A 115,343-nucleotide genomic window follows, 5' to 3' on the forward strand; every position below is an offset into this window, starting at 1 on the left:
CAAAGTTTAAATGGTGTGGCTCCTAATATTTTTAACCAAAAATGTCAACGAATTAGTTAACCTTTACAGAAATGACAGTCATCGAGGAAAAGATTATTTCGTGCCTCACAATGACGATAGTCTAGAAGCAGGTTACTCCTTCCCCACTCTTCATAATTACGATAAAAACACTTCGGAAATCCGCATTTTTTTCTGCATATATCACCTTTTAAATCTTTATTCAAATAGATAGTTTTGTATACATAAAATCATGAATTATGGAAGAAGAAGTTTTTAAAGCCTTGTTAACGGATACTAAATTTAATAGAATAGACAATTTTATTCAAAAAATAATTGATACCAACAAACATACCAATGCTACTTATGAAACAGTAAGAGAATCTATTATAAAGTTGGTTTTATACCGTTTTATTAAAATAGATCCTACTTCAAGTCAAGATTGTATTCTAAAAGAGCCTAATTTTTATCAAGCCCTAGAGTTAGGTAGTGTGAGCTCTTGGTTAGAAAAACGACGTACTTACGAATACTCTTAATAAGGTTCCTTACTCTTTAAAATAAAGACAACACCTAACTATCACTTCGAGTGACACTTACAAAATGTAGTGAAGGGAATTTGTATTGAGAAGTATTCTGTAATAACAAGGTTCTCGATACTACTTTATTACACAAAATCACTCGAACTGACATCTCAACTTCTTTATGAATGAAACACAGTAAAGTGACGTGATTTCATAAATGGGAGTTAGTTACTCATAACCCTAAGATTTCTCTATCGCTCATAAAATCGCTTCTTCGAAATGACAGTAATAAAACTGTCCTTAGAAAACAAGCCAAAAATTACACCGCAAGAAACGTCAAAAATGAAAAGCTGTTTGAATGAAATGAGTTCTTTTCATTTAGTTTCGAGGATGATAATTTTCGAGTGGAGATTTCGAAAGACTAGATTTTTTGGTTCTTTTTCATCAATGGAAAAAGAACAATACTACGACAAACAAAACAGTCATTTCGAACCGAGCAGTAGCGAAGTGTGAGAAACCCCATGAATAATAGTTACTCATAAACATATACTTTCATTTTGTCTTGATACAAAACGAAACAAAAAATCAAGACGTATTTTTCCTTTTTTGAATTCTACGTTGTATTCCGTATTCGAATCCAGACCGTAAACTCTTTGGACTCTCTTGTACTCCATAGCCTCGGATTCCAGCAAAATAAAAATAGGTCGAGTTTTATTTATTACACTTCTTTATCACCTTTACAATGACGGTAAAAACCGTCCTTAGAAAACAAATCGACAATTAACAACTAACTGTCACTTCGAGTGAAATTCACGAAACGAAGTGAAGGGAATTTTATATCGAGAGGTATTGGATTGTAACAAGGTTCTCGATACTATTTTGTTCCACTACGTTGCACAAAATCACTCGAACTGACATTTCAACGTTATTATGAATGAAATATAATGGAGTGACGTAATCCCACAAACCTAAAGCCGTCATTTCGACTAGAAGGAGAAATCTCATTCATCATAGTTACTCTTAATCCTGAGATTTCTCAGTCGTAACCTCCATCGAAATGACGGTAGTCAAGAAACAAATTACTTCGTCCTTTCCTCCTCGCAATGACAGGAATTAAAAAACAGATTGCCCTCTCCTACTCTTTTAATAAAAGTATGAGAACACCTTACTTTTTTTACGGTTTTTCAAAAGATTAAGAAACACTAATAGGCTATTTTTAAAAAACTTAAAACAACTAATTATGTTACAAAACATTTTAAACTTAGGATTAACATTAACAAAGAAAGAACAGAAGCTTGTTAAAGGAGGTGCATTACCTACTTGTAGTGTATGCTTTGACTTTTGTAGATCGCAAAATTTTCAGACTAAAGAAGAATTTAGTGCTTGTTTTTATGATTGTAAACAAGAACTTTGTTAAACTCAAAAGCGGACCTTAGTCCGCTTTTTTTTTTATTTACTCTCTTTTAAAAGTTATCTTATAAGTTATTTATGTTCTTGTATGGCAGTACTAAGTTTGATAATTGTATTAGTGGTAAATTAGCGCCTTCTACCTCAGAAAACACAGACAAATCAAATGAAAAATAAGCATCTGTTGTTGCTGGTTTTTTGTTTTCGTACCATTTTTCTAATGCTTTTGCTAACTGACATACAAAAGGTGTAGTAGAAGTAATTTCTCCAGAACATCCTTCATTTGGTATTGTATAATCTTTAGGAATATCAAAAGAGAAAGGCGTATATAGTAATATTGGTAATTGAACCGGAGGTAGATCACTTCCTTCTTTTTCTTGTAAATAATAATTCCAATATCCTGTTATTTTAATTGTTTGTTGTTGTAACTCATCGTACGTAAAGAACGTTTTAAAGAATGTTGCCAAATGCTCTGATAAGGATACGGTGCTTCCTTTTTCATCTATTATTTTAGCAATATTAATTTCTGTATTATTACTAAGCAGCGGTATTAATTTATTAGAAAATCTAATTAAAGGAGTTCTATAAATAAACTCAGGGTTTGTAGGGTTATCTTCTACTAATCCTTCATTTCTAATTACCGCTATTCCTGCCCAAGTATTTTGGAACTGTAATACATTTAATCCGTTTACCTCAACCGTTCTATTTGGTATTTCAAAAGAACAAGGGTATCCTAAGTATTTCTTTGTTTTAGCTTTAGGATCTTTTACGTACCAATACGAGTTTTCAATAGGCGTTCCAGATTCATCCGTTGCTTGTACTCTTGTATAATTTTTTATGTTGATTAATGGTGCGTTAGGTATCTCAGCCAAACTGAATTTATTCAAAAATAACTGCTTGTCTATTTCAGACATATTTTCAGGCAGTACTATACTTACTACTAAACGCTTACACTCTTTTCCTCCTTGGCAATCGCAGGTAGTAGTAAAATACGAATCTTCATTTTGCTGTATAATAAAATTATATACACTTGTAGGCTCTTGAGTTTTTACTAGAGAAGAATTATTAGAAGCTGCTATATTATTATTGTTATTATTATGTTCACTCCAAGCTACTGCCAAATTATTAGTTATCTGCACCATGGCTTTCATTGCAGAAAATGCTTTGTTAAGGTTTGAATCAGTTTCATCTGATGTAGGAGATATAAGAGTTAAATACTTAGTCATATCATTTAACACCGACGACCATACACTCACCATTTGTGCCATATCGTTAAATAGGTTTCGAGAACTAGCTTTGCGTAGGCTTTTATTGTTTTTACTATCAAAAATATTAAACCTAATATCTGAATAAATTTGATCTTGAGCTGCCTGATCTTCAGAATAGGTATAGGTAAAATTCCATTCTGATGCTTTTTCAAGAGTCTCTTTCGTTGTATTACCTGCTACTGACACTGCTTTACCTTCTTGAGTTGTTAGCGTTGGTGGTTTTGGGTAATTACGAAGAACTATAGGAATATCTACTGTACCTAAAGATTGTTGTAACGGAGAATTATCAAAATTAGGTTCTACTGTTTCAGCTAAATTAACAGGTACTATAAATGTTAACCATTTTGAAGCTTGATAGCCTTTTACATCTGGCACATCTGTAATATCAAATTCAACATGGGTAATTTGATAATCCATACCTAAAGCTACTGAGGTAAATTCTTTGGAATTTTTAGTAGAAAAGATGAAAGATATATCTGATGTTTTTTCTCCGTCTTCGTAATCTAACTGTATTTTAGCATTTGAAATTGAATATAGTTTACTATCTCCTTCTGCATTATTAACAATACTTGGAGTACCATACAAGCGAGGAGCTATTTGATTTGCTTCTTTTCTTGCTATTCCAGACTCTGCTGTAACTTGCATTTGTACTACTGTATTAACAGAATAGGTGTTTCCTAACTGAATGAGTAATTGTTGTTTGAACTTTTCTTGAGCATTTAATTTTCTTGCTTCATTTACTTCTGGTGCTGTAAGAATTGGCTCTACCTTAGTTGAAATGGTTTCTGCTAATAATGATTTAGCTTTGGTTATAGCTTCAAGGAAAGATGTAGCATCTGTTTCTAAACCTTTTAAAACTTCTTCTTCTTCTTTCTGTTTTAATTGGTCTACCAAAAATGCTGGTACTGCATATTCTGAGCTTAAGAAAAGGTCAATTGCATCCAAACATTGTTTTCCCCAGATATCCATATCAACATCTGTAAAATTCTTTACTGTACCTTTTTCACAATCTAGTCCTTTACCTGTAACATAAGAGCATATTTGAACATCTTTTTTAGATACTAAACTGGTAGAAATTGGTAACGGTGCATAGAAAGATGCATTTAATAAACTATACGTATAGATCTTTATTTTATATAAACTGAATTCCTCATTGGTCAGAACTCCCTGCAATGCTTCATCAAAACTAGCCTTACTCATATATATGGTTCCTACTAATGGAGTAAGTTTATCTACTACAGAATTAGGAACTCCTGATTTTGGTAGTTTCGAAATTGAATTGTTTGTAAGCTCATAAGATCCTGCTGGCTCAACATTCCAATAAATACCGTTACCAGGTTTTAGACCCATTCTTACAATGTAAATAGATTCATTCTTCTGGCTTCCAACCAACTCTTTATCTATACCTGTAGTTACTTTAAGTACGTATTCATTTTCTTGATAAAAAGTCTTTTCTAAATTAACGGCAAAATCTGTTAGTGAATGATTTTGTGTTTTTTCTCCAGCACTATTTTCCTCTCCAAGAGTTGGAACATACGTATTAGGTTGAACCAAGGTACTAGTTGAAGTAACCGATGGGCTATCTTTAAAATCGTTATTAACAAAAGAAAGGTCTCTTTCCATACGTAATGCTACTGTTAACTCAAAAATAGAAGCTGTTTCTAAATTTTCAATAGCCACTGGTTGTTTTATTGAACTCATTGTTGGAGCCGTAGGAACCGTTTTACAGTACGCTACTGCATATAAATAAGCGTAAATTTCTTTTACAAAATTATTAATTGGTTCTAAACTTACATCAGTTTCAACCCCTGGAAGTAGTGAAGTACTTAAGGTTAGGGTTACTGTATTCTGATCTTTTTTATAAGGATTAAATTGATTTATTTGATAATATATATTGGTATATACAGCTAAGTCATGTAATGCATTTTTTTGATAATCTGGCGCATCTGGATCATTAGGATCAGACACACAAGGTTTACCATCTGTATTTTGATATCTTGTAATATCAAAAGAGAAATTTAATAACAACTCTCTGTCTGTATCATTTTCTAATTTTACATCATAGGTAATAAACAAACTTGGCCACTGTGAGAAACCTTTTAATTCATCAAGGTATCCTACTTGCACTGGTGGATTATTAAGAGGTGATTTTGTGTTTAGCGTTGGATTGTTAAATGGTGTTACGGTTTCATTACCATAATAATCTACCCAATCAAAATGTATTTGTAATGTGTTTCCTATACCTCTATAAGGGTTATCTTCTTTTTGAGGGAATCCTTCTGGGTAAGAATTATTAGGGTTATCTATTGCATACTGTGCTATAGGGATTACTTGATTATAGTTCCAAACAGAGTTCGCATTTTCTTTATTTTCTTCATCTGTATTTGCAGGACCAGAAGGTAAGCCAACAATACTTTTGTTAAAATATCTGTTAGCTACTATTTGATAGTTTAATAAATTATATAGATTATTTAAATAGGTTTCTGCATAACCAGCACTACTTGGGTTATCTGGTGGAGTACCTGGGTTTGTACGACTTAACTCAAACCCTGCTGTACCTTGTTGAATTGATGATACTTTATGTACTACCTGATCAACTATTGTAAAGGTTGTGCTTACCGCAAAAACAGCAGCATCTTTAATTATAAAAGATAGTGTATCAACATCTATAAAGTAATAACTAGCAATGCTTTGTAATGTATTACCTGGAGTACCCTCGCCTCTTGTTATCTGGTAAGTAACTGTAGGAATTTCTATTAATTCCCATACAGTTAAATCATCCCAATTATCAATATCTGGATTAAGATTTTTTACATCATTTGAATCAACCTTAAAATACTCTGCTATGGCTGTTAAATTATTAGATGGTGTATCTGACGGAAGACCAACTTCATATTGCAACCCGTTTAAAATAATTGGTTTTGCTGATGTATTAAGTTTTACATCTATTTCATTAAGTTTAGCTAACTCGCTAATTAATATATTGTATTGAGAGGAAATACTTTGTAGCGTTTCATTTGCTAAAGTTGTTGTATAACTTAAATCTCGTTGAGCTTTTGACTCTGCATAAACGATAGAAGATGAAGTATCTATTTTATCTCCTGTTATAGCACAGTTCATAAAATCTTTAAGAATATTATTGTATGAATTACTATAAGTAACCAGTAATGAAATTGTTCCGTTTCCTGAACTGTCAAAAATAGTATCAGGGAAACCTGTATTTCCTTCAATTTCATTGTATAATAAATAATATCCTCCAGATCTTGTAATACTACACTCCCATAATAGTTTTACAAAATCATATAATGAATTTAAAACTCCGTTAGGTTTTTCAGATTCTTCTACTTCAAGACCTTTCTGTAATGATTTTAATTGTACGGGATTTGTTTCTGTTGATAAATTAGATTGAACAATAAACGTTTTCATATTTAGGTTTCCAACAGAAAGTAATCCATCACTTCCTTCATATAACCACTGTATATCTTCAATTACCCCTTGATTATTATTAGAAGAATTAGGGTTTAAAACTCTTAATAATCTTTCTAAAATCTGTGTTCCTGACTCATTTGCTCCTATTAACTCATAAGTAAATGCACTTGTACCCGGAGCAGTATCATCTGCTTGTTTTTTAATATCTATTTCTAATAGTGTAGACCAACCATAATACTCAGAGTTTTTATAGTCCATAACTCCTGTTGCAGCATTATACGTTCCTATTTGAATATCCATTGCTGTACCAGCTCGTTTTGGCAACGCTATTTGCTGTAATAAACCTGATGGGAAATTCCATATTAAAGGAGAGACTTCTGTTTGGCTTCCTAAATTACCATAAGGTAGGTTTACCTCTCCTGAAGTACTCCATTGTGTTACGGTTTGGAATGTATATTGAACTGGAGTTAAATTATACGGTGTCATAGCTGCCAGTTTTAAAATATCTGGCTCAATACCTGTTTGCTCAGCATAATTAACCACTGTTGAAATTTGCGATATATCTTCTGCAGTTAATTTTATTGGTAATGTTGCTTTTTTAGGGTCTCCAGAAGGAACTTCTCCATTAAACTGTAACCAATTTAATGTAGTATTAATTAAGTTGATCGTAAATCCTTCTTTAACATCGCTTGGAACTTCAAACTGTTGTCCTGTTAATTGGTATAAAGCACAATCATCACCTGTACATGGAGAGTTTGCATTGAGTGTTAATCCTGGTAAGGTAGTTGGTAACCTCATTCCATGAAGTTGGTATCGAGATACCATACCCGATAATTGTGTATATGAATGGTTTGCTTTAAAATAATCTAATATACTTTGTACGTCTAAACATCCTAATTCTGGAATATTTACTGTACTGTAATTATCTGAATTATAGAATAAATCATTTAATTGTTGGTTATGATAGTTTGTTCCTAAAACTTCTGGAGTTGTACTATATTTTTGAGCTATTTTACCTAGCGTTTCTGCATCGTCAGGATTGGTAAAAGTTATTGTTGTGTGTACAAAAGGTTGAACTAACAATACTCCTAGCGGCTGTACTTGTAATGATTGAATTTGTGTACCATTAGCAAGATCATTTACCGTTACCTTATTAGTAGGAGTACTTAGTTTTTTTGCTATACCTGTTAGGGTATCTCCAGGCACAATAGTATAAGTAACACTATTATAAACAAATGAATTACCTACTATAAACAGTCCTGGTACAGATTGATTTTGTAGTAATAAATCTGAAACTGAAATATTATTAAATACGGTACTAGCTATTCCTGCAAAGGTATCTTCACTTTTTGCTGTATAGTTTGTAGCTGCTACAGTTAAGTTTGCTTCTGTAGTTAGAAGTGTATTTTTTTGAAAGCTTGAATCATTGGCTAAATCTGCTACTGTAGTTTGTAATCCTCTAGCTATATCGTTAATAGTATCTGTAGGTTTTACTGTATAAGTCTTAGAGTCATACGTAATTTCTTGAACTTGTAATACTCCCGGAATGGTTGCATTTTGTGTAATCAGCAACGCTATTTCTAAGGCGTATTTAGCTCCAATAGAAACAAAATTATCACCATCAAGAATAGTGTACATTACTCCTGTAATCTGAACATCAACTCCTCCTTTTAAAGGGTGAGATTGGTTCGCTTTAGAAATATCACTTATCTTAACAGTATTTGTTACTCCATTAGAAGTACTAATATTATTTGCCCAGTTTGCCATGGCATTTAGGCTATTACCTTTAGATAATGGATAAGTATAGTTTTTTAATGCGTCTTCTGCATATCCTATAAGTTGTTTTCCTATAAGTACAAAGTAGTCTTCAAAAACAAATGTTGATAATGAATGTTCTACTGCTGCACTTTTTCTCAAGGCTGTATTAACATTTTCTTCAGATACTTTTACTGCGAGTTCATTAAACCATTTTTTAACTTCAGATAGATATTCATCCGTTGCCATATTATAGGTACTGAAATTCACATCAACTCCTGCGTCTGGAACAGATAGTTCTAAATCGAAAAACATCGGAAATACAGCTACTGTTTCAAGTTTTGAGCTTTCTGTTACATTTTGAATGTTTACAGCCTCAAAAGTATCTTCAAGGAATGATAATAATTTATCTGTAGGAATTGGTAATGGCGTATTTTCGTTTGATAATAGTGCTAATAAGACCTGTAAATCGGTTTCTGATACTGCTAATCCATTAGTTGTAGTTCTTGTACTTTCTGTTGCTGTTTCTTCTGCATAGTTTTGTATTAACCATCTAAAAAAATCTTGACTTAAATACTCAAATGAAGAAGTAACTGTGCCATCAGGGTTTTCAGCATCAGGGGCATCAATCCATAGTGTAGTAACATACTGAGCTTTCTGATTTTTTAAATCGCCATTTTCCGATCCAGCTACTGTTAGGTGTGGAATTAAATAAATATTAAGTGTAGGTGCTTTCTCTTTTGCACTTACTACTAATTTAGAGTTGTAATGTATTGGTTTTATAGGCAACTCAATTAATCTACTTGATTTTTCTGCATATACTAGATAGTTACCATCAACAGATTCTGAAAGTTGTCTGTTCCATGGAGCCATACTTGTTTGATCTGTACCGATTGTAAGATCTGTTCGTATTTCTGCTTTGAAACTAAAGTTAATTTTAATAGAAAATAATCCTAAATTTATTTTTGCTGAAACTCTTACATCTACTGAAGCTACAATAGCCAAAGGCATTTTGTTGTATGCTTCTAAAATTGCTTGTGCATATACTTTTACTGTAATATTTACAGATGCCGAAATAATTCCAAAATCTAAAGAACCATACAATTTACCTATTAACCCAAGGGTACCTTGCAACCAATAGTAATAAGAAGTTTCTACTTCTGTTTTATTGTTTTCTTGAAGTGCTCCTTGATATGGATGGTATGTAGCTATAACTCCTTCTAAAATACCAAAAATTGTAACACTAAATCCAGCTTTTAGTACCCCATAGTTAATACTATAACCAACACCTACCTGTAAGCCTATTCCAAAAACAATTACCGGATTAAAATTACCATAATTTGTTTGTGGTACTTTTTTGGTTGTAGCACTACTTAATTTCCCAAAATAAAAACCTCCTGACCCCATTGCTGGAATTCCTGGTGGTACAATAGCTTGTATAGTAAAGGATCTTGAAAAATCAAGTTTATACGGAAATCCTATATCTACCATAAAATCACCATTGGTATAAATGGCCAAGGCAATAGAAGGAAGTGTGATATTGACTGCACCGAACTGTAAGTATCTTAATGCATCTGGTAGTGTAAGCGCTATTTGATATACTCCTACTCCATCTGAGATTTTTTTATACATAATCTCAAAATCCAAGCCTGCAAAAATTTTGGCTTTATCACCTGCCATGGCAATTCGTAAACCGTATAAATTAGGATCGTTGAATACGGCTTGCATTTCTAATGTCCATACCGGTTTTTCTTTGGTACCAACATTAAGGATTCCAAAATCGGTTCCTATTAACCAATTTGAATTTTCATTAAATGAAAGTAAAGAGTTTCCTGAACCAGGACCAATAGGTACTTTGCCTTTTTCTGGAGTATCAAATGCTTTTTCCATAGCATCTGTAACTTCTTTAATAGATTGGTATTGAGCTGCATTATTTAACTCAACATGTTGTCCCATTGCTAATAAGCGTAACTCAAAATACTGTGTTCCTTGACCAGGAACTTCTGGCATATCTTTTACATCTTGTCCTTTTTCTTTGTTAAAGACATTACTGTCGTTAATTGCTGGTACTACTGAACTACCATCAAATGCTATTTGAACACCTTGTGCATTTTTTGTTAGCTTAATACCGTTGATTGTAATGAATACTAAATCAAGACTTTTTGGTAATTTATAATCTACTACTACCTCTTTGGTATCTAAATTATAAGTAACCTTAAATCCGTCTAAACTTATTTTATTGAGTATATCCCAAGGAGCATCTAATTCAAAGTTAGGATCGAACAACATCTTCATAAATGAGGTAAGTAACGACCCTACACTCCAGTTTTTAATCTCAAAAATGATAGTTCTACTTTCTCCCGCAACATTATATTTAGCAATGAATCCTTCCCATTCAATCATTAATAATTGGTCATCACCATCAAAATTATAACCAATCTTAACTTCTGCATTAAAGTATTCAAGTAAAACACTTCCCATTACACCACCAGAGTATTGCTTTCCTGCTGCTTTGGTTGCATCAAACTTTAAGGCTAACGCTGCAGCAATATCAATTCTCTGATTAATTATAGGAAAAGTGAACTTCCACTCTATGCTCGTTTTAACTTCATAAGAACCTTTTTCCTCTCCATTTGGAATATCTGCGGTTAAATCAAAACTAGTAATAGACAAATCTGCTGGTAAAAAACTAGTAGGTAACTCAAAGCCTACTTTTTTAAACAATCCATCCACCAATTGCCCTAAGTTTAACTTGTCACCTGCAGGCATGTTTATACTTAAATCCCACCCACCATCTTCTGTTGAAGAATTATAATTTACTGCTGATTGCAATCTTAAATCTCCTATAGAGAAAAGACCACTAATAGCAGCTGTATATACATTTGAACCTGTTCCTGTTACTGGAGAAGTAGAGGTAAGTTGTAATGCTGCATCAGTTAATGATATATTGGTAATAAGGTTCATTTCAATATCTCCTGATGCAAAAAATGCATAGTATTTACTATTAATATCCATATCAATACCAAACCCTGTAAATACTACACTTACCAAACTTTCTGGTATTTTTATAAAACCGCCTGTTATGGCTGCTAATAAATCATTAATTGAAACGGTTCCATCAAAAGCTGCTGATAAAGTAAGATCAGAAGTAATTTCTACATCAAAACCTCCTTTGAATATGGTTGGAAAAAAATTTACTCTTGAAGTAAAAAATAGTGTTTGAGCATTTGTAGTTCCAGGTCCAATAATTAACCAATTTACATCAAACTCTTCAATACTGAAATTATCAAATAATACCCAAGGTTTTGTAGAACCTACTGTTGTTGAAACACTATTGAATTTTAATCCATTACTAAAATCAATTACTGCTGTAAACCCTTTAAATCCGATAGCGTTGAGAAACTGTTGTAACACAGGAGGAATATTACTAAACCAATTATTCCCAGCCATCAACGAAAATAAATCGAGAGGAGTCACCGCTGTATCTGGTTCTGAATTAACAGAAATAACAAAAGAAGAAGTTTCAGGTGTTACAGAAGTATTAAAATCCAAGAGAATTTGGTCTCCTATATGTAACTTTAATTGAAAAAAAAGGAAAGGAGTTTGCACTACTGATTCATCGGTATCTTCATCCATCAAGATTAATTCGTTACCATTCAACAACAAACTTTCGTTATTATCTTCTAAAAATGAATCTATTACAAAACCAATTGATGGATTACTTACTTCAAGAAATAAAAAAGATATTGGTTGTGCTTTTATTGGTGCTGCTAAATTTATATTAGGAAAAAGGTAGGTTTCCTCATTAACCTCAGAAGGGTCTAGTTTACCATAAAGAGGTATTTTAGTTGTAACCGACCAAGAGGTCAAAAACTTAGTGGTTTCAGCTAACCAGTCTGATAATGTTATAAAGGACGTAAAGTTTTGTCCTTGTATCAAGGAAATTATATTTTTTTGCCAGGTATATTCTGTAATTTCTTTAGTACTGAAAACAAATGTAGGTGTTGTGTACGGTAATCCATCAAAAACACCTCCTGTCATATATTTCCAACTAGTATCAAACTTCCAGTCACTTAAATCTATTTGTATTATAAATTGCACATTACCATCAGTATCTGCATTTATCATCAAAGTTACTTCCGTATTTGTTTTATCTACATTAAGTACAGTTGCACTTGCTTCTGATATGGTTAATGTATCTCCCTCAGGATCTGGTATTGTAGTTTCAGAAGTATCTATCAATAAAAAGGTTCCTTCTGGTAATTGATATCCTTTGGACAACAATTCGTCCAAGTCTTCAGGAGGAGTCAGTTGAGAATTTATAAATGTTGCTGAATTAATAGTAATATTACCATTATTGGCAGCTGCCTGATCTCTAAAAGTTATTGCTAAGTTTGAAAGGCTCATAATACAATTGTTCTATGCTGTTATATATCTATAATTAAAGCCATATGGTCACTAGTACTTCTAATCTTACCATAATTATCCCATCCTCTGAAATAACTTAAAGCTCCTATATTTCCTGGAGTATATCCTCCTACACCATTAGGTCCATTGGGAGGTAACGGCAACGCTACTGGAGCCCCTGCATTAACTATACCAACAGGTATTTGAACCATTCCAGTTGTATAAGCATAATGACCAGCTGGAACTCCCACAGGCGGATTAGGATCTAGGTTATAGGGGGTTCCCGTAACCCTATTAACAATAGTCATATTAGCCGCAGGTCCACCAGCACCTAAACCACCATATCGTGTTAAAATGTTATCTATACTACTAGTATTTCTACCTCTAAATTCTGTAACTGCATATCCATAAGCAGGATATCCATTAGTGTCCCAAGGAGTCGCCCCTCTCTTACCTCCTTGTTTCATATGGGTAGAAACGTATCCTTGAGCTGGATAAGTTGCAGGAGCAGGAGATGGATTAATATGTCTTGTGTATCCTAACCCTACTAAGTTATTATATGCTGTAGCTACATTAGGTGCATCATTAATATCTACGTTAAAATCGCCTACAACGACTGCAACTTCATTAGCTCCTAGATTAATTATTTCATCTATTTGAGATATCGTATTTGTACCATTAGCAGCTGCTGGGTTATGAGGCGGTGCATGATATGCAAATAATTTTATGGTCCTATTATTAGCTGCATCCCAAAATGTAGTTAAAAAAGGGGGTCTATAATCTGCCGCTGGAAAATTAAGTAATGGCCCTAAACCTCCTCCTAATGGGGGTACCCCTCTAAACTGCCATTGCCCTGCTAACCTATTAGAATTAACTCCAGGGTTTATAGGAGATAACTGTGGAACTAACGTTGCTGGCAAACAATTATCCCATGGATTAGCATAAGTTACTAGGTTTCCTGCGCCAATATTAGCTACAGAATCAGAAGCATTACCTCCTCCTTGCCAACCCCATGGCCCACTAAAATTAAGGTTATTTGAGTTATAGTATACAGATATCCCTTCTGTCCTATTCATTCCCCCCAAAATCAGTGGAGGAACTAATTTCCATTGATTTCCAAAATATACACGAAGTAAGTTCAATAATTCAAGAGCCCCATCTCTTCCTCCTGCTGTTATCAGACTACCTTCTCCATTTCCTGCTCCTGTAGATGTTTCTACCACAACAAATATATCTGGAATATTAAGAAAAAAAGTATTTAAAATATGCCATAGTCTCTGACCTGAAGCTACATTTCTAGATAGTGTACTTCCTGTTTGCCTTGCCATACTTGGATTATTAATCTTATTAATTCCAAACTGTTCTATGTTCCAATAGAGTACTCTTGCCATGATCTATGATTTAGTTTTGTTATATGCTGCGTACCACCCTAAACTTTTGGCAGTAGCTCCTGGGTTTGGGTTTCCAAAAAGTAAAAAATTGGTACTTCCTCCTGGTGGAAGTTTGAGAATTCCTAAAAACTTTAGTGCTATTTTACTCAATGTCATTAAATATGATTGCTGAGCTTCTACATATTCTAATTTTAAAGTATCGATAGATAATTTTAATACTCCTTGTAGACTAAGAAGTTTAGCATTACTGCTGGTTCCTGGGAGTTTTATTCCCACAAATGCCTTATAGGCAGTATCGGTAGCTTTATTTCCTGGACTCCATGCTATTAGCAAACTAGCATTAAAATCTAACGACGCTGCTAATTCACCAGGAGTACCCATATTTAAGGTCATTTCTAGTCCATACCAATCTTCTGAAAGCCCGGTAGTATTAATTCCAGGTAAACTTAAATTAAGATACCCTAAACTAGAAGGCTTAGTATCCTTATCTCCACTGACAAGGTTATTGATTTGTAGTGCAAAATTAGGGTATAAGCTTAGTTGCCTAGTTGTACTAAGGCCTGAGTTAAATACTATTTTTGAAGCATCAAAAGCGTAATCTACCACAGTAGGTGTACTGATATCAAATGCCATATCAATAAATAAATTACTGTAACTCAACCCATCTATGATATCTGTATCTGTACCATCACCATTTCCAAAAGAAAAAGCGTCCATAACAATTGTTTTTTCTTCAGTTTCATTTGTTGCAGGAGTGGTTGTTTGCATTACTGCATAGTTTAAATATCCCCACATTGCAAAACTAGATTCTATATGGGTAGCTTTAGGATTAGTCGTTAATGTATTAAACTGAATTTTGGTGATTTCTACATTTTTAAGAAGATTACTATCAAAGTAGAATAAATTATCATCAGTATTTTCAAATACATATACTGGTGTACCGTCATGATCTTGATATGTGCCATCTAGCACTACCGTATTTAGAGTTTTAGAACCATATTTATTATTCGTACCTATTACAGTATCAGAAAATAAATTGTTCATTGTTAATTGTACTTTACTCTGAAAGAATTTAATAGCGGTATTTTCAAAAAGAACTTGTAATTGAAGTACTTTAAAATCGTAAGTAGCTCCTGCTAAAGGCGGTACAGGTTTATTAATATTTAGCCCTTGTAATAGTTGTTGTTGATAAGCTGTATCTAAATAGTTGATGAATCCAAAAAGAGAGCTATTTTTTTCCATTTGAACCTGACCTTCAGCATTTACCTTATTAACTTCTATTCCAAAATGATGTGCATTAAACCTAGTTAGATTAATACCAGATATTAACCCTTTTAATTGTTGAGGAAATTCTTGTAAATCAATATCTGCTTTGAGCACCAAAATTCCATTCCAATCTTTATTATTTACGATATTATGGAACTTTTCATAGAGAATTGCCTGATTACTTTCTGGGTGTTCTAACCCATATTGATAAGCTTTTTCTGCTTCTGCTATATAATCCTGTACCCATGAAGATATTGCAACTAACTGCTGATATGCATTCGCTGGGTTCTCTACTCCTTCAGTATTAAAAGTGTTAGGTTGTGTCCAAGTCTTTGGGTCTTTAACTCTGTCTATTAACCTGCCTTTACAAAATTTAAAAATGACTACATTATTATAGTCGGCATAAGTGTTTGTTGTTCCTACATTAATATCAAATGGCCAATCTTCAATTGACATTTTGTTATTAAATATAGCCTCTGCTGTAGTTTGCCCTCCTTGTTCTCCACTTTTAGAAAATAATGTTCCTAAATGGTTATTTTGAGTGACTACTAAAAATTGTTGATTAGTTAGAAAAGCACTTTGTAATTTAGTAGATAAATTAATAAAACTCATTTGATATTGAGCAGGATCAGACGATTCTTGATTTTCTGGATATAAATACTCAGGTGTAGCGTTTTGATGAATATCATTTTGCCCTAAGTTAAGCATGCTCCAAGCTCCATTGTTCTTTACATGAGCTATTAATCCTTGTGGAGTTGTAGAACTTACATAATTACTATCTCCATCACTTAATAATTTTACTCTTTTGGTTGCACTTTTTGAGACTCTTTGTGTTGTTAATTGTTTTGTAATAAGAGTTTTTCGTTCTTTACTAAGTACTTCGGACTCGAAAGTTGTTAAGTTATCGTTTCCTAGTTTTTGAGAATCTGCTTCTACTGCTAGGTAAGGAACAATAGGTATATAAAAATCTTGTTGAGGCATATCTATACTAGGTTCATAAAACCCTAACAAATTAGATTTACCTACATTACCCTCACTTACTCCATGATCTTTGGCAAATAAGGAAGCCCCTTCAGGTTGAGAAACATATTGAACATTTTCTGCTACCTCTGATATAATATTATACCATCCTGTAAAGTATTTATTTTCTAAAGTTGGATTGTTTGTTCCTGGGTTTACCAGTGATAATTCTTGGGCAGGAAAATTTGGTGCATAAGCTGGTTGTTTACTTTTAAATCGTAATACATCTCCTATAGGAATTTTATCTTTAACTGAGTATGGTGTAAAGGAAATAACTTCTGTTCCTGATAATCCTGGTAAAAAATCAAATTGGCCATTTTCATCTACTTGATCTGATTGTGGATCCATAAAAAAGTCTCCTTCAGGCTGTAAATAAAATCGTTCATTTTCATCAATATCTCTGGGAGAAATAAGTAATAAAGAACTATTAGGTAATGGAGTTAAATTATTAGAAGGGTTTGTGTTTTCAGTTAAATTGACTTTTGGCCATAAAGTAATAGGGTAACCCGTATTTATTGAAAAAAAGCTAGGTAAATAGCAAGGTGTTGATTTTCCTGAACTACTATTAAAAATACTTCCTGTAAACGCAAAATAAGTATTTAATCCTTTTTTATTTCCTATATCTAAAGGGGCTATCGATGCTTGAGTCATTGCATACTCTACATCTGATTGCGGTTTAAAAATAGGATAACTATATTTTACAAGGCTACTATCAGCTGGCTCTGTATGATAGTAACATGTTTCTAAGTAAAAGGCTTTAAAATCGCTTTCTAAATTAAAACCTAGCGGAAAACTAAATGCTCCGCAATTGTATTTGGTAAATGATATGGATATATCTTTATTAAGCAGCGTATCACTTCCAAATTCTTTACTGTTAAAAGATATATTAGGACTATTTAAATCGTAACTTAATTGTATTTGTGTAGCTGCACCTTCTGGAATGAAAGATACTTCTGTATTATTTCTAATTGATAATGTTGCAAAACTATTTCCCATGGTGTAATTAAAAGTTTGGCTAACCTTTATTACATTCTGAGAATTCACATAATAGTTAATTGCAATGACATTTTCATTGGTTGGTTTTGAATTTACATCTAACAACCATGCAGTAGTAATATTATTTGAAAAGTTTTCTCTATACTTTTGTAAGTACTCCTTAACTTCATCTATATAATTGATAATATTATTGTTATCAGGAGCATTTTCAGCAAAGAGAAAATAAACCGAAAGAGTTTTCGCTTTTGATAAAGTAAGTGTAGATTCCTTATAGGTTGAGTCTTCTGGTAGTACTACAGCCGACCACTCATTTAACTCTGGAGTTACATTAATATACAATAACGGATCTCCAGAATCCACATTACTAAATAAAGTACCCTCAGTATCTTGTAGAGTTGAACCCATAGCATTAGAATAATATGTGTGAAAAATAACTTGGTAGTGCAATAAAGTATGAGTATCAAAACTGAGGAATGAAAAATCCCCCTCAAAAAAGTATTGTGATACACTGTAAACTAATCATCCTTAGGACATAAAATAGATACAATTACTATTACATCGTAAGGTGATAAATTGGATACAATCAGTTGACTCCCTTTAAAATCAGCGACAGCTATAAGCTGTTCTCTAATCTTTAAAATATGGATACCATTAAACGAGGTACTATCATTAAATTTTACATTATTAGTATCTCCTGTGTTAACAACAGTTGCTTGCTGAGCCTTACTTATATTATTAATATAACAAATACACTGAGACCCATTATTGGTATCTAATACAGCATATTCATTTTTTAAAAGCACAATTGTATCCAGTTTGGATTTTGTTATGCCTTGAGAAAATGCTGCGTTACTCGCAAATACAAAAAAAGCAAGGATTGTATATAAAATATACAATCCTTTTTTTTTATTAACCTTGTGTAGTTTGCGCCTGAATTTCTGCAGTTGCATCATTCTGAGCATTCGTGTTGTTAGTAATAGTAACAATCTTTCCTGCAAAATCACCTTGTGCCTTAATAATATAAGAAGGCGTGTTAGGTGGAATCTCATAAAAGTTATTCAATGTTGACTGACTTTCACCGTTTACTTGAACAATAATCCCGCTTGTAGGAGCTCCTGTAATCCCTAATGATAGAGTGTTAGCTCTGCTTGGATTAGAAACAGTTAAAGTAGAAGTAGAACCATTTGCTGTATTCCAAGTTGCATATTGACCTGAATCTATAGCTGCTGAACCTTGTTGGTTAATTACTGGGTTTTGTGTTGTCGTAGTTGACATAATTTAAAAGTTTAATTAGTTAGTGGTAACGAAGTTAAACTCTTATATGCCTTTTTTTATAAAAAAAACTACAAACGTAATAATAGAAAGCATTAATGGCTTTAATTCTGACACAAGTGTTTTTAAACAAAAACATATTATCTTTTCATCACTTACTAAAACATAAAACCCTAAAAACAAGAATACTAAATATTTTTTTTTATCATAACCGATTAATACTAATTTTGTTGTTTATTAAAACTTTTCCTGAACTATACTAGATTTAGCTAATTTCTATAAGTCTTTTTTAAGCAATATTTTATATTCCTAGAATTAAGATTACTTCGTACCTCTTAATAATAGTTGTAATAAACAGGTTCTTATTATTTATAAAACACTCTTACTTCTTCTGTGTTAATTTTTAATTGAGAACTATTGGCTTTTACTCTTATTAAATGCATTCCTTTTGAAAGACTCTGAGGGATTCTTAACCTCCATAGATGATGACTCTTTGTCGTTGGTTTTGGCATTTTAGATAGTTTTTGCCCCTTATATCTTCCTAACTCTTGAAGTAAATAGAATCTTTTTAATTCTGGTGCTACTCCACTATAATTCTCCATAGGCAACCACGTTTTACCATCAAAAGATACTTGAACATTTGTAGCATTGTCCCCTGCAAAAACATTCGCATATACATAAGGCTCATTTAAAACATTCATTTCTGTATCCCATTCTTTCTTCTCTGGCACCCAAATTTGGATCTGCTTTTCTATTGGCATCCCAGAAACCTTATATCTAAGATGGTAATCTTTGTCTTCTGTTTCTAAAAACCAATATCCTTTTAGAGTGCCATCATACATCATAGCGAAAGGAATTCCATTTATATCATGTGCTCCTTGCCACCAAGCTCCGCAAACAGCTCCTCCTACTAATTGATGTACTGCTGATTTATGTTTTCTTTCAAAATAAGTATGATATTGTGTATGCGTATGTCCTGCTGCTACAAATACCTCATCAAAAGGTTTCATTAATGCTATAAACTCTTCCTTATTACTTGTATACTCTAGGGGAATGTGTGTAAAAATTTTTATCGAGTTATATTTTGTTGCAAACTTTTTAGTGATGTGTGATACAAATGTTAATTGATCTTCATCGAGTTTTCCTATGTACTCTCGTTTATTTACTGGAAAATTATTATTGAGCACTAAAAACAAATTGTCTCCATATTCAAAGGCATAATATGAAGGACCAAATGAGGCTTCAAAAGTTTTGTCTCTATTAGAAAATTCTTGTTCTCTAAAATTTAAATCGTGATTTCCTATTACATAAAATACAGGCACTCCAATCAGCCCTAAAGTTTCTGATAGTGGCTTAAATATTTCTAGATTATCAAATGAAAGATCTCCTAAAGGAATAATAATATCAGGACGTTTCCTCACTAATTCTTCTGTAACTAATTTACTAACATGATGGATATCATCAATTACATCGGATTGAAGGTCTCCTAAGAGTGCTATGGTAACATTCTCTTTTTCTTTGTTAGTATATAGCGGAAAATCAAACGATTTATTTTCTGTTGTTTCTTCAAACAAATAATAAAACTTCAGATTATTTTGTGGGGTTCGTGATGAAATGTACCCCTTTGGTTTAATAACAAATATTGGATTATTTTGTAATGGTTTTATTTTATAAACTCCTTTAGAGTTGGTTGCCACAACATCTTTTCCGTTACTTATAAGTATACCTTTAAACAGTTGCTCTCCTTTATCGTAAACGCTATTTTGATTTTGGTCGTGATATACCCTTCCTGAAATTTTATGAGATTGTGTAAATGCTACTTGTGAAATAAGTATTAATAAACCGAAAAGAAACCTTGCTTTATTCATTCTTTTTAATTTTTAATATTTCAAGAATTTTACCTAGAAGTTCACTGTTTTCATAAACTCCTTGTAATTTATCTGATTGCGGACCATAGGCAAATAAAGGAACCATTGCTCCTGTATGATCATGCGTAGTAAAATCGCCTTCAATCATGTGGTTCTTCATATCTCCTTGCGGAATCGAAAACCCTGAAGTTTCATGATCTGCCGTAACAATTACCAAGGTATTTTTGTTAGCATCAGCAAATTTTATCGCTTCTGTTACCGCTTTATCAAAATCAATTCCTTCTGCTATAATACCTTCTGTATCATTAAAATGTCCATAACTATCTATCTGAGCTCCTTCTACTACTAATAAAAACGGTTCTTTCTTCGACTTAAAAAAAGATAAACTACGCTGCGTTGCTTCTGCTAAAAAATTACCTCTTCCTTGCTTAATTCCTGGCATCCCTCCTTCTGCAGCAAAAACCCCTACTCTTTCTTCATCGGTAGTAATTTCTACTATTGATTTTTTTATACTAAAAGGCATTTCTTTTTTATTTGAAAAATGCTTAGCGCCTCCTCCTATAAATAATGAAATCTTACTATCTACAAGGTCGGTAGCTATTTGTTTCATATGCGACCTGTCTTTTTGATGTGCATAAAAAGCTGAAGGTGTTGCTCCTGTAATTTCATCAGTAGTAACTAAACCTATTTTATAGTTATGTTCAACCAATAGTTCGCTAATGTTTTTTACTGGTTTTCCGTCAGGTCCTACTCCAATCGCTCTATTATATGTTTTAGTTCCTGTTGCTATAGCTGTACCTCCTGCGGCAGAATCTGTTGTAAAATCATCTGATGATTGTGTTTTTAAAAAACCTAAGCTTCTTAATTGTGTTAATGTTAAATCTCCTCCATTAGCTAAGGCTGCTGCTGAAATTTGTGATACACCATTTCCGTCTCCAATCAATAAAACGATGTTTTCTATTTTTTTATTTTTTTGATCATAGGTAAAAGTAGGCTTATAAACTTTTGAGGTTTCTTTATTAAAACTTACTCTTTTTGGTAAGCTATTAAGATATTTAGTAGCTTCAAAAGGCTTATCTGTATTTATAAAATCAACTTTTAGGTCGGTAAAAACTTTCCAAGCGGACTCAGAATCTGGTGCTCCCCAAAAACGGAAAGGTCTGTTTAAATTGTGTGCTGTTTCAATTACTTTCTTCACTTTATCAAACTCATCAGCAACCATTCTTCCTTTACCATTCCACACAGAATATTTTTTATAGTCTACACTTATCAATCCTACCTTTCCCCATGCTTCTTTGTTTAAAATATTGGTTAACTTTTGATGGTCGAATTGTATATAATCTGGATAGTCTACATAGTCTTTAACTTGTGGTTTTCCGCCTGAGATTACAAACTGTATGTTGTTGTTTTTGGTAAGATCTGGGTATCCTTTTAAAGTTTTTACTAAACGATTTAGTGTACTATAGGCTTCTGACTTTACATCTATTAACAATTGTATTTTATGTGTAAGTTGAAGATCGTTTTTTAACGCTGTTCGTAAAGGGTCTAAATAAAGTGACTCTATAGTATGCTTTTTAATAATCTCGGCTGTTTCATGTGCTACAAATAGGGTATTATTTTTTAATATTACATCTATTTCTAAAGAATGAACTCCTGCTGCGTAGGCTTTCCAAAAAGGAATTGATTGTTTATAATCGTTGTGAGAATGTACTTTATAAGTAGAGCTTGATGTTTGTGCTTGTATAGCTCCTACCCCTAACATTAGGTATAAAAATATCTTTTGAATAAATTTCATTTTATGCATTTATAAAAAAGATGCCGCCGTAACGACATCTTTTTGTTAAACTTAAATTAAACTAAAAAAATGACTAAAATTACCATCCAGTATTTTGCTTTATTCCTGAAGAGATAATTACTTCGTTAGGAATAGGCCATACATGCATATATGTTGGGTCAAAATTTCTTGCTTGCCAAATTTGCTCTACAGTGTAGTCTGAGTCTGGGTTTGATCTATCTGTGTGGATTCTGCCATATAAAGGTTTACTATATACTTCAGCAGCATCCCCCCAACGTACTAAATCGTAATGTCTGTTAGCAAACTCGCCTGCAAACTCAACACGTCTTTCGTGTTTTATATCTTCTAATGTTGCATTGCTAAGAGGTGGTAATCCTGCTCTTTCTCTTACTCTGTTTAAATCTGCATCTCCATTTCCTCCTTGTTGAATTAATGCTTCCGATTTCATTAACAGTATTTCTGCATAACGCAGTATTGGAGTATTATATAGTGTTGTTGGTGAGTTACCATTGGAATTTATATAAGTTCCTACTGGATTTTCAAATGTATACTCATACATGTATTTGTTGAACTGAAACCCTGATAGTGAGTTTTCTGATTGGTATCTTTTTGTTTCTCCAAAAAATTCAAATTCGTCTCCAAATTTTAAGACAGTTACTTCTCTTCTTACATCGTTAGGTTCAAATTCGTTATACAGGCTTTCTGTTGGTGTATAATATCCCCAACCATTATATTGCCCCCAGCCTTTATTTTCTAACATTACACCTGGTAAAATACTTCCGCCTTCAACACCTGAATTAGCAGACCAAATGTATTCACTTGTCCAGTTATTAAGATGACTATGTAACAATCTGAAATCTTTTTTAGGATTATCTGTATCAATAAGTGCTCTTCCCGATCCTGAGTTTGTTACTGCATCACAGTAGGTTACCACATCAGTATATTTAGAACTGTCATATTGTGCCCAATACAAATAGGTTTTTGCAATATACGCTAAGGCTGCATCTTTATGTGCACGTCCGTAATCACCTTCTCCCATTTCAGTAAAAAGAGGTAATAAGTTTGCTGCTTTTTTTAAGTCTTTAACAATAAATTCATAATTTTCTATGACGCTTTTTGGTCGTTTATAACTCCCTGCTTCATCGTCCATATTATCTTCGGTAACAATAGGGACACCTCCATTTTTATCATTATCTCCATAGGTATGTGCTAACCAGAAATAATGAAATCCTCTCATAAAATAAGCTTCTCCTACAATTCTGTTTTTTTGTTCTTTACTAATGTTCATTGCTGGAACATTTTTAAGTATATCGTTAGCTCTTCTTATTATTTTATAACTTTGAGGATACATCCAAGAGGTATAACCTTCATCTCCTGTTATATTAAAATTTTTCACATTATCTGCTGTAGCATTTAGTCGCCCTGTTACCATATCATCTGATGCATTGATGTACCAAAAGAACCCTCTTCCAAACATATCATCATCTTTCATATAATAATATAAACTGTTTACTGCTTCCAGAGCATCTTGTTCTGTTTTCCAAAAGTTTTCATACGAAGTACTTCCTAATGGTTCTAGATTTGTGAAATCATCTGAACAGGAAACAAATCCTATTTGAATACTTACGATGTATGCAATTAGTTTTATATATGTATTTTTCATCTTCTTTTTTTTTATTTTGTTATAATGACAATGATATTCCTGCTGAGATAGTTCTTGATGAAGGGTATCTTCCTACATCTAACCCTTTACCTCCTACTTCAGGATCCATTCCATTATAGTTTGTGATTGTAAATAGGTTTTCTCCTGAGACATATACTCTTAATGATGACTGACTTAATACAGAACTCATTTTACTTGTTGGCACTGTATAGCCAAGTGTTACGTTTTTAAGTCGTAAGTAAGAAGCGTCTTCTAAATACCAACTTGAAGCCGTTCCGTAAGTTTGGTTATTGTCTTGTGTTGATAATCTTGGAATATTTGTGTTTGTATTTTGAGGAGTCCAAGCATTTAACGCTCCATTATCTAAATTATACCCTTGTTGTGAAGCATTGAAAGCTGTAAACTTATACGCATTGAACACCTTAACTCCACCTACCCCTTGAAAGTTCATGTTCAAATCAAATCCTTTATAATCTAAGTTTAACCCTAAATTATAGGTTACTTCTGGTAAATAACTATCCATAAAAGCACGGTCGTTATTATCTATTTTACCATCGTTGTTAGTGTCTTGAAATTTAAAATCTCCCGGTACTGCGTTGGGCTGTATTAATTGCCCATCTTTACTATGTGCATTGATTTCTTCTTGTGATTGGAAAATTCCTAAGTAAGGCACTAAATAAGTAGCGTATAATTCTTTTCCTACTACAGATCTGTATGGATATAATGTACTTCTAACATTATCTGAATGTGCTATATAATCAATTCCACTACTGTTATACCCATTAAGGTTCTTTAATTCATTATCAAGAAAACTAGCGTTTGCACTAATACTATAATTTAAATCTCCTACATAATCTTTATACGAAACTGCAAATTCATATCCTGTGTTTTTAACTTCTCCTCCATTTACATCAGCAGCCGACGTTCCTTGGTGAATATCTTCTAGTCCAGGAATAATCATTCCCTTTGTGGTTTTCTCAAAATAATCGGCAACAATAGAAAGTCGATTGTTGAATAAATTCATGTCAATTCCAAAGTCTAAAGATTCTGAAATTTCCCATTTAAGGTTAGGGTTTGATTGTCTTCCTACATACGTACCTTTATCGTCTAAAGAACCATCTGCTCCTAAAATAACATTTGTGGTGTTTAAAGGAACATCAAAAGAGTAATACCCTACAGAGTTGATATTTCCTATTTGTCCCCAAGATGCTCTTACTTTTAAATTATTGATAGCTTCAATATTAAAGAAATCTTCTCCTGATATTTTCCATGCTGCTGAAGCTGATGGAAAATAGTCTGCTTGATTTTCTTTTGCTAAACGTGAGGTTTCATCTCTACGGATACTTCCTGATAAGAAATACTTACCTTTATAGTTATATAGTACCCTTCCTATTGCAGAAGTTAAAGCGTCTTCGTACACGTCTGTTTCTGGAGTTCTAATTACTGATGCATTAGACATGAATTGATTGAAAGGTTCTTCACTACTAAACCCTTCTCCCTGCTGAAAATAGTATTCATAATCGGTAAACTGTGATGAGTAAACAGCAGTAAGATCTAAGTTATGGTCTCCAAAACTCTTTTTATAACTTAACTGATTATCCCATACCCAACGCTTAGTATCTGAGTTACTCTGATATAAATAATTGTTTAAATTCGTTCTTCCTAACTCAGGAATTTTTGGAGAAAACTTTTTATATTTCGTATCTGTAGTACTATAACTATAACTCGTTTTAAATTTTAATCCGTCCGTAATATCATAGTTAAGATATACATTCGCATTTAAGTAGTTAACTGGATTACTAATATCTGGACGTAACAACAAAGCTACAGGATTGTACACATCTCCATAAGCACCTGCATAATTTGATAAATTTTCTGGTACTACTCCGCTAAAGTTTCCGTTTGCATCGCGTATTGGTGCTGCTGATGGCATATACAATGCATTTACAATACTACCTGAGTAAGAACTTGTTGAGTTTGTACCTACAGATTCACTTCTTGAATAATACACGTTTTCACCAACTGTAATATTATCTGTAAGATGTATGTCTGTTTTTACTCTAAAAGAAAAACGCTCTGAATAGGTATTTAATAATAATCCTTCTTTTTTATGATATCCAAAAGATGTCATATAATTCATCTTATCGGTAGCACCACTTATATTCATATTGGTGTTGTACATAGCTCCTGACCTAAAAATAGCATCCATCCAGTTGGTACGTGTTACTTGACCCCATGGATTTTGTTCTGCATCGTGAGCAGATTGCCTTGGAGCACCTGCATTATCTGCCGCCATATTATATACATCTGCTTGTTGCTTTGCATTTAAAGGCGTAGGTAATTTAGCTGCTGATTGCACACCGCTGTAAAAGTCAAAACTAATTCTTGGTTTTCCTTTTTTTCCTTTTTTAGTTTCAATCACAATAACTCCAGAAGCTGCTTGTGCTCCATAAATGGCAGCAGCTGCTGCATCTTTTAGTATTGACACCGATGCAATATCATTTGGATTAATCGATGGACCATAATAAGGCACACCATCTACAACCGTTAGTGGCTCTTCATTTGCAAAAGAACCATACCCTCTAATAACCACTCTACCATCTTCAGATGGATCTCCTCCTTGTTGCAAAACTGTTACCCCAGATACGCTTCCTTGAAGAAAATCATTTAACGTAGATACTGGTCTACTAGACATTGACTCAATATTTTCTACGGTTGAAATCGCTGAAGTAAGATCTCCTTTTTTTGCACTACCATAACCAATTAGTACTACCTCATCTAAAACGTTCGACTCTTCATTAAGCGCTATTGAATATTCTTGGTTTCCTGAAAAAGGAAACTCAGTTTTTTGAAACCCTATAAAAGAAACGATTAGAGTTCCTTTCCCTTTATTTACACTTAACGTAAACTTACCATCAAAATCAGTTGCTGTTCCATTCTCACTTTGCTCTTTAATAAGAACAGTTGCTCCGGGAATGGGTTCACCGTCTGTTTTAGACACAACGGTACCTTTTAAAATAGTTTGTGCTACCGTTCCGGAGACTACTCCGAAACACAATAACAACATAAATAAATAGTATTTTTTCATTTGATAATTTAGGTTTTGATTCTGAGACGAATCTATTTCAAGATGCTTTTTAAAAGGGGTCAAATGGTTTCAAAAAGGAGTACTTATATTTCAAAAAGCCTCATAAAAACACCTTAATTCTTACACTTTTGTTTCAGTAACCTTCTGCTAACATTAGCCTAATCTGAAGCTAACTTTTATGCTACTACTTTTTGTTCTTTGTAAGCTTTAGGACTCATATTAAAATGCTTTTTAAATTGCCTGCTAAAGTATTTTGGATTGGCAAAACCGCACTCAAAACTAATTTCTGAAATGTTTAATACATTTTTACCTAATAGGTGTTGTGCTTTTTGAAGTCTTAGGCTAATTAACACTTCTGAAGGAGATTGTTTGAGTATTTCTTTAAAAACACGATAGCATTTTACTTTAGATGTTTCTAATTTCTCTTGAAGACTTTCGATATTAAAAGTATGATCATGCAAGCACTCATGCATATAAGTAAGTGCTTTTTTTATTAACTTTTCGTTTGGTGAAAGTAATTGCCCCTCTTTATGATTCTCTATCCATTCTACATTCGTTTTTGTATCAAATAGAGTTTTTCTACTACTTAAAAGGTTGTCTAATTTTGCTTGTAAAAAATCTTTACTTACAGGAAGTTGAATAGTACTATCTATTCCTAATTTAGTAACTTCTTCCATTTGGAAATACCCTATCTCTTCAGAAACATATAGTATAGGGCAATGGGATATTTTTTTATTTTCTCTGCGTTTTTCTAGAAATTGTAGTACCTCTTTATTTAGTTTTACATCATAAAATATTATAGAGTCTATATTCAAACTTGAAAGTGCTGAAAAGATCTTGTTTATATTACTTTCAAATATTAAATGATATTCTTCCGCTCTTAATAAAGATTGTAATATTCCATAATTCATCTCATTACTTAGCACCAATACTTTATGTTTATCTTTTGGAAGTTCATCTATCATTCCTAAATGATTCCATTGTATCATTGAAGCTTTTTCTAATGTTGTTTTATAAAATGGTACTTCGACTTTTATTGAAACAACTCCTTCTTTTGAGTTATTTACATCTATTCTTCCGTTTAGCTGTAATAGTAGTTCTTTTGCTGCATTATAGTAAGGACTATATCGTTTTAAACTCTCAATATTATCAGATAAAACTCTGCTATCTGAATCTACTTTTAATATTAGTTTACTATCTTTTACTGTATAAATTACTTGTATACTACTACCTTGATTACTATACTTTATAAAATCATTAAAAACATATTTAAACAAAAGTTTAAAATGTAGTAAATCTATGGTTACCCACTCATCTTTTACAGGGGTTTGATAGCTAAGTTTTATTCTTGATTGTACTAACTTTCGTTCTAAGTTCTTTGTTAAACTATGTAAGAAAGCATTAATTTTTATTACTGATTTTTCTGTAGTTTTTATATGGCTTACTTGCTCTAAAAAATCCCATTCCATTAATACATCTACCATAGCTTGTGTTTGACCAACTAGTTTTGTTTGTATTTCCTTTGGTACGCTATTATGTTGACTATATTGCTGTATTTGCATTAATGGTTTTTTAAATTCTGCCAATACAAACGTCTTAAATTTATCTATTTCAAAGTCTTCATTTTTTAATTTATGATGTAAAGCCAGTACTTCTTCCTTTTGTTTAAAAATTTCACGATTTTGGTCTTCGAGCTTTACATTAGCTTTTACCAGGTCTTTTTTCTGCCTATCAATTACAGTAGTTCGTTCATTAATTTTTTGTCTAAGTTTTTCTTTATAAATCTTATCCTTACGAACCTTATATCCAAAACCAAGAACGATAATCATTACTCCTGCTGATGCCAACATCCAAACAAACCAAGAGGTTTTGTAAAATGGTGGAGTAATTATTATATGAATAGAAAATGTATCTGCTTCAGCATTACTTAGACTATTTTTCACTTCCAAGGTATATTCTCCAGAGGGTACGTTTTTATACAGAATAGGGCTCTTTTTTAATACCTTCCAACCCTTATTTAAGCCTTTTAATTTGTATAAAATTGAGTTGTTATTATTTTTTCGATATGAAACTGGAGTTATATGTAAACTGACATTATTTTCTGAAAATGTTTTTTCTATTGTATTACCGTTGTTTTCAACTCCATCTATTTCAAGAACTAATTGAGGTATATTTTTATTAAATTCTATTAGTTCAGGTGCAAAATAGTTGACTCCATTAATTCCTCCAAAGTACAGTACTCCCTTGTCATCTTGATAATAAGATCCTTCTGAAAATTCTGGTGCCTGCCATCCTTCTTCTGGGTTTAATACATTTACTTTATAATCTTCTTTATTAATTGAAGTAAGGCCTTTTGTTGTGCTTACCCATATATGTTCTCCTTTAGGAATTATACTATAAACCATATGACTAGGCAAACCTTCTTTTTCTGAGATTGTTTTTACTACTCCTTTTTGGTTATCATAAACTGTTACTCCTCCCAAAGTTGCTATCCAATACAATCCTGTTCTCTCATCTTTATCAATGCTATACACACTATTACCTGTTAAACCTTCTTCTGTAGTAATGTAACGCTTACTTCCATCATTAATATTGAATAGAACCACCCCATAGTTTTCGGTCGCTAAAACCAGTTCGGTATCGCTTACAAGAATATCTCGAATATGGTATGGTTTTAAAGACTCACTTCCTGTGAAATCTTCAAACTTATTTTCTTTTATATTAAATACTGCTACCCCACCCCAACAAGCAAACCATATTTTGTTACGCTCTGTTTCTGTCATTGCATAAACCCTATTTGCTGCCAATAATGGGTATTTATTCGTACTATAATAAGAAGTTTCTGTTTTTTTAACATGAATAAGTCCTGCATAGGTACCAACCCAAATAGAACCATCTGTTGCCGTATATAAACTACGTATTCTTTCCCAATCTTTATTTTCTTTTGCTCTTTCTAAGCGTTTCTTTACAAAGCATTTATCTGACTTACTATATTTATACAATCCTTTGGTGTAGTAGCCTAACCAAAGATCATTCTCATCATCCTTAGTTATCGCTCTTACAGTTTCTCCTGGCAAATGTTTGTAATCTATAGGGTGAGGTGCAATAGTGTTTATGTATTCAGACCCAACATAAGCCATACTTAATCCTCCATCTTTATGTCCCAACCATATATTCCCGAAATCATCTTCATATATTTTTTCTATTTCATTTCCTGTAAAACTGTAAGGGTTATATAAATCGTAGGTATAGTGCTCTATTTTTGTTTCGTGAATATTTACCTGATTATTTCTTATTACATAAAGCCCACTTTTTCTTGTAGCATACCATATATTTCCTTTTCTGTCTTGATAAGATTCATTAATAATTACTTCAGGAAATTTATTGAGTAATAATTGATCATTAATTAGTTGTTTGTTTGTTTTTACTTGTGCTTTGTTTACGTTTAAGAAACTCGTTCCATCAAACTCTAAATATTGTCCACTTTTAGTTTCTACTACAAGATTATTTTTCTTTGATAACTTTAGGTTAACGGGAGTTTCAGAAAAATAAAAGTTTTGAAAGACTGATTGATTTATGAACCTACTTACGGTATTATTATCTGTTAAACACCAAATAGTTTTAGATCCATCTCTTTGTAGGCTATAAATTACATTTCCTGCAAGAGAAGTTGAGTCGTTACTTATATGTTTGAAAATTTTAAAATCTTTACCATCATAACGATTAAGTCCATCCCAAGTAGCAACCCATAATCGCCCTTTATTATCACTTATAATATCATTTACTGAGTTATTAGAGAGCCCGTCTTCTGTAGTTAACGTTTTAAATTTTAAAGATTGACCAAGACTAGTAGTAACAATTAAAAAAAAGAAAAAAAATAACCTCATACCTAACAATTTCATCTTTTATAACTGACAAAATTACTTTAGTAGAAACACAAATTAACAATAGTAAAATTAAGTTTTGATTACCCAAATGTTAAGTCCTGAACTACCTCATTATAAAAATCACTATGCTAATTGTAGGTTATGCAGATAATGAATTTAACACCTTTTATTATCTAATTATAAAATAAGGGAAAACCATACTTATTTTATGTTTTTTAACACGTCACACCTTTGATAACTTCTTATATTTAAAGAAATTACAAAACAAACACTATGTTAAAAAACATTTCAAAATTAGGTTCTAAATTACCTAAGAACAAACAGAGAAATATTTTAGGTGGAAAAAGTGCTACAATTGGTTCAGGTCTTTCTAAATTATGTTCAGAAGGTCAGTTTGCTTGCCTATGTAATTTCCATTTTATTGGTTGCTATTCAAGTACAGGTTTATGTGAAAACTCATGTAAACATCATTTTTAGCCCTCTCTAAACAACAAAAAAGCTTTACTAGTTTTATAGTAAGGATTTTAAATAATAAATTAGAGATTGTATATTCCTGCCCCTAGAGAAGCTGCTACTTGCCTTATGCCTATTAGTGGTGAATGCTGTGGCTTATGGGATTAAGACTAAACTATAAAAGCTGTTTAAAAACAGCTTTTATAGTTTTCTACAATTAAAACAAGTATATTCTTCATATAAAGTCTTCTTTCTATCTAAAAAAACCTTGGTTGTCTATATGTATTTTCTCTTGAATTAAAATCGAACAATAATAAAAACTCATGTGATCCTGAACTAAATTCACCTAGATTAGATACTGTGTAATCATATGCATAACCTAATCGTAGGTCTTTTCGGATTTTAAAATTAATTATAGCACTCCATGAATCATCTATACGATGAGCGACTCCAAACTCAACTTTATTATTCCATAATAAATTTAACGATAAATCTAATGACAAGGGGGATGAATCTGCATACTTAACTAATACTGAAGGTTTTAATTGAAAGTCGTTTTTTAAATCTATCACATATCCTGCTGTTAAAAAACCATGCATTTTTTCTGATGCCTTGGTTATTTTTCCATTTGATCTTTCAAAATGTAACGTTTCTAATAGGTTAGGTATAGAGGCTCCCACATAAAAATTTTCTTTGTAATAAAATGCTCCCACACCAAAATTCGGATGGGTTTTGTTACTATTCTGACTAAATTGGGGATCATTGGATTCTACTTGATTTAACGTTAATAATCCGATCTGTTGAAAAGTTGCTCCTGCTTTTAATCCAAAAGCTAGTTTAGCATTTTCTGATGTGTTAATCGTAAAAGAAAAATCAGCATAAGCATGTGTTTCACTTACTGGACCTATTTTATCATGAATTAAAGATAAACCTAGCCCTATTTTTCTACTTACTGGACTATGTATAAATCCACTAAATGTTTTTGGGGCTCCACTAACACCTACCCATTGAGATCTCGCCAATAATCCTAAACTTATTTTTTCTTTACTACCTGCATAGGCTGGATTAATTATTGACATATTATAAATATACTGAGTGTACTGAGGATCTTGTTGAGCGAACATTTTAATGCTTGTACTTACCAATATCACTAACAGTATTAAATATATTTTCTTTTTCATATAGTTATTTATTTAAATACAACCAGCCTTGATATGGTTTTGTTACCCCATCATTAAAATCTACTACATACCAATAAGTAGCGGCTGGCATTTCCTTTGTATCTCCTGTTAATGTTAATTTACCATACGATTTCCCATCCCACCAAGTCGGATTCAACTCATTATTATTACTATAGTCATAAACTACATTACCATACCTATTGTATATTTTTATTTTAAATTTAGGATATGCTTCCGCCAAACCTGGTATTACAAACTCATCGTTAACACCATCACCATCTGGAGAGAAAGAATTTGAGGCAGAAAAGTCTATAACAGGATCGATAATTCCTCTTTTCTTTTCACATGCTAATGTAAAAACACCATAACCTGAAACTTTCGCGGTTATACTTTTACTCGATAAATCTATACTTATATTTTCTCTTTCTTTAATCCATTCTTCTCCATTCCATCGTACAATCATTATTTTGCTTGGGTCTGAATAAATAACTTCTGGTGTGGTTACGTTACTCCATATTAAGGTTAGTTCTACCAACTCTTCATTAGATTTATTTTTAATTTCCCAAAACTCATTCATATCTATTAAACCAATATCTTCTTCTTTTTTATTAAAATCTATATTTGCTTTTTCCCAATTAAAACAGACATAAAAATTTGTAATTGGATCTGAAGGTGGTGAAATAGTTACAACTCTAGGAACAAAAGTTTGCGATTTATAGTCTCCAACTGGAAAAGTAAAGCCTTCATTCCCTCTTTTTTGAACTTTATTATTCACATAACTTTTACTACTAACACCTATATTTGTAGCCCCATTTAAATAAGTTACTATACCTTTTTCTTCTGCTTCTAAAATTCCATTTTCAAAAAATGTAGTTCCTACAATTTCTATTTCTTTATCTAAATTAAAAGCTAAATCAGTAGTTTCATTATCAAACTCCACAAACATAAAACTAGACGTTCCTCCTCCAGTTATGAACTGTTTATCATTACCTACAAAACTTGTATAACCTGTTTCTTTATTGTTAGAAAACTTGAACTTTCCATTATTTGTGAAATTTTTAAACAAGTACAAGTCACCATCATTTGTAATTGCCCCATAATCTTTTATTTGTATATCGTCATGGATACTTACTAATGTATTTTCAGAAATATAAAGAGTTCCAATGTTTATCGTTTGAGCTTTCACTGCTATAACAAAACACACAATTATTGATGAGAGTATGTTTTTTTTCATAATTATTAATTTTTAAATAGTATTTATAATTATAAAGAAGTACTATTAATTTTATACCAATAATAGTCTGTCCCGTCAAAACCGCATTGTATTGTTATGGAAGTGTTCGTTCCTAATAAAGATATTCCTCCTGAACTTAATCCAGATCCTTTTATAGTACCTCCACCAGTGATATTTAAATTTAAAGCTACCGAAAGACCAATTAACAACCCATTTCCTGCTCTATTTACAATTATTAACTTATTTCCTAAGTTACTGCTATTGGGGGTTGGTATTGTTATATCATCCCCTAACCCAAGATTTATTAACCCGGTTTGCTGAATTATTACCGTTCCATCTGTATTATCAATAGTTGTGCTTGAAGTTGGGTTTTTAACAACTCTTATATTATTCAACCTAGCTAAAGAGGCGTTAATATTTGCAATATTTGTTTGGTTAGTCGTTGCTAAAGTATTGTTCCCTGTAACATCTCCTGCAAGAGTAGAAGCTCCAATATCAACAGATCCACCATTAACCAAACTAACTGTATTACCACTCAAGCTCAAATCTTGTGTATCTGAATCAACAATAACCCAAGTTATTCCATCACTAGTTTTATATAATATTCCTGAAGCTGTATCAGTATAAACCTGACCTGCAACACCTGTAACTGTACCGTTAGGATCTCCTGTGCCAGATAAAGCACCATCTTGTCCAGCTGTTCCTGTATCTCCTTTTAACGAAGTAATAAAATCAGCTTCGGTTCCACTGTTTCCTGCATCTAACCAAATTTGATACGCTGACTTTCCATCTGTACCGTCTGATCCATTAGTTCCTGTTGCTCCTGTATCTCCTTTTAAGGATGTGATAAAGTCAGCTTCGGTTCCACTATTTCCTGAATCTAACCAAGTTTGATAGGCAGATTTCCCATCTGTACCGTCTGCTCCATTGGTTCCTGTGGCTCCTGTATCTCCTTTTAATGAGGTGATAAAATCAGCTTCCGTTCCACTGTTTCCTGAATCTAACCAAGTTTGGTAAGCAGATTTTCCATCTGTACCGTCTGATCCATTGGTTCCTGTGGCTCCCGTGTCTCCTTTTAAAGAAGTAATAAAGTCAGCTTCCGTTCCACTATTTCCTGCGTCTAACCAAGTTTGATAAGCTGATTTTCCATCTGTACCGTCTGCTCCACTGGTTCCTGTTGCTCCTGTGTCTCCTTTTAACGAAGTAATAAAATCAGCTTCGGTTCCACTATTTCCTGCATCTAACCAAGTTTGGTACGCTGATTTCCCATCTGTACCGTCTGCCCCACTAGTTCCAGTTGCTCCTGTGTCTCCTTTTAACGAAGTAATAAAATCAGCTTCGGTTCCACTGTTTCCTGCATCTAACCAAGTTTGATACGCTGATTTCCCATCTGTACCGTCTGCTCCACTGGTTCCTGTTGCTCCTGTGTCTCCTTTTAAGGATGTGATAAAATCAGCTTCGGTTCCACTATTTCCTGCATCTAACCAAGCTTGATACGCTGATTTCCCATCTGTACCGTCTGTACCACTAGTTCCAGTTGCTCCTGTGTCTCCTTTTAAGGATGTGATAAAATCAGCTTCGGTTCCACTATTTCCTGCATCTAACCAAGTTTGATACGCTGATTTCCCATCTGTTCCGTCTGTACCACTAGTTCCAGTTGCTCCTGTGTCTCCTTTTAACGAAGTGATAAAATCAGCTTCGGTTCCACTATTTCCTGCATCTAACCAAGTTTGGTACGCAGATTTCCCATCTGTACCGTCTGCCCCACTAGTTCCAGTTGCTCCTGTGTCTCCTTTTAACGAAGTAATAAAATCAGCTTCGGTTCCACTGTTTCCTGCATCTAACCAAGTTTGATACGCTGATTTCCCATCTGTACCGTCTGCTCCACTGGTTCCTGTTGCTCCTGTGTCTCCTTTTAACGAAGTAATAAAATCAGCTTCGGTTCCACTATTTCCTGCATCTAACCAAGTTTGGTACGCAGATTCCCCATCTGTACCGTCTGTACCACTAGTTCCTGTGGCTCCTGTGTCTCCTTTTAAGGATGTGATAAAGTCAGCTTCGGTTCCACTGTTTCCTGCATCCAACCAAATTTGGTACGCTGATTTCCCATCTGTACCGTCTGCTCCACTGGTTCCTGTTGCTCCCGTGTCTCCTTTTAAAGATGTGATAAAATCAGCTTCGGTTCCACTGTTTCCTGCATCCAACCAAGTTTGATACGTTGACTTTCCATCTGTACCGTCTGCCCCACTAGTTCCAGTTGCTCCTGTGTCTCCTTTTAAGGAAGTAATAAAATCAGCTTCCGTTCCACTGTTTCCGGCATCTAACCAAGTTTGGTACGCAGATTCCCCATCTGTACCGTCTGATCCATTAGTTCCTGTGGCTCCTGTGTCTCCTTTTAAGGATGTGATAAAGTCAGCTTCGGTTCCACTGTTTCCTGCATCCAACCAAATTTGGTACGCTGATTTCCCATCTGTACCGTCTGCTCCATTAGTTCCTGTTGCTCCTGTGTCTCCTTTTAACGAAGTAATAAAGTCAGCTTCGGTTCCACTGTTTCCGGCATCTAACCAAGTTTGATACGCTGATTTTCCATCTGTCCCGTCTGATCCATTAGTTCCTGTGGCTCCTGTGTCTCCTTTTAACGAAGTGATAAAATCAGCTTCGGTTCCACTGTTTCCGGCATCTAACCAAGTTTGATACGCAGATTCCCCATCTGTACCGTCTGATCCATTGGTTCCTGTGGCTCCCGTGTCTCCTTTTAAAGAAGTAATAAAGTCAGCTTCGGTTCCACTATTTCCTGCGTCTAACCAAGTTTGATAAGCTGATTTTCCATCTGTCCCGTCTGATCCATTGGTTCCTGTTGCTCCTGTGTCTCCTTTTAAGGATGTAATAAAATCAGCTTCGGTTCCACTGTTTCCAGCATCTAACCAAGTTTGGTAAGCAGACTTTCCATCTGTACCGTCTGATCCATTGGCTCCTGTGTCTCCTTTTAAGGATGTGATGAAATCAGCTTCCGTTCCACTGTTTCCTGAATCTAACCAAGTTTGATAAGCTGATTTTCCATCTGTACCGTCTGACCCATTAGTTCCTGTTGCTCCTTTTAACGAAGTAATAAAGTCAGCTTCCGTTCCACTATTTCCTGAATCTAACCAAGTTTGGTACGCTGATTTCCCATCTGTACCGTCTGTACCACTAGCTCCTGTGGCTCCTGTGTCTCCTTTTAACGAAGTAATAAAATCAACTTCGGTTCCACTGTTTCCGGCATCTAACCAAGTTTGATAAGCAGATTTTCCATCTGTGCCGTCTGATCCATTGGTTCCTGTGGCTCCTGTGTCTCCTTTTAAGGATGTGATAAAATCAGCTTCGGTTCCACTGTTTCCTGCATCTAACCAAGTTTGGTACGCAGATTTCCCATCTGTACCACTAGCTCCTGTGGCTCCTTTTAACGAAGTGATAAAATCAGCTTCGGTTCCACTATTTCCTGCATCCAACCAAGTTTGGTACGCAGATTTCCCATCTGTTCCGTCTGATCCATTAGTTCCTGTGGCTCCTGTGTCTCCTTTTAAGGATGTGATAAAGTCAGCTTCGGTTCCACTATTTCCTGCATCCAACCAAGTTTGGTACGCAGATTCCCCATCTGTACCGTCTGCCCCACTAGTTCCAGTTGCTCCTGTGTCTCCTTTTAACGAAGTAATAAAATCAGCTTCGGTTCCACTGTTTCCTGCATCTAACCAAGTTTGATACGCTGATTTCCCATCTGTACCGTCTGTACCACTAGCTCCTGTGGCTCCTGTGTCTCCTTTTAACGAAGTGATAAAATCGGCTTCGGTTCCACTATTTCCTGCATCTAACCAAATTTGATACGCTGACTTCCCATCTGTACCGTCTGATCCATTAATTCCTGTGGCTCCTGTGTCTCCTTTTAAGGATGTGATAAAATCAGCTTCGGTTCCACTGTTTCCGGCATCTAACCAAGTTTGATACGCAGATTCTCCATCTGTACCGTCTGTACCACTAGCTCCTGTGTCTCCTTTTAAGGATGTGATGAAATCAGCTTCGGTTCCACTATTTCCTGCATCTAACCAAGTTTGGTACGCTGATTTCCCATCTGTACCGTCTGCCCCACTAGTTCCAGTTGCTCCTGTGTCTCCTTTTAACGAAGTAATAAAATCAGCTTCGGTTCCACTGTTTCCTGCATCTAACCAAGTTTGATACGCTGATTTCCCATCTGTACCGTCTGATCCATTAGTTCCTGTTGCTCCTTTTAAAGACGTGATAAAATCAGCTTCGGTTCCACTATTTCCTGCATCCAACCAAGTTTGGTAAGCAGATTTTCCATCGACTCCAGATGACACAACTGACTCCCATGAACTTCCGTCTGAACTATAAACCGCCCCAGAGTTAGTATCTACATATAATACGCCTGTGACAGGATCTATAGAATTACTAACGGGTGACCCTATTCCTGTTAATAATTTATTTTCTCCTAAAAGAGATGATAAATCAACTGACTTTGAACCTCCATTTTCCAGCTCTATAGTTAAAGTATTAGAACTGTTTAAAAAAAAACTTGTTATTTGTTGATTATCTGCTTGTGTGGCAATAAGGTTTGAGACTGTAGTTATATCGACTAGCTTTTCCCACAGTACTCCATTCCAGTAATAAAATCCTTTTCCTGAAATTTTATTCGTATTATAAACTAATAAACTTTCATTAATTGTAGCATCACTTACTGGTGAAGCTGTACTTAAATTATCAATATTCAATCTGGGTATTAATAAGCCTTTTGTATTTGACTTAATCTCTAATTGGGCAGATAGGTTAGGTGTTAAGGTTCCTATTCCTACTTGTGCTGTAGTTGTTACACTTAAAATTAAGAGTACGAGGGTAGCTACTTTTTTCATTATTTTCTTTGTTTGGGTGGGACTTCTTTGCAATCATGTATTACATTTAATTAAGCTTTATTAATAAATTAATTCTAATGTTTTTTCGAGTAAGTATAGGTGTTATATCAGCACTGTCTTCATAGCTAAAGGCGATAGATTTGAAGAAACACCTAAACAAACTGATTTACAACACACTAACCTCTTACAATTTACTAAAAAAAAATGATTTTTACGAGTGCTAATTTTAATTCATCTCAATTACTAGGTAAAATCCCCTAAGAACAACTCTTTTTATGAATGAAAATAATTCGAGCTATACAGTTATTTAAAGTTGTTTGATATTTAAATAAGATACTATTAAACAACAAAAAAGCCTCATTAATCTTTTGACTAATAAGGCTTAATTGTGTATTTACAATTTCTAAATTTTCTATTTTATTTAAAAGCTTTTGTTTTTTACTATCCAAATGATATGGAATAGTAAATAAACCAGTGGAAAACTCCTTTCTTTTTTATTTAATATTATATTCCTTAATACATAAAAAAGAATTCTTATTTTGAAACTACTTATATTTTTAAATAGCTTTTTATTGTTGTAATAAAGATTTATTGCATAAAAAACTACAATGTTTCTAACCACTGTAGTTTTCTCTAAAAAAATGTTTTTATTTTTTAACTAAACTGTTCAATTAATATATTACTACAGTCTCTATTAACTACAAATAGCTACTCCACGATTTTTGCCCTTCCTGCATTTCTTTTTCAGGGTATTGTTTGTTGTACTTTTTATATTGACTTCCAAAAAAAACAGGCACATTTTCAGCAGGAGTTGTATCAAAATCGTTGATAATAGTTGTTCCTAAAGTGTATAATTGTCTTAAGTTAGGCATATCTTTAACAAACTTAATAGACGTTAAATTTTTACAGTCTAAAAGTTTTAAAACCTCTAATTCTTTCAATTCACCAATTGGATTAAAATTTTGTAGTTTCCAACAAATATCAAATTCTAAAAATTTTAACTTTTGTAAAGTTGTAATATCTGAAATGTCTGTTAAACTCCTAACACCTCCGAAAGACACACACTTTAATTTGGTTAAAGTTTCAATTCCTTTTAAAGATTTAATTTTTGCTGTTTTAAAACTTAAAGTTTTTAAATTGGTTAATGAACTTAATTTAGTTAAATCTTTTTCATCAAATTCTGTAATTGATAAATGTTCTAAATTTTGAAGCTTATCAAAATTAGTTATCATCTTTTTATTCCACCATAATGATAAGGTTTCTAACTCTTTTAATTTTTCAAAATCCACAGGATACATGGTATGTAAATGCAGGTACTTCAAACTTGTCATATCATACAAAAAATCATAAGAAACTCCTTCTCCATAAGGAGAAAGATTAAGCCCCTCTATATCTTCAAAGTATTTTAAAAATTCATTAAAAAAATTCTTTCTATTAATTTCTCTACAAACCCTTATACTATCAATACCTCCTTTATCATATTCTTCTCTTGCTAATTTTAAGTCAGAAGTCTCTCTTAAGTCTAACCTTTTATATTTTCCATTAAATAAATTGACAATGTTCATATTAAAATAAATTAAAATGTTGAAGGTAAATTATATTTTTTTATCACCTTCTCAGCTGCTTCATAAAATTCTTTTTCTCCTAATGGAGTACCTAATTTATACCTACCACCAACAGGGTTAACTTTATTTAGTAAATATTTTCCTTTTCTTGAAATTTCTCCTCCATATTTCTCTAAAATAATGTATTGTTCATACAGCTCTCGTTCAAGCTTTGTAGAGCCTTTCATTTTATGAATTATAGAGTCGCTCTCTACAACGTTATGAAATAATTTACCTCGTTTAGGATTAAAGTGCTGAATGAAACGCTCTTTGAATTTGAATCATGATTAATCAATAGGTCTATTTTTATTTAATAGTTTAATATATTCATCATAGGAAAGTCCGTTTATTGAATCTTGCTTTAATTTAATGAGTATGGGTATCTTTAAATTATCGAACATGATTTTTTTAGGAATACACCCTTTATTTGCAGCGTATATGTATGATTTTTCATCATTTTTTTTAGGTTTAAAATTGTAAAAAGTAAAGTTTCCATCAAAATCAGAACCTGCATAAATTTTGGTAGAATCATTATAATACAATAATAAAATTGCTGAAGTATACTCCTTTGGTTGTGGAACTGGAAGTATCTTACCTGATAATAATTTTATCTTTCTATTTTGTTGTTTCTCTGTAGTTGATATAACCTTGATTGGAGCTACTTTAGTAGAGCAAGAAAATAAGAATAAAATAATAATGTATATATACCTTTTCATTTAGTTATGACTCTAAGTTGAACACCCAATTATTATGAGAAACGAGCTAAAAAAGGAATATATAAATAACCTACTCTATTGATTAATTAAAACCCCTTTTTTATAATATTCTCTATGCGTTTCATTACCTTTTTCATCATAAAATATCCAATAGCCATTTTTTTTTCCTTTCAAATATTGACCTTCTTCCTTTAATTTCTCTGTTCTGAAGCAGTAATTTTTATAGTACCCTGTTCCACTACGAAAAGTAGTTTTATATTTAGTTTTCTTGTTCTGGGTATAGATGATATAATTTCCGTCCAAAAGACCTTTAATGTTATAATTGACTATTTTTAAAGTATCATTATCTATTAAATAAACCCATTTTTTAAAAAACTTTCCTTTTTTTATATAGCCTCTCTTGTCCATGTCTCCACTTTTCGTAACAATATCATCGCTTATACCACAGTTATTTATATTGATTGAATAAAAACCATCTTCTAGAATATCCTTACTTTGTTTGTCATAAAAACTATTATCTATTTTTTCAATTTCCCACCAAAAATATAACTTCACAATATCTTTTGCTTCTTCATTAGAAACAGAAACAATAGAAGGTTTAGTGTGTTTTTGAGAAATACACGATACAAGAAGAAAACTTAAAATAATAATTAATCCCTTCATTTTTTATTTAATATTATATTCCTTAATACATAAAAAAGAATTCTTATTTTGAAACTACTTATATTTTTAAATAGCTTTTTATTGTTGTAATAAAGATTTATTGCATAAAAAACTACAATGTTTCTAACCACTGTAGTTTTCTCTAAAAAAATGTTTTTATTTTTTAACTAAACTGTTCAATTAATATATTACTACAGTCTCTATTAACTACAAATAGCTACTCCACGATTTTTGCCCTTCCTGCATTTCTTTTTCAGGGTATTGTTTGTTGTACTTTTTATATTGACTTCCAAAAAAAACAGGCACATTTTCAGCAGGAGTTGTATCAAAATCGTTGATAATTGTTGTCCCTAAAGTGTATAATTGCTTTAGCTTAGGCATATTTTTAACAAACTTAATAGATGCTAAATTTTTACAGTCTAAAAGTTTTAAAACCTCTAATTCTTTCAATTCACCAATTGGATTAAAGTTTTGTAGTTTCCAGCAAATATCAAATTCTAAATATTTTAACTTTTGTAAAGTTGTAATATCTGAAATGTCTGTTAAACTCCTAACACCTCCGAAAGACACACACTTTAATTTGGTTAAAGTTTCAATCCCTTTTAAAGATTTTATTTTTGCTGTTTTAAAACTTAAAGTTTTTAAATTGGTTAATGAACTTAATTTGGTTAAGTCTTTTTCATCGTAATCTGAAATGGTTAAGTGTTCTAAATTATTATTTAAAGCTTCAATATTTATGATTTTCTTTTTTGAATATACATAAATGTGTAATTGTTTTAATGTTTTTGGAAGTTTTTCACAGTCTAAAATAAAGTCAACGTCTTTATATAAGGGAATAACCAAACCTTTCAGATTAGGTAATTTATAAACAAAAGAGTTTTTCACACCATACTGCATCCCTATATCTAAAAACTCCGTGTTTCTAAAAATCTCAATAAACTTATCAACAAACTTTTGATTATGTTTACCAAAAAGTCTCACTGTATATTTGTTCTTTAAAAAATCAGGGTTGATATTAACCAAACTAGAATCTGGTTCAACCATTAAATATGGAGCGTCTTTAAAACCTGATAAATACATATTATTTAAAAATTAGGAGAGTTAAAAGTTGTTGGTAAATTATATTTCTTTGCAATAACGGTAGCTTTTTCCATAAAATCATCTAATTCTTTGGTGTTTTTTAAATCAAATCTTCCTCCAACTGGATTTACTTTATTTAATAATTTTGCTAAAGGGTTCTTGTCTGGGTTTATTTGCCCTCCATATTTCTTTAAAATAATATACTGCTCATACATTTCTCGTTCAAGCTTTGTAGAGCCTTTCATTTTATGAATTACAGAACCACTTTCTACAACATTGTGAAATAACTTACCTCTTTTTGGGTTAAAGTGTTGAGTAAAACGTTGAAATACATTACCAGATTGTCCTACATAACCTTTAATATCATCACCATTTTTAACAATCAAGTCGTATACCCCTTTTGCTTCATCGGCTTTTGTTATCTTTTTTAAAGCTTTTGCTTTTTTTACAATTTTTGCTGCTGTTGCAGTAGTTCCAAAAAAAGGAATCATTGCTGCAAAACTTAAGGCAGCATCAGCATAGTTTCCTCTAGCAAGTGATATAACTCCATTAATACAATCTGCTACCTCTCCAACAGCAGGAATCATACCCACAATATCTAAAGCAGTTTGTGTTGCATCCATCCATTTATCCCAAGTGGTTGGTTTCCCTTCTTTTTCTCCATCATATTCATTAATGGTCTCCCATTGTAGGGGCTGAGAGCTTGGTATAATTGAATTATTCCTAAATTCGGGATTATCTACATATTGTTTATCTGGTAATTTTAATTCTCCAAAGTCTACATCTGGAAAAGCTACTTTAGCCTCTGCTAAAGTTCCTTCAAAAGTTCCATTAGAGTTTTTATAATACCAAACCTCTTCGCCTCTCGAAGTTACTTCTTGCTTAAACTGACTAACTACAATTGTCCCTCTTTCAGTTACCGTTGCAGCTGTATTATACTTAATCTGAGCAATACTTTCACCTACATTAACAAACTCATGTTTTACTTGCATTAATGAAGTTCCTTCTTCATTAACTTTAACAATGTTTGTCCCCTTTTTTTGGTCTTTTATTTCTCTATCAATATCCTGAACAGGAATAATAGTTTCTTTTTCTACTTTACCTTTATAAATAACTTGAAATTTATTTTCGCTCATTTTATTCTAATTCTTCGTTATCCTCAGATATTACAAATACAGGTATTTTATCTGTATCTGATTTTATTTTATAACCTTCTATCGTATTATTTTTAATCCTCTCGTTATTATAGGTAAAGTCTATAACCTTATCATTTAATTTTAAATCCACGATTTCCCCAACCATATTTTTACTTTCCAAAACCAAATAGGCTTTTTCTCCATAAGTTAGTTTTATACCTTTTTTATAGTCTTTATCTGTATAATAAAAGTCAATTATTTGAGATTTCTTTGTTGATTTATTATTCTCTTTCGATTTATAAGGAGTTTCTTTTATAGGGAGTATAAAACTTTCTTGCCAAGGTTTTATATAGCGAGTAGGACTTTTTCTTCTCCAATCTGAACTATTATTAAAAAAACGATAATCTTGCATGGCAGGAGAGATGGTTAGAGTAACATACATACCTTTTTGGTTGTCAAAAACCTCATAGTAGTTGATAAGTGCTCCATCTTGAAAGTTGTATTGGAATAGTTCTACTCCATCAAAATCATCTTCGTAAAAGACTACTTTCCCATCTCTTAATTGATAAAGATTAAAAGGATAACGTATTTTTTTATTGTCATTTCTATTGGCTATAATCCATTCAATAAAGGTGTCATCATACATTTGTGATTCATAGGTAACTGTAAAACCCCTCCCATTAAGGCAGATGTGGGTTTACCATTCCAATCAGTTAGTCGATTATAGTTTAAACTACTAGAAAGTAACTCTCTTTCTTCACCACAAACAAAGAGTTTGGCTTTTATATTCATTGATATTTTTTTGGAGGTAATACAATTTTTTGAGTTTAAAGATATAAAACATTATTAAAAATAGATAATTAGCTTTATAATTTTTGAGCTATTATAACTAATTATCTCATTTGAGCAGTAATAGTGATATTTTAAAACTTAAACTTCTCTACAATTTTCGTAAATATACTACTCTAGTATGTTAGTAAAAAAATGGTACACCAGAACAAAAAGTGGTACACCAAAATGTACACCTTAAAAGATGCTATTTGATTAATAAGTTATTGTAATTAAATAATGAAGAAAGTCCTTATAATAACTGCAACCCCATACAAAACCTACAAAAACAAAAAAGCCTCACTAATTAAAGTGAAGCTTATTGTGAGCCCGATAGGATTCGAACCTATGACCGCCTCCTTAGAAGGGAGGTGCTCTATCCAGCTGAGCTACGAGCCCGTAGTTTTAATGTTTCTACGAAAACAGTGTCGGGGTGGCAGGATTCGAACCTGCGACCTCCTGCTCCCAAAGCAGGCGCGATGACCGGGCTACGCTACACCCCGATTGGGTCATCTGCAATTTTTTGCGGAGAGACCGGGATTCGAACCCGGGCATCCCGAAGGATGACAGCTTAGCAGGCTGCTGCATTACCACTCTGCCACCTCTCCTTTAATTCTTGTCGAAACGCGAACTAAAAATTGCGAGTGCAAATGTATAACTATATATACGTTTCTACAAACTTTTTTAATAAAAAAATTACCTATTCTGGATACTCAACTCGTAAGTGATAGATATTCATCAACTTATTCTTAATAATTTTTTTAATTTTTTCTATTTCTCTAAAAGTAATATCAGAATTTATGAACTGATTATCGTTTTTTTGCTTGTCTACGATACGATCAATTAAATTATCTATAGATTGTGCTGTTGGGTTTTTTAAACTTTTTGAAGCTGCCTCAGCTGCATCACACATCATTAAAATAGCAGTTTCTTTTGAAAATGGAATCGGTCCTTGATATTGAAACTTTTTTATGTCTACATCTGGATTCTCTTCTTGTTCTTTTTTATAAAAGTAATAAGTGACACTTGTTCCATGGTGTGTACGGATAAAGTCTATTATTCTATCGGGTAGTTTATTTTTTTTTGCTAGTTCAATTCCGTTAATTACATGGTCTAAAATTATGCGTGCACTATCTTCTGGTAACAAATCGTTATGAGGATTTACTCCTGTGGATTGATTTTCGGTAAAATACATCGGATTTACCATTTTACCTATATCATGATACAATGCTCCTGTTCGTACTAACATAGAGTTAGCCCCTATTTCATTCGCTGCTGCTTCTGCCAAATTAGCTACCTGCATAGAGTGTTGGAATGTTCCTGGTGCTTTTTCATTTAAATCTCTTAATAGCTTTGAATTCGTATTAGAAAGCTCTAATAAGGTTACATCAGAAACTAACCCGAAAAGTTTTTCATAAAAATAAATGAAAAACACTGCTAAGAATGATAATAATCCGTTGGCAGCAAATAACCCAAAGTACATCCAATTTATTTTGTCTGCATTTCCTTCTTTTAAAATAGAAAAAGCTAAATAAGTTACCATGTAAATTAGCGTAATTTGTCCTATCGACATAAACAAACTCGCTCGTTTATATAATTCTGAAACAGTTAAAATAGTTACAATTCCTGCAATGATATGTAAATAAATAAACTCAAAACTATTAGGTACAATAAACCCTAATAATAACACTGTAAGTACATGTGTAAACAGCCCTAATCGAGCATCAAAAAAAGCTTTTAGCACTATTGGCAAAATACTTAGCGGAACAACATACAAATAATCTGAATTGTACTTTACCACCATGGTTTGCACAAAAATCATTAAAAAAACATTAAAGAAAATAAACGTTACTTTATTGTTATCGTTAAATATTTCAAATCGATATCTTTCAAGAAATAGCAATAACATTAGTAGTGCTAAAGCCACTAAAATTGTATACCCAAAAACTATCCAGTTGTAATTAGACTTTGTCCAAATCCTTGAGCTTGAAGCTACTTCATACGACTTTAAAACGTTGTATTTTTTACCTTCTACAATATCACCTTTTAAAATAATTAATTCGCCTTTTGATACTTTCCCCTTTGCATAAGAAATACGTTCTAAACGTTCATCTAATTCCTTTTCACTGTATTTATAATCATAAGTTACATTAGGTCGTAAATTACTAGACAAGTAGTTTATAAGTAAACGCTGTTTGTAATGCTGAAGATCTTCTGTATTGGTTCGTAGAAAACTTAAAACATCTTTAGATTGCACTAACCTTGAAAACGGAACATCATCAATAGAATTCCCTTTTCGTAACACCACTACATCTCCTCTACTTGCTTTATTATTACTTGCGTCGTCTAAAAAACCATACAAGTATATTTTATCAATAAGCTTCTCTCCTTTTTTAATTAAATCTCTAATCCCACTAGTTGATAAAGAATCAAGGTTTGTAACTTCATTAGTAAATGAACGTAACACCTCTGCTTTTATCGATGTATCAACTACAAAATATTTTTTTGAACCACTTTCAAGCTCCTTTTTTTCTTCGGCTATTTCTTCAAAAGTTTTTTGAATAGCAAAATCAAAAGGAGCATATAAGTTATCATATTGCCAAGGTTTTCCTTGCGGAAAATCGTACTTAAACTGTCCTCCTTTAGGAAATAAATACACTATGGCAGTAACTGTAATTAGAAACAACAATACTTTGTAAATTATCGTGTTATTCTTATACAGTCTATTGATTAAATCGTTCATTTTTGATGTTTATAAAATGTAAATATAACCTTTCTCTATAATTTGAGTACTTATTATAAAATGGTTATTTTCGCAAAACAAATCTTAATACAATTCATCCAATACATGAAAACAACAGTAGTAAAATAATTATTAAGCAATCAACAGCTTTATTATTTTGGTCACTTTATAGTTATTGGGATAAATAAAAATTAACAAATAGTAGCACATGAAAGAAGTAGTAATAGTATCGGTTGCAAGAACTCCAATTGGTAGTTTTTTAGGAACTTTATCAACTACGCCAGCACCAAAATTAGGTGCCGTAGCAATAAAAGGAGCTTTAGATAAAATTAACTTAAAACCAGAAATGGTTGAAGAGGTTTTTATAGGAAATGTAGTTTCAGCTGGTTTAGGACAGGCACCTGCACGTCAAGCTGCAATTTTTGCTGGAATTCCTGATACTGTACCATGTACTACTGTAAATAAAGTATGTTCTTCAGGAATGAAATCTATCATGTTAGCGGCTCAAACAATTGCTTTAGGAGATGCTGAAATTGTAGTTGCTGGAGGTATGGAAAATATGAGTATGATTCCTCATTACCAACACGCTAGAACAGGTTCTAAATTTGGACCTATCAAAATGGAAGATGGAATGCAGAAAGATGGATTGGTAGATGCTTACGAACAAGTTGCCATGGGTGTTTGTGCTGATGAATGTGCTACAGAATATGGGTTTTCAAGAGAAGATCAAGATACTTTTGCTATTGAATCATATAACCGCTCTGCGAAGGCATGGAGCGAAGGTAAATTTGCTGACGAAATAGTACCTGTAGAAATACCTCAACGTCGTGGTGAGCCAATTATTTTTTCTCAAGATGAAGAATATAAAAACGTGAAAATGGAAAAGATCCCTGCTTTACGTCCTGCATTTACAAAAGATGGAACCGTTACTGCTGCCAATGCTTCTACCATTAATGATGGTGGAGCTGCGTTAGTATTAATGTCTGCTGAAAAGGCTGCTGAATTAGGATTAACTCCATTAGCAAAAATTAAAGGGTATGCAGATGCTGCAAATGCACCTAAATGGTTTACTACTGCTCCTGCAAAAGCGTTACCAAAAGCCCTAGCTAAAGCTGGAGTCTCTATTAATGATGTTGATTATTTTGAGTTAAACGAAGCTTTTTCTGTGGTTGGATTAGCCAATATGAAAATTTTAGGATTATCGGCTGATAAAGTAAATGTAAATGGTGGAGCTGTTTCTTTAGGACATCCTTTAGGAGTTTCTGGAGCAAGAATTATAATTGCCTTAACTTCTATTTTAAAACAAAACAATGCTAAAATTGGTGCTGCTGGAATTTGTAACGGTGGTGGTGGTGCTAGTGCAATGGTAATTGAAAGAGTTTAATATTTTAAAGCCCCTACTAGCAGATGTCCTTTGGAATTTGTAATTTAAGTATTGTTCCTCTTCGATTAGAACCTTCTGATGCTTCAGAAATGGTAAATCAAGTTGTTTTTGGTGAACACTTTGAAGTTTTAGAGAAGACTAAAAAGTGGAGTAAAATTCGTTTAGCTTTTGATAATTATGAAGGCTACATCGATAATAAACAATACGAAGAAATTTCAGAAGAAATACATATACTATTATCAAAAGAAAAGAAGCACTATGCTGGTGAGTTAATTGATTTTATTACAGATAATAAGAGTAATTTAACTACTATTCCTATGGGAGCTCGTCTTCCTTTATTTAAGAAGAATAAAATCAGTATTAACAATACTTCTTTTTTATACGAGGGCAAAGTCTGTAATAGTAAATTAGCTAAATCTGCTATTGTAGAAACTGCTTTTTTATTTTTAAACGTACCTTATTTATGGGGAGGTAAATCTCCTTTTGGAATAGACTGTTCAGGGTTTACACAAACTGTATATAAGTTATGTGGGCACAATCTTTTACGCGACGCTAAGCAACAAGCTACACAAGGTGAAGTACTTAGTTTTATTGAAGAAAGTGAGCCTGGTGATTTGGCCTTTTTTGATAATGATGAAGGTATCATTACTCACGTAGGTATTATTATGAATGATTATAATATTATTCATGCACACGGAAAAGTCCGTATAGATAAGTTAGACCATAGTGGAATTTATAATGTTGATACGCAGCAACACACTCATAAACTTAGAGTTATTAAACGTTTAGTTGATTAGTCTATTTAACTTTATAACATAAAAAAACCGAAACTTTTAAAGTTTCGGTTTTTTCATGCTTGAAGAATTTCTTATTTCATTGATTGATATAAATCTCTGTATTCAGAAGCTTTATCACTCATTTCTAAAACTTCATATAAATTCATTAAAGTTTTAACTGTTTCTGCATTTCTGTTTAAACTATCAGCTTTTTCTAAAAAAGGAATAGCTTCTTTATAAACTTCTTTCTGCTTTGCCGCTAACTCGTCATACTTTTTAAAGTTTGATAAGTTTTTATTCATCTCTTCTACAATAACTTTTTCTTTACTTAAAACTATTACTGCTAAGTTCATGTAAGCATCAGCGTAATCTGGTTTTAATTCAATTGCTTTGCTATAATACTTCTTAGCGTCATCTACTCTTCCTTCATTGAAGTTTACAACACCTAAGTTATAGTATAAGGTCGGATTTTCTGGATCTAACGCTACTGCTTCATTCATTAACTCTCCAAATTTATCCATCTTCCCCATATCAACATATAACTGAGCTTCATTTAAAATTAAGTTTAAATCTTTAGGATTAGAAGCACGAGCATCTTTAAAAGCTGCGATAGCTTCATCTGTTTTCCCTTGTTCTTTTAAAATTAAAGCTACATTTTTAACTATTGTTGCCGATTTCGATTCAGAAGTTTTAGCCTCAGGTTTTACGTAACCTCCTGACTTCACCATTAAATCTCTTCTGGCTTTATCATTACCAAAACTTTCTACTTTACCTGTAGCTTTATCTGTAGCTACATATTGTTTTTCAACACCTGTATACCCTATTTTTTGTAACTCTCTATAGTATTCAATTGCCTTATCATAGTCTTTAGCCTGAGTAGCCGAAACTGCTGCATTGTATGCAAAAGAAGTATCAGCAGGACTTAATACATATGTTAAATAAAATTCTTCAGCTGCATTTTTGTAATCTTTCTTATTATTATATAAATCAACCGCTTTTTTTGAAACTTCTTGAATCAATTGGTTTAATACAGGCTTAGCTTCATCAGTATATTTATTCTCTTCCATTGCTAATAAAGCATTTAGAGCCTCACCTGCATTTCTGTAATCTTTTGTAGCTGCTAACGCTTTTCCTTTTAAAAAGTAAAACTTAGACTTATACTTATCTTCACCGTTCATCATTAAAGAACCCTCAATAGCGTTAAGGGTACTTAATGCTGTAGTAAAATCTTGTTTTTTTATAGCCTTCTCAGCAGCTTTAAGTTCTGATTTTTGAGCGATTGCCCCTAACGACATTAATCCTAAAGAAAGGGCTAAGATTTGTTTTTTCATTTTTGTTATGATTTATTTATTGTTGTTCTTGACTTTCATTCGTTTCATTTTCAATTTCCGTGCCATCTTCTTCTTCGTCTTTTTCGTGCATAACTTTTGCTACTGCAGCAATATCATCATTATCTTTAATATTGATTAACTTAACACCCTGAGTTGCTCTACCCATAACTCTTAAATCTTCTACAGCCATTCGGATAGTTAAACCTGATTTATTAATAATCATTAAGTCGTTAGTGTTATCAACATTTTTAATGGCAACTAAATTACCAGTTTTTTCTGATATATTCAATGTTTTAACTCCTTTACCTCCACGGTTTGTTATACGATAATCTTCTAATTTCGAACGTTTTCCATATCCTTTCTCTGAAACTACTAAGATATTACTTTCCATATCATTTACAGCTACCATACCAATTACCTCATCTTTCTCGTGTGATAATGTAATACCACGAACCCCAGATGCAGTTCTTCCCATTGGGCGTGTTTTAGCTTCTTCGAAACGAATTGATTTTCCTGACTTAAGCGCTAACATTACTTGACTATCTCCAGTAGTTAATTTCGCTTCTAACAGCTCATCTCCTTCTTTAATAGTAATAGCATTAATACCATTAGCTCTTGGACGAGAATATTGCTCTAAAGGTGTTTTCTTTACCTGACCACGTTTTGTGGCCATAATAACAAAATGATTATTGATGTAATCTTCATCTTTTAAATCTCCTGTTACTAAGAATGCTTTTACTTTATCGTCTTGCTCAATATTTATTAAGTTCTGAATCGCTCTTCCTTTCGTGTTCTTTCCTCCTTCTGGAACTTCATATACACGCATCCAGAATACTTTTCCTTTCTGAGTAAAGAATAACATGTATTGGTGGTTAGTACCTACAAATAAATGCTCTAGAAAATCTTCGTTACGAGTAGTTGCTCCTTTTTGCCCACGTCCTCCTCTATTTTGAACCTTGTATTCATCTAAGTTTGTACGCTTAACATATCCTGCATGCGATATAGTTACTACTACTTTAGAGTTAGGAATCATATCTTCAATACGCATATCTCCTCCAGCGTATTCAATTACTGAACGACGATCATCCCCATACTTCTCTTTAATATAAAGTAATTCTTCTTTAATTATATCATAACGTCTTGGCTCATTTGCAAGAATATCTTTTAAATCCTCAATAGTTTTAATGATTTCCTCATACTCAGCACGTAATTTATCTTGCTCTAGTCCTGTTAACTGACGTAAACGCATCTCTACAATTGCACGTGCTTGAATTTCTGACAGTTCAAAACGTTCAATTAATTTTTCACGAGCTTCATCAGCATTTGAAGAACCTCTAATAATTGCAATCACCTCATCAATATTATCTGAAGCGATAATTAATCCTTCTAAAATATGTGCTCGAGCTTCTGCTTTCTTTAATTCAAATTCTGTTCTACGAACAACAACTTCATGCCTATGTTCTACAAAATAATGAATTAGTTCCTTTAAGTTTAATTGCTCTGGACGACCTTTAACTAGTGCAATATTATTTACACTAAACGATGTTTGTAATTGTGTGTACTTAAATAATTTATTTAAAACAATATTAGGAATTGCATCACGCTTTAATACATAAACGATACGCATTCCTTTACGGTCAGATTCATCACGAATACTAGCAATACCTTCTAATTTCTTATCATTTACCAAGTCAGCAGTTTTCTTAATCATTTCTGCTTTGTTTACTTGATAAGGGATCTCAGTTACAACGATACACTCACGACCTTTTACTTCTTCAATAGTAGCTTTAGCACGCATTACAATACGTCCACGACCTGTATGAAAAGCGTCTCTTACACCATCATATCCGTAGATAATCCCTCCAGTTGGAAAATCAGGTGCTTTAATGTGTTGCATTAACTCATCAATTTCAATATCACGATTATCTATATACGCAATAGTACCATTAATAACTTCTGTTAAGTTATGTGGCGCCATATTAGTTGCCATACCTACTGCAATACCTGATGCTCCATTTACTAATAAGTTAGGAACTCGTGTTGGTAATACGGTTGGCTCGTGCAACGTATCATCAAAGTTTAGTTTATGATCTACTGTATCTTTTTCAATATCAGATAACATTTCTTCTGATATTTTTTGCATACGTACCTCAGTATAACGCATTGCTGCTGGACTATCACCATCTACAGAACCAAAGTTCCCTTGTCCATCAACCATCATATAACGTACACTCCAGTCTTGTGCCATACGCACCATAGAATCGTACACCGAAGTATCTCCGTGTGGGTGATACTTACCTAATACCTCTCCTACAATTCTTGCAGACTTTTTATATGCTCCAGTAGCTTTAATTCCTAATTCATGCATACCAAACAAAACTCTTCTATGTACTGGTTTTAAACCATCTCTTACATCTGGTAATGCTCTGGATACTATCACCGACATTGAATAATCGATGTATGCGGACTTCATTTGCTCTTCAATGTTGATAGGGATCAACTTTTCGCCATCTGCCATATATTTTCTTTTAAAATATTAGTATTTATTTTCGTCAAAAAAGTGAATTTTACACTTGATAAAACTCACTTTTAAAATGCTTTCTAGTTCTCTGCATTTTCTAAAACATTGCAAGATACTACAACCCTCAGTTTTACACAAAAAATATACAAACTGTTTTATGGTTATTTATTAACAATTTTGTAAGGTTATTAAACATTAAAACACCTTATTTTGCTCGTCAGAATGTCAGTAAAAAACTATTGGCACCTTTTTTGTAATTTTTAAGAAAAAAACTTACTAACTTTACAGAGACAGAAAATAAATTTATGGACGATAATTTTTCACCACAGGTTAGAGATGTGATTACTTTCAGTAAAGAGGAAGCCTTACGACTAGGACATGACTTTATTGGAACTGAACATCTTTTGTTAGGTTTGATTAGGAAAGGGGATGGAAAAGCCATTGAAATATTAACAACTTTTGATGTTGATTTAGATTTAGTGCGCAATAAACTAGAAAAGTTAAATCCTACAACTCCATCTATAGCAAGCCCTCAAAAGAAGAGTTTACATCTTACCAGACAAGCAGAAAAAGCTATAAAAACAACGTTTTTAGAAGCTAAATTATACCAAAGTAACTCAATAGACACCGCACACTTATTGCTGTGTATTTTGCGTAACGAGAACGACCCTACCACAAAGCTACTTCAAAAGTATGATGTAGATTATGAACAGGCCAAAAACTTGTACAAAGAACTACATGTAGATGATGATACTTTTATTTCACCAATAGGTGAAACACCGTCTGATGATGAATTTGCTGACGAAAAGTCAAATCCTTACGGGCAACAGTCTCAAAAAGGAAAGCAAGTTAAAAAATCTAAAACTCCTGTTTTAGATAACTTCGGACGTGATTTAACAGCTTTAGCAATAGCAGGAAAACTAGACCCTGTTGTAGGACGTTTGAAAGAAATTGAGCGTGTTTCTCAAATTTTAAGTAGACGAAAAAAGAACAATCCAATGCTTATTGGTGAACCAGGTGTTGGTAAATCTGCCATTGCTGAAGGATTAGCTTTACGTATTATTGACAGAAAAGTATCTCGAATTTTATTTGACAAACGTATTGTTTCTTTAGACCTAGCTAGTTTAGTTGCTGGTACAAAATACAGAGGTCAGTTTGAAGAGCGTATGAAAGCGTTAATGAATGAACTTGAAAAGAATGATGATATTATTCTTTTCATTGATGAAATTCACACAATTGTTGGTGCTGGTGGCGCTACAGGTTCTTTAGATGCTTCCAATATGTTAAAGCCTGCTTTAGCTAGAGGAGAAATTCAATGTATTGGTGCCACAACTCTGGATGAATACAGAACTAATATTGAAAAAGACGGTGCATTAGAGCGTCGTTTTCAAAAGATAATTGTAGACCCTACCACGGTTGAAGAAACCATTCAAATTTTACACAATATTAAAGGCAAATACGAATCACATCATCATGTAACTTTTACTGATGAAGCTATTAATGCCTGTGTAAAATTAACTAATCGTTATATGACTGATCGTTTTTTACCAGACAAAGCTATTGACGCCTTAGATGAAGCGGGATCAAGAATTCATATTACAAATATTGTTGTTCCTCAACAAATTTTAGAATTAGAAGCTAAATTAGAAGAAATTAGAGGACGTAAAACCAAAGCGGTAAGCGGACAAAAGTATGAAGAAGCTGCAAAGCTTCGTGATGATGAAAAAAATATAGAAACAGCTTTAGAATCTGCACAACAACAATGGGAAGAAGATTCTAAACTACATAGAGAAACAGTTACTGAAGACAATGTAGCTGAAGTAGTATCAATGATGACAGGAATTCCTGTAAATCGTGTTGCTGAAGCAGAAAGTAGTCGTTTAGCAGAATTACCTCAATTAATAAAAGGTAAAGTAATTGGTCAAGATGAAGCTGTTACCAAAGTTGTTAAAGCTATACAGCGTAACCGTGTTGGATTAAAAGATCCTAACAAACCAATTGGGTCTTTTATCTTCTTAGGTTCAACTGGTGTTGGTAAAACACAGTTAGCTAAAGTACTAGCACGTGAGTTGTTTGACTCTGACGATTCTTTAATTAGAATTGATATGAGTGAATACATGGAGAAATTTGCCATTTCTCGTTTAATTGGAGCACCTCCAGGATATGTTGGTTATGAAGAAGGTGGACAATTAACAGAAAAAGTACGTCGTAAGCCTTACTCTGTAATCTTATTAGATGAGATTGAAAAAGCGCACCCTGATGTGTTTAACATGCTGTTACAAGTATTAGATGACGGACATATAACAGATAGTTTAGGTCGTAAAATAGATTTTAGAAACACCATTATTATTATGACTTCAAATATTGGAGTTCGTAAACTGAAAGATTTTGGTGGTGGTGTTGGTTTCGGAACTGCTTCTAAAAAAGAGCAAGAAGATGCACACGCTAAAAGTATTATTGAAGGTGCTTTAAAGAAATCGTTCGCTCCTGAATTCTTAAACCGTATTGACGATGTTGTAATATTTAATTCATTAGAGCGTGAAGACATCCATAAGATTATTGATATTGAATTAGACAAATTACTAAGACGTATTGATGATTTAGGTTACAAACTAAACTTAAGCGAAAAAGCCAAAGATTATATTGCCGATAAAGGTTTTGATAAACAATATGGTGCTCGTCCATTAAAAAGAGCCATTCAGAAATACATTGAAGATGCATTAGCTGAAGAAATTGTAAATTCAAAACTTGATGAAGGTGATACCATCTTCATGGACTTAGATGAGAAAGATAAAAAACTCATTATAAAAATAGAAAAAGGTGAAAAACCAAAAGAGACTCGTACCGAAATAGACGAAGACCAATAAAACAAAAATCCCGAGCAAAACGCTTGGGATTTTTATTACACCATAACCTTTAAGAATAAAAACAAACTACTCACACCTTCTTATAAACTAGATAAACATAACTTATGCCACATTTCGTAATTGATTGTTCAAAAAACATTATAAAAACCAAAACACCAGCAGAAATTATTCAGAAAGTATATGACACAGCAGAATCAACTGATCTGTTTGAAAAAAGAGATATAAAAGTAAGAATTAACCCTTTTGAGTATTATTTGACAGGAAATACTAATGATGATTTTATTCACATTTTTGCAAATATTATGGAAGGACGTTCTGCCTCTCAAAAAAAGAATCTTTCTGAAAGAATTATTACTGAATTGAAGTTAATGTTTCCTCAAGTTCCTATTATTTCAATCAATATTAGAGATTTTGAAAAAGCAACTTATTGCAATAAGTCGATGGTATAATCTTAAATAAAAACATTCCTTATTCCTATCTTTGTAAACCTAATAACTATGCTAAAAACACTATGACACTCACTATTAAAAACATGGTTTGCAATCGCTGTATTATGGTAATTCAAAATGAATTAGACAAATTAGGTGTGAGTGTAAAAAACATTAAATTAGGTGAAGTTACACTTGAAAAAGAGCTTACTTCCGAAGAAAGAGAACATTTAAACAAAACCTTACTTAGCTTAGGCTTTGAGATTATTGACGATAAAAAAAGTCGCATTATTGAAAAGATTAAAAACCTAATCATCAATTTAGTACACCATCAAGACAGTGAAACAAAAATCAATTTATCTGAATTATTAAGCAACGAACTACATCACGATTACAACTACCTATCTAACCTTTTTTCTGAAGTAGAAGGCACTACTATAGAAAAGTATTTTATTGCTCAAAAAATAGAAAAAGTAAAAGAGCTATTGGTTTACGATGAATTATCGTTGAGTGAAATTGCTTTCCGTTTACACTATTCAAGCGTAGCGTACTTAAGCAATCAGTTTAAAAAAGTAACAGGATTAACCCCGAGTCACTTCAAAAAAATCTGTAAAGACAAACGCACACCGTTAGACGAGGTGTAAATCTTATAAATCAATTACAAAATTCCACAATAAATTTTCTTTAACTTAATGCCAACTTTGTATTGTACAATTAATACAGTAAAAAAATGGCAACAAATAACAATAAAGAAATCATTTACCTACCTCTAGAAGGTGTGGAAAGTGAACACTGTGCTTTAATCGTTGAAAAAGGGCTAGCACATGTTGAGGGAATTGAAACCCACAAAGTAGAACTAAACAACCAAAGAGCTGCTATTACAGTTAGTAACGAAGAAGTTCTTGCTAATGCTGTTACTACTATAAAAGATTTGGGGTACGGTGTTACTACTGTTAAAAAAGTTTTTCCAGTATTGGGCATGACTTGCGCCTCTTGTGCAGGAAGTGCTGAAAGTATTGTTAGCTTTGAACCAGGCGTAGTAAATGCTTCAGTAAATTTTGCTAGCGGAAACTTAACGGTAGAATACCTTCCTAATATGACCAATGCTACAAAACTGCAAAAAGCAGTACAAGGTGCGGGTTATGATTTGTTAATTGAAGACGAAACCAAACAGCAAGAAACCTTAGAAGCAATTCACGAAAAGAAATTCAACCAATTAAAAACTAAAACCATTTGGTCGGTAATACTCTCGTTACCAGTGGTTATTATTGGTATGTTTTTTATGAGTATGCCTTATGCAAACCCTATAATGTGGGCCTTCTCTACTCCCGTATTATTATGGTTTGGAAAAGACTTTTTTATCAATGCATGGAAGCAAGCCAAACATCGTTCTGCAAATATGGATACCCTAGTAGCCTTAAGTACGGGTATTGCTTATATATTTAGTGTATTTAACATGTTATTTCCTAAGTTTTGGGAATCGAGAGGATTAGAGGCACATGTATATTTTGAGGCTGCTTCAGTTATTATTGCATTTATTCTTTTAGGAAAATTATTGGAAGAAAAAGCCAAAGGAAACACCTCATCTGCCATTAAAAAATTGATGGGTTTACAACCTAAAACCGTTATTGTGATACAACCTGACAGAACGGAAAAGCAAACTGCTATCGAAGAAGTGAACGTAGATGATACTATTCTTGTAAAACCAGGAGAAAAAATTGCGGTAGATGGTATGGTTACTACAGGAAGCTCGTATGTAGATGAAAGCATGTTAAGTGGTGAACCTGTTCCAGTACTAAAAGAAGAAAATGAAAAAGTATTTGCAGGAACCATTAATCAGAAAGGAAGTTTTCAATTTAAAGCTGTTAAAGTTGGAAAAGAAACCATGCTTGCTCAGATTATTAAAATGGTGCAAGATGCACAAGGTAGTAAGGCTCCTGTACAAAAATTAGTTGATAAAATCGCCAGTATTTTCGTACCTGTAGTTATGAGTATTGCTGTTATTACATTTATTATATGGTTTGTTTTAGGTGGAGATAATGGAGTTGTTCAAGGGTTATTAGCTGGTATTACGGTACTGGTTATTGCATGTCCTTGTGCTTTAGGTCTTGCTACTCCTACCGCTATTATGGTGGGCGTGGGTAAAGGTGCCGAAAACGGTATTTTAATTAAAGATGCTGAAAGCCTTGAATCTGCTAAAAAAGTAAATGCTATTATTTTAGACAAAACAGGAACTATTACCGAAGGAAAACCAGAGGTAACTGGTATATCTTGGTTACAGAATAATGATACTGCTAAGAACATTCTTTTAAGTATTGAGAAAAAATCTGAACATCCATTAGCAGAAGCTGTTGTAAAGTTTTTAGGAGATACTGCCACTACCCCACTAACAAATTTCGACAGTATTACAGGTAAGGGTGCTAAGGCAGATTATAATGAGGAAACCTTTTTTGTGGGTAATAAAAAGTTATTGGCTGAAAACAAGATTACCATAGCAGACGAACTTTTAAAACAGGTGGACGAATGGAGCAAACAGGCTAAAACAGTTATTTGGTTTGCTAATAGTAAAGAAGCACTTTCTGTACTTGCTATTTCAGACAAAATAAAAGAGACCTCAGTACAAGCTATTAAGGAGCTACAAGCTATGGATATTGAATTATACATGCTTACGGGTGACAACGAAGCTACCGCAAAATCAATCGCTGAAGAAACAGGTATTCAACATTACAAAACTGAAGTATTACCACAACACAAAGCTGATTTTGTAAAAGAGTTACAGCAACAAGGAAAAACTGTTGCCATGGTAGGTGATGGTATTAACGACAGTACTGCCCTAGCTACTGCCGATGTAAGTATTGCCATGGGAAAAGGTAGTGATATTGCAATGGATGTTGCTAAAATGACCATTATATCATCTGACCTAAGTAAAATACCACAAGCCATAAAACTTTCAAAACAAACGGTAGCTACCATTAAACAAAACCTGTTTTGGGCATTTATTTATAACCTTATTGGTATTCCTATTGCAGCGGGTATTTTATACCCATTTAATGGTTTCTTACTAAACCCTATGATTGCTGGTGCAGCTATGGCTATGAGTAGTGTTAGTGTGGTTAGCAATAGCTTACGTTTAAAATGGAAAAAATAACAAGTGTTTCGGCACTTGCAAGTGTTGGAACATTTTAAATCTCACTTAATGAGTAAATCTGTAAATCTCACAAATCAATCTTAAAATTGTACAACAACAAACACCCCTGTTGTGCTGAAATTTGCAGTATTCAATAACAAATAAATTTTTAATATAATGGAAAGTAATAAAGAGTTAAAATTCAAAACAAACCTTAACTGCGGAGGATGTGTATCAAAAGTACAAACTGATTTAGACAATGCTGAAGGTGTTTGTCATTGGAATGTAGATACTAATTTTGATGATAAAATTCTTACCGTAAGTTCTAAAGGAATTACTGCGGATGAAGTAATTGCTATTGTAAAAAGTAAAGGTTTTAAAGCTGAGCCTTTAGTATAAAAACAATTACACAATTCTCACTTACGGTACAAATTGAAACAAACAAGAACAACTGTGCTTTTGTAAGCTGTTAAGTTAACTGTTTATAAAACTTTACACTTTAATACACCTCTCTTTGGGGTGTACTTATTTTTTTAAATGACTTCTTTATACACCACAGCACCTAACAAACATTTTTCTACACAATACGAATATTTTACCTTTTTACTTGTTTGAAGTTACTCCCCTTACGGAGGGAGTGTCGACCCGATAAAAAAGTTACACTTTATCATCTTATTTTTTTATCTTTGGGAGTATTAATAAAATTGCTAAAAACTTACATATACTTACTATATTAAGGACAAGATGTTCATATATTTATGAACTCCCTACAAACTAAAAAACTATGTTACAAAACAGTATAGCTGTTAATAACCGACACAGAAGGTTTAAAAATATTATGAAAATATTGATTTTCATTTTAACCATTACAATACTATCGTCTTGTGAAAAAAATTACTTTGAAAAAAAATACGATAAATCCTCTAGTGAGGAAAATTTAAAAGAGCTTTCAAATCTAATTATTGAAACTGATTTTAAAATACTGAAGAATTATATAACAGAATGTGAAAAAAAAATATTTATTTAGACGATAACACTTATCAAGAATTAATTCTTAAAGCTAAAAAAAATCATACACAAAAACTTGAGATTAAAAAGGAAAAAGAAAAATTAATAGAACAGACAAAGTTACTGTGCTCAAAAGAATGGACAGAAAAAGAAATGGCACTCTTAATAAGAATTTCTGACAAAACTGAAGAAAGTATAAAAAAAGCAAAAGAGAAATAAATTTTGGCTTTTTAGGGATTAAAGGAGTCGAAATAGAATACAATATAGAAACAAATATATACGGTACATTTCTTAAGGGTATACTTGGTGGTAGTTTTAAAAATACTTACACTGGAGAAAATAGAAGGTTTGAAAAATATTATCCAAACGGCACTTTTAGTAGTTATCTTAAAAAAGATAGTTTAAATACTACTTATATAGGTGATTGGAAATTTACCCAAGTAAATAAGCTTTCTAAAAGTATTGGTTCAGGAACTTCTGGTATGTACAAAAAACGATACATCTCCTCTACTATTGTTCTTTTAAATAAAAAAACATTTTTATTCTATGAAGATTTTAACCAACCAATTATCACATCTATTGAAATGGAGCATAAAAACACAAACTAAAATAACAAAATTACTATACTTAACAGTGTGTATAAAACATAGCTAATAAGTACTAAAGATTATTGTTTTTTCACGAAGATTGTCAGTTAAAAAAAATTGCCCTTGAAAGATAAAATTAAAACAAAATGTAAAAATTCGGCTCAGGGTTAAACCGAAAACTAGCCTCTTTTTACGCACTACGTTTCATACACTAACCGTTGGTAATAATTGCCTGCGGCACGTAGAAACCGTGTTTTAACAAACACTCCTTTTCTACTAATTATTACCAACGCTCTAGGTTAATTGCTCCTCTAACAACTATATTGTGTATCTTTAGCCTTCTTCGTGAACTACACACGAAACTATAAACAACAAAATGTATAACGAATGAAGCACAATTATGGCTCCTCATGAGGCTGTGCCTCACACGCCATACACCTAGAGCGCAACTAATTAACATGAAAAAATATATAATTTTAAGTTTAATCACACTCTGCTTTTCTTGTCAAAATCGTCCTGACCGAGATAAAAATATTATCGATTTGGAAAATTTTGATTTAAATTTTAATGTAGAAGAGTTTTATTCAAAATACATTGAAGAGATTAAGCAAACGTATTATATACAAGATATTGAATATGATGATTCTATTGTGGGTACTTGGTACAGAATGATTGGCCTCTTAAAAAATCCTCCTTATGCATATTATGAGGATAAAAATTTTAATATGATTGACATTATTAAAAGTGATGTTAACAAAAATGAATTTATGGCACTTTTAGCTAGTAATTATAAAATCCCCGCAGCAGACTTCAACAAATTATTAAAAACCCTAACCAATAAGTATGAAAAACCTCAAATCTGTGATCTTTTAATCTATAAAGGCCATACATATACTTGGATATTAAATGATAGATTAATTGTTTACTCATACAATGAATATGGAAAACCTAGTATAGTAAATGAAACCTTTTATATTATAAATAAAAAATATATTCCCGTTTTGAAAAAACACTCATATTCAGGAGAATGGTACTTTCTGAATCCATACAACAGCTGTAACGAACTGAGGTGAAAAACAAGTAAGTTTTACAAATTTTATATCGAAGTACTTTTATAGTTTGTATCACACTATAAACCACTTTTTACAATAGCAAAAGCTTGTTTTAATAATTTATTACATCCCGCTATTAAATCAAATAATCAGAAAAATGAAAAAGATGGATAATTATACTGAAAAAGAACTTTTAGACAAAATAGAAAATTTTAGACCAGAAAATGATGATTTTACTCCTTTGGAAAATCTTTTTAATGAATTTTATGATAAGTTCTTAAAAACAAATACATCAAATAAAGTTATAGTTACCTTATTTAAGGTATTAGAAAGATTCAGTGAGGTAAGTGAGCCTAATGTATTTTGGAATATCATGTATTCACTAGAAGACATGGATGGTTTTGAACAAGAATATGTAAATTCTTTAAAAAGGAAAACTTCTGATATAACGATTATGAACCTAAACGCACTTTTTAATTCTAATATTACTTATGTAGGAAATGAAAAAATGGAAGACCTTTTAGATCACATTATAAACAACCCAAATACATCGAGTTCTACAGTAAAGTATATAAAAGAAGAGTTTGTTAAAATAGAAAAGAAAGAGGAAAAGGTTAGAAATGAGATTGAATTGAAGAAAAAGACGTCAGACAAAAACATTAAAGAAAAGAGTAAAAAATGGTGGAAATTCTAGACGTAAAAACTACCTAAAGCATTGGCTATAATTAATACAGGTTTTAGTGTTAAAATTTAATATACTTTTAGAAAGTTATAATAAAAAAATGGAAAAACTAACTTCATTTCGCAGCTTTAAATTACTATCAATACCACAATTCGTAGAGTATATAATTTATATAATTTTGGTAATTTTGATTGTTTTTATTTTTAAAAGCGTAAAAAAAACAGACGAACAAAAAGGTTTTATAATCTCAATTTATAAAGCACTTATACTAGGCCTTTTCGGAAACGCTTTACTTGGAATAATTTATTCTTGCTTTTTTGCTTTGTATTTTATTATTATTTCTCCAAAATATGAGGCAAAAGTAACAAGTACTATTACACATATTACAGAACATAGAGTTGGAAAAAGAATAAGAGTACAATACCCTATTTTTGAATTGACAGACAGTAGAGGTAATATCTTTCGAGAAGAAGGTAATGAAGGAGTATTAGGAGAACCAATAATTGGTGAAAAAGCAACTATTGCCTACCAAGACGGAAAACTTATCACTATATCAATATTTTCTATCTTTATTTATATAGTTATTTTATTGATTTCTATTTTTGTAATGTGTGTTTTGTTATATTGGATCTTTCTTGTTTTCTAAAAAATATGGGAGGTAATCAACATAATTTAATGTTTCTAATTTAAAAATCTTTATCAAACGAAAAAAAATGAACTGAAAAACAGAATCCTATATTTGAATAAATTATTGTAAAAAAATAACGAACACACAATTATGACTATAAGTAATAGCTTGTTTCATTTACTTCTGAAAATCCTTGCAGGTTTTCAGTTTGGTGTGTACCAATTAACTTAAGTGCTAACCAGCGTAATTACTCATAGACGGGATCATTGTAAAACATTAAAAACGAACATATGAATATTAAATTAACAAACAATTACAACTCTTTAGAAAAAATTAATGAGTTTCTTAAAACTAAAACACAACTAGAAGTTTCTATCGTACAAGACCAATGGGCAACCGATGGAGAGCTAATAATAACTACTAAAAAAAAATGTATTCTTGTAAAAAAAAGTGCAACAGCTGGAGCTAAAATTAATCTTTTAGAATCTAATAAAATAGTGATTAATCCAGTTCCTCCCAGCAATTTTATAAATAACATGACGCAAAGAGGTTTGTTAGCAGTTATTGTAGGTGCCATAATTTCTGGAGGACAGAATAAAATTGCTCAAGAAGTAGAAAATCATTTATTAGAAATTCAAGACAAATAAAAAATCATTATGAAAAATTTAATTTACATCCCTTTATTATTACTATTATTATCTTGTAACAATGGAAAACAGAGTTATGAAGACACAACATCTCTAGTAGAACTTAAAAAAGAATTAATTTCAAAATTTGGAAAAAATGCTTATTATACGCAGATAGGTATTTCTAACAATGACTATGGCTCTACTGTAGGAGTTTCACAAACAGATGAACCATCGTCGTTAAAGATGACAGAATGGGATTATTCTAATGGAAATTGGAATCAAATTTCAGATGTTACTTTAGAACTTTCATCTGGTGCAAAAGCAGAGGATTTTATGTTTCAAGTGAATAAAATTATTGATTTTGATATTATGGGAAAAATAGTTGAAGAATCAAAAAATAAAATAATTGAAGAAAAAGGAATAAATGAGGTTAGAGTTGAGAATATTATTATAAAAGCACCTAATAATGGAGATTTTAGTAGTATGAAATATTTCATAACAATATCTCCAAAAGATGGTGGGACAGACTTTAATTTTTGGTACAAAATGGACGGAACTTTAGCCAAATTTGACTACTAATAAAAGTGTTTTACAACAATAGTAATTACATTACGCACCTTACAGTCAATTGCAAAGGCTAAAACCACAACAGCACAAGCAGAAACAAGCTAGCTGTTAAGTTATTAACTATTTATAAAACTTTACACTTTAATACACCTCTCTTTTGGGGTGTATTTGTTTTTTAAAATGGTTTCTTTATACACCACAGCACCTAACAAACATTTTTCTACACAATACGAATATTTTACCTTTTTACTTGTTTGAAGTTGCTCCCCTTAGGCAGTGAGCATCATTCCCCTTAGGCTTGGGGTGTCGACCCGATAAAAAAGTTGCACTTTTTTATCTTACTTTTTTTATATTTGAGAGTGTTAATGAAATTGCTATATATTCCATTTATTTTACTTTGCAAGGTGTGTATTGGTAATTTTATTATATATAAACTAGTTAACTGTAATTAAAGAAAACCCAAAATGGAAATCAAAACCTTAGTTGGAGTCGACAATAAAGTAATCTTGAATGCTTTTAACGACTCATTTTCTGACTATTTCGTTCCATTAAAACTAACAAAAAAACAATTAATTTCAAAAATGTTAGCTGATAAAACTGACCTTAACCTATCAGTTGGAGTTTTTGAAAAGAAAAAACTGATTGCATTCATTTTACACGGATTTGATATAATTAATAATGAAAAAATAGTGTATAATGGAGGGACAGGAGTTATTCCTGAAAAAAGAGGTTTCGGACTAACAAAGCAAATGTATCTTTTCATTTTACCAATTCTAATTGAAAAAAGAATAAATAAACTAATACTTGAAGTAATTACTAAGAATACTCAAGCTATTAAATCTTATAAAAAATCTGGATTTAAAATGAGAAGAGAACTATTTTGTTACAAAGGAGAAATTGAACCCTTAAAAACAAATAACTACTTAAAGATCAAGAAACTAGAAAGATATAACTGGAAATTAATGGAATCATTTTGGGATATTTATCCTACTTGGCAAAATTCAAGGAAGGCTATAGGTAAATCAAATCATAACAATATTTCACTAGGAGCGTATATTGAAGATAAGTTAGTTGGTTATATTGTTCATAATCCAGCTAACAGAAGAGTACAACAAATTGCTGTGAGTAAAAATTTCAGAAAGGAAAGAATAGCCTCTACTCTATTTTTAAAATTAAAAGAAACATATGGAAATTATTTTTCAATCATTAATGTAGACAAAAGCTCTAAAGGGGTAAACGATTTTTTCAAAAAAATAGGACTTGAAAATAACCTTGAACAATTAGAAATGGAATTAGATTTGAATAAAAACTACAGCTAACAAAGAGCTGAGGTAAAAAACAAGTAATTTTTATACTTTTTTAAACCAAAGTATTTTTATAATTTGCATCATAAGGCAAACCACTTTTTACTATTGCTAAAGCTTGTTTTAATAACTTATTACACACCGCTATTAAAGCTACTTTTTTACTCTTCCCTTTTTAGCTAAACTACTGTTATAAATGATTGCTTGCTATCATTTGGTTTAAAACAACTGAAGATGGAGGAGTATATAAAGTGAAATGGAAAAACGAAACGGAATTTGAACTAAAAGAAATTAAGTCGTAGCAAAACATTGAATACAAATGAAAAAGCTTACAATAATTTTAATTCTAACTTTTATTACAGTTGTTTCCTGTAAACAGAGTAAACAAAAGAAACAACAAGTAACTCTTGAAAAGTTTGAGTTTACTGAGATTATAAAAGAAGATTACGAACTTTATAAACCAACTAAAGAAGTTAAGGCAGTTTTAATTTTGTTTGGAGGTTATCCAGAAGTTGCTAAAGACATTAAAAGAGAGTTTAAAATTCTTGATATTGCTAGAAAAAATAATATTGCAGTTATACTTTCTAACCTTAATCAGAAATTATGGCTTGAAGAAAACGAAAAACAACAACTCGCCAAAAGTTTACAAACTATAATTACAGAAAACCAATTGCCAACTGATAATATCTTTATTGGAGGCTTTTCAAGCGGTGGAGTTGTTAGTCTTTTAATAAGCAATTATATTGTTGGGATGAAACAGTTCTATATTGACCCAAAAGGAGTATTTATTGTGGATTCTCCTATAGACTTAGCTGCTTTATATGAATCTTTAGAAAAAAATATAGAACGAAACTTTTCAGAACCCGCAATTCTAGAAAGCACTTGGCTATTAGAAACATTAGGTGATAATTTTGGTAATCCTAAAGACCATATTAAAAAATACGAGGAAAAAGCGGTATTTACCTCTAGTACAGACAATATTTCCAATATAAAGAAACTAAAAAACACTAAGATTAGACTTTACACAGAACCTGATACTTTATGGTGGAAAAAGAATAGAGTGGGCGATAATGAGCAAATGAATGCTTTCTATATCAAAAAATTATATGAGAGTCTAAAAACTAAAGGTTTTAATAATGTTAAATATATACCAACAACAAACAAAGGATATAGAGCTAATGGTGAACGACATCCTCACAGTTGGGCTATTGTAGACAAAAAAGACCTAATAACCTGGATATTGACAAAATAAGTACTGATAATAAATAGTTGCTTATTCTAGTCTATTTCTTAACAACGTAACTACTCATAAACAAAATCGTTCAGCAACCTTAAAAAACTATGAAAAAAACATTAATTATAATTGCATTTTTTTTCTCAACTAATTTAATCTTTGGACAAAACTCAATTGTTTCTAGTAAGCAATTAAGTCAACAAGAAGTTGACTCTGTTTTTACTGATAGCTTAAAAAGTAAACTGCAAATTGAATATTCTATTTACAGAGTTTACGAATACAATGATAAAGAAGGAAAGCACTTTATTGTAATGACTCAAAATAAGGTTAATTGTAAAGAAAAGAGAGAATGCCATGACTCAATAAGAGCTTATTGTTTTTCATTTAAAAATGAAGCTTTTATTTTAAAATGGACTTTTAAAGATTTTATACTTCCAAATTCATATGAATATTCAATTTCTCATTGGACAAAATACTTTCAAATAGACGATTATAATAAAGATGGTATTGCTGACCCAATAATTATTTATGGAACTTTTGGAATAAATGAAACAGGTGATGGAAGAATAAAAATATTGACCTATTACAAGAACAATAAAAAAGCGATAAGACACCAGAATGGAGTACTTGATTATGAAAGAAACACACAAGTAGACAAAAAGTTTTACGAATTACCAGTAGAAATTCAAAATCGAGTAAAGATTATTATGAAAAACATAATTAAAAATGATCATGGAATTTTCCCATATAATTGGATAAATGACATGAAAAATAAAAAATTAAAGTTTAACGAGAATTAAAAACTGACTACGAACATTGATAATAAATAGTTGTTTCTTCTAACTTCTTAATAACGTTAACATTCATAGTCAATTTGAGTACACAATAGAAAATGATAACCTTTTTTAAACAAAAAAACAAGTCTTTCCACTTAACAATTAAAATTGATAGTGATAAGCTTTTTATCAATGAAAAAGTTATTGATTTCCCTATAAATGCAAATGAGCTTGAAGAATACCTTGGAAAACCATCAGGAACTAATGGAAATGAAATTTACTGGAAACATTTAGGCATAAGTACAAATCCGCATAAAAATGGTCGAACAAATCACCTGTCGCTACATACAGCTTATAACCCAATGGAATCTAAATCCAAAACTGAGCAAAAACCTTTTTTTATAGGTAAGATAATTGTAGATGATGTTGAGATTAATAAAAAACGTTTTGAAAATATCACAATGCGAAAATATGAAGTTAAACACTTTACATACACAGGTAAAAAAAGTCCTTGCCTAATTAGCATTTCATACAATCAGGTTTTTGGCAAAGGTTTTGTTAAACCAAAACTAACGAAAGATAAATACACCTTTAAGAAATTAAACGAAGAACTAATTGAATTCAGTGATTTTGGTTTTAAACTATCTATTATTCAAGAATTGATGTACAATAAAGAACTCTTAAAGCCTAAATTTGATTTATATGAGTTTGTAGAATGGTACGAGAAAAGAAAAATTGATATAAAAAAAGAAGGTTACGCTCCTATTCCTGAAGTAACTCAATACTTTAAAGATATACAAATTCCTAAAAAGTATGCATCAAGAATAACTGAGATCAATCAAAACGATGGAGATATTTATATGCAACTTTTGGCATTTGGAGAAGGTTGGGAAAATTACTGGGATATAGAAACCACAAAAGATGCAAAACAATTTCCTAACTTGAAAAAAGCTGTATTATGTTATGCAAAAGATAATGTTATTGATGAGTTGAACAATATAGGAATTCAAGCTCAATGGATATAAAAAAATTCGCTGTAATAATATATAACCACAATTACTTTAGATTCCACTACCACTCTACTTCATTCATATCAGGATTAGGTGAATCTACTCAAAAATGTTAACGTCAGTGCTTAATTGAAAAAATATACATATTAACCTATATATAAATAACGGCTATATAATAAGGTTGTTATGATTAATTAAAAAAAGAAATAAATGAAACAAAGTTTAACATACTATATTACTTTACTAGTTATTAAGCTAAAAGGAGTGAAAAAAAGTTTTAGTAAAGTTCCAATTGACTTTAAAAAAATTAGAAAAGAAGATGTCCATTATCCAAAAGGCAAATTCTTTAAACAAAATCAATTACGTAGTTTTAAGGTTTCAGATTCCTTAATTACTGAAATAGGAGTAAATAAAAAATTCGACAATCTCTTAATATTTATTCATGGAGGTGCCTTTATTTCTGGTCCAGCACAACATCATTGGGATACTTTAAAAGAGATAGCTAAACAAACAAATTATAAGATTTGGATGTGCAATTATCCTAAAGCACCTAAAAATAAAATAACAAAAATATCAGAGAACATAGACCTTATATACAAAACAGCTTTAGAAAGCTATCCGTCAAATAAAATTTCTTTTATTGGAGATTCTGCAGGAGGAACTTTAGTAACAAGTTTAATCCAACGTTTGATAAAAAGGAATATTGAATTACCCAATAAAATAATCCTTGTGTCACCTGTTATGGATGCAAGTATGTCTAATATTGAAATTGAAAAAGTAGATCATATTGACCCAATGCTTTCTAAAAATGGAGTATTAAGTGCTAAAAAAATGTGTGCTGAAAATAACGACTTGAAAAATGCAATGATTTCGCCATTATATGGAAGTTTTAAAAATTTTCCTCAAACAATTCTATTTCTTGCTGAAAATGATATTACTTATCCAGATCAAAAATTAGCAATCAAAAAGTTTACTGAAGCTAAAGTTAATCTTGAAATAATCGAAGGAAAGAATATGCCACATATTTGGCCTTTCCTACCAGTAATGAAAGAGGCTAAAAAAGCCTTAAGAAAAATAATTAAAGTGCTAAATAACTAACCGCAACACATTTGTAGGTTATAAAAATGACAATTAAAGTATCAAGACATACAAAACATTTAAGTAATGGAGAAGAATTTATTACTTATAATGTTTCGCCTGAACTAATTGAATTTCAATTAGCATTAAATGCGATAGCACATTGGGAAAACTTAAAGAGCCTAGTTGAATTTGCTATATCTAGGCACGGATATGGAAATACTGACAGTATGTGCGGTATCACTTATGAATCAGATTTAGATGATTATGATAGAGAAATTGAGAATGTTTTAATTCCTATTGGTCAAATTCAGGCCTATTCAGACCACTTTGAGGTTAAAGAAAAAAATATAACTGAAGTAGAATATTTAATGATACTTAAATCATTTTTTGAAGCTAACTATGAATTTGAGTTTGCGAAAACAATAAACAATGAAATTCAAAAGAAAAAAACTACCTATAACAAAACTTAAATTGCATGGAAATATAGTTTATCCAAAACCTTGGCATTCATATTAACAAACGAACTAAAAAATAATGATTAAAAAAATAGTGTATTTATTGCAACAAGTTTAGACGGATATATCGCTGACAAAAATGGTGAAATTGATTGGTTACATTCCATTCCTAATCCCGATAATGATGATATGGGTTACATGGAATTTAATAAAGAAATTGATGCTCTTGTTATGGGGCGAAAAACATTTGAAACTGTTCTTCGATTTGACTTTGACTGGCCTTATAACAAACCTGTCTTTGTGTTGAGTAATAAATTAAATGAAATACCTGAATCCCTTCAAGGAAAAGTTTTCCTTATAAAAGGGGATTTGGTAGAATTTTTAAATCAAATCCATGAAAAAGGATTCGATAGACTTTATATTGATGGAGGAACAACGATCAATAATTTTTTGAAAGCAGATTTGATTGATGAAATGATACTTACAACTATCCCTATTTTATTGGGTGGCGGTTCTTCTTTGTTTTCAGAACTCCCTAATCAACTGAATTTTGAGTTAATTAAAACAAAAACATTTTTGAATCAAATAACACAGAACCACTATAAAAGAAAAACATTACTCAATCACAAATAAGGTTTTACCTTACTTTTATTACGGTTTTTTTCGTTTCTGAATTTTGATTTATTTATAAGTTTGATAAATTTTAAAACAACTTAAATTATGTTAAAAAACATTTCAAACTTAGGTACAGTACTAAACAAAGTAGAACAACTATCTATTAATGGAAAAGGTGATGATTGTTATTCTACAGATGGACATGACTGTCAACCATTTAATAATCCAAATTATTATAATTGTGTAAGAACATGTGCTGGGTCTTGTTCAGGAAGCGGCCAATGTTTTACAATGATTAAGTAAAAAAAAAGCGAGCTTCTGCTCGTTTTTTTCTTTTATTCTATAATCTTAATATATTTATATGTTTTACTAATACTAATACAACACAAAATCGATTTTCTCAATATCTGCCCCTCTAAAGGCTCCTGTAATACTATCTTCTAATTTTTGAGGCAAGATTACCTTTTTTAACTTCTTGCTATCTTTAAAAGAATCACTTCCTAAGGTTGTTATATGTTCTGGAATTGTAAGTTCTTCAAAATCATTCTCAGCAAAACAATCGTTATACAATGTAGTAACTGATTCTGGTAAATCTATACTTGTAAGCGCATTTCCCACAAAGCAAAACATATGAATCGTCGTAATTGGCGCTTCAATAACAAGTTTTTCAATTTTATTTCTTCCAAAAGCCCCTCCTCTAATTTCTGTAACTTTTGAAGGAATTACCAACTCTTTAATTTCATTCTTATAAAAAGCGTCTTCATCTATATACTCTAAAAATTTTGGTAAGGTTACTGCTTTGAGCCCTTTATCATCAAAAGCTTCCCTTAGTATATACGTTACAGGTTTATTGTTTATATAGTCAGGTATCACAACACTCGTTGACTTTCCTATATAATTTAAAATTGCAATGCCTCCGTTAAATTCTCTAAAAGAATAATCTTCATTTTTTAAAATCGCAACTTGTTCTTCCATCTTTGTTTGATATAAAGTTTTATTAATAATTACAAGTATCAAATGTATACTGTAGGTAGTACTGTATAAAAAGTAGTTTGTTTTCGTAGTGATTGTTTTTATATTCGTAGTTATACTTACCTAGTTTGTAAAAGTCACATTATACTATATAAAAATAGAAACCTTACCTTTAGAACAACTGTGTATGTAACTTTAAATAAATCTTGAACCAATGAATAAAAGTGAAATCGCAAAAAAATATCTAAAGTATCTCGAAAACGGAAATATAGAAAAGGTAATTGATCTGTTTAGTAGTAACGGAATTGTTGAGTCTCCTATCTATGGAATTAAAAAAGCTGACGAATTTTATCGTGAATTAAATAATGACACCTCTAACTCTGAACTTTTCCTAAAAGGAATTTTTGAACAGAATGACTCAAATAATTTAGCTCTTTACTTTACCTATAAATGGACTTTAAAAAACAATGAAAAAGTAGAATTCGATGTTGTTGATATTATTGAACTTGATTCTGAAAGCAAAATAACGAAGCTAAAAATAATTTACGACACGGTTATTTCTAGAAAGTTAGTCAATGACTTAAATGAATAAAGCTAAACCAATCAAAAATGCTGAATCTTTTAAAGAAAATATTTAGTAAAAAAGGAACCTTTTTTGGAGCTACGAGCTATGAAATGGACAACATGATTTGTGGGGTTGGTAAAGCTAGAATCTTAGAAACTGAAGTTGAAATTTTAGCATACCCTTTTAAACCTTCATTTGTATTTCCTAATAAAAAGATTAAAGCTAGTGAAATAACTGCTATTTGCCATCAATCCTATCCTCCATTAATTAAAATTGATAATGAAGTAATATTTATTTCAAGAGAGCACACCGAGTCACTTAAAGAGTTTACAAAGAGAAACAGCATAACTACTTTTAAAGAAACAAAAAACTGGAACTGGTTATTAGAACCATACCTAGATACTGCTATTACTCCAGAAGAAAACATTAAGATAACCCAATTACTGAATGAACATGGTATTTCAACTACTGAAATAGCTCAGATAAGAGACGAAGTAGGAAAACAACTATATAAATACAATTTTGACACCATGCTTTGGGATTGGTTTAGCTTGGGGTTACCAGATGTTTTAGCGGCCATGAGAGTTAAATACAACGAAAAAGAATTTGCTGACTTTTATAAAAGAGCAATGGAAATTGAACTTAGAAAAGGATAAACCAACTCTAACTGCTACTCTCCTCCTCTATTATTCACTACTTAATAAACTATCTACAGCTTTGAACTTGGTAAAAAAAGTAGTAAGTTTGAGTGTACTTCTGTAACCTTAAAACAACTAAAATGAACAAAGACATAAAAATACTTTGGGATGACCTTCACCAAGAACTTTATCGTTTCATTTTAAGTAGAGTAAAAAACGAAGAAGATTCAAAAGATATTTTACAAGAAGTTTTTATTAAAGCCCTTACAAAAATAGATACACTTAAAGACACCTCTAAACTAACATCATGGGTATATCAAATATGTAGAAATGTGGTTTTGGACTACTTCAGAAAAAAACAAACCCTTAAAGAAGATCATATTGATATAGAATTTCCTGAAGAGGCTAAAGAAGATAATACCTATACCAAACTTTCTACCTGTATCAATGGTAAAATAAGTAGTCTTTCAGAAAAATATAAAGAAGCTATATTACTTACTTCTTTTAAAGATTATTCACAATTACAACTTGCCCACGACAAAAATATATCTTATTCAGGAGCCAAATCAAGAGTACAACGCGCCAAAAACCTATTAAAAGAAGATATTTTAGACTGTCCTAATGTTGTAACTGATGCCAACGGTAAAATTATTGATTTTCTAGAATAATTTTTTTGCGTCTTTTTTCTACCCTTCCCGTCTATCGATCACAAAAGCACATTTAAAACATCGTTTACGGTGAGCACAAAAACAGAAAACAGATGAAATTATTCAAAATCTCTAACGGAAAATTACAGGCTACAACTACAGAAATTCCTGAAATAAAACCTAATGAAGTATTAGTAAAAATAAAAGCTATCTCATTAAACTATCGAGATATTCTTGTTACTGAAGGTTCAGGAAAATGGAAACCAACCGAAAATAGAATTCCTGGTTCTGACGCAGCTGGAAAGATTATAAAAGTAGGTAATAAAGTAACTAATTTTAAAGAAGGTGATAATGTTACCTCTTTAATTTTGCCCAATTGGGAAACAGGAAAATTAAATGCTGATAAACTAAAAGACTCTTTAGGAGGATCAGATAGAGACGGTATTATGGCTGAGTATGTAGCCTTACCTGAAAACGCTCTTCATAAATTCCCTAGCTATTTATCCTTTAAAGAAGCAGCAACATTACCAGTAGCAGCACTTACAGCTTGGAATGCTGTAGTAGAACAATCTAACCTAAAATTAGGCGGTACTATACTCCTCATAGGCACAGGAGGTGTTTCTTTATTTGCATTACAATTTGCAAAATTAGCTGGTTACCGAGTTATTATAACCTCAAGTAGTGATGAAAAACTACAAAAAGCAACAGCATTAGGAGCGCACCATACCATCAACTATAAAACAACTGAAAACTGGATTAAAGAAGTACTAAAACTAACCAATAACAAAGGAGTTGATCAAGTTATAGATGTTGTAGGAGGCTCACATATTAACCAATCTTTACAATGTGTAAAAAGTGAAGGTACAGTAAGTATGGTAGGTGTTATTGATGGCACTAGTGGAGTAATCGACACAGGAACTATTATGATGAAAGCAGCAAGAATACAAGGTATTGAAACAGGATCAACAGAAATGTATAACAATATGTTACGTGCTTTTCAATTGCACGAAATTCATCCTGTAATTGATAAAACATTTGCTTTTGATGATACTTTAGAAGCTTTTGCTTACTTAAAAAAGGCACAACACATAGGAAAAATTAGCATTGTATTATAAATAACCAAAACTCTTCCAATGAAATCATACATCACATATCAAATAGACGTTTTTACTACAGAAAAGTTTAAAGGAAACCCTGCTGGAGTTGTGGTAAATGCCGACGGATTATCAGATACAGAAATGCAACTAATAGCTAGAGAACTTAATAATTCTGAAACCGCATTTATCTTCTCTTCAAACTCGAAAGATTATGATGGAATCATTCGATATTTTACTCCCACAACCGAAGTTCCTATTTGTGGGCATGCAACCATAGCTGCTATTTATGTAAAAGCGTTAGAAGAACAATTAAACTCTTGTGTTTTAAACATGAAAACCAGTATTGGTATTTTACCTATTGAAGTTGTAAAAAACAACTCCAATTATCAAATTATCATGACACAAGGTAAGTTTGAATTAAGTCCAGAGTTTGATGCAACTACAACTAAAAAACTACTAAATGCTTTGGGGTTACAAAACTCTGACAGAGATAAAAGATGTCCTGTTCAAATTGCTTCAACTGGTCATTCTAAAGTAATGATTGGTATTAAAAGTAATGAAAAACTCAATCAACTAGTTCCAAATATGGACGCCCTAAAAACGCTAAGCAAACAAATAAACTGCAATGGTTATTTTGTATTTACACTAAACCCAGACAGTGAAAATGCTTTAACAAACGGACGAATGTTTGCTCCTGCCATTGGAATACAAGAAGATCCTGTTACTGGAAACGCAAATGGATCTTTAGGTGGTTACTTGGTTCAAAATAAAATAATTGATTTTAACGGAAGTGTTTTTGAGTTCACAGGTAGGCAAGGCGAAAAAATGCAACGTCCAGGAAATATTTTTGTTCGAGTAGAAACAACAAAAAACATCCCTACTAAAATACAAATAAAAGGTAGTGCTGTACCTGTTTTTAGAACAACAATAAAAATGTAATTCAAAACGCAACTATGAAACGTATCTTATATATAACCGATTTATTTTACAAAGCTAACGGAAGAAATTATTACGAAGAAGACCTGTTTATTATTTCAAAACTAAAAAAACATTTTAATATAATTATTGGTCACCCACAACAAGCTATTGAAAACCTACATATAGCAGACTTGATAGTTTATAGAAATACAGGAGCAGTTTTGGGCTATGAAAATTACTATAGAAAATTTGTTTCAGAAGTTAAAAAACAAAACATCCATACTTTTAACTCTTTTGATGGAAAAGCAGATATGGTTGGTAAAGACTATTTAATGGAGTTAACCCAACTTGATTTTCCTGTAATACCAACTGTAGAAAACATTTCTGACCTTAAATTATTAGGAAACCCAGAACAGTATATAGTAAAACTTAAAAATGGTGCGGACTCCATTGGTATGGAAGTATTAAATAAAAATGAACTAGAAAGAACAAACCTTGAAAATAAAATTATACAACCTTTTGTAAATTTTGAATACGAAATATCATTTTATTATATCAATCAGGAATTTCAATACGCTTTGTATGCACCTGATAAATCAAAACGATGGGAATTAGAAGAAATAGCCGTAACTTCAAAAGACCTTGAGTTTGCAAACAAATTTATTGAATGGAATACCCTATCTCAAGGTATTACTCGGGTAGATGCTTGCCGACTTAAAAATGGATCACTTTTACTTGTTGAACTAGAAGATTTAAACCCTTTCTTATCACTACAACGTGCAAGTAAAAGCTCTCAAAACCTTTTTTTAAACAACTTTACCAATACCTTAAACACAATTATACACTAATACAACTACTAGAAGATGGAATATAAAACTTTAGGAAACTCTGGATTAAAAGTTTCAACATTATGCTTAGGAACAATGACCTTTGGTGGAGAAGCAGATGAATCAACTTCAAAAGCCATATATCAAGCAGCAAAAGATAAAGGAATTAACTTTTTTGATACAGCTAACATATACAACAATGGAACTTCTGAAAAAATTTTAGGAAAACTAATACATGAACATCGTGATGAAGTAATTATTGCTACAAAAGCCTATTTTCCTACAGGAGAAAGTGTAAACGACAAAGGCTTAGGAAGAGGCCACTTAATAAAAGCTTTAGACGATAGCTTGAAACGCTTAAATACAGATTATATTGATGTTTATTATGCACATGCTTTTGATGAAAACACACCTTTAGAAGAAACCTTAGCTACATTTGATAATTTTGTAAAACAAGGAAAAGTAAGATATTTAGGTCTGAGTAACTTTGCTGCTTGGCAAGTAATGAAAGCCATTGCTGTTACACAACAAAACAACTACACTCCTATCTCTGTTATTCAACCCATGTATAATTTAGTAAAACGTCAGTGCGAATCAGAATTATTACCAATGGCTTTAAGTGAAGGCTTAGGAGTAGCCTCTTATAGTCCACTTGGTGGAGGGCTACTTACTGGAAAATATAAAACAGGTAAAAAAGAAGGTCGTTTTGCTGAAAGCTCGATGTATCAAAAACGATATAATGATGAAATTACCTATAAGACAGTTGATAGTTATGTTGATTTTGCCAATCAAAACAATTTAAATCCAGTTAGCCTTGCTATTGCTTGGGTAAAAGCGCACAAAGCAATAACCGCTCCTTTAATTGGGGCTCGCAATTTAGAACAGTTAAAACCTGCTTTGGCTTCATTAGATATACATATGACAGAAGAGTTAAGAACAAAAATAACAGACTTATCTCCTGAAATGATATTAGCTACTGGACATAAAAAAGGTGAAAGAAGCTAACACTTTTCATTTAAGAGAGCGTAAACTAACTTAAACAAAAACTTCCCTAAAAATATTAAATCGCAAAAATAACAATGTCTTAACAGACTGTTTACGCTCTCTTCACTCATGCAAACGATTAGTTTATACATTTGATGTTTAATCAATTAACTATTTCTGTAGATTAGATTCTATAAGATTTTATACAACATCAAACTAATTTAACCCCCATGAGAAAAACTATTATTTTTATCTGCTTCTTATTAGTAGGAAGCCTTATCAAATTACACGCACAAAGTGTAAGCCCTTCAAAAACAACTTATATTCCTAACGAAGCTATTACGGTCAATTTTTCAGACGGCCCTGACAATTCAAAAGACTGGATTGGCATCTATCATCAAGGAGATACTCCTGGTTTTGTTAGTTCCATTGATTGGTTATACGTAAACGGACAAAAAAGCGCCACTCAAAAGCTAAAAAATGGTGCTGTTACCTTTTCATCAGGTTTACCAAACACAGGAACTTATGATGTCTATTTTTTTAAAAATGATGGATATACTGTTTTAGCTTCCTCTAGTTTTACAATTGCTACTGAAATTCCAACCTGCACTCCTATTCCACAATCTGGATGGAGTTTACAGTATGTAGATAGCCAAGAAACATCAGGGGAAAACGGAGTAGCAACAAATGCTTTTGATGGTGACACGGCAACTATTTGGCATACCGAATGGAGTGCTACCCAACCAACGCATCCACATGAAATCCAAATTAACTTAAACGGTATCTATGATATTTGTGAGGTAACATATTTACCACGTCAAACAGGAACCAACGGAACAATTGCAGATTATCAAATTTATGTAAGTGATACTCCTTCTAATTGGGGAACAGCGGTTGCAACAGGTACTTTTGCTTCCAATCAAACAGAAAAAACCGTTAGCTTCCCTAAAAAACAAGGACAATATGTGCGTTTAGTAGCCACTTCTGATATCAATGGAGGAAATTACACCTCAGCTGCGGAGATTAATATAAGCGGTACTTTAATTCAAACAGGAGCTCCTGTGGCTAATTTCACTTCGAATACGTCTTCTGTTATTGCAGGACAACAAATTTCTTTTACGGATAGCTCAACCAACACTCCTACTTCTTGGAACTGGACATTTGAAGGTGGAACACCAGCCACAAGTACTGTTAAAAATCCTACTATAACATATCCTACTGAAGGAACTTACAATGTTACATTAACAGCTACCAATGCTACTGGAAGTAACACGATAACTAAAACGGGTTATGTTACCGTACGCAATACAAACAGTCTTAAAGTACTACAGTTTAATATTTGGCAAGAAGGAACTTCGGTGCCTAACGGAATGACATACATTAGAGATGTGATTGCTGAAGTAAATCCAGATATTGTATGTTTTAGCGAAGTGAGAAACTATACCGGCGATTGGACGACCAAAATTGTAAACAACCTTGCGGCCATTGGCTTAAACTATAACAGAGGTTATGCCTATGGTGATGTTTCAATCATTAGTAAATACCCTATCACCTCATCAGGTACCAACCTAGGTGCTATTTCTGTGTTTGATGTAGATGTAAACGGACAAAGTGTTGTAGTAGCTACGGCACATTTAGACTATACCTATTATGCCACATATCTTCCCAGAGGATACAACTGTGGAGGTTCTTATCCTTATAATGGATGGAGTAAAATAGGTGCTACAAATCAAGATCCGCAACCAGTTACGGATCCTGCTGTTATTTCAGAACAAAATTTAGGTTCACAAAGAGACGAACAAATTGCTGCATTTATCAATCATGTAAAAAATGAAACTCGTCCAGTGATTTTAGTAGGAGATTTCAACGAACCTTCTCATTTAGACTGGACCTCAAGACAAGCCAATATGTTTGATCATCACGGAGTGGTATTTCCTTGGCACACGGCAAAAACTTTAGAAAACAATAGCTTTGTAGATGCTTATAGAGAAGTATATCCTGATGAAGTTGCCAATCCTGGTATCACATGGCCTTCTATTGCTACTGGGGTTGGAAGCACTAGCTGGACACCAGAAGCTGACGAGAGAGATCGTATTGACTATATTTTTTACAGAGGCACTACACTTTCTGCTACGAGTGCTGCTCTTGTAGGTCCAAAAGCTTCGTATGTTAACAATGTATCGAGTACTGCCAATACCCAAAACGACACGTTTGAGGCAGACCAATTGCCTTGGCCTTCTGACCATAAAGGCGTAAGTGCGGTAATCAATCTATCAGCAAATAATGCAGCTAAAATGTTTGAAACAACCGATAACACTACACTAACCGAAAATACCTTTAGCGTATATCCAAATCCAACAAAAGGTATAGTTAATATTAATTGTGAAGACTGTGCTCCGTTTACCTATATAGTACGAAACTTTTTAGGGCAAACAATTTTACAGCAAACTGCTACACAAAACAATGTGACCATTAATTTAAAATCAGCCCCTAAAGGAATGTATTTTATTGATGTAAAAACCAAGAAAAAAACGCTTACCTATAAAATTATAAAAGAATAAAACGCCCCCAAGAAGCTACTACAGAAATAGATAAAAATTGGTACCACAAAATCCCAAGCCAACAACTTGGGATTTTTTACTATATTTAGTTCGCAAAAAAAGAAAAGGAATAAAATTGCTGAAATCTCCACTTATCACATTATAATACAGGGATAACAAAACTTTTATTTCTTATATAACGAGTTCTAAGCCATTTGAACGAACATCGTAATAAAAACAAACACTATGGGGAAAATAACAATCAAAGCAAAAAATCTATATAAGATTGTAGAAGAAAACTATATAACTAAAGTTGGAGGTACATTAACAAAAAGAGCAGAAGAAATTAATATTGCTACAACTGAAGGAAGTATAAATATGTATTCAAATACTTCTATTGATATGAAAGCTGAAAATGAAATTATTTTAGGCGATTATATTGAGCCTGCCTTTTCTGGATTGATTGCAAATGACAATAAAGTAATTGCTAAATTTAAACCAGATGATACATACAAAGGAGAATTCGGTTTTGATTGGTGTGAATGGGACCTTCAAACTGGTGAAATAGAAAAATTTCAAGACACTAAGCTTTCTGATATAGAATACACTTTCGATGACACAGAAAAGAAATATAAAGTAGCTACAAATGAGAATAGACAAAAAATTCTAAAATTGTTATATTCAAAAAAGACAATTGATTTTGGAAAACAATACTATACTGCGTGGATGAATTTAGCGAAGGGAAATAAAGCTACACTCAAACTTACAACTATCTATTTGGAAAGAAAACAAAAGACAGAAAATGAAGAATATATCTCTTTTATAGCAAACGATGATTATGAAATTTCCTATGATGGGAATTTTAATACAGATATTAAAATACCTTTAAAAAAGACGGCAAAGAATATGAAATAGAAATATTTGCAAAAAATGAAACAGAAAGCAGTTCTTATATTAAAGCAATAGATGAAAAAGGATTTGTAGTAGGCATTATAGAAATGTATCCTAATAAAAAAGTAGATTTAGACATAAAAATCATTCCTGTTGTTTTAAAATCTACAGAGGATAAAGAATTAAAGGAAGCAAATGAATTATACAATAAAACTATAAAGGCAAAAACAACAAATTTAGGTAATAGCTTAGATGAAACATTAAACAGACATTCTTTTAATCAAGCAGGAATCACTTGCAATATTGAACCCCTAAAAGCAGTTTCCGAAAAAATAGTGATTGACATAAATACAAGTGATTTTGCTAAGTTTTATGACAGCACAAAAAAAGAATTTAAAGATTGGAACTTTCAACCTACCGAGGCTGATGCATCAAAAAGACCATCTATTTGGACGAGCGAAGACGGAGATAAAATGTATGAATATAAAAATGGTAAAACCATTAACGATAAAAGAATGTTGTTAGATGAATTAGAAGATGCGTATTATACAAAATATGGCAGAGATTTTAAAGGTGCTTTACTTTTTGTAACAGAAGAGAGTTACAATAAACCTAATACATTAGGTTATTCGCAAAACAATCCACTTAGAAGTCAAGGAACCATTATTTTTAAAGGAGGATTAAGTATGAGCGATGCATATGCTCACGAACTTGGGCATATGCTTGGGCTAGAACACGTCTTTTTGAAAACAGATGAAATTGTTGGAATTAAAAATAATATAGCAACTCAAAATTCAAATATTACTAGTTATGAAGGTAATATCCAAAACAGAAAAGAATTAATTGAAGACCAGAATAAAAGAATTACTCGTGAAACAAAAAGAACAAAAGAACTAGGCTATAATGATGATGGTTCAGTAGATGACCAAGATTTTATAAACGACCAGGAAATTCTAATAAACAAGTACAAAACCAAAATAGAAGAATATAATTACGAAATAAAAGAATTTGAAGCCAAGATTCAAGATTTTAAAAGAAAAATAGCAATTGAAAAAGGGAGAGGCTTAAAAATTAAAAAAGGAACAAGCAATAATTTTATGGACTATGATATATCAAGATTATATTTCGATAAATTTCAATGCTTAGTTATGCAACAAGAAGTTAAATCATTTTATAATGAATAAAAAAATATTTTTATTAGTAATAATTTTTTTAACCATATCGTGTGGAACACAAAAAACAATTACAGAAAAAGATTTGCGTTCTTCTTACGATAAATTCAGCACGTTTATATGGTCAAAAAACAAGAATGATTCTATAGTATATAATAAAAAAAATCTAGATTTAATTACTTTTAAAAAAGGTGAATATTACAGGAAATTAGGACGTTACATCTCTTATTTAATACATAATGATAGTATTTTAAAAACCCCTTTAACATTCTCGGAACGTAGCAATATTTTAGGACATTTAATGAATTATATGCATATTTCTCATAATTCTTCTCTTGATATGGAAATCTTAATACTTAGTGACAAAGACTATCATTATTATAGCGAATTTGAGAAAAATAATTACTATAATCTTCCAAATTTAAAAAAAGAATATAGAAGGAAATTTGAAGAATTAAAACCAACAAAAAAACTTGATTTAAAACCAGTAATTGATATAATAGATAAAAGTGATTAGAAACGGCTTAGAACAACGTGTATAGTTAATTGCTACTATTTGCTTAATCAAAGGTAAATAATTATTTGTTAAAGTCAATTCTAAACTAAAAAATTAAAGCCTTTTTATACGCAACTAACCATACACAAAACCGTTATCTACAACCTTGACCCGTCCTGAATAAAGGCTACATAATTTTAAACATTATGTATAGAAATGACAAAGTAATTAGACGGTATTCAGAACCTTTTAAATTAAAAATTTTAGCCGAACTTACTATCGGAAAACACACAAAAAGCGAGCTTTGTAAACTCTACTCTATCGCACCTACAACTGTTAACGAGTGGATTAAAAAGTACAATCGTAAAGATTTAATGAACACCAGAGTAAAAGTGGAAACTAAAGACGAAATATCTAGAATTAAAGCACTTCAAAAAGAAGTAGAACAGCTTAAGAAACTACTACTTAAAAAGGATTTAGATGCCATGGTATTGGATTCTTATCTAGAAGTAGCTGCGGAAGATCTGGGCTATAAATCTGTTGCTGAACTAAAAAAAAAGCTAAGTATAAAGCCTTAATCAAAGCCAAAGAGAAATCTAAGGGTTTTGCTTCTTTAAAGACTATAACTCATTGTTTTGGACTTAAACGGGATGCGTATTATAAATACAAGTCTAGAGCTGATATGCGTTTAAAATTGGAACAACAGGTTATTAACATCGTTAGAAAAAAACGCAAATCCCTTCCTAGAGAAGGTGTACGAAAACTTAAGGTGTCTTTAAATGATGAGTTTTCTAAAGCAAACCTTAAAGTAGGTAGAGATAATTTATTTAACATTCTTAGAAAACACAATATGCTTACACTTAGAAAGAAAACTAGTGCTAGAACAACTAACTCTTATCATCGTTTTTATAAGTATAATAACCTGATAAAAAATATGAAAGTTACTAAATCAAATCAAGTTTGGGTCTCTGATATCACATACATTAGAACCGTAGAAGGCTTTTGTTATCTAGCTTTAATAACCGACATGCATTCTAGGAAAATAATTGGGTACGATCTTAGCGATAGCCTAGAACTAAAAGGATGTGTAAGAGCGCTAAACAAAGCCATTTATCAGGCTAAAAATATCAATAAACTAATACATCATTCTCACAGAGGTATACAGTATTGTAGTAATGTCTACACTCAAATACTAAAAAGAAAAAAGATTGGTATTAGTATGACCGAAGAAAATCATTGTTATGAACAATGCTATGGCAGAACGTGTAAATGGCATATTAAAAGATGAATTTTATCTCGATCAAACCTTTGATAACGTGGCTCATGCTAAAAGAGCTGCAAAAAATGCAATTAATTTATACAACGAAATAAGATTACATTTATCTTTAAACTATAAAACACCTAATATGGTATACAAGTTATCAGCCTAAATTCAATTTTAACCTGTAGCCGTATTTCAGGACGAGACATTAAATCCAAGCCGCAAAGTATTAGTAATTAAACAAACATCAAAAATGTTTAAACATTTTCAACTAATATACATTAATCAATGATATACAAAAATGGATAGTTTTGATAAAATAGAATGGAGTCTGATTTGGAATATTATTAAAGACATAATTCTGCCTCACTCAGGAACCTTAGTTTTAAACATTATAATTATTTTTTTTCTTGGCTTAATTATAACAATCTTTTACATTATCATTCTACATAAAAAAAAGGTTTTAAAAAGAAAACCAAAATATTACAATTGGATGGTAAAACTATATATTCCTATACTTTTAATTGGAATGCTATTTCTTTTTGGACAAATTGGTTGCATTAGAGGTACGTACAAGATTCTGGATAAAGAAAATGAGACTATCGTATCTAGCCTTTATAATAATATTCTTAAACTATCTTTTGATTCGGAAAAAAGCAAAAATGATTTTATTATTGGATTACAACAAGCAGCACGAGAGGTTAAAAGTAATTCTAACACTCTAAAAGAGTATCTAACAACAACAACAACAGAATACAATACAGGATATACTGTTATTGATGACAGTAAAAATATATTAACTTCCTTTCTAATTAGTAAATATGGAGATGATATTTACAAAATATCTGTCTACGGTTTACTTTCTGCAGCTGGAGCAAAAACTCATGTTAACATTAATGAATCATTATCGTATGAGGAGTTTAGTATTGGAATGGATTTCTTATTGAATGTAGGACATAAAGATATTGAACAATCAGTAAAAGAAAAACTAATGGTATGGTTTGATTCTTTATTATTCAATCAATATAAATCTTTAGTTTTGTCTCAGTTAGTTTTATTACTCTTTATTATCAGTCTACCTTTAATCGATTTTTTTATTTATAAAAAATGGATAGAACCAAAATATTCTTATCCAAAAAACATAACTCCAAAATAAACATTTTTTAAATTTAAGAAGCATGTAATACTAGTTCTAGCCCATTTACAAAAATTCTAGCGATTTTTCTATTTGGTTTGTATTTTCTAAAATAGCTACTAAAACAAGTAAAACACTATACACAAAAATGTTGTGGACAATTTGAACCGTCCAAATTAAATCAAAACCGAATGAATAAATTTTTAAGAATATTCCCATTACTTCTTTTAACAATTATTAATTGTAATGCACAGAACAACAAACCATCTGATTTTATCCCTAAAGAATATGTAGAGTTTGAAAAATATTTTGGAGACTTAAACAAAGATGGGAAAGAAGATTGCGTTCTTATAATAAAAAAGACGGATAAAAATAATATAATAAAAAATCGATTTGATAAAAATGTAGACAAAAATAGACGAGGCATTATTGTTTTGTTTAAATATGGAAATGGTTATCAACTTGCCGATAAAAATTACAATTGTTTTTCTTCCGAAAATGAAGATGGAGGAGTTTATTTTCCCCCTGAACTTGGAATTGAATTTCAGAGAGGGAATTTAATAATTCATTATGGTCATGGTAGATACGGATTTTGGAGATATACATTTAGATTTCAAGATTCTAATTTTAATTTAATTGGATATGATTCAAGTAGTAATCATGGTCCAATAATAAATAGAGAAACAAGTATTAACTTTTTGACAGAAAAGAAATTAATCAGAGAAAACACTAATAAGAATGCAGAAGGAGGAGATGAAACATTTAAGGAAACTTGGAGTAATATTGAAATAGAAAACCTAATCAAATTGTCTGAAATAAAAGACTTTGATGAATTAGACATGTATAATTATTAAATAAAGAACTTTAGTCAACAATGACCATAAGTAATTGCTTGTTCTCTCCTACTTCTGAAAACCCTCACGGATTTTCTAGTCAATTTGTATTCGCTACATTAGGTACTTGAACATAGCAAAAAAATTAACACAACCAAAAATCAATTATGAAAAAACTAACTCTCTTTCTCTCACTTATAACTATTGTTTCTCTCACTAACGCTGTTAACGCACAAGAAATTAGTTCCTCAGAAATTGATGCTCTTGTGAATAGAGCATTAGCATCAACTCCTTCAGTAGGAATTGCTGTCGCTGTAGTTAAAGACGGAAAAGTAATTCACTCTAAAGGATACGGGTTTAAATCCATTAAAAACAAAGAAAAAGTAGATGAAAACACCTTGTTTTCTATTGCTTCAAACTCAAAAGCATTTACTGCCACTACCCTAGCGATATTGGTTGATGAAGGAAAACTAAAATGGGAAGATAAAGTAGTTACTTACATTCCAGAGTTTAAAATGTATAACGATTATGTGACCGCCAATTTTACCATTCTGGACCTTTTAACTCATAGAAGTGGCTTAGGACTTGGAGCGGGAGATTTAATGTTTTTTCCTGATGGTTCCGATTTTACAATCAAAGATGTAGTTAGTAGTTTTCAATATCAAAAACCAGTTTCAGCATTCCGTACCAAATACGATTACGACAACCTTTTGTACATAGTAGCAGGAGAAGTAGTTGCTCAAGTTAGTGGTATGAGTTGGGCAGATTTTGTGCAAAAAAGAATTTTTAATCCGTTAGGAATGAGCAATTCTGCACCTATCAGCTCAAGATTGGTTAAAAATGCGAACCTAGCACTCCCCCATGATTCAGAAGGAAAAAAAATTAAACAATTAGCTACTTACGATAATGATTTAGTTGCTGCTGCTGGTGGTATTTATGCGAGTGTAGACGATTTAAGCAAATGGATGCTTATGCACCTAAACAACGGAAAATATGGGAAAGAGTTATCCTATCAATTATTTTCTGAGAAACAACAAAAACAAATGTGGAGACCTCATACCAACTTAGGGTTTACCACGAAGCCCAATACAAGAACCCAACAACATTTTGCAGCTTACGGTCTCGGTTGGTTCATTGCAGACAAACAAGGAAAAATCGTCATTAGCCATACAGGTGGTTTACCGGGTATGTTATCAAAAACTGTATTAGTTCCTGAACTTAACTTGGGAATTGTAGTGTTGACCAACTCATTACCAGGAGGTAAAGCTTATAGTGCTATTCCTGAAACAATATTGGATTCGTACTTAAAAATTCAAGCAAAAGATTGGGTGAAAATATTAGCTGAGCAAGCAAAAACTACTGGGCAAGAATCAGATTCTGTAACAACAAAAGTTTGGAAGACTGTTGAGAAAAACAAATCAGTAAACATAGATGAAAACAACTACCTTGGAACCTACAAAGATGATTGGTTTGGTGAGGTAAAAATATCCTTAAAGAATGGAAAGCTTTGGTTTACCTCTAAACGTTCCCCTAAGTTGAATGGGCAAATGTTCTACTACAAAGCGACTACCTTTGCTATTAAATGGGAATATAAAGACATGAATGCAGATGCATTTGCTACGTTTAATTTAGATGAAGAAGGCAAAGCAATTGGTATAAAAATGAAAGGTATATCTCCTAATATTGATTTTAGTTTTGATTTTCATGATTTAAATTTAAAACGAATTGAAAATTAAAATTACTATTTAAAGATGAATAAGTATTTAAACCTAGTTATGTATAATTCGAAAAAAAAAATAATCTTATTTATAGTACTTATAAGCTGTACTTCATTTTCCCAATCTAAAAATATTCCTGACCGAATTTTAACTTACGGATTATCCAATTATAACAAACAAAAGGCGATGGAATTTGTTGGAAAAAAATGGGACATTGAAGTTTACCCTGTTGCGGGATGTATGGTTTCTCAAGAATTAATTGATAGTGTAAAAACTGTTCACTCAAAACTATGGAAAAAAATGGACAGTATCCACGGCATGGATTCTAAAAAAAGGTTTAAGAAAGAAACCATTGCCGAAATGAAAAGAATAGGAGCTGTTCAAAAAATATTTAATTCAGATAGAGACATCAAAAGACGAATCAGGAAAATAAAAAGAAGGAAAGGTAAAGCTACTTTTAATCTAGAAAATATTTCTAATAACGGAAAAATATACTATTGGACTGTATATAGCTTTGAGGATAAAAACAATCCAGAGTATAAATGGAAACCTGAATTTAAAGTTGGAGTAAATTTAGTTAAAAAAAATACTACTATAATTGAGTTAAAATAAAAAGCTACTTAAGAAATGTTCAACTCCTTTTAATCATCAATAAAAACAACTTAATTAACTTATAAATAATTTTCACATAATTTTACAACAATTAAATTGCACACAATTTAATTGCGCAATATATTTGTACCTTTATTTATAAGTCAATTATGTCAGAACAATTAAAATTAACCAATCAAGTATGCTTTCCAGTTTATACACTAGCGAAAGAAGTTATTAGTTTATACCGTCCTATACTAAAAGAGCTAGATTTAACATACCCTCAATATTTAGTAATGCTAGTTTTATGGGAAGAAGGAGATCAAAATGTTTCAGAAATAGGCGCTAAACTTAATTTAGATAGCGGTACCCTTACTCCTTTACTTAAAAGACTAGAGCAAAAGAAACTTCTAGAAAGAAAAAGAGAAGTAACAGACGAACGTGTCGTAAAAATTAATTTAACAGAACTCGGAAAGAACATACAAGAAAAAGCAGCATGTGTTCCTAGTCTAATTATGACTTCATTAAATATTTCTACCGACAAATTAACAGAACTTAAAAATATAATAGAACATATCTTAAATCAGATCAATAAAAAAGATGAAACCAATTTATAATATCAGCGCCAAAGCAACCGGCGGAAGAAACGGACATGTAAAAAGTGAAAACGGAGTTTTAGAACTTGATGTTAGACACCCTAAAGCGCTGGGAGGAGCTAATGACGATTACCCAAACCCTGAAATGCTTTTTGCAGCAGGATATTCAGCTTGTTTTGATAGTGCCTTGAACCTAGTCATCAAAAAATCTAAAGTCAACACAGGTACAACTACTGTTAAAGCAACAGTAAGTATTGGTCAAATAGAAAATGGTGGTTTTGGACTTGCCGTAGCATTAGATGTAAATATCCCTAATGTTTCTTTAGAAGAAGCAAAAACTCTAACCGAAAAAGCACACCAAATATGCCCTTATTCAAATGCAACTAGAGGTAATATTGAAGTAAAGTTAAATACAACAAATAATTAAATATAAATAGAATGTCATTAATTGAAAACCTTAACTGGAGACATGCAGTAAAAGCTTTTGATCCTAATAAAAAAGTAAGCGAAGAAAATATTGAAAAAATTATTGAAGCAGCTAGATTAGCCCCAACCTCATCTGGTTTGCAGCAATTTAGAATTATATCAATCTCTAATCAAGAAGTTAAAGAAAAACTTGTACAAGGAGCTTTAAATCCTGATTCAATGAAAGACTGTTCACATGTGTTAGTTTTTGCTGCTTGGGATAATTACACTGCTGAAAGAATAGATAAAGTATACGACTTTACCACAGAAGAAAGAGGACTCCCTCAAGGTAGATTTAGTAGCTATACGGACATGCTTAAAAAAGTGTATTTAGACCTTCCTGATGAAGTTAATTTTGCACACACATCAAGACAAACTTATATTGCTTTAGGATTAGCTTTAGCACAAGCAGCAGAGTTAAAAGTAGATACCTGTCCTGCTGAAGGATTTGACAATAAAGTTGTTGACGAAGTTTTAGAATTAGATAAAATGGGCTTAAAAAGCGTATCATTGATGTACATTGGTTATGCCGACGATGAAAAAGATTGGATTAAACCAATGAAAAAAGTTAGAATTCCTAGAAATGAATTCGTAATTGATGTAAAATAGTACAGCAATAAACACCGTTTTATTAAAAAAGTAAAACACTCAACTAAATGCTTTTCTTACAACTTTGTCTGTTTATAGAAAAGCATTTAGTTTTTTTAGAGTATTTTCAATAGATAAAATTCCATGCTTCATTCTAAAATGAAATAAGTTATAAAAGCGTCATGTATTTTTACACTCTAACAAACAATAAGTAACTATGAACGCTATAGAGAATATATTATTAAACTTTTCAGAAACAAGAAGACGAAGTATAAAACTGTGGAAAGGAATTCCTGATGAATTTTTAACTTGGAAACCTGATACTAAAGCTTTTTCTATGATCGAAATGATAAGACACACGCTTGAAGGTGAACATTTGTTTCATACAATTATTAAAAACAGAGGTGATTTAGGTAATTATAAATCTCCTTGGGTAGATTTAGATTTGGCCTACTCAGATTTAAAAAATGAACTTAGCTTTGCTAAACAATATCGCAAGAGTTTTATAAAGATGATAGAAACACTTAATGAAGCCGATTTAGAGAACATACGTATTGAACGAAAAGAAGTTAATCAAAGTAAAACATTAGGAGATTATTTAAATAGAATGGTGTATCACGAAGCTGTTCATACAGGTCAAATGTTAGGGTATTTAAGAACACTTGGCGTTAAACGACCTCTAATATGGGATTAAAACAATACAAAAGTTACTACTATCGAAGAATTAGAACATCAGTTTAGCAAAGTTGCTTCCATTTTAGGAGATAAATCTCGCGCTATCATCTTGTGGAATTTACTAGATGGTAGAGCATATACTGCTACAGAACTAGCAGCAAGCGCTAATATTTCGTTACAGTCGGCAAGTAATCATTTAAAAAAAATGGTTTCGGCAAATATCTTATCTGTTGAAAAACAAGGAAGGCATCGTTACTTTAAATTTGCCAACGATGAAGTTGCGCAAGTCATAGAAGCAATGGCGAGTTTAATTTCTATCGATAAAGACTACAAAAAAATTAAAGCTCCCAAATTAAGTGACTTTACGTATGCCAGAACCTGCTATGACCATTTAGCAGGTAGCCTTGGGGTAAAAATAACAATGTCTTTATTAGATAATGAAATCATTAAAATTTCTGGTAAAGATTACATAGTTACGAAATCAGGTAAAGATTGGTTTGATGAAATTGGGGTAGATATTCATGCTATCCAACACAAAAAACGTTCTTTTGCTCATCAATGTTTAGATTGGAGTGAGAGAAAACATCATATTGCAGGAGCACTAGGTGCATCTCTTCTTGAAGTGATGGTAAACAAAGATTGGTTGCGTAAGAAACCTAATTCTAGAGAAGTAATTATTACCTCTATTGGAAGAATAGAATTAAAAAATAGATTAAATTTAGAAGCCTAGAAAACATTACTTAACACCAACACCTTTGAAAAAACTACTTTACTTATTCTTGTTTTTCCAAATCTCAGTGCAAGCACAGCGTATTTTGTTTGTTGGAAATAGTTTAACCTATACCAATAACATGCCTGAAATATTGGAATATATTGGTAAACAACAAGGAATTACTATTAAAACCAAGAGTTTGTGTTTTCCTAACTACGCTATTATTGATCATATTAATGACGGAAAACTTCAAAAACTACTGGCAAAAAAACAGTTTGATTACGTTATTGTTCAACAAGGTCCTTCCTCACAAGCAGAAGGAAAAAGAATGTTAGTGCAAGACGGAGCGACAATAAGAGCTCTTTGCGAACAATACAATACTAAACTCAGTTACTTTATGGTATGGCCATCTGTTAGATATTACCATACTTTTGATAAAGTAATCGAAAACCATGAGTTCGCTTCCAAACAAAACAATAGTTTATTGTTTCCTGTAGGTAACCTATGGAAAGAATACAACACTTATAAAGGCAAACAATCTTTATACAGCCTAGATAGCTTCCATCCTTCTACAGCTGGAAGTTTTTTAGCAGCACTTACTATTTTTTATCAGTTACACCCAACAAAAAATCTTCAACAACTCCCTTTTAAAAAGTATAAAAAATGGGTAGCCGATGAAGATTCTTTTAACTTGTTAATTCAGTTGGTACAAAAACAGTAAGAGTTTTGATGAGATTTCTCGTTGCTCATACTTCTCTCCTAGAAATGACAAATGTTATATCATTCCGAACGAGGTACGAGGAGAAATCTATTACTCATTTTTATTTAAACATTTTTGTAATACCTGTTCTGCTCTTTGTACATTAAACTTAGGGTAAAATTTTTCGGTAATTTCCTCCTCCTTTCCTAACTCAATGGCTCTTTTTATACTATTACAAAAAGGCTCCGTTGATTGTCCGAAAAAACGTGCTGCTCCCATATCTGATTCTGCTTTACTTAATACAACTCTTGGGTTATTAGGTGCTAATTTTAATGCTTTTTCATATAGTGCTGCATTTTTCATCGACATGGTCATTCCATATTTCTGTCCATCAAAAACAATATAAGCAACATTCAACAATGCCTGAGTAATCATAATCTCAGGATTCTCAGGTGAAATTGATTTTGCAGTATCTAAAAACTCTTGTGCTTTGGTTAGTTTGGCTGTTAACTGTGCTTCTTCTTTTATTTGAAAACTCTCTAAGATGTTAATCATCCCTGCATAATAAGACGGTAACCAGTTGTCTTTTTCTGCTTTAGAAATTCGCTCGAATAATTGAGCTGCTTCCGTTGTTTTATTCCCTTTCCAAAGCTCAAAGGCTTTTTCCATTCCTTTTTCGTATTTACTTTGTGCTGATATACTTACTGTTAATACTAATACTAAAAGTGTGATGATTTTCTTCATGTTAATTGATTTTAATTGATACTTCAAATATCTTTTTATTGTTGTTATTTATATAAAATACTGTACTGAGTTGTTGCTTTTTATGACTGAACTGTATGGTTTAGATTTCTCTCTTTGTTCGTAATGACGAACTATGTAAACATTAGTCATTTCGAAAGAACAAGGAACGAGTGACGAGAAATCTAACTAAATACATTCTCTTACTTTTAAAACAAACTCCTATAAACTGTTTAACTGGTTGTCTTTTTTGTTATCACTAATCGTCCAAAAGAATCCGATAAAAAAGAACCTATCGGCAGATGGTTTAATTGCTTGTCGCTCATACATACCTGTTGAATTTGGTGTGTTTTTATAATTATATCCGAATACATTTTGTGTTCCCAACACATTGTTTACCGAGAAATACAAGATTTTTTGTTGGCTAATTAAATACGCCCAATTCACACTTACTGAATTGTAGTTTCTTGTTTTCTGATTTAAAAACCCACCTTTATTAGGATTGGTATAACTTCTTCCTGAAGCAAAATTATAACTCAATCCTACTTGACTTTTCCAATCGGCAATCCAATGCTTTGCTACTACCGACAAATTGTGTTTTGATGCAAAATTAGGAGTCGCTTTTACAGCATAGTTCTTATAATCTCTTTCTGTATCTAAAAACGAATACGACACCCAGTAATCCGTATTTTTTATGTTTTTATTATCTCTCCAGAAAACATCAATTCCTTTAGAAAAACCTTCACCTAAATTTGAATAGTTTGAATTGGGTAAAGATGTATCGGTATCGTACTTAACTAAATCTTTATACTTTTTATAATACCCTTCTACCCTTAATATTTGCTTATTTTTTACATACTGATAGTTGGCTATAAAATGTGAAGTATTCTCTGATTTAAACTGCGTATTGAATTTTAAATATTCATTTTTAGGATTTTGATAAAAGCGTCCGTAAGCAAATGAAAACTGAGCATTTTTTCCTGATTTGTATGCTAACGATGCTCTCGGAGAAATTGTAAATTCTTTTAATAACTCAGAATACTCTCCACGAACTCCTACTTTGGTTGCTAGTTTTTTAGAAAAGAAGATATCTGCCTCAGCAAAACTTCCGAAGATATTATTATTGAATCCGTAAATAGCATTCCCATTTGTTTCACTTGCATAATCTTCATTAAAATCGGTTACAAAATATTCTGCACCAAAATTAAGTTTAACCCTATTTGAAAATCTCTTTTTTAATGTTGCTTTAAAGTGAGCTGAGTTTTCATTGTCTGCAACCTTATCATCAAATATTTTAATTTTTGAATGATCGTTGGTAAACGACGCGCCTCCTGAAACTGTCCAGTTATTAGCCAAATGTTGCTTATACGATCCGTTGAAATACAGGTTTCTATTTTTCTGTCCAAAACGAAATCCATCCTCATAATTAATATCTTCTTGAATCATGTCAAAGTCTGTATAACTATAAGCTCCGTACAATTTCAATAACGACTCGTTTGCGAACCTAAATCGATATACAGCTTCTCCACTCAATGCTTGCACTGGTTTGTTCCAAGTATTTTTATCAGGAAATAATTTTTGATATGGTGCTAAATTGATATATGAGGCATTTACACTTAATGAGTTTCTACCAAATACCTGAGTATTTCCTACTCCTAAACCAACGGTCATTAACGAGATATCTGTTTTTTCTTTTATTGCTTCATCATTCGTATTTAGTAGTAAAACACTTGATAATGCCTGACCGTATTCTGCAGAATACCCTCCTGTAGAAAACGTAATTCCTTTAAACAAAAACGGAGAAAATCGTCCACGAGTAGGAATATTACGCGCCGAAGGTGAATAGGGTGTAAACACTCGAATTCCATCAATAAAAATTTGTGTTTCCTCCGCTTCTCCCCCACGTACAAACAAACGACCATCTTCACTAACCGACGATGTTCCTGGTAAGGTTTGTAAGGCTCCCACAAAATCCCCCAAAGCACTTGCTGTTGTTACGACATCTAATGGTTTTAATGCGGTTACCTTAGCATTATCTCCTGCCTCAAAAGTTCCTGCATTAATCGTAACGGCATCTAATGTATTTACATCTTCACGAAGGATTATTTTTAAGTTTTTAAGCGTTGAAACATCTGCTTTTTTTACACAGGTTTCAAAAGAAATAAAAGAAACGATTAAAGTTTGTGTTCCTTTTTCAGAAGTAACAAATGAAAAATTTCCTTTTTCATTAGAAGAAGTTCCGTCATACGTTCCTTCTAAATATACATTGGCTCCTTCAATAGGAATTCCCTTTTTATCTGTCACTTTTCCTGAAATCGTTGTTTGTGCAATTAATGTCACTTGAACAAACAGGCATATAAAAAATAAAAGTTGTTTCATTGTCTTGTTTTTTGATAGTGCAAAACTGCTTAGTTTTTACACTTTAACACAAAAAGAAACACCCAACTGTATAATTTTAGCGATGAACTGTTTCTTGCCTCAAAACTACTTTTACCTACTCTTCTGTATTTGACCTTTCTTGCTTTTAATTATTCAAATCTTGCTAAATTTTAAAATGGAAAAACAACAATACATTTGATAAAATTGTACTTTTACATTGTTTAAACCAACAATAATGGCACACGATTTAAGTGACTATAGAAAATCTTACAAAAAAAAGGAATTACTAGAAAGTAACTGCCCCGAAAATCCAATTGAATTATTTAGAGATTGGTTTTTTGTTGCGGATGAATCTGAAATGGTAGACGAAGCCAATGCGATGACTATTTCATCAATAGGACTAGATGGTTTTCCTAAAAACAGAGTGGTATTATTAAAAAAATATACTTGGGAGGGCTTTATTTTTTACACCAATTATAATTCTGAAAAAGGAAAAGCTATCTCTAACAATAATCATGTGTGTTTATCTTTTTTTTGGGCAGGTTTAGAACAACAAATTATTATTAAAGGAGAAGCTGAGAAACTTGCAGAAAATCTATCTGATGGGTATTTTGACTCAAGACCTGATGGTAGCAAACTAGGAGCTTGGGCTTCTGACCAAAGTAATGTTGTTACTTCACGTGAAGAACTAGATAACAAGTTGGCTTCTTTTGAAAAACAGTTTGAAGATAAAGAAATTCCAAGGCCTAAGCATTGGGGCGGATTTTTAGTAAAACCTATTTCTATTGAATTTTGGCAAGGGCGTCCAAACAGAATGCACGACAGGATTAGATATACTTTACAAAAAGATTTTTCTTGGAAACTTGAACGTTTAGCTCCTTAGTTTTATATTTACATAGCATTTTATAATTAAATGAAAACACTTTATATCGTTCGTCACGCAAAATCATCTTGGAAATATGAGAGCGTTAAAGATATTGACAGACCATTAAAAGAGCGTGGTATTAACGATGCCCATCTTTTATCTAAATACCTAGCGGGAGAAATACAAAGACCCGATGTATTTCTTTCTAGTAGTGCCAATAGAGCACTTCATACGGCTGTTATTTTTTGTGAGAACTTTGGATATCCTTTATCCAATCTTAAAATAAAACGTCAATTGTATAGCTTTAGTGATGGGTATTTGGTAAAAACTGTAAAGGCTCTTGATGATAGCTTTAACAGTGCTATTGTATTTAGTCACGATCACGGTATTAATAGTTTTGTTAATAAATTTGGAAATAAGCCTATTGCCCACGTAAGTACTTGTGGCGTTGTTGGAATAGAGTTTGATACTAAACATTGGAAAGACATTAAAAAAGGAAACACAGTTTTAGTAGAGTTTCCTAAAAACCATAGATAAATCAATACATTTTGAAGATAAAAAAGTACGGCGCTATTGATATTGGATCTAATGCAGTGAGGTTATTAGTAGCCAACGTTATTGAAGAAAAAAACAAAGAACCACAGTTTAAAAAATCATCCTTAGTTCGCGTGCCTATTCGTTTAGGAGCTGACGCTTTTGTTTCTGGAAAAATTTCAGAAGCTAATACACAAAGAATGCTTGATGCAATGCAAGCTTTTAAATTGATCATGAAAATTCATGGTGTTGAAAGGTACAAGGCCTGTGCAACATCGGCTATGCGAGAAGCAGAAAATGGCGCAGAAGTTGCCGCTACTATTTTAGAAAATACTGAAGTTAAAATTGATATTATTGACGGTAAAAAAGAGGCTGCAATAATTTCATCTACTGATTTAAATCAATTAATTGAATCTGACGCAACCTACCTATATGTTGATGTTGGTGGTGGTAGTACAGAGTTTACCTTATTCTCTAAAGGAAAAATTATCAACTCTAAATCGTTTAAAATAGGTACCGTACGTTTACTTAATAACACTAAACCAGAAAACAAAGCTCTTTTTAAAAAGGTTCAAAAATGGATTGAAGAAAACACAAGTGGTTATAAGCGTATTTCTTTAATTGGTTCAGGAGGAAACATTAACAAGTTATTTAAAATGTCTGGTAGAGATAGTGGTAAACCTATTTCATACATCTACCTTAATGCTCAATATCAATTCTTAAAAAAAATGAGTTATCAAGAGCGAATTTCAGAATTAAGTTTAAATCCAGATAGAGCCGATGTAATTATTCCTGCTACAAAAATATATCTTTCTGCCATGAAATGGAGTGGAGCAAGAAAAATATATGTTCCTAAAATTGGGCTTTCTGATGGAATCATTAAGAGCTTATATTTTAATAAGCTGTAGACTTTATTTGTGACTTTTTTAAAATTATAGTGTCATATAAAATGGTAATTAGAGTAATCTCTTATTTACTATGAATATCTAACAAGTAATCAAAAAACAAAACCGAGCTACTAGCTCGGTTTTTATTTTTAAGTTTTTATTTTCTTCTAACCTGAATTTTATCAGTCTTTAACTCTTTTTGTATCCAAGCCCTTAACTCTTGTTCATTTTTCACAATGATAGAATCTTTTAGTTTTGTATTCCATTTTACAGAAACTACAGTAGTTGTATCTACTTTTATAAAATCGCTCGATGATAATACTTTCGCTAAACTCATTTCTTTTATATCATTAAATCGAATTTTAGCTTCTGTACTAATTTTACTAAAAGGAATCGAGTTTTTATCTCTATATAAAGCATCTTGCTCAATTGTTTGATTTAAATTAAAAATTGTTCTCTTTAAATCATCAATTTCCATATGTAACCCTTTTATAACATTATCCCTTTCATCTAATTCTTTTACAGCTCTATCATAGGCATCTACTACCCTATCAACACTTTTAGCTTTATTTTCATTTATAACTAGAGAATAGGAATCTATTTTAGGAAAAGTTTTTAATTCATTTCGTAAAAAGGATTCTGTCGCATCGCTTACATCACCGTTAAAAAATAATTTTATCGTTTTTTCTTTAACTTCTAGTTTTTCACGCTGCAACCATAAGTTAGGATTATCATACACCTTTGCCTTTAAGAATTTTTTATAGCTTGCATCTATTACACTTTCATTATACACTCCTACAAAAGTAAATACAGCTGGAACCATAACTAAAAAGGCAATAAAAGATGCTATTTGAGCTATTCTTTTACGCTTAGCAGAATTTACATAACGAATCATTGTAAACCCTAACAACTTTAGTACTAAAAAGGTTGCTAAAGCAATAAAAATGGTGTTGATTGTGAATAAGTACATTGCACCCAAAAAGTAGTCAAAGTTACCTACTGCTAAACCATACCCTGCAGTACACAAAGGAGGCATTAAAGCTGTTGCAATTGCCACACCAAATATTACAGAAGCAATGGTTCCTTTTTTAGTTCGTGCAATAATTAATGCTAAACCACCAAAAAAAGCTATTAGTACATCTCGAATATCAGGTCTTACCCTTCCTAATAATTCTGAAGTTTCTTCACGAAGTGGAAATATAAAAAAGAACAAAAATGCAGTTAATAAACTTAGTACAATCATTGTTGCTAGGTTTGTTAACGATTTTCGTAAAGTATCAATATCATTAATAGCGATTGACATACCTACTCCTAAAATAGGCCCCATTAAAGGAGATATTAACATGGCTCCAATTACTACTGCTGTTGAATTTGCATTTAATCCAATAGACGCCACAAAAATAGAACATATTAAAATCCACGCTGTGGCTCCTTTGAAAGAAATATCGCTTTTTATTGCTTCTATTGTAGCATCTTGGTCGGTATCATCTCTAAAGTCGAGTAATTCTAAAATAAACTTTTTTATCTTTTCCCATAAACCTTTCGCATCTTGCTGTATCGCTTGTTTTGATTGCTCTGCAGATTCTTCTTGTTTATTTTCTTCCATAAATTTTATTTTTTTTAACTCCGGAAAGATACAAAATTCCCAAATTAGAAAAGTTCTAAAAAAACCTTAAGAAATAGACTACTTTAGTTTGTTTAAATTAATGTTGTTACAAAGACTGGTACTTTTTCTTTAAAATAGCTACACTAGATAAAACCTTTATGATGCTTATTTAATAGTTATAGAGGTAACTTTCGTCTATTTCCTCGATATAAAACATTCTAACAACCTGAAAAACAACATAAATAAAAACTTATTCTACAATAAAGAGATTATCATAGTAAATTGTTTCTCTAACTCCCAGTTTATATAGTAATATATCATAAGCATACTCTTTGTACAAACTAGGGGCTACTTCTCCTTTAAAAAGCAACTTTCCTTCCTTGTTATATGTTTGTATGGTTATAATATTATCTTCTCTACTCAATTTCGAATAGACTTCAGATTGATATCGAGTGTTGGCTTTTAAATGCACCATTCCTGCTACTAATTTACCTTTGGAAAAAACAGCTGTATATTTAGGTTTATTGTTTTTATATTGAATTACTTTACCTTCTAATTGGTTGTTTATTTCTCTATACGTTAATCGCATCTGGTCTTGCAAATTGTAAACAGTAGTACTCGTTTCTTTTTCTGATATATATTGGGTTATTATTTTTTGATTTTTATTTTGTTCTATTTTCTTTACAAGAGCCCCATTTTTATATGTTTTTTGAATTCCATAAAGAGTATTCTTTTCTCCTTCAAAAGGTTTTCCTTTTTTATATAATAATCGAGATATTTCTTTACCTTTTTTATCATAATATATAGTATATCCTTCTTTTTTATTTTCGTAATAGTTTTCTTCTTTTTGTTTTTTTCCTCTTCTATAATACGTAAAAGTTCCGTGTTTTTTATCGTTAACATAATACCCTGTTTCCTTTAGTGTTTTTTCGTCGTATTCAAACTTTCGGTAGCTTCCTTCCTTTAATCCATTTTTTACACTTACTTCTCTTCGGTCTTTATAATCGTATATAACTCCTGTAGGCTCTTGATTAACAAAGGTTGCTTGTCCTATTAACTCACCTTCCTCAGAGTAAAATTTAGCTTCCGAATTAACATCAATATCTTCCCTTAAAACATATTCATTATCTCCTTGTTTATATACTTTTTGATATCTTTTTGATTTTATGCGTTTTTCTTTATCTAACTCTATAATTGCTTCTATTTGATCTGATTCATGAAAATACTTGTATTCTGTTCCTGTTTTAGTAATGAAATTATAATTAGCAATAGCTTTTCCTTTCTTACCATAATAAACTCCTGTTAACTTTTTTAAGTACGAGTTAGGCTCATAAGTTATCTCACTTTTTTTTCCTCCATTAATGTAGTAACTAATGATTTTTAATAATCTTTCATCTTCATACAATTTTGTTTCTTTATAAAGAGTGTTCTTTTCTTTATAAACATACTTAGTTCTTTCTACTAATTTTCCATCGTTAAAAACTTCTTTTTCTGAAATTTTGTTTTGGTAATTTTTATTAAACAGAGTCCCCTCAATAGGAGTTGGCGAATAATATCCTGTTTCTAGAGCTCTAGAATTATAATATCCTTCTTTTAATTTTACTCTTAGTTTTCCTAATTCCTTTCCGGAAGGATTATAATAGGTTATTTCTGAATTTTTTAAATGCGAAAATACAGATGTAGTATCTTTATAATATTCTATTACTTCTTCCGCTATTCCATTTTTATAAGTAATATCTTTCTTATTACCTCCTTTATTTTTTACAATTCTACCTTCTAGTTTATCATTTATTTTTTCTAACACCCCTATTTGAGTACCTTGATCGTCGTAACTTGTTATTTTAACAAGAGACCTTTTATCTCCTAATTCTTCTTTTTTTATTAGAACACCTTGTTTATTAAATGTTTCAACCTTTGTTACATGCCCTTTTTTATAAGTACTTATTTTTTTTACAATCGTAGGTTTTGTAAAAAAAAACAAATATTTTTTTCCTTCATAAGGAATTTTATAATTTGAATTTTCTTCATATTGGTACTGTATGGCTCCTAACTTACTATTTTGTTCATCATAAAACGCTTCTGTTAAAGTACTTTTATCAAAACGATTACGAGTAACTCCATTACGATAAAAGTATTGAGTAAGAATCGGATTTCCTCGTTCATATTCTGTAATAGATTTAACACGCATCGGGTTATAATAGTAGCTTACTTTTTTCCCTTCTCTATATCCTCTTTTATCATAAGTTATCTGACCTCTTTTTTTTCCTTTTTTACCATAATATATTTCTTTGGTTGTCTTCCCTTTATTATAATAATGCTCATAACGAATATCATTTTTATCTCCTTCAAAAAATATTCTTTTTGTTATTTTTCCATTCTCATAAGTAACCTCTTCGATTGCTACAGTAGTTTTTTTGTCTTTACTTTCAGCATAATAAGTAGATATTCCTTTTAGTTGCTCATCATCAAAACTCATTTTTTTTATAGGATTGCCCTCTTTAGTGTACCAAACAGCTTCTTGCAAATAAATACTATCTTTACGCTTAGAAAGTCCTGTCATTTGTAATGTCCCATCTATATAAAAATCATTAATACGATATAACTTTCCTTCTTTTTGTATAGGGCTTCGGTAAAAAAAAGCATTCTCCTTACTAGTCTCTTTCCAGTGTTTATCTAACCAAAGTGTATCTTTTTGAGCATTAGCTATAGTTATACAACATAATAATAAAGCAATAGTAAAAAAGGGTTTCATCTGTTAGTTTTATATATTTTAAGTTAAATGTTTGTTGTGACTCGCAACATTTTTTTTGAGTTTCAAAAATACAGAAATTTCAGTAGGTTATTAAGGTAAGTGCAAACCATATTTGGCTGCAAAACAAAAAAACATAGGGCTTTGGAATATTGTCCAAAGCCCTATATTTACTATTGAAGTTCTACCAAACTGGATAGTAATGTTTAAAAGCTATTAAATCTTTAACTTATTTTTCAAGTTCGATGAAACAGCGTCTTTATGTAATAAAACAGATATTGTTTTTAATTTAAAATAAGGAACTGACATATATACATACCCTTTGTTTCCTTGGTTTTTACCCCAAGAATTCTTTACTTTAAAATAAGTATTTCCTTTTTGGTCTTTTACCAAACCTACGATATGCATTAAATGGTCGTCAGTAGTGTTAAAATTTTCAAATTCTGATTGACGTAAACTTGGTGTGATTGTTCTTTCTTCTACAATTTCTGTCAACGCTTTTTTATTTTCTGTACTACTTGCAGGAATTACAGCAACTCCATTTTTTGATGAAAATGTTTTTTCTGAAACATCACAATCTAGCTCTACTGTATATCCTTTTTTAATTGCATCTTCAGTTATTGCCACTAATTCATCTAAAGAAACATTATAAAATGCTCCATTTGAAAAATTATCTGGAATATTTAAAATAAATTGATCGTATTTTTTTGCATGCTCAAAAGAACTAATTGTTACATAGTTTGAAGGAGCTATTTTTACATACTCTGCAAACGATTTTGGTGTATATTTTTTCCCTTCAAAAGTAAACTCCTCTTTGTTTTTTCCTAAATACACATCTAAAACACTTTCTACCGATTGCTTCCACTTTGGGCTTAATTCTCCTGCTGGGTTTTTAATGTAAGCATCTAACATCGATTTTAATACAGCAATCATTTCTGCATGATTGTGTCTATCTTGTCCAAGATCTAAACCAGTAAAAACCTGCTCAGGTACTAACCCATATTTTTCTACTGAATTAATTACATCATGTGCTAAACCTCCTTCACTAAATTGTGCTTTTCCTTGACGGTATAAGTAATTATTTGCTTTATCAGAATACGTATTACGAACCGTGTACATTTCAGATAAATCGATGTTTTTACCTGTTAATCTAATAATTTCCGATTCTAAAAAAGAGGTCGTAGAAAAACTCCAACATGTTCCTGTTCTTCCTTGACTTTTTACCTCAGTATCTTCAATATCTTTTACTGTTGAAAACTGATACTCTTGTGCTGAAGTTGAAATTATACTTAAAAAAGTTAATGCTGCTCCTAATAGAATTTTTTTCATGTTTAAAAATCTTATGATAATTTAAGCTAGCAATTTACTCTTTTTAAAAGATTATTAAACTTGAAAAGTGTTAAAAATCTACAATAACTCCTATACGTGGTAAGGCCCTTCCTGTAGTACTTTCTATTTCTTCCAACAAATACCTAGAACTATCGTTAGGATCGGTTACTCGACCATTTCCATCTTCGGTAGGTAATAAAAATGGTTGCTGTTTAGAGCTACTAGCATATATATTTTGAACATCTAAATATAGGTTTATGGCTGCTTTTTTTAAGAACCATGTTTTATCTACACGTATATCTAGTTGTGCATACGTATCTAATCTTTCTGTGTTTAGTTTGGTATAATCTAAAATTCCGCCGTTTTGCACATCATAATTATCTTTTAAAGAAGAAGCGTCTAAATCGTATGGTGTATAAGGTTTACCACCAACTAATCGAAACTTAGTTCCTATTTCCCAATTTCTGTTTAGTTTTTTTCCTGCTGTAATTGTTAACAAGTGTTTATTATCCCATGTTGAAGGAATATATCCACCTTGTGCATCTTTAAACTCACTTCTCACAAAAGTATACGACGCTATTCCATACAGTCCGCTATATGATTTTTTCTGTGCCAATAACTCAAATCCATACGCTCGACCTTCAGATGTTGAACTCACTGCTTCATTTCCTATGATGCCAAAGTCAGCACCTAAGTTTGCTAAACTTATCTGATTTCTTAACGAAAATGGATAGCCTTTATATCCTTTATAAAACCCTTCAAAAGTAACTTTTGAGCTTGTATTAGGCTTATAACTTAATCCATTTACAAAATGATCTGATTGTATATACTTCAATCCTTTTTTATTCTCAAATTCGCCTACATCATTTTTATATCCTAATACTGTATAAGAAGGTAATTGATAATATCGCCCTACTGAAGAGCTTATCATCCATTTTTCAGACAGATTATAGCTCAATGATAATCTTGGTGAAAACTGATTGAATGGATTCTTCATCGTTGCATTATAATCAATTCCATCCATTCTAAAACCAAAAGAAACACCTAGTTTTTCGTCTAAATACCTTTTTGATACTTGTCCGAAAACTCCATATTTAACAAAATCAATCGCTGAATTAAAATCGTAGATAATTACTCCATCTGAATTGGCATTTTTCTGATAGTTACTATTTGTATATCTTGCTGTTTCTAGATTAAAACCTAGGTTAAAATCAATCTTGTTAGCACTTTTAAAACTGTTTTCATACCGCAACTTGTTTTCTATCTCTTTTGATGAGTAATCTAACAGTAAGTTTGCTGGTATTTCTTCATTTAAAAAATACTTTACTGCCTTATTTTTCCATTCATTTCGACTAAGCACAACCAAGTGTGTTGAGTTTGGAGCAAAATACTTATAACTTGCTCCTACCATATAATTCCATTGACTGTTTACAGGAACTGAATTTAAAATAACTTTATTTCTTTTAATGGTTTCTAAATCTGTTTCACCATCGTTTACTTCTTTATTAATTTCAAAATCATCAATAGCTCCCAAAGCAACTATTGATAATTCACTGTTTTTTGATAATTGCGACTTAACATTTACTTGAAAATCACTATAAGTTGGTAAAAAGGGGAGTTTTATCAGCTTAAACAAGAATTGTAAATACGATTGTCGAGCAGAAAACATAAAGGTTGTATTCTCTCCCAATGGACCATCTAAGGTAATTCCAGCATCTGATGTTCCAATTGTGGCTCTCGTATTTAATGATGTTGGATTTCCGTTCTTCTGAGTAAATTCTATAACAGAACTTAAAGAGTTACCTCTATTGGCAGGAAACGCACTTGAATAAAAGTCCACCTTACGAATTAAATCTGCATTCATAATCCCCACAGGTCCTCCTGTAGCTCCTTGTGTTTGAAAGTGATTAATTACAGGAACTTCAATTCCATCTAAATAAAATTTATTTTCAGAAGTTGCTCCACCTCTAATAATAATATCATTTCTAAATCCAGGGTTTGAAGCTACTCCAGGAAAAGATTGAATAACCTTTAAGACATCTCTGTTTCCTCCTGGGTTCTTTTCTATCTCAGCAATTCCTAAACTTTGAAGTGATAATGGACTATCTACAGACTCTTTAAATAGTGGTGCTTGTATTTGAATCTCATTTAACTGTGTTGCATCTTCAGTTAACTCTAGAGTTATATAAGGCGAGTTATCTTTCGTTACTAAATACTCGTCAGAAATTAACGTTTTGTAACCTACAAACGAGGCTTGTGCCTTATTATAACCTAAAGGAACATTACGCAATGTAAACTCTCCTTTTTCATTTGAAACTGCTCCTATTTTTGTTCCATATACCAAAACATTAACAAAAGGAAGTGTTTCTCGTGTTTTAGAATCGATAACCTTCCCTGATATTTCTCCTTCGCTTTGAGACATTCCCACTAACGATTGAAGTAAAACTAAGAGTATCAACGCTTTTCTCATATCAAAATATTTAAGGCCTAGCAAAAATACATATTTTGTTTAATTAAAAACAAAAAAGATTAAACAAAATTGTCTCAAGAACAAAAAAACTCAATCGGTATGATTGAGTTTTTGTGGGGAGAGCAGGATTCGAACCTGCGAAGTCGTAAGACAACGGAGTTACAGTCCGTCCCATTTGGCCGCTCTGGAATCTCCCCAGAACTTTTTTAAAAAAAGCTTCTCTGTAAAATCGAGAAGCTGTACTAGTGACCGGGCTGGGGCTCGAACCCAGGACCCTCTCCTTAAAAGGGAGATGCTCTACCAACTGAGCTACCCGGTCATTTTTCGCTTTTGCTTTTCTGCGTTTGCGGGTGCAAATATAGAAGGTTTTATTGTTCCCACAAACTTTTTTTTGAGTTTATTTTAAAAAATTTCTTGTGTTTTTTGTTACTCATTAGTTAACAGAAAGTTACCTAAACATCATTTAAATATGCTTTTCTAACTTTTTTGAATAAGTTGGATGAATACACAAAATCTACCACTGCTTCATTATCTGTTTTGAAGATTTCTTTATGAGATCCTTCCCATGCTTTTACTCCATTTTTTAGAAAAACAATCTTATCTCCAATTTCCATCACCGAATTCATATCGTGTGTATTTATTACTGTGGTAATTTGATACTCATCAGTAATTTCTTGAATTAGGTTGTCAATAACAATAGATGTTTGTGGATCTAACCCTGAATTAGGCTCATCACAAAATAAATATTTAGGGTTCATAACAATTGCCCGTGCAATTGCCACACGTTTTTGCATTCCTCCAGATAACTCTGCTGGAAATTTTTTATTCGAGTTCTCCAAGTTTACACGATTTAAAACAAAGTTTACTCTGTCTAGCATTTCACTTTCTGGTTGCTTTGTAAACATTTTTAAAGGAAACATTACATTTTCTTCTACTGTTTGTGAATCAAACAACGCACTTCCTTGAAACACCATTCCTAATTCTTGTCGAAATTGACGCCTATCTTCTATCGTCATATCAACATTAGCTAGTCCATCATAAACAATCGTTCCTTCTTCGGGTGTATGCAAACCTATTAAGGATTTTAAAAACACTGTTTTACCAGAACCACTTTGACCAATAATTAAACTTGTTTCTCCTGGTTTAAACGAGGTTGTAATTCCCTTTAAAATCTCAACTCCGCTAAAGCCTTTATGTAAATTATTTACTTCTATCATTAGGTTAATAACATTTGGGTTAAGAAATAGTTTGCGATTACAATAAGTACTGTTGTCCACACAACCGACTGTGTACTTGCTTTACCAACTTCTAACGAACCTCCTTTTACATAATATCCGTGATATGAAGGTACCGTAGCAATTAAAAAGGCGAAAACTATTGTTTTAATCAATGCGTAGGTTATTAAAAACGGATCAAAATCCATTTGAACCCCTGTAATATAATCTGCTCCAGAAAACAATCCTGATAAGACTCCAGCTACCCATCCTCCAAAAATTCCTAAAAACATTCCTAAGATTATTAAAAACGGATAAAAGAAAACGGTTGCTATTATTTTAGGTAACACTAAATAATTAAGTGAATTGATCCCCATTACCTCTAACGCATCAATTTGCTCGGTAACACGCATAGTTCCTATGCTTGAAGTTATATACGAACCTACTTTTCCTGCTAAAATAATAGAACAAAACGTGGGTGCAAATTCTAAAATTACAGATCGTTTTGCAGCAAAACCAATCAACGATTTTGGTATAAACGGACTTTCTAAATTCAAAGCGGTTTGTAAGGCAATTACTCCTCCAATAAAAAACGAGATAAAGGCTATAATCCCTATTGACTTGTGCCCTAACTCATCTATCTCTCTAAACAAAGCTTCACGAAATACTCTTGCTCTTTGAGGTTTTGAAAAAACCTGTTTTAGCATTGCAAAGTATTTACCTATATGCTCAATGTAATTCATCAAACGAAATATATTTTCTTTTTTGCTAAAGTATTAAAAAACCATTAACTCATGGCCTTATTTACAAGTTTTAGCTTGCTTTTTATGTACCTTTGAGTTTTAATTTTGAAAAAATAAAATGAGAAAAATAGCTTTTTTAGCAGCTATAATATGTTTAACAAGCTGCTCTGTTAACAAAAAAACAAATACCCAAAAACCAAAACTTGTAGTTGGTGTTGTTATTGACCAAATGCGTTATGATTACCTAACTCGATTTGCTAATAGATACGGAAATGATGGTTTTAAACGTTTGCTAAGGGAAGGGTATTCTTTAGAAAATGCACACTACAATTATATTCCTACTTACACAGCTGTAGGACATACTTCTATATATACAGGAACCACACCTACGCACCATGGAATTATTGGTAATTATTGGTACGATAAATATGTAAAGAAAAGTATTTATTGTGTTGATGATAATAACTACAATACTGTTGGTAATGATAGTGATGGAGGTAAAAAGTCTCCTTATAGAATGTTAACTACAACAGTTACTGATCAGTTAAAACTAGCACAAAACATGAATGGTAAAACCATTGGTGTTGCTATTAAAGATCGTTCTGCTATTTTACCTGCAGGTCATACTGCTAATGCTGCTTATTGGTTTGATGGTGGTGATAAAGGTCAATGGATTTCTTCTTCTTTTTACTTAAATGAATTACCTAGTTGGGTACAAGAATTTAATGCTTCTGGAAAAGCAGACGAATATTTAAGTACCCCTTGGGAAACTTTATATGATATTAGTACGTATACACAAAGTATTGATGATGATAACAATTTTGAGGTTACTTTTAAAGGTGAAGAAAAACCAGTTTTTCCTCACGACATCCCTACTTTAAGAAAGAGTAACAATAATTACAGTATTATTAAGGGAATTCCTGCAGGAAATTCTATTACTACCGATTTTGCTAAAGCAGCTATTGTTGGTGAAAACTTAGGAAAATCAGCATATACCGACTTTTTAGCGGTTAGCTATTCTTCAACTGATTATGTTGGACATCAATTTGGAGTTGCTTCTAAAGAAATTGAAGATACTTATTTACGTTTAGATCAGGATTTAGCAGAATTATTTAAGTTTTTAGATACTCAGGTTGGAAAAGGGAATTATACCTTATTCCTAACAGCTGATCATGCTGCTGTACAAGTTCCTTCATACTTAGAATCTTTAAAAATACCTGCTGGTTATGTAAAGCCAGTTGCTTTCAAAAACTTTTTAAATGAGATTACTTTAAAGCATTTTAAATCTGACGAGATTATTGAAAACGTTTCTAACTTCCAAGTTTTCTTAAATAAAGATAAAATTAAAGAATTAAGCCTTAATTACGAGAATGTAGCACAAACTATTGCTGATGAAGCTATTAATCATAAAAAGATTTATAAGTCTGTAACTGCTAGAACCATGCAGACTACTACGTTTACAAACGGAATTTTACATGTATTACAAAACGGTTACAATCAAAAGTTTTCAGGTGATGTTATTTTAGTACCTAATCCATCAACTATTGCAAGTAGCTCTAGAAAAGGAACTACTCATGGTTCTGGATATTCATACGATACACATATTCCTATGATTTTCTATGGAAACGGAATTAAGCAAGGTGCTTCTAAACAGCAATATGAAATTGTAGACATCGCTCCTACCATCTCTAATTTATTACAGATAGAATTTCCTAATGGATGTTCTGGAAAGATTATTGAAGAAGTTCTTGAATAGGAAACTTAGAAATGAGAAAAGAGAGACTAGAGAATAGACCATAAAAAAACTCCAATTTGATTTCATCAAATTGGAGTTTTTTTATTGATACATTTTCAAATTACCAAATTGCTACATTACACAAAACTAATTTGGGTTATTTAATATAATTAGTGCTGCAATAACTCCTGGAACCCATCCGCAAAGTGTTAATAAAAACACTATAATAATAGATCCACAACCTTTACCTATAACTGCTAACGGTGGAAAAAAAATTGCTAATAAAACTCTTAATAAACTCATAGTACTTTTTTAGTTAGTATACTTAAAAGACGAGTTAATTAGAATTTTGTTACAATTATTTTAATAACATTATAAGTTTATTTAAACTAAAAATATATTCTACTTATGCAGGCAAACTGTTTTAAAAGAAAATTATTTGTTGTGATATAGAAATGTCAATATATTTGAGAACTATTTAAATTCAAAAAAATTGACATTTTCGAAAAAGAATATTTTGTACCTATTGAGGATGTTTTGTAGATACTACATTGCCCTTCAAATGTTTTCTTATGCATTTGCTAAAATCCTTAAAACACAATTTAATTTAGGTTTTTCTTCAACCATTGATGAGAATGTAAATAGCTTTAATGGTTTGATGCTTACTTGGCATTATTATGGTTATTCCAGAACTTATGGATTAGTCATCGCAGGCGCTCAAATAGCATCAGCTTTACTCTTATTATTTAGAAAAACTGAACGTATTGGAGTCATACTTTTTCTAAGTTTTATGGTGAATATCTTATTAATAAATTATTTTTATGAAATTGATGGTGCAAAACCTATGTCAATTCGATTGACAATAATGGGGTTCTTCCTTTTACTTTCAGATTGGAAAGCTTTAACAAACTATTTTTTAAAATCTACTTCAAAAGAATCTTTTATTCCTGAATTAATACCCGCTAAAATGAAAGTTCTTTATTGGTTAAAGTTTATAATCATTCCTTCTATGATACTATACGGGTATATACACATCAATAACCTTAGAGAAGAATATATGGTTAAAAACGAGCTTTTTGGAGTATGGGAAATTACACCAAGAAACGCTAAAACCAAAATTGACAAACTTTATATTGAATTTAACAATAGTATAAAGGTTAGGGATACATCTGATAATTTCTATTATGGAAAAATAGAGCTCGATGATAAAAACAAAAAATTAAAGTTTAAAGTAAAACATTACTCTGATAGAGCCTATAACTTTATTCAAGATAGTTTAAAAAAATTGACTATTAAAGAAGAAAACCTTAAAGAAACTAAGAGTACTATTCGAGAATATTATAACTCCAGAAAAAACACGTTACCCATAGAACTGAGTTTTAACTATGAATTAAAAAATGATTCATTGATTTTAATTGGAAAAAGAAAAAACACTTATTTAAATATTACTCACAAATATAAAAACTAGTACAATACTAATAAAATAATAGCTGCTTAATCTTTTTTATATAAAATTAAGCAGCTAATACACTACTGATTTATTTTCAATAAACTAATAATTTTAAAGTCGTTATTTATAATTGTACTATTAATCTCCATCAAACCTACACAAAAACACAAACCACTACATCAACTTTCCAAAGAAAATAGCGTTCATCAATAATTTGTTAGTTCCGAACCAGAAACCTCTAAAATTGGTATTATCTGTAAAAACGATTACTCTTCCACTACCTAAGCGTCCTACTTTAAACGGAACGGTGTTTTTCAACTCTTTTAAGTTCTCTTTTGAAATATAACCACTAAATAAAGGATTGTTGGTATACTGAATTGGATTGTTATAACTCTTTGCATCAGGTTGAATAAACTGTTTTGTATTTCTAAATAATGCTATTTTTTCATTCTTATACCCAAAATTGATTGGATGTGAACGATCAATCTTTGCTTCAAAAATTGCTCCTCCAATTACCTGTGCTCCTGATTGTAATGAACGATTTTCAAACGATACATTATTAACAGAATCTATCTTAGTTTTATTAAACTTCACATCAATAAATCCTTTGTTTGATAACCAGTTTACTGTGTTTCTATATCCGATTAGCACTCCTCCATTACGAACCCATACTTTTAGTTTCTCTACTAAGTTCTTATCAATAGAGCGACTATTTGGAACAATAATCGTCGTATATTTATCAAGGTTTACTCTTGTAGCGTACTGTGTATCTAACTTTGTTATTTTCATATCGTAACGTTGGTCTAACAAATGCCAAATTTCTCCTGCATCGTAACTTGTAACTCCATTACCTACCAACATCGCCACTTTTTGCCTTTTTACAGCCTCAAAATTTCTACTTCCTAAATCAATTCCTTCATTCAACCCTGTAGATACTCCTTTGATTTCAATATGATTCTCATTGGCTACTTTACCTAAAAAATTAAATAATTCACTTTCGTTTAATTCTTGATTTTGAGCTGGTATAAAAATAGTTCCGTAGTCGTACGAATTACCGTCATTCACAAAATTCTTCATGGCTACTTTCGCTCGCAACCCTTTTTCTAAAATCGCATTTAACGCTTTAGGAGTGTTATATTCATTCCAAGGAAATAAATACCCCACACTACTTTTTTGTTGAATAGTTCCTTGTTTTGGAAGTAATTTAGTAACCTCAGTGCCTGCTTTTGATAACGACACATTATCAGCAAAATCAACTCCAAACGCATGATTAAACGTCCAAGCTGACACATCATAAAACAAGCTATCTTTAAATGTAGTTCGTACATCAAACATTGCTTTTACCAATCGGTGATTTTTTTGATTCATTGGCACGACATAGCTATACCCTTTTTTGAAGCGTTTTCCATTCGATGTAAAATCTTCTTTTAATTCATGGAGTTTTATTTGATGACGTTGTAAAACCTCAGCTAAATAATTTGTCTTTGCAGCATCTTTTTCATCACCAAACACTATTGCTTTTTTCGTTTCTGAGCTTCTTGAATTTTTATAAAAACCTTGTTGATACTGTAAGATTTTAGTTCGCATATTTTTAGCAGCTTCTAGTGTTGACAATGCTGCTGTAAACTGATTTCGAATTGTAAACGGAAAGGTTAATATTCCATTTTCACTTTCTTGTGCATGCCCGCGAGAACTTCCTTGTTCAAACAAAATTCCGATTCCTCCATTAATATCTGGGAAAGTTGATCCTTTTCCGTAGTAAAAATCATCAAAACTCTCCTCTGAATAATACGTTGAGCCTATTTTATCGAATGCTTTTGCATGATACGTAGCAATTTCTTTAGTTAACTCCTGATTCATTTTTGGAGTTAACGGATTGGTTCTACTAGGAATTCCTGGTTGAAAAAAGAAGGTTGAATTCGTTCCCATTTCATGATGATCGGTCAAAATATTAGGCAACCATTTATGAAAAGTTTTAATTCTCGCTCTACTCTCAGGTAGTTGAACTGGCAACCAATCGCGATTCATATCAAACCAATAGTGATTAGTTCTTCCCCCTGGCCAAACTTCGTGATATTCTCTATCATTCGGATCTGGATTAATATTATTTGCCTTATTCGTATTAGTCCAATAAGCAAAACGTTGTAAGCCATCAGGATTCATTGCTGGATCAAAAAGAATAACTGAATTATTTAGTAGCTCCTCTATTTTCTGTCCTTCTGCTGCTGCTAAATAATAGGCTGCTGCCAACGCTGCATTTGAACCACTTGCTTCGTTTCCATGAATAGAAAAACCTTGATACACCACAATTGGGCTATTAGAAACATCAACAGAAGCATTGTTCGTTGCTTTTATATGATTTTCTCGTATTGCTTCTAAATTTTGATGGTTTTTAGAGGAAGTAATTGTTAGCAACACTAAAGGTCTTCCTTCATAAGTTGTTCCTCTATTTTCAAGCACCACTCTATCAGAAGCTTTAGCTAGTGCCTTCATATATTCTACCAACTTATCATGTGTTACATGCCACTCTCCTACTTCATGTCCTAAAACAGATTTTGGAGTCGGAATATTTTGGTTATAAGAAACGTCTTTTGGTAAATAATAACTCAAATCGATAGTTTGAGCCGTTAATGTTGCACTGATAAATAATAGTGATAGTAGTAATTTCTTCATTATTTTCTTGGTTTCATTTTGCTATTGATTATAAAATTAGGCAATAAATAGTATTAATAAATAAAATCCCGCATAAACCGCGGGATTTATCATGCTTTTTAATCTTTATATTCAATTACCAGTTTCTTTTATCTTTAATAGAACAACCTATTGCTCTAGTATCGGTTTTCGTTGGTTTTTCTCCTTTTAACAAAGCCTCAACAACATTCTCAACAAAACATTCTTTTACATTTTGTTCATTACGTGAACTATCATCTACAGCTCCAATGTACTCAACAATTAACTTGTCATTCTTTTTATTTAAAACATACACATGAGGAGTTTTAGTTGCTCCATATTTTGGATATACTTTTTGTCCTTCATCAAACAAATAAGGGAATGTAAATCCTTTTTCTTTTGCACGTACTTTCATTGCTTCAAAACTATCTCCTTTCGATACTTCTGGGTCATTCGGGTTAATGGCTATGACTGGGAACCCTTTCTTTTTATATTTTTTATCTAAAGCTATTAATCTATCTTCATTAGCTACAGAATATGGACACATATTGCATGTAAACACTACGATGAACCCTTTTGCTTCTTTATAATCTGACAAAGAAACCATGGTATCATCAATATTTTTTAATGTAAAATCTGAAGCTTCATCTCCTACTTTATAGCCTCTAGAATTATCACCAGTAAATGCTGAAATTGTTGCAACTACCAATAACATTAATATTATTTTAAATGTCTTCATAATTATTTAGTTTAAAAAAGTTTGTAATTCGTTTTGTAACTCTTCATAGCTAAAAGTTCGTTCATAAAATTTTCTCTTTTGCTTATTGTAAATTAAGGTTGCTGGTATGGCTCCAGACCAACTATCAGCAATATCTCTAATCCAAAATTGCTCATTTGAATCTTCAAAATGAAGTATTTTAGATTGTAGCCTTTTCTTCTGTATAAATGGAATCAGATTCGTTTCTATTTGCTTAGAAAAATCTAAACTTACCAAAACAACTTCAACATTTTTATTTTTATATTCCTTATAAAGCTTTTCAAAAGCTGGTAATTCTTTTACACAAGGCATACACCATGTAGCCCAAAAGTTAACTACATAAGTTTTATCATTATTTTTATGTAAAAAAGGTTTTAACTCTTCGTAATTTAACGTAGTTATTTTACTGTTTTTGGTTGTATTCTTAACCTGAGCTTTAGCTATTGTTCCACTAAAAAGAGTAATTACTATAATTATGAGTAAGAATTTACTTCTAAACATTTTTAAAACGATTTCTCTCAAAATTAACTGATTATCGTATTAAAAAAATAGAATTAACTAAA

Annotated in this window: 88 protein-coding genes, 5 tRNA genes and 1 pseudogene; 51 read left to right on the forward strand and 43 right to left on the reverse strand. The window is 31.7% G+C overall.

Going from position 1 to position 115,343, the window contains the following annotated elements; genetic code table 11:
- The first annotated feature begins 257 nt into the window (after positions 1–257).
- Positions 258–533, forward strand: coding sequence for a hypothetical protein (locus ACQYZ7_RS11695; RefSeq protein ID WP_430729926.1), 276 nt, complete (start codon positions 258–260; stop codon positions 531–533).
- 1,460 nt (positions 534–1,993) lie between these two features.
- Here ACQYZ7_RS11695 and ACQYZ7_RS11700 read toward each other — a convergent pair.
- The 10 genes from ACQYZ7_RS11700 to ACQYZ7_RS11745 form a co-directional block, all read right to left on the reverse strand.
- Positions 1,994–12,784, reverse strand: coding sequence for a LysM peptidoglycan-binding domain-containing protein (locus tag ACQYZ7_RS11700; protein ID WP_430729927.1), 10,791 nt, complete (start codon positions 12,782–12,784; stop codon positions 1,994–1,996).
- 20 nt (positions 12,785–12,804) lie between these two features.
- Positions 12,805–14,175, reverse strand: coding sequence for a hypothetical protein (locus tag ACQYZ7_RS11705; protein ID WP_430729928.1), 1,371 nt, complete (start codon positions 14,173–14,175; stop codon positions 12,805–12,807).
- A gap of 3 nt (positions 14,176–14,178) precedes the next feature.
- Positions 14,179–17,862 carry a hypothetical protein gene (locus ACQYZ7_RS11710; protein ID WP_430729929.1) on the reverse strand — a complete coding sequence of 1,228 codons (3,684 nt, stop codon included), beginning with the start codon at positions 17,860–17,862 and terminating at the stop codon, positions 14,179–14,181.
- Positions 17,863–17,972: 110 nt separating this feature from the next.
- Positions 17,973–18,410: a hypothetical protein gene (locus tag ACQYZ7_RS11715; protein WP_430729930.1), complete on the reverse strand. Its 438-nt coding sequence runs from the start codon at positions 18,408–18,410 to the stop codon at positions 17,973–17,975.
- Complete coding sequence (locus ACQYZ7_RS11720; RefSeq protein WP_430729931.1) at positions 18,367–18,732, reverse strand: hypothetical protein; 366 nt, start codon at positions 18,730–18,732, stop codon at positions 18,367–18,369. Before ACQYZ7_RS11720 ends, ACQYZ7_RS11715 begins: the two co-directional genes overlap by 44 nt.
- Positions 18,733–19,094: 362 nt before the next feature.
- Positions 19,095–20,597: a calcineurin-like phosphoesterase C-terminal domain-containing protein gene (locus ACQYZ7_RS11725; RefSeq protein WP_430729932.1), complete on the reverse strand. Its 1,503-nt coding sequence runs from the start codon at positions 20,595–20,597 to the stop codon at positions 19,095–19,097.
- Positions 20,590–22,392, reverse strand: a complete 1,803-nt coding sequence (locus tag ACQYZ7_RS11730) for an alkaline phosphatase (protein ID WP_430729933.1) — start codon at positions 22,390–22,392, stop codon at positions 20,590–20,592. The genes ACQYZ7_RS11725 and ACQYZ7_RS11730 overlap by 8 nt, the downstream gene beginning before the upstream one ends.
- A gap of 79 nt (positions 22,393–22,471) precedes the next feature.
- Positions 22,472–24,055, reverse strand: coding sequence for a RagB/SusD family nutrient uptake outer membrane protein (locus tag ACQYZ7_RS11735; RefSeq protein WP_430729934.1), 1,584 nt, complete (start codon positions 24,053–24,055; stop codon positions 22,472–22,474).
- Between the two features lie 19 nt (positions 24,056–24,074).
- Positions 24,075–27,143 carry a SusC/RagA family TonB-linked outer membrane protein gene (locus ACQYZ7_RS11740; RefSeq protein ID WP_430729935.1) on the reverse strand — a complete coding sequence of 1,023 codons (3,069 nt, stop codon included), beginning with the start codon at positions 27,141–27,143 and terminating at the stop codon, positions 24,075–24,077.
- 176 nt (positions 27,144–27,319) lie between these two features.
- Complete coding sequence (locus ACQYZ7_RS11745) at positions 27,320–31,030, reverse strand: two-component regulator propeller domain-containing protein (protein WP_430729936.1); 3,711 nt, start codon at positions 31,028–31,030, stop codon at positions 27,320–27,322.
- A 273-nt stretch (positions 31,031–31,303) separates the two neighbouring features.
- On the opposite strand from ACQYZ7_RS11745, the gene ACQYZ7_RS11750 reads away from it, so the two are divergent.
- Positions 31,304–31,507 carry a hypothetical protein gene (locus ACQYZ7_RS11750; protein ID WP_430729937.1) on the forward strand — a complete coding sequence of 68 codons (204 nt, stop codon included), beginning with the start codon at positions 31,304–31,306 and terminating at the stop codon, positions 31,505–31,507.
- Positions 31,508–31,740: 233 nt separating this feature from the next.
- On the opposite strand, the gene ACQYZ7_RS11755 is transcribed toward ACQYZ7_RS11750, so the two are convergent.
- The 15 genes from ACQYZ7_RS11755 to ACQYZ7_RS11825 form a co-directional block, all read right to left on the reverse strand.
- A complete protein-coding gene (locus ACQYZ7_RS11755) occupies positions 31,741–32,664 on the reverse strand; it encodes a PorP/SprF family type IX secretion system membrane protein (protein ID WP_430729938.1) in 924 nt (307 codons plus the stop codon).
- A 4-nt stretch (positions 32,665–32,668) separates the two neighbouring features.
- Entirely contained in the window at positions 32,669–33,898 is a 1,230-nt protein-coding gene (locus ACQYZ7_RS11760) for a gliding motility-associated C-terminal domain-containing protein (RefSeq protein ID WP_430729939.1), read from the reverse strand.
- Positions 33,899–33,927: 29 nt separating this feature from the next.
- Complete coding sequence (locus tag ACQYZ7_RS11765; RefSeq protein WP_430729940.1) at positions 33,928–38,799, reverse strand: beta strand repeat-containing protein; 4,872 nt, start codon at positions 38,797–38,799, stop codon at positions 33,928–33,930.
- 698 nt (positions 38,800–39,497) lie between these two features.
- A complete protein-coding gene (locus ACQYZ7_RS11770; RefSeq protein WP_430729941.1) occupies positions 39,498–40,364 on the reverse strand; it encodes a hypothetical protein in 867 nt (288 codons plus the stop codon).
- Positions 40,365–40,375: 11 nt separating this feature from the next.
- Complete coding sequence (locus ACQYZ7_RS11775) at positions 40,376–40,591, reverse strand: hypothetical protein (protein WP_430729942.1); 216 nt, start codon at positions 40,589–40,591, stop codon at positions 40,376–40,378.
- 99 nt (positions 40,592–40,690) lie between these two features.
- Positions 40,691–41,119, reverse strand: a complete 429-nt coding sequence (locus tag ACQYZ7_RS11780; protein WP_430729943.1) for a hypothetical protein — start codon at positions 41,117–41,119, stop codon at positions 40,691–40,693.
- A 75-nt stretch (positions 41,120–41,194) separates the two neighbouring features.
- The gene (locus tag ACQYZ7_RS11785) at positions 41,195–41,782 is read right to left on the reverse strand and encodes a toxin-antitoxin system YwqK family antitoxin (RefSeq protein ID WP_430729944.1); all 588 of its coding nucleotides are present in this window, start codon (positions 41,780–41,782) and stop codon (positions 41,195–41,197) included.
- A 207-nt stretch (positions 41,783–41,989) separates the two neighbouring features.
- On the reverse strand, positions 41,990–42,862 hold the full coding sequence (locus tag ACQYZ7_RS11790) for a hypothetical protein (RefSeq protein ID WP_430729945.1): 873 nt from the start codon (positions 42,860–42,862) through the stop codon (positions 41,990–41,992).
- 5 nt (positions 42,863–42,867) lie between these two features.
- Positions 42,868–43,998: a GIY-YIG nuclease family protein gene (locus tag ACQYZ7_RS11795; RefSeq protein WP_430729946.1), complete on the reverse strand. Its 1,131-nt coding sequence runs from the start codon at positions 43,996–43,998 to the stop codon at positions 42,868–42,870.
- A 1-nt stretch (position 43,999) separates the two neighbouring features.
- Positions 44,000–44,644, reverse strand: coding sequence for a type VI secretion system tube protein TssD (gene tssD / locus ACQYZ7_RS11800; RefSeq protein ID WP_430729947.1), 645 nt, complete (start codon positions 44,642–44,644; stop codon positions 44,000–44,002).
- Complete coding sequence (gene tssD, locus ACQYZ7_RS11805) at positions 44,611–44,790, reverse strand: type VI secretion system tube protein TssD (RefSeq protein ID WP_430729948.1); 180 nt, start codon at positions 44,788–44,790, stop codon at positions 44,611–44,613. The genes tssD (ACQYZ7_RS11800) and tssD (ACQYZ7_RS11805) overlap by 34 nt, the downstream gene beginning before the upstream one ends.
- A 361-nt stretch (positions 44,791–45,151) precedes the next feature.
- Positions 45,152–45,225: transfer RNA gene (locus ACQYZ7_RS11810), tRNA-Arg, on the reverse strand.
- A gap of 29 nt (positions 45,226–45,254) precedes the next feature.
- Positions 45,255–45,329: transfer RNA gene (locus ACQYZ7_RS11815), tRNA-Pro, on the reverse strand.
- Positions 45,330–45,352: 23 nt separating this feature from the next.
- Positions 45,353–45,434: transfer RNA gene (locus ACQYZ7_RS11820), tRNA-Ser, on the reverse strand.
- A gap of 92 nt (positions 45,435–45,526) precedes the next feature.
- The gene (locus ACQYZ7_RS11825; RefSeq protein WP_430729949.1) at positions 45,527–47,569 is read right to left on the reverse strand and encodes an HD family phosphohydrolase; all 2,043 of its coding nucleotides are present in this window, start codon (positions 47,567–47,569) and stop codon (positions 45,527–45,529) included.
- 208 nt (positions 47,570–47,777) lie between these two features.
- Here ACQYZ7_RS11825 and ACQYZ7_RS11830 point away from each other — a divergent pair, with 208 nt between their 5' ends.
- Positions 47,778–48,953: an acetyl-CoA C-acyltransferase gene (locus ACQYZ7_RS11830; protein ID WP_430729950.1), complete on the forward strand. Its 1,176-nt coding sequence runs from the start codon at positions 47,778–47,780 to the stop codon at positions 48,951–48,953.
- A gap of 23 nt (positions 48,954–48,976) precedes the next feature.
- Entirely contained in the window at positions 48,977–49,750 is a 774-nt protein-coding gene (locus ACQYZ7_RS11835) for an NlpC/P60 family protein (RefSeq protein WP_430729951.1), read from the forward strand.
- A 71-nt stretch (positions 49,751–49,821) separates the two neighbouring features.
- Here the strand turns inward: ACQYZ7_RS11835 and ACQYZ7_RS11840 are convergent, their stop codons facing one another.
- Together ACQYZ7_RS11840 and gyrA are read right to left on the reverse strand one after the other, a co-directional pair.
- Complete coding sequence (locus ACQYZ7_RS11840) at positions 49,822–51,060, reverse strand: tetratricopeptide repeat protein (RefSeq protein ID WP_430729952.1); 1,239 nt, start codon at positions 51,058–51,060, stop codon at positions 49,822–49,824.
- Between the two features lie 16 nt (positions 51,061–51,076).
- On the reverse strand, positions 51,077–53,578 hold the full coding sequence (gene gyrA, locus ACQYZ7_RS11845) for a DNA gyrase subunit A (protein ID WP_430729953.1): 2,502 nt from the start codon (positions 53,576–53,578) through the stop codon (positions 51,077–51,079).
- Positions 53,579–53,886: 308 nt separating this feature from the next.
- On the opposite strand from gyrA, the gene ACQYZ7_RS11850 reads away from it, so the two are divergent.
- The 11 genes from ACQYZ7_RS11850 (at position 53,887) to ACQYZ7_RS11900 (ending at position 66,475) form a co-directional block, all read left to right on the forward strand.
- Positions 53,887–56,448: an ATP-dependent Clp protease ATP-binding subunit gene (locus ACQYZ7_RS11850; protein WP_430729954.1), complete on the forward strand. Its 2,562-nt coding sequence runs from the start codon at positions 53,887–53,889 to the stop codon at positions 56,446–56,448.
- A gap of 104 nt (positions 56,449–56,552) precedes the next feature.
- Positions 56,553–56,897, forward strand: a complete 345-nt coding sequence (locus tag ACQYZ7_RS11855; protein WP_430729955.1) for a 5-carboxymethyl-2-hydroxymuconate Delta-isomerase — start codon at positions 56,553–56,555, stop codon at positions 56,895–56,897.
- A gap of 62 nt (positions 56,898–56,959) precedes the next feature.
- Positions 56,960–57,520, forward strand: a complete 561-nt coding sequence (locus tag ACQYZ7_RS11860; RefSeq protein WP_430729956.1) for a helix-turn-helix domain-containing protein — start codon at positions 56,960–56,962, stop codon at positions 57,518–57,520.
- An 86-nt stretch (positions 57,521–57,606) separates the two neighbouring features.
- On the forward strand, positions 57,607–60,024 hold the full coding sequence (locus ACQYZ7_RS11865; protein ID WP_430729957.1) for a heavy metal translocating P-type ATPase: 2,418 nt from the start codon (positions 57,607–57,609) through the stop codon (positions 60,022–60,024).
- Positions 60,025–60,180: 156 nt separating this feature from the next.
- Entirely contained in the window at positions 60,181–60,402 is a 222-nt protein-coding gene (locus tag ACQYZ7_RS11870) for a heavy-metal-associated domain-containing protein (protein ID WP_430729958.1), read from the forward strand.
- Between the two features lie 1,654 nt (positions 60,403–62,056).
- Positions 62,057–62,671, forward strand: coding sequence for a hypothetical protein (locus ACQYZ7_RS11875; RefSeq protein WP_430729959.1), 615 nt, complete (start codon positions 62,057–62,059; stop codon positions 62,669–62,671).
- Between the two features lie 136 nt (positions 62,672–62,807).
- Positions 62,808–63,344, forward strand: a complete 537-nt coding sequence (locus ACQYZ7_RS11880) for a hypothetical protein (protein WP_430729960.1) — start codon at positions 62,808–62,810, stop codon at positions 63,342–63,344.
- 88 nt (positions 63,345–63,432) lie between these two features.
- Positions 63,433–63,978 (forward strand): hypothetical protein, encoded by a 546-nt coding sequence (locus ACQYZ7_RS11885; RefSeq protein WP_430729961.1) that lies wholly within the window; start codon positions 63,433–63,435, stop codon positions 63,976–63,978.
- 272 nt (positions 63,979–64,250) lie between these two features.
- Entirely contained in the window at positions 64,251–64,607 is a 357-nt protein-coding gene (locus tag ACQYZ7_RS11890; protein WP_430729962.1) for a hypothetical protein, read from the forward strand.
- 9 nt (positions 64,608–64,616) lie between these two features.
- The gene (locus tag ACQYZ7_RS11895; RefSeq protein ID WP_430729963.1) at positions 64,617–65,168 is read left to right on the forward strand and encodes a hypothetical protein; all 552 of its coding nucleotides are present in this window, start codon (positions 64,617–64,619) and stop codon (positions 65,166–65,168) included.
- 452 nt (positions 65,169–65,620) lie between these two features.
- Positions 65,621–66,475, forward strand: coding sequence for a GNAT family N-acetyltransferase (locus ACQYZ7_RS11900; protein WP_430729964.1), 855 nt, complete (start codon positions 65,621–65,623; stop codon positions 66,473–66,475).
- Between the two features lie 40 nt (positions 66,476–66,515).
- Here the strand turns inward: ACQYZ7_RS11900 and ACQYZ7_RS11905 are convergent.
- Positions 66,516–66,635: pseudogene (locus ACQYZ7_RS11905) on the reverse strand (IS110 family transposase); the annotation flags it as partial.
- A 144-nt stretch (positions 66,636–66,779) separates the two neighbouring features.
- On the opposite strand from ACQYZ7_RS11905, the gene ACQYZ7_RS11910 reads away from it, so the two are divergent.
- The 7 genes from ACQYZ7_RS11910 (at position 66,780) to ACQYZ7_RS11940 (ending at position 71,933) form a co-directional block, all read left to right on the forward strand.
- Positions 66,780–67,712, forward strand: a complete 933-nt coding sequence (locus ACQYZ7_RS11910) for a hypothetical protein (protein WP_430729965.1) — start codon at positions 66,780–66,782, stop codon at positions 67,710–67,712.
- A gap of 89 nt (positions 67,713–67,801) precedes the next feature.
- Positions 67,802–68,494, forward strand: coding sequence for a M949_RS01915 family surface polysaccharide biosynthesis protein (locus ACQYZ7_RS11915; protein WP_430729966.1), 693 nt, complete (start codon positions 67,802–67,804; stop codon positions 68,492–68,494).
- 92 nt (positions 68,495–68,586) lie between these two features.
- Positions 68,587–69,495, forward strand: a complete 909-nt coding sequence (locus tag ACQYZ7_RS11920) for a DUF6892 domain-containing protein (protein WP_430729967.1) — start codon at positions 68,587–68,589, stop codon at positions 69,493–69,495.
- Between the two features lie 195 nt (positions 69,496–69,690).
- Entirely contained in the window at positions 69,691–70,578 is an 888-nt protein-coding gene (locus ACQYZ7_RS11925) for an alpha/beta hydrolase fold domain-containing protein (RefSeq protein WP_430729968.1), read from the forward strand.
- Between the two features lie 26 nt (positions 70,579–70,604).
- Positions 70,605–71,030 (forward strand): hypothetical protein, encoded by a 426-nt coding sequence (locus ACQYZ7_RS11930; RefSeq protein WP_430729969.1) that lies wholly within the window; start codon positions 70,605–70,607, stop codon positions 71,028–71,030.
- Positions 71,031–71,117: 87 nt separating this feature from the next.
- Positions 71,118–71,648 carry a dihydrofolate reductase family protein gene (locus tag ACQYZ7_RS11935; RefSeq protein WP_430730215.1) on the forward strand — a complete coding sequence of 177 codons (531 nt, stop codon included), beginning with the start codon at positions 71,118–71,120 and terminating at the stop codon, positions 71,646–71,648.
- Between the two features lie 87 nt (positions 71,649–71,735).
- Positions 71,736–71,933, forward strand: coding sequence for a hypothetical protein (locus ACQYZ7_RS11940; protein WP_430729970.1), 198 nt, complete (start codon positions 71,736–71,738; stop codon positions 71,931–71,933).
- Positions 71,934–72,005: 72 nt separating this feature from the next.
- On the opposite strand, the gene ACQYZ7_RS11945 is transcribed toward ACQYZ7_RS11940, so the two are convergent.
- Positions 72,006–72,605 carry a leucine-rich repeat domain-containing protein gene (locus tag ACQYZ7_RS11945; RefSeq protein WP_430729971.1) on the reverse strand — a complete coding sequence of 200 codons (600 nt, stop codon included), beginning with the start codon at positions 72,603–72,605 and terminating at the stop codon, positions 72,006–72,008.
- Between the two features lie 211 nt (positions 72,606–72,816).
- On the opposite strand from ACQYZ7_RS11945, the gene ACQYZ7_RS11950 reads away from it, so the two are divergent.
- The 24 genes from ACQYZ7_RS11950 to ACQYZ7_RS12065 all read left to right on the forward strand — a co-directional run bounded on the left by ACQYZ7_RS11950 (position 72,817) and on the right by ACQYZ7_RS12065 (position 92,672).
- A complete protein-coding gene (locus ACQYZ7_RS11950; RefSeq protein WP_430729972.1) occupies positions 72,817–73,194 on the forward strand; it encodes a nuclear transport factor 2 family protein in 378 nt (125 codons plus the stop codon).
- Positions 73,195–73,211: 17 nt separating this feature from the next.
- Positions 73,212–73,823 carry a DUF7079 family protein gene (locus ACQYZ7_RS11955; RefSeq protein ID WP_430729973.1) on the forward strand — a complete coding sequence of 204 codons (612 nt, stop codon included), beginning with the start codon at positions 73,212–73,214 and terminating at the stop codon, positions 73,821–73,823.
- Positions 73,824–73,945: 122 nt separating this feature from the next.
- Entirely contained in the window at positions 73,946–74,473 is a 528-nt protein-coding gene (locus tag ACQYZ7_RS11960) for a sigma-70 family RNA polymerase sigma factor (protein ID WP_430729974.1), read from the forward strand.
- A gap of 92 nt (positions 74,474–74,565) precedes the next feature.
- Entirely contained in the window at positions 74,566–75,567 is a 1,002-nt protein-coding gene (locus tag ACQYZ7_RS11965; protein ID WP_430729975.1) for a zinc-dependent alcohol dehydrogenase family protein, read from the forward strand.
- An 18-nt stretch (positions 75,568–75,585) separates the two neighbouring features.
- Positions 75,586–76,488, forward strand: coding sequence for a PhzF family isomerase (locus tag ACQYZ7_RS11970; protein ID WP_430729976.1), 903 nt, complete (start codon positions 75,586–75,588; stop codon positions 76,486–76,488).
- Positions 76,489–76,502: 14 nt separating this feature from the next.
- Positions 76,503–77,315, forward strand: a complete 813-nt coding sequence (locus tag ACQYZ7_RS11975) for a hypothetical protein (RefSeq protein ID WP_430729977.1) — start codon at positions 76,503–76,505, stop codon at positions 77,313–77,315.
- Between the two features lie 15 nt (positions 77,316–77,330).
- Entirely contained in the window at positions 77,331–78,299 is a 969-nt protein-coding gene (locus ACQYZ7_RS11980; protein WP_430729978.1) for an aldo/keto reductase, read from the forward strand.
- A 209-nt stretch (positions 78,300–78,508) separates the two neighbouring features.
- Positions 78,509–80,839: a discoidin domain-containing protein gene (locus tag ACQYZ7_RS11985; protein ID WP_430729979.1), complete on the forward strand. Its 2,331-nt coding sequence runs from the start codon at positions 78,509–78,511 to the stop codon at positions 80,837–80,839.
- 225 nt (positions 80,840–81,064) lie between these two features.
- The gene (locus ACQYZ7_RS11990; RefSeq protein WP_430729980.1) at positions 81,065–81,733 is read left to right on the forward strand and encodes a hypothetical protein; all 669 of its coding nucleotides are present in this window, start codon (positions 81,065–81,067) and stop codon (positions 81,731–81,733) included.
- Positions 81,734–81,816: 83 nt separating this feature from the next.
- Positions 81,817–82,893, forward strand: coding sequence for a hypothetical protein (locus ACQYZ7_RS11995; RefSeq protein ID WP_430729981.1), 1,077 nt, complete (start codon positions 81,817–81,819; stop codon positions 82,891–82,893).
- Positions 82,886–83,398: a hypothetical protein gene (locus tag ACQYZ7_RS12000; RefSeq protein WP_430729982.1), complete on the forward strand. Its 513-nt coding sequence runs from the start codon at positions 82,886–82,888 to the stop codon at positions 83,396–83,398. Before ACQYZ7_RS11995 ends, ACQYZ7_RS12000 begins: the two co-directional genes overlap by 8 nt.
- Before the next feature lie 185 nt (positions 83,399–83,583).
- On the forward strand, positions 83,584–83,955 hold the full coding sequence (locus tag ACQYZ7_RS12005) for a transposase (protein ID WP_430729983.1): 372 nt from the start codon (positions 83,584–83,586) through the stop codon (positions 83,953–83,955).
- Positions 83,956–84,059: 104 nt separating this feature from the next.
- On the forward strand, positions 84,060–84,665 hold the full coding sequence (locus ACQYZ7_RS12010) for a transposase (protein ID WP_430729984.1): 606 nt from the start codon (positions 84,060–84,062) through the stop codon (positions 84,663–84,665).
- Positions 84,631–84,807, forward strand: coding sequence for an integrase core domain-containing protein (locus tag ACQYZ7_RS12015; RefSeq protein ID WP_430729985.1), 177 nt, complete (start codon positions 84,631–84,633; stop codon positions 84,805–84,807). Before ACQYZ7_RS12010 ends, ACQYZ7_RS12015 begins: the two co-directional genes overlap by 35 nt.
- Positions 84,808–85,131: 324 nt before the next feature.
- Entirely contained in the window at positions 85,132–85,794 is a 663-nt protein-coding gene (locus ACQYZ7_RS12020) for a hypothetical protein (protein WP_430729986.1), read from the forward strand.
- A gap of 170 nt (positions 85,795–85,964) precedes the next feature.
- Positions 85,965–86,627, forward strand: coding sequence for a hypothetical protein (locus tag ACQYZ7_RS12025; RefSeq protein ID WP_430729987.1), 663 nt, complete (start codon positions 85,965–85,967; stop codon positions 86,625–86,627).
- Positions 86,628–86,773: 146 nt separating this feature from the next.
- Positions 86,774–88,342: a serine hydrolase gene (locus ACQYZ7_RS12030; protein ID WP_430729988.1), complete on the forward strand. Its 1,569-nt coding sequence runs from the start codon at positions 86,774–86,776 to the stop codon at positions 88,340–88,342.
- Between the two features lie 15 nt (positions 88,343–88,357).
- Positions 88,358–88,936, forward strand: a complete 579-nt coding sequence (locus ACQYZ7_RS12035; protein ID WP_430729989.1) for a hypothetical protein — start codon at positions 88,358–88,360, stop codon at positions 88,934–88,936.
- A 149-nt stretch (positions 88,937–89,085) separates the two neighbouring features.
- On the forward strand, positions 89,086–89,532 hold the full coding sequence (locus tag ACQYZ7_RS12040; protein ID WP_430729990.1) for a MarR family winged helix-turn-helix transcriptional regulator: 447 nt from the start codon (positions 89,086–89,088) through the stop codon (positions 89,530–89,532).
- A complete protein-coding gene (locus tag ACQYZ7_RS12045; RefSeq protein ID WP_430729991.1) occupies positions 89,516–89,938 on the forward strand; it encodes an organic hydroperoxide resistance protein in 423 nt (140 codons plus the stop codon). Before ACQYZ7_RS12040 ends, ACQYZ7_RS12045 begins: the two co-directional genes overlap by 17 nt.
- Positions 89,939–89,949: 11 nt before the next feature.
- Complete coding sequence (locus tag ACQYZ7_RS12050; protein ID WP_430729992.1) at positions 89,950–90,585, forward strand: nitroreductase family protein; 636 nt, start codon at positions 89,950–89,952, stop codon at positions 90,583–90,585.
- A 196-nt stretch (positions 90,586–90,781) separates the two neighbouring features.
- Positions 90,782–91,258, forward strand: coding sequence for a DinB family protein (locus ACQYZ7_RS12055; RefSeq protein ID WP_430729993.1), 477 nt, complete (start codon positions 90,782–90,784; stop codon positions 91,256–91,258).
- 60 nt (positions 91,259–91,318) lie between these two features.
- Complete coding sequence (locus ACQYZ7_RS12060; RefSeq protein ID WP_430730216.1) at positions 91,319–91,969, forward strand: ArsR/SmtB family transcription factor; 651 nt, start codon at positions 91,319–91,321, stop codon at positions 91,967–91,969.
- A 25-nt stretch (positions 91,970–91,994) separates the two neighbouring features.
- On the forward strand, positions 91,995–92,672 hold the full coding sequence (locus ACQYZ7_RS12065) for an SGNH/GDSL hydrolase family protein (RefSeq protein ID WP_430729994.1): 678 nt from the start codon (positions 91,995–91,997) through the stop codon (positions 92,670–92,672).
- Between the two features lie 90 nt (positions 92,673–92,762).
- Here the strand turns inward: ACQYZ7_RS12065 and ACQYZ7_RS12070 are convergent, their stop codons facing one another.
- Together ACQYZ7_RS12070 and ACQYZ7_RS12075 are read right to left on the reverse strand one after the other, a co-directional pair.
- Positions 92,763–93,395 (reverse strand): tetratricopeptide repeat protein, encoded by a 633-nt coding sequence (locus ACQYZ7_RS12070; protein ID WP_430729995.1) that lies wholly within the window; start codon positions 93,393–93,395, stop codon positions 92,763–92,765.
- Positions 93,396–93,614: 219 nt separating this feature from the next.
- On the reverse strand, positions 93,615–95,771 hold the full coding sequence (locus tag ACQYZ7_RS12075; RefSeq protein WP_430729996.1) for a TonB-dependent receptor: 2,157 nt from the start codon (positions 95,769–95,771) through the stop codon (positions 93,615–93,617).
- A 235-nt stretch (positions 95,772–96,006) separates the two neighbouring features.
- Here ACQYZ7_RS12075 and pdxH point away from each other — a divergent pair, with 235 nt between their 5' ends.
- From pdxH to ACQYZ7_RS12090, 3 genes are read left to right on the forward strand one after another with little or no spacing between them, the layout of a single operon-like run.
- Positions 96,007–96,654 (forward strand): pyridoxamine 5'-phosphate oxidase, encoded by a 648-nt coding sequence (pdxH, locus tag ACQYZ7_RS12080; RefSeq protein WP_430729997.1) that lies wholly within the window; start codon positions 96,007–96,009, stop codon positions 96,652–96,654.
- A gap of 30 nt (positions 96,655–96,684) precedes the next feature.
- Positions 96,685–97,173, forward strand: coding sequence for a SixA phosphatase family protein (locus ACQYZ7_RS12085; protein WP_099214115.1), 489 nt, complete (start codon positions 96,685–96,687; stop codon positions 97,171–97,173).
- Positions 97,174–97,181: 8 nt separating this feature from the next.
- Entirely contained in the window at positions 97,182–98,078 is an 897-nt protein-coding gene (locus ACQYZ7_RS12090; RefSeq protein WP_430730217.1) for a Ppx/GppA phosphatase family protein, read from the forward strand.
- A 136-nt stretch (positions 98,079–98,214) separates the two neighbouring features.
- Here the strand turns inward: ACQYZ7_RS12090 and ACQYZ7_RS12095 are convergent, their stop codons facing one another.
- From ACQYZ7_RS12095 to ACQYZ7_RS12130, 8 genes are all read right to left on the reverse strand, one after another.
- On the reverse strand, positions 98,215–99,663 hold the full coding sequence (locus tag ACQYZ7_RS12095; RefSeq protein WP_430729998.1) for a DUF389 domain-containing protein: 1,449 nt from the start codon (positions 99,661–99,663) through the stop codon (positions 98,215–98,217).
- A 250-nt stretch (positions 99,664–99,913) separates the two neighbouring features.
- On the reverse strand, positions 99,914–102,415 hold the full coding sequence (locus ACQYZ7_RS12100) for a toxin-antitoxin system YwqK family antitoxin (RefSeq protein ID WP_430729999.1): 2,502 nt from the start codon (positions 102,413–102,415) through the stop codon (positions 99,914–99,916).
- A gap of 213 nt (positions 102,416–102,628) precedes the next feature.
- On the reverse strand, positions 102,629–103,741 hold the full coding sequence (locus ACQYZ7_RS12105; protein WP_430730000.1) for an aminopeptidase C: 1,113 nt from the start codon (positions 103,739–103,741) through the stop codon (positions 102,629–102,631).
- 70 nt (positions 103,742–103,811) lie between these two features.
- Positions 103,812–106,211, reverse strand: coding sequence for a TonB-dependent receptor (locus ACQYZ7_RS12110; RefSeq protein WP_430730001.1), 2,400 nt, complete (start codon positions 106,209–106,211; stop codon positions 103,812–103,814).
- 114 nt (positions 106,212–106,325) lie between these two features.
- Positions 106,326–106,408: transfer RNA gene (locus ACQYZ7_RS12115), tRNA-Tyr, on the reverse strand.
- 49 nt (positions 106,409–106,457) lie between these two features.
- A tRNA-Lys gene (locus ACQYZ7_RS12120) sits at positions 106,458–106,530 on the reverse strand.
- 133 nt (positions 106,531–106,663) lie between these two features.
- Positions 106,664–107,428 carry an ABC transporter ATP-binding protein gene (locus ACQYZ7_RS12125; protein ID WP_430730002.1) on the reverse strand — a complete coding sequence of 255 codons (765 nt, stop codon included), beginning with the start codon at positions 107,426–107,428 and terminating at the stop codon, positions 106,664–106,666.
- On the reverse strand, positions 107,428–108,168 hold the full coding sequence (locus ACQYZ7_RS12130) for an MlaE family ABC transporter permease (RefSeq protein WP_430730218.1): 741 nt from the start codon (positions 108,166–108,168) through the stop codon (positions 107,428–107,430). The genes ACQYZ7_RS12125 and ACQYZ7_RS12130 overlap by 1 nt, the downstream gene beginning before the upstream one ends.
- 118 nt (positions 108,169–108,286) lie before the next feature.
- On the opposite strand from ACQYZ7_RS12130, the gene pafA reads away from it, so the two are divergent.
- The gene (gene pafA, locus ACQYZ7_RS12135; protein WP_430730003.1) at positions 108,287–109,924 is read left to right on the forward strand and encodes an alkaline phosphatase PafA; all 1,638 of its coding nucleotides are present in this window, start codon (positions 108,287–108,289) and stop codon (positions 109,922–109,924) included.
- A 126-nt stretch (positions 109,925–110,050) separates the two neighbouring features.
- On the opposite strand, the gene ACQYZ7_RS12140 is transcribed toward pafA, so the two are convergent.
- The gene (locus ACQYZ7_RS12140) at positions 110,051–110,206 is read right to left on the reverse strand and encodes a YqaE/Pmp3 family membrane protein (protein WP_073184478.1); all 156 of its coding nucleotides are present in this window, start codon (positions 110,204–110,206) and stop codon (positions 110,051–110,053) included.
- Positions 110,207–110,465: 259 nt separating this feature from the next.
- Here ACQYZ7_RS12140 and ACQYZ7_RS12145 point away from each other — a divergent pair, with 259 nt between their 5' ends.
- The gene (locus ACQYZ7_RS12145; protein WP_430730004.1) at positions 110,466–111,371 is read left to right on the forward strand and encodes a hypothetical protein; all 906 of its coding nucleotides are present in this window, start codon (positions 110,466–110,468) and stop codon (positions 111,369–111,371) included.
- A gap of 156 nt (positions 111,372–111,527) precedes the next feature.
- On the opposite strand, the gene ACQYZ7_RS12150 is transcribed toward ACQYZ7_RS12145, so the two are convergent.
- The 3 genes from ACQYZ7_RS12150 to ACQYZ7_RS12160 form a co-directional block, all read right to left on the reverse strand.
- Positions 111,528–114,026: a M14 family metallopeptidase gene (locus tag ACQYZ7_RS12150; RefSeq protein ID WP_430730005.1), complete on the reverse strand. Its 2,499-nt coding sequence runs from the start codon at positions 114,024–114,026 to the stop codon at positions 111,528–111,530.
- Positions 114,027–114,141: 115 nt separating this feature from the next.
- Positions 114,142–114,762 carry a thioredoxin family protein gene (locus ACQYZ7_RS12155; protein ID WP_430730006.1) on the reverse strand — a complete coding sequence of 207 codons (621 nt, stop codon included), beginning with the start codon at positions 114,760–114,762 and terminating at the stop codon, positions 114,142–114,144.
- A gap of 6 nt (positions 114,763–114,768) precedes the next feature.
- Positions 114,769–115,281 carry a TlpA disulfide reductase family protein gene (locus ACQYZ7_RS12160; RefSeq protein WP_430730007.1) on the reverse strand — a complete coding sequence of 171 codons (513 nt, stop codon included), beginning with the start codon at positions 115,279–115,281 and terminating at the stop codon, positions 114,769–114,771.
- Positions 115,282–115,343 lie beyond the last annotated feature (62 nt).

The sequence above is a fragment of the Tenacibaculum sp. SDUM215027 genome, assembly GCF_050566205.1.
Taxonomy (GTDB): domain Bacteria; phylum Bacteroidota; class Bacteroidia; order Flavobacteriales; family Flavobacteriaceae; genus Polaribacter.

What these genes read in the sequence shown, in the direction of transcription:
- ACQYZ7_RS11835 (WP_430729951.1), top strand. Translation starts at nt 48,977, where the DNA reads ATGTCCTTTGGAATTTGTAATTTAAGTATTGTTCCTCTTCGATTAGAA.
- ACQYZ7_RS12160 (WP_430730007.1), bottom strand. Translation starts at nt 115,281, where the DNA reads ATGTTTAGAAGTAAATTCTTACTCATAATTATAGTAATTACTCTTTTT.
- pdxH (WP_430729997.1), top strand. Translation starts at nt 96,007, where the DNA reads ATGGCACACGATTTAAGTGACTATAGAAAATCTTACAAAAAAAAGGAA.
- ACQYZ7_RS12040 (WP_430729990.1), top strand. Translation starts at nt 89,086, where the DNA reads ATGTCAGAACAATTAAAATTAACCAATCAAGTATGCTTTCCAGTTTAT.
- ACQYZ7_RS11840 (WP_430729952.1), bottom strand. Translation starts at nt 51,060, where the DNA reads ATGAAAAAACAAATCTTAGCCCTTTCTTTAGGATTAATGTCGTTAGGG.
- ACQYZ7_RS12100 (WP_430729999.1), bottom strand. Translation starts at nt 102,415, where the DNA reads ATGAAACCCTTTTTTACTATTGCTTTATTATTATGTTGTATAACTATA.
- ACQYZ7_RS12015 (WP_430729985.1), top strand. Translation starts at nt 84,631, where the DNA reads ATGGCAGAACGTGTAAATGGCATATTAAAAGATGAATTTTATCTCGAT.
- ACQYZ7_RS11830 (WP_430729950.1), top strand. Translation starts at nt 47,778, where the DNA reads ATGAAAGAAGTAGTAATAGTATCGGTTGCAAGAACTCCAATTGGTAGT.
- ACQYZ7_RS11700 (WP_430729927.1), bottom strand. Translation starts at nt 12,784, where the DNA reads ATGAGCCTTTCAAACTTAGCAATAACTTTTAGAGATCAGGCAGCTGCC.
- tssD (WP_430729948.1), bottom strand. Translation starts at nt 44,790, where the DNA reads ATGAATATAAAAGCCAAACTCTTTGTTTGTGGTGAAGAAAGAGAGTTA.
- ACQYZ7_RS11860 (WP_430729956.1), top strand. Translation starts at nt 56,960, where the DNA reads ATGACACTCACTATTAAAAACATGGTTTGCAATCGCTGTATTATGGTA.
- ACQYZ7_RS12005 (WP_430729983.1), top strand. Translation starts at nt 83,584, where the DNA reads ATGTATAGAAATGACAAAGTAATTAGACGGTATTCAGAACCTTTTAAA.
- ACQYZ7_RS12045 (WP_430729991.1), top strand. Translation starts at nt 89,516, where the DNA reads ATGAAACCAATTTATAATATCAGCGCCAAAGCAACCGGCGGAAGAAAC.
- ACQYZ7_RS12095 (WP_430729998.1), bottom strand. Translation starts at nt 99,663, where the DNA reads ATGGAAGAAAATAAACAAGAAGAATCTGCAGAGCAATCAAAACAAGCG.
- ACQYZ7_RS12035 (WP_430729989.1), top strand. Translation starts at nt 88,358, where the DNA reads ATGAATAAGTATTTAAACCTAGTTATGTATAATTCGAAAAAAAAAATA.
- ACQYZ7_RS11725 (WP_430729932.1), bottom strand. Translation starts at nt 20,597, where the DNA reads ATGAATAAAGCAAGGTTTCTTTTCGGTTTATTAATACTTATTTCACAA.
- ACQYZ7_RS12085 (WP_099214115.1), top strand. Translation starts at nt 96,685, where the DNA reads ATGAAAACACTTTATATCGTTCGTCACGCAAAATCATCTTGGAAATAT.
- ACQYZ7_RS12075 (WP_430729996.1), bottom strand. Translation starts at nt 95,771, where the DNA reads ATGAAACAACTTTTATTTTTTATATGCCTGTTTGTTCAAGTGACATTA.
- ACQYZ7_RS11995 (WP_430729981.1), top strand. Translation starts at nt 81,817, where the DNA reads ATGTATCCTAATAAAAAAGTAGATTTAGACATAAAAATCATTCCTGTT.
- ACQYZ7_RS11755 (WP_430729938.1), bottom strand. Translation starts at nt 32,664, where the DNA reads ATGAAAAAGAAAATATATTTAATACTGTTAGTGATATTGGTAAGTACA.
- ACQYZ7_RS11770 (WP_430729941.1), bottom strand. Translation starts at nt 40,364, where the DNA reads ATGAACATTGTCAATTTATTTAATGGAAAATATAAAAGGTTAGACTTA.
- ACQYZ7_RS11720 (WP_430729931.1), bottom strand. Translation starts at nt 18,732, where the DNA reads ATGTCAACTACGACAACACAAAACCCAGTAATTAACCAACAAGGTTCA.
- ACQYZ7_RS11715 (WP_430729930.1), bottom strand. Translation starts at nt 18,410, where the DNA reads ATGATGCAACTGCAGAAATTCAGGCGCAAACTACACAAGGTTAATAAA.
- ACQYZ7_RS11980 (WP_430729978.1), top strand. Translation starts at nt 77,331, where the DNA reads ATGGAATATAAAACTTTAGGAAACTCTGGATTAAAAGTTTCAACATTA.
- ACQYZ7_RS12020 (WP_430729986.1), top strand. Translation starts at nt 85,132, where the DNA reads ATGGTAAAACTATATATTCCTATACTTTTAATTGGAATGCTATTTCTT.
- ACQYZ7_RS12125 (WP_430730002.1), bottom strand. Translation starts at nt 107,428, where the DNA reads ATGATAGAAGTAAATAATTTACATAAAGGCTTTAGCGGAGTTGAGATT.
- ACQYZ7_RS11910 (WP_430729965.1), top strand. Translation starts at nt 66,780, where the DNA reads ATGAAAAAGCTTACAATAATTTTAATTCTAACTTTTATTACAGTTGTT.
- ACQYZ7_RS11915 (WP_430729966.1), top strand. Translation starts at nt 67,802, where the DNA reads ATGAAAAAAACATTAATTATAATTGCATTTTTTTTCTCAACTAATTTA.
- ACQYZ7_RS11825 (WP_430729949.1), bottom strand. Translation starts at nt 47,569, where the DNA reads ATGAACGATTTAATCAATAGACTGTATAAGAATAACACGATAATTTAC.
- ACQYZ7_RS11780 (WP_430729943.1), bottom strand. Translation starts at nt 41,119, where the DNA reads ATGAAAAGGTATATATACATTATTATTTTATTCTTATTTTCTTGCTCT.
- ACQYZ7_RS12155 (WP_430730006.1), bottom strand. Translation starts at nt 114,762, where the DNA reads ATGAAGACATTTAAAATAATATTAATGTTATTGGTAGTTGCAACAATT.
- ACQYZ7_RS12130 (WP_430730218.1), bottom strand. Translation starts at nt 108,168, where the DNA reads ATGAATTACATTGAGCATATAGGTAAATACTTTGCAATGCTAAAACAG.
- ACQYZ7_RS11850 (WP_430729954.1), top strand. Translation starts at nt 53,887, where the DNA reads ATGGACGATAATTTTTCACCACAGGTTAGAGATGTGATTACTTTCAGT.
- ACQYZ7_RS12105 (WP_430730000.1), bottom strand. Translation starts at nt 103,741, where the DNA reads ATGAAAAAAATTCTATTAGGAGCAGCATTAACTTTTTTAAGTATAATT.
- ACQYZ7_RS11865 (WP_430729957.1), top strand. Translation starts at nt 57,607, where the DNA reads ATGGCAACAAATAACAATAAAGAAATCATTTACCTACCTCTAGAAGGT.
- ACQYZ7_RS11730 (WP_430729933.1), bottom strand. Translation starts at nt 22,392, where the DNA reads ATGAAATTTATTCAAAAGATATTTTTATACCTAATGTTAGGGGTAGGA.
- ACQYZ7_RS11880 (WP_430729960.1), top strand. Translation starts at nt 62,808, where the DNA reads ATGAAAAAGATGGATAATTATACTGAAAAAGAACTTTTAGACAAAATA.
- ACQYZ7_RS12110 (WP_430730001.1), bottom strand. Translation starts at nt 106,211, where the DNA reads ATGAGAAAAGCGTTGATACTCTTAGTTTTACTTCAATCGTTAGTGGGA.
- ACQYZ7_RS11925 (WP_430729968.1), top strand. Translation starts at nt 69,691, where the DNA reads ATGAAACAAAGTTTAACATACTATATTACTTTACTAGTTATTAAGCTA.
- ACQYZ7_RS11750 (WP_430729937.1), top strand. Translation starts at nt 31,304, where the DNA reads ATGTTAAAAAACATTTCAAAATTAGGTTCTAAATTACCTAAGAACAAA.
- ACQYZ7_RS11965 (WP_430729975.1), top strand. Translation starts at nt 74,566, where the DNA reads ATGAAATTATTCAAAATCTCTAACGGAAAATTACAGGCTACAACTACA.
- ACQYZ7_RS12145 (WP_430730004.1), top strand. Translation starts at nt 110,466, where the DNA reads ATGTTTTCTTATGCATTTGCTAAAATCCTTAAAACACAATTTAATTTA.
- ACQYZ7_RS11785 (WP_430729944.1), bottom strand. Translation starts at nt 41,782, where the DNA reads ATGAAGGGATTAATTATTATTTTAAGTTTTCTTCTTGTATCGTGTATT.
- ACQYZ7_RS11955 (WP_430729973.1), top strand. Translation starts at nt 73,212, where the DNA reads ATGCTGAATCTTTTAAAGAAAATATTTAGTAAAAAAGGAACCTTTTTT.
- ACQYZ7_RS11790 (WP_430729945.1), bottom strand. Translation starts at nt 42,862, where the DNA reads ATGTATTTATCAGGTTTTAAAGACGCTCCATATTTAATGGTTGAACCA.
- ACQYZ7_RS11710 (WP_430729929.1), bottom strand. Translation starts at nt 17,862, where the DNA reads ATGGGTTCAACTCTACAAGATACTGAGGGTACTTTATTTAGTAATGTG.
- ACQYZ7_RS11735 (WP_430729934.1), bottom strand. Translation starts at nt 24,055, where the DNA reads ATGAAAAATACATATATAAAACTAATTGCATACATCGTAAGTATTCAA.
- ACQYZ7_RS11705 (WP_430729928.1), bottom strand. Translation starts at nt 14,175, where the DNA reads ATGGCAAGAGTACTCTATTGGAACATAGAACAGTTTGGAATTAATAAG.
- ACQYZ7_RS11930 (WP_430729969.1), top strand. Translation starts at nt 70,605, where the DNA reads ATGACAATTAAAGTATCAAGACATACAAAACATTTAAGTAATGGAGAA.
- ACQYZ7_RS11795 (WP_430729946.1), bottom strand. Translation starts at nt 43,998, where the DNA reads ATGAGCGAAAATAAATTTCAAGTTATTTATAAAGGTAAAGTAGAAAAA.
- ACQYZ7_RS12150 (WP_430730005.1), bottom strand. Translation starts at nt 114,026, where the DNA reads ATGAAGAAATTACTACTATCACTATTATTTATCAGTGCAACATTAACG.
- ACQYZ7_RS11775 (WP_430729942.1), bottom strand. Translation starts at nt 40,591, where the DNA reads ATGAAAGGCTCTACAAAGCTTGAACGAGAGCTGTATGAACAATACATT.
- ACQYZ7_RS11940 (WP_430729970.1), top strand. Translation starts at nt 71,736, where the DNA reads ATGTTAAAAAACATTTCAAACTTAGGTACAGTACTAAACAAAGTAGAA.
- gyrA (WP_430729953.1), bottom strand. Translation starts at nt 53,578, where the DNA reads ATGGCAGATGGCGAAAAGTTGATCCCTATCAACATTGAAGAGCAAATG.
- ACQYZ7_RS12030 (WP_430729988.1), top strand. Translation starts at nt 86,774, where the DNA reads ATGAAAAAACTAACTCTCTTTCTCTCACTTATAACTATTGTTTCTCTC.
- ACQYZ7_RS11970 (WP_430729976.1), top strand. Translation starts at nt 75,586, where the DNA reads ATGAAATCATACATCACATATCAAATAGACGTTTTTACTACAGAAAAG.
- ACQYZ7_RS12025 (WP_430729987.1), top strand. Translation starts at nt 85,965, where the DNA reads ATGAATAAATTTTTAAGAATATTCCCATTACTTCTTTTAACAATTATT.
- ACQYZ7_RS11960 (WP_430729974.1), top strand. Translation starts at nt 73,946, where the DNA reads ATGAACAAAGACATAAAAATACTTTGGGATGACCTTCACCAAGAACTT.
- ACQYZ7_RS12070 (WP_430729995.1), bottom strand. Translation starts at nt 93,395, where the DNA reads ATGAAGAAAATCATCACACTTTTAGTATTAGTATTAACAGTAAGTATA.
- ACQYZ7_RS11875 (WP_430729959.1), top strand. Translation starts at nt 62,057, where the DNA reads ATGAAAAAATATATAATTTTAAGTTTAATCACACTCTGCTTTTCTTGT.
- ACQYZ7_RS12055 (WP_430729993.1), top strand. Translation starts at nt 90,782, where the DNA reads ATGAACGCTATAGAGAATATATTATTAAACTTTTCAGAAACAAGAAGA.
- ACQYZ7_RS11990 (WP_430729980.1), top strand. Translation starts at nt 81,065, where the DNA reads ATGGGGAAAATAACAATCAAAGCAAAAAATCTATATAAGATTGTAGAA.
- ACQYZ7_RS11870 (WP_430729958.1), top strand. Translation starts at nt 60,181, where the DNA reads ATGGAAAGTAATAAAGAGTTAAAATTCAAAACAAACCTTAACTGCGGA.
- ACQYZ7_RS11885 (WP_430729961.1), top strand. Translation starts at nt 63,433, where the DNA reads ATGGAAAAACTAACTTCATTTCGCAGCTTTAAATTACTATCAATACCA.
- ACQYZ7_RS11945 (WP_430729971.1), bottom strand. Translation starts at nt 72,605, where the DNA reads ATGGAAGAACAAGTTGCGATTTTAAAAAATGAAGATTATTCTTTTAGA.
- ACQYZ7_RS12140 (WP_073184478.1), bottom strand. Translation starts at nt 110,206, where the DNA reads ATGAGTTTATTAAGAGTTTTATTAGCAATTTTTTTTCCACCGTTAGCA.
- ACQYZ7_RS11760 (WP_430729939.1), bottom strand. Translation starts at nt 33,898, where the DNA reads ATGAAAAAAAACATACTCTCATCAATAATTGTGTGTTTTGTTATAGCA.
- ACQYZ7_RS11855 (WP_430729955.1), top strand. Translation starts at nt 56,553, where the DNA reads ATGCCACATTTCGTAATTGATTGTTCAAAAAACATTATAAAAACCAAA.
- ACQYZ7_RS11695 (WP_430729926.1), top strand. Translation starts at nt 258, where the DNA reads ATGGAAGAAGAAGTTTTTAAAGCCTTGTTAACGGATACTAAATTTAAT.
- tssD (WP_430729947.1), bottom strand. Translation starts at nt 44,644, where the DNA reads ATGTATGATGACACCTTTATTGAATGGATTATAGCCAATAGAAATGAC.
- ACQYZ7_RS11920 (WP_430729967.1), top strand. Translation starts at nt 68,587, where the DNA reads ATGATAACCTTTTTTAAACAAAAAAACAAGTCTTTCCACTTAACAATT.
- ACQYZ7_RS11950 (WP_430729972.1), top strand. Translation starts at nt 72,817, where the DNA reads ATGAATAAAAGTGAAATCGCAAAAAAATATCTAAAGTATCTCGAAAAC.
- ACQYZ7_RS11745 (WP_430729936.1), bottom strand. Translation starts at nt 31,030, where the DNA reads ATGAGGTTATTTTTTTTCTTTTTTTTAATTGTTACTACTAGTCTTGGT.
- ACQYZ7_RS12000 (WP_430729982.1), top strand. Translation starts at nt 82,886, where the DNA reads ATGAATAAAAAAATATTTTTATTAGTAATAATTTTTTTAACCATATCG.
- ACQYZ7_RS11890 (WP_430729962.1), top strand. Translation starts at nt 64,251, where the DNA reads ATGAATATTAAATTAACAAACAATTACAACTCTTTAGAAAAAATTAAT.
- ACQYZ7_RS11900 (WP_430729964.1), top strand. Translation starts at nt 65,621, where the DNA reads ATGGAAATCAAAACCTTAGTTGGAGTCGACAATAAAGTAATCTTGAAT.
- ACQYZ7_RS11740 (WP_430729935.1), bottom strand. Translation starts at nt 27,143, where the DNA reads ATGAAAAAATACTATTTATTTATGTTGTTATTGTGTTTCGGAGTAGTC.
- pafA (WP_430730003.1), top strand. Translation starts at nt 108,287, where the DNA reads ATGAGAAAAATAGCTTTTTTAGCAGCTATAATATGTTTAACAAGCTGC.
- ACQYZ7_RS12050 (WP_430729992.1), top strand. Translation starts at nt 89,950, where the DNA reads ATGTCATTAATTGAAAACCTTAACTGGAGACATGCAGTAAAAGCTTTT.
- ACQYZ7_RS11895 (WP_430729963.1), top strand. Translation starts at nt 64,617, where the DNA reads ATGAAAAATTTAATTTACATCCCTTTATTATTACTATTATTATCTTGT.
- ACQYZ7_RS11985 (WP_430729979.1), top strand. Translation starts at nt 78,509, where the DNA reads ATGAGAAAAACTATTATTTTTATCTGCTTCTTATTAGTAGGAAGCCTT.
- ACQYZ7_RS12010 (WP_430729984.1), top strand. Translation starts at nt 84,060, where the DNA reads ATGCGTTTAAAATTGGAACAACAGGTTATTAACATCGTTAGAAAAAAA.
- ACQYZ7_RS11765 (WP_430729940.1), bottom strand. Translation starts at nt 38,799, where the DNA reads ATGAAAAAAGTAGCTACCCTCGTACTCTTAATTTTAAGTGTAACAACT.
- ACQYZ7_RS11975 (WP_430729977.1), top strand. Translation starts at nt 76,503, where the DNA reads ATGAAACGTATCTTATATATAACCGATTTATTTTACAAAGCTAACGGA.